Raw genomic sequence first — 111,555 nt, 5'->3', positions numbered from 1 at the left:
TTGTAGCCCAGCGCGCAGGTGCCGGGGCGCGACAGCTGCTCGTTGATGCGGTCGAAGGCCTCGGCCTCGCTGATGCCCTCGGCCAGTGCCTGCTGCGGGGTGATGCCGGTAACCAGGGTGGCCATCGGCGAGGGCAGCAGGTCATCGGCCGGGCGCACGAAGAAGCTGACCGGGGTGTCGATTTCGTTGAGATCGGCGTCGGTGCGGATGGCGGCGAACTGCGAGATGCGCGTGCGCCGCGGGTCCTGGCCGAAGGTTTCCAGATCGTAGAACAGGAAGCTGTCAGCCATCAGTGCGCGCCCTCCAGGACCGGCAGCTGCGCATGAATCTGCGCTTCCAGCGCGGCCCAGTCGATGTTGTCCAGTGAATCATGGCCGGTGGTGGCGGCCACCAGCATGTCGCGTTGCAGTTCGGTGCGGCGCAGCGCCTCGGCGTACGGCGTGTGCAGGAAGGTGACCATGGTGTAGTGCGGCACGAAGCGGGTCGGCCAGCGCCGCTGCAGTTCCTGTTCCAGTTCGCGCTGCAGCAGGAATGCAGGGTCGGCGACGCGGTCGCGCATTTCCAGGTAGTTCTCCAGCGCCATCTGCTGGATGGCACGTGCATTCGGCTTGCGCTCGGCTTCGAACGCGGCGAACGCACCTTCCAGATCATCGGCCTCCATCAGGTGGCGGGCCAGCGCAACGCAGTCCTCGAACGCGCAGTTCATGCCCTGGCCGTGGAACGGCACCATCGCATGCGCGGCGTCGCCGATCAGCACGGCACGGCCCTGCTGGTGCCAGCGATCGAGCGTCAGCGTGCCAAGCAGGCCCGGCGGGTGCTGTTCCCAGTCTGCACGCAGGTTCGGGATCAGCGGCAGGGTGTCGGCGAACTCGCGCGCGAACAGCGCCTCGGCCTGCGCGCCGGTATTGATCGTGGCGAAGCTGGGATCGCCCTGGTTGGGCAGGAACAAAGTGACGGTGAAGGTGCCTTCGTGATTGGGCAGGGCGATGCACATGTAGTGGCCGCGCGGCCAGAGATGCAGCGCGTTGCGCTCGATGCGGAAGCTGCCATCGTCGGCCGGCGGAATTTCCAGCTCCTTGTAGGAGTGATCGAGGAACGCGATGTCCTCGCCCAGCGGCGCCCGCCGGTTCATCGCCGCGCGCAGGGCCGAGCCTGCACCATCGGCACCGATCAGGGTGTCGAAGCGGATGTCATGCGGGCTGTCGTCGCGGTCGTCGATGAAGCGTGCGTAGCCGGCGTCGAAATCGACGGTGTGCAGGCGGCGGTGGAAGTGTACGGTCGCGCCAGCCTGTTCGGCCAGTTCCAGCAGCGTGGTGTTGAGGTCGCTGCGATGGATCGACCAGATCACTTCGCTGTCGTCGCGGCCATAGCGCTGCAGCTGCGGTTCGCCTTCGCGCGGATGCACCATGCGTCCGCGCATCATCACCGCGCGCGCCATGACCTCGTCTTCCACACCGGCCTGGCGCAGCGCATTGCGCCCACGCTCGGCCAGCGCCAGGTTGATCGAGCGGCCGCTCTCATAGTCGGCCACGCGTGGATCGCCACGGCGTTCGTACAGGGTGATGTGCCAGCCCTGGCGTGACAGCAGGATGGCCAGCAGCGACCCGGCGAGGCCGGCACCGATAATGCTCAACGAGCGGGAAGCATGTGCGATCAACGAACTGTCCAGCAGTAGGGGAGGGACCGGCTCAGAGGCCGGCCCAGGCTTCCACTTCCTCGACGAAGTGGTGCACGTCCAGGTAGCGGTTGTAGAGCGGGGTGGGCGAGATGCGGATCACGTCCGGCTCGCGCCAGTCGCCGAGCACGCCGATGCCGCGCAGGTGCTCGAACAGCGCACGGCCGCGCTCGCGGCCACCGATCACGCGCAATGACAGCTGGCAGCCGCGGCGCTGCGGCTCGGCCGGGGTGATGATGTCGAGCACGCCGGAAAGGCGTGCACGTACAAGCGCTTCGAGCATGCCGGTCAACGCCAGCGACTTGTTGCGCAGTGCCTCCATGCCGGCGCGCTCGAACAGGTCCAGCGACGCGCGCAGCGGCGCCAGGCCGAGGATCGGCGGATTGCTGAGCTGCCAGCCTTCGGCACCGATGGCGGGGGTGAACTGCGGTGCCATCTGGAAGCGGGTGGCTTCCTCATGGCCCCACCAGCCGGCAAAGCGCGGCAGCGTGGTGTCGCGGTGATGGCGCTCGTGCACGAACGCGCCGGCCACCGCACCCGGGCCGCTGTTGAGGTATTTGTAGTGGCACCACACGGCGAAATCGGGTGCGACGTCATGCAGGCGCAGCGGCAGGTTGCCGACCGAGTGCGCCAGGTCGAAGCCGATGCGCGCGCCCTGCAGGCGGGCAGCACGGGTGATTGCATCGAGGTCGAAGGCCTGGCCGGTGCGGTACTGCACGCCGGGCCACAGCACCAGTGCAAGGCGCGGACCGTGTTCGGCGATGGCGCGCTCGATCGCGGTGAGCGAGATCGTTCCGTTGGCTTCGTCCGGTTGCACTTCCACCAGGCACTCGGCCGGGTCGAACCCGTGGAAACGGATCTGCGCTTCGACCGCGTGTCGGTCGGTCGGGAATGCACCGGCTTCCATCAGGATCACCGGGCGCTGCGCGGTCGGTCGGTAGAAGCTGACCATCATCAGGTGCAGGTTCACGCTCAGCGTGTTCATCGCCACCACTTCGCTGGGCAGTGCACCGACCACGCGGGCCAGCTGCGCGCTCACCAGACGGTGGTAGGACAGCCACTGCGTCGGGCCGGTGAAGTGGCCTTCCACCGCCAGCTCGCCCCATTGCTTCATCACTTCCTGCACCGCGGCCTGGGCGCCACGCGGCTGCAGGCCCAGCGAGTTGCCGACGAAGTAGGTCTGCTCGCCACCGCCATGTCGCGGAATCAGGAATTCGTTACGCAGCGGGCGCAGCGGATCGGCGGCGTCCAGGGCAATGGCGTGGGTGCGGCTGAGCAGGTCGGACATGGTCGGGCAACAGGCTGCAACGGGACCGCCAGTGTAGCGCCTGGGGCATGGCCCGGTAGACGCGGCCACGCTTCGAGCGCCGCGTTTCCTGGTAGCGGCCAACCTTGGTTGGCGCGCGTGGATCCATGCGCCCACCAAGGTGGGCGCCTACCGGTGTGGGCGTCAGCCCGCCGCCGGCACCGGCAGCGGATCCACATGCCCGCACTGGCTGCAGGTACGCAGCTCCAGGCTGGCGTGATAGCGCGCAAACACCTTGGGCAGGTCGGTCTCGATGTTCTGCAGCGGGAAGAACTCTTCGTGCAGCTTGTGGTTGCAGCGTTCGCAGTGCCAGATCACGCCGTCCTTCTCGTGCGGCAGGCGCTTGCGCTCGACCACCAGGCCGATGCCGCCCGGCGGGCGCCGCGGCGAGTGCGGCACCCTGGGCGGCAGCAGGAAGATCTCGCCGGCGCGGATCGGGATGTCGCGCACCGCGCCGTCCTCCTGCACCTTCAGCACCATCTCGCCCTCGAGCTGGTAGAACCACTCCGGGCCTTCGTCGTAGTGATAGTCGGTGCGCGAATTCGGCCCGCCCACGACCATCACGATGAAGTCGCCGTTGTCGATCATCTTGTTGCCCACCGGCGGCTTCAGCAGGTGGCGGTTTTCTTCGATCCAGGCGTGCAGGTTGATCGGCGAGGCGAGCATGGTCGTGGTCCGTAGTGAGGTCAGTCGCGCCGGCCCTGGCGGGGCACGTAGGACAGTGCCTTTTCATAGGCTGGCTTCAGCTCTTCCGGTCCACCGACATCGATGCCCATTTCGCTGACCCGGCCGTTCTTCAGGCTGTAGACCCAGCCGTGCACCATCAGCCTCTGCCCGCGCGCCCAGGCGTCCTCGACGATGGTCGAACGGCACAGGTTGGCGACCTGCTCGATCACGTTCAGTTCGCACAGGCGCGCGTGCTTCAGCTCGTCATCCTCGATCGCATCGAGGATGCCCTGGTGCTTCTGCACCACGTCACCGACATGGCGCAGCCAGTTGTCGGCCAGGCCGACGCGGGTATTGTGCAGGCAGGCGTGCACGCCGCCGCAGCCGTAGTGGCCGACGATCAGGATGTGCTTCACCTTCAACTGGTCCACCGCGTACTGCACCACGCTCAGGCAGTTCAGGTCGGTGTGCGCGACCACGTTGGCGACGTTGCGGTGCACGAACACTTCACCCGGGGCCATGCCGATGATCTGGTTGGCCGGCACCCGCGAGTCGGAGCAGCCGATCCACAGGTACTCCGGGTGCTGCTGCTTGGACAGCTGCTGGAAGAACCCAGGGTCTTCCTTGGCGATGCGGTCGGCCCAGTCGCGGTTGTTCTGCAGCAGGCGGTGGATGTCTTTCATGTGCGGTATCCCTGGCGTCGGGTGGGGGCAAGGCGCGGCCGTTCTGGTCGCGCCGTCGCGGGTAGCTGGGGTGATCAGCCGCTGGAGGCGGACTGTTCACGGTGCCAGCGCATCCACTGCGCCAGCTCATGGGAGGACGGGGAGGCGAGCGCTTCCAGTGCGGCGATCACGGCCTGCTGGTTGGCGTCGGGATGGTTCTGGCTGAGTTTCAGCTTCAGCTGCACGTGGTCCACCAGGAAGCGGAAGCCGACGATGGCGCGCAGCTCCGGGCCGTGTTCGGCGCGCGCGGCATCGAACTGCCAGGCCTGGCCGACACTGGCTTCGAAGCGGTCGCTGATCGCGCCGACCAGTTCGGCCAGCGCATCAGCCTCGTCGAAGGTCTGCAGCTGGCCACGCAGCTCGGCAGCGGCGTAGTTCCAGGTGGGTACCCGCGCAGCGGGCTCCTTGTCCGGATACCAGCTGGCCGACACATAGCCGTGTGGGCCATCGACCAGTACCTTGGCCGCGCCGCTGTGGCGCGACTGCGGGTTGGCGCGGGCCCAGTGGCCGCGCAGTTCGATCTGGTCGCCGTCACGCCGGTACAGCACCGGCATCCGGGTCAGCTCCGGCAGGCCATCGCTGCCGGCGGTGAGCACGGTGACGAACGGGTCGCGCGCCAGCAGGCGGTCCAGCCAGAGCAGGTCGGTCTCGGCGAAGGCGCGCGGGGTGAACATGCAGGGATCAGGCGCGCCCGCCCAGCGACTGGATCATGCGGCCACGCAGACCCTCGTCGCTGTCGGCCTGCGGCGGCTGCACTTCGTGCAGGCTGAAGCCGCGCACCAGTGCGTCCTCCTCGTCCAGGCCGTCGTACTCGACGAACTCGGCGTCGAACAACTGCGAACGGGCGGTGTCTTCGCTGTCGTAGCTCAGCGTGTTGCCATCGCTGTCGAGCACTTCGGCGGTGCCGGCCGGGCGCACGCGCAGGCGCGCCCAGATCAGGGTGTTGCCGAGGCTGGCCAGCCACCAGCTGTCGCGCGAGGTGGTGATGTCATTCATGGGTGTATTACCAGAGCGAGGCCAGCCAGAGCAGGGCGGCCATGCCCAGTCCGGCCAGCAGGGTCAGCAGCGATACCCACGCAGGTGTCGCCAGCCCGGACAGCGAGCGGTCCGGTTGCTGCCGATAGTCGCGGCGCAGCAGCCAGGCCAGGGCATCGGGCTTGAGGAAGGCGCCGCTGCCGAAGCGCGCGGCGAGCGCCGGATGGCGGTCGCGCACGTGCACCAGGGTCAGCGGCCAGAAGATCACGAAGGCACTGAACCCGGCCACTGCAACGCCGACGAAACAGAGGGCGAAGAACAGGGTCATGGGGGCAGTACCTCCGTGGTCGTATGGGGCTTAGAAGTCCGCGCTGCCTGGGGCGCGCGGGTAGGGGATCGCATCGCGGATGTTGGACAGCCCGCAGACGTACACCACCAGTCGCTCGAAGCCCAGGCCGAAGCCGGCGTGCGGCACCGAGCCATAGCGGCGGAAATCGCGGTACCAGCTGTAGTGCTCGCGATCCAGGCCGAACTGGGCCATGCGCGCGTCCAGCACGTCCAGGCGCTCTTCGCGCTGGCTGCCGCCGATGATCTCGCCGATGCCCGGGGCCAGCACGTCCATCGCGGCAACGGTCTTGCCGTCGTCGTTCAGGCGCATGTAGAAGGCCTTGATGTGCTCCGGATAGTTGGTCACCACCACCGGGCGGCCGACGTGTTCCTCGGTCAGCCAGCGCTCGTGCTCGGTCTGCAGGTCCAGGCCCCATTCGACCGGGAAGTCGAACTTCCTGCCGGACTTCTGCAGCAGGCTGACCGCGTCGGTGTAGTCGATGCGCTCGAACGGTGCGTTGATGAAGTCTTCCAGCTTGGTGATCGCGTTCTTGTCCACGCGCTCGGCGATGAAGGCCAGGTCGTCGCTGCGCTCGTTCAGCACCGCACGGAACAGGTACTTCAGGAACTCTTCGGCCAGGCGTGCGTCTTCGGCCAGGTCGGCGAAGGCGATTTCCGGCTCGATCATCCAGAACTCCGCCAGGTGGCGGGTGGTGTGGCTGTTCTCGGCGCGGAAGGTCGGGCCGAAGGTGTAGACCTTGCTCAGCGCCAGGCAGTAGGCCTCGACGTTCAGCTGGCCGGACACGGTCAGGAAGGTTTCCTTGCCGAAGAAGTCGCGGCTGAAATCGATCGCGCCCTTCTCATCGCGCGGCAGGTTCACCATGTCCAGGGTGGACACGCGGAACATCTGGCCGGCGCCTTCGGCGTCGGAGGTGGTGATGATCGGGGTGCTGATCCAGTTGAAGCCGTTCTCGTGGAAGAAACGGTGCACGGCCTGGGCCAGGCAGTTGCGGATGCGGGTGACCGCGCCGAACAGGTTGGTGCGCGGGCGCAGGTGCGCCACTTCGCGCAGGAACTCCGGCGACATCGGCTTGGGCTGGATCGGGTAGGTGAGCGGGTCTTCGACCCAGCCGACCACTTCCACTGCACTGGCCTGGATCTCGAACGACTGGCCCTTGCCCTGCGACTTCACCAGGGTGCCGGTGGCGATGACCGAGCAGCCGCTGGTCAGGCGCTTGATCTCGTCGAAGTTGGCCAGGCTGTCGCCGGCCACGACCTGGATCGGGGCGAAGCAGGAGCCGTCGCTCACATTCACGAAGGCCAGATTCGCTGAACCGCGCACCGTGCGCACCCATCCGCGTACCGTGACTTCGCCGCCTTCCGGGATCTTCCCGGCAAGCGCATGTTCAACGCTGACCACCGTCATGACTTGAATCCTCTGCTGATCGACTCGATCTGTGAACACGGGAGTTTACCGGTTGCAGCGTTCTGCTTGCGAGGCATTTTTCGCGGCAACGGCTCCTTATAATGTCCCCGTACCTCTGGAGTAGCCCCATGGCCGTCAGCCTGACCCCCATTGCCTTCGAGCGCGTGCAGCGCTTTGTCGCCCAGACCCCCGGTGCGCTGGGCCTGCGTTTCGGCGTGACCAAGACCGGTTGCTCCGGCTGGGGCCACATCACCGACCTGGCACGCGACGAGCGCGAGGGCGATACCGTGTTCGAGCAGGACGGCGTGAAGATCTATGTCGACGCCAAGAGCCTTGCGCTGGTGGACGGCACCGTGATCGACTTCGGCAAGCACGGCCTGAGCGAGACCTTCACGTTCAGCAACCCCAATGCCACCGCCGAGTGTGGCTGCGGCGAGAGCTTCACCACCGACGCCGACAAGGCCTGACGGCCCGGCGCGTCCCGGTAGCTGCCGACCTTGGTCGGCACGCGGGGCTCGGCAGGGACCCCGCCGATGGAACGACCGGCTTTTACCTATCACCCCAACGCCTACGCCCTCTCCTTCGAAGAGGTCGACGGTATCTGTGACTGCTGCGGCCAGCCGCGCACACTGCGCTACCGGGGGCCGTTCTACACCCGTCTGCGTCCGGATTACCTTTGCCCTTGGTGTATCGCCGACGGCAGGGCGGCGGCCAGCTACGAGGGTGAATTCACCGGCTGGAGTGATATCGAAGGGGTCTCGCCAGACCCCGTCGACCCGCCGCCGAGCATCGCCCGTGAGCTGCTGCTTGAGATCTGCGAGCGCACCCCGGGCTACCCGTCCTGGCAGCAATCGGTCTGGCTGAGCCATTGTGAACGGCCCTGTGCCTTCCTCGGTTTCGCCGGCAGCGACGATCTGCTGCCCATCCTCGACCAGGTCCGGCCCGATGTGGCGGAGGTCAATCCGCGCGACGCCGACTGGGTGCTGGCGCACCTGAGCCGGGACGGGATGATGGTCGGCTGCCTGTTCCAGTGCCTGGAATGCGGCCAGCACCGCCTTCACGTCGACCTGGGGTGAATCCAGGCGGATTCGTGGACTGTACGGGGCTCCGGTAGCGGCCAGCCTGGGTCGGCATGGGGGGGGGGGGCTGCGCCCCCGGTTCAGGTTGCCCTGTGACCCGCCGGTTGCCCGGTACCCCCATCTGCGCCATAATGCGCGGCTTCCTGCCTCCCCGGCGGGAATCCTTGCCCCACCGCGGTATCAACGGCGGGGGGCTGTCCGGCCGCAAGGCCACATCCGAAAGGTAGAAAAAAACATGAGTCGTCATTACGAAATCGTGTTCATGGTCCACCCGGACCAGAGCGAGCAGGTCCCGGCCATGATCGAGCGCTACAAGTCGCTGGTCGAGAACGGCAACGGCACCATCCACCGTCTGGAAGACTGGGGCCGCCGCCAGCTGGCATACCCGATCCAGAACCTGGTGAAGGCCCACTACGTGCTGATGAACATCGAAGCCGACCAGGCCGTTCTGAACGAACTGACCGAGAGCTTCCGCTTCAACGACGCCGTGCTGCGCAACCTGGTCATCAAGCGTGACGAGGCTGACACCGAGCAGTCGCTGATCATGAAGAGCAAGGACGAGAAGGGTGACAAGCCGGAGCGCGGTGAGCGCCGTCGTCGTGACGACGAAGAAGGCGAGTCCAACAACACCGCTGACAACGAAGCCGGCGACGACGCCGCTTCCGCCGCCTAAGGAGCCTTCCCATGTCCAAGTTCTTCCGTCGCCGCAAGTTCTGCAAGTTCACTGCTGAAGGTGTGAAGGAGATCGACTACAAGGATCTCAACACCCTGCGCCAGTACCTGACCGAGAACGGCAAGATCGTGCCGAGCCGCGTCACCGGCACCAAGTCGAAGTACCAGCGCCAGCTGGCGACCGCCGTCAAGCGCGCTCGCTTCCTGGCCCTGATCCCGTACACCGACAACCACGACGTCTGATGCCGGCGGGGCGGCCCGGCGCCGCCCCCGCTGTGCCAGCTATTCGGACAGCCTTTGTTGCGGGGCATCGCCTCGCTAACGAATAACTTATCTGGAGCAATACCATGCAGCTGATCCTCCTGCAGAAAGTCACCAACCTCGGCAACCTGGGCGACCTGGTCGACGTGAAGCCGGGCTACGGCCGTAACTTCCTCGTGCCGCAGGGCAAGGCCGTGCCGGCCACCGAGAGCAACAAGGCCGAGTTCGAAGCCAAGCGCGCCGAATACGAAGCCAAGGCCCAGGCCATCCACGCTGACGCCGAAGGCCGCAAGGCCAAGCTGGAAGGCGCGAGCGTGACCATCGCCGCCAACGCTTCGACCGAAGGCAAGCTGTACGGCTCGGTTGGCCCGCGCGACATCGCCGAGGCCTTCACCGCCGCCGGCCTGCCGCTGGAGAAGAGCGAAGTCATCCTGGGTGAAGGCGCCTTCCGCAACATCGGCGAATACGACGTGCTGATCCACCTGCACGCCGACGTCGAGACCACCGTCAAGGTCGTCGTTGTCGCCGAAGCCTGATCCCACGCCGCAAGGCCTGGCATCACCGCAGAACGGGCGCCCGCAAGGGTGCCCGTTTCGTTTTGGGCGATCGTCGGATATGCGGAGTCGAGCCATGCTCGACTTGCCGTCCGTCCTGCACCACTGCTTGCTAGACGGCCTCACCCAGGAAGTAGCGTCCGAAATCTGCAAGCGCATTGGCAACGTCCGTCCGTAGTTGATCGAGTTGCAGAAGTTCTCCTGCGCGATGCGCCCGTTCGATCATCATGCCGATACAGGTCGCCATATCTGCAGATACGACGGACACGAGGGCGTTCCTATCGACGGTTTTCCAAGGCTGGCAGGCGTAGACCATATCCATGGTCAGCAGCTGCCTTTTGAGAAACAGCATCAAGCGGTCTGGTCCATCCGGTTCGAATGTGCAGATCGTCCCGGAGACCCGAAGAACGATTCCGAATTTGGTGATGGATCGAAGATAGTTCCCCTTCACATGACGCTCGAAGCAGATGTTCAGTTGTCTCTGGAGCGGGGCAAAAAGGGCGCCTGACGGCGGATCGCCATACTGGCCGCTGATCTGTATCTGCATGGGCAGCTCTCAAGTGGTCTGGATGACGAATCGACCGCAGTCCATCGAAGGTGAGGGAATGTTGCGATCAAGCAACAGATAACCCATTCCGCCGACCAGGATTCCTCGATGCGTCGGTGCTGCCCTATCAAGATCGAATTCATCGAACTGAAGGATGAATGCCTGGCCCTCTGATTCGTCATCCTGCTGCCAGCAAGGCCGTCCTCCAATTTGCGAAGTTCCCTGAAGTGCTCCGCGCTCATCCATTGCCGTCCCGGCGCAAATGCGGCGTGGTCCAATTGGCACACAGGGGGAGACCGTCGGTTCATGCCAGGGCCAGTGAGCAATTACGCGGCCACCATGGCTCATGGCTTCTTCGAATCTATCCTCGCCCGAGGTGACGTAAGGCGTGAAGACCGAAATGCTCAGCCCAGGCGCGATGTACAGTCCGGCGACGTGGCTTCGAATGAATGCGGCTGGAAAACTGGCCAGGTGAAGCAGTGCGTGTCCATGGATGCTGGTTGGCCAAGGGGTAAGGGCATCCAGCCAAGCGGTCCCGCCGAGCACGGGAGCGGTCATCGCGTCGTCGGCGGGGGTAAATAAAAGCGGTCGATGCATGCCCCCATCCTGCACGGCTTCTGATGTGCAGGGCTGTGAATCGGTCCAACAATCAATAAATATCAATGACTTGCGATTTGATCGGTGGCTTGGAAATCCGTCGCCCCAGGCGCAAAGCGACATCTGGACCCATTTCAAGCGCGCTCCGAGCCGGTCATCCCGCCCGTGGAACATTCGCGCCGTTATACTCATTCCATTGTGTCACCCTTGGCTTCATTGAATTCTTTTGAAATCAATGGCTTGAGGTGCTGGCTGACCTGACATCCACAATACGGACGCCCTCTGGGCGCCTGTTGGAACCCAATCACGCCATGCGTCTTTCCACGATCAAGCTGTCCGGCTTCAAGTCGTTCGTCGATCCGACCACCCTGCACCTGCCGACCAACATGACCGGCGTGGTGGGGCCCAATGGCTGCGGCAAGTCGAACATCATCGACGCCGTGCGCTGGGTCATGGGCGAGAGCTCGGCCAGCCGCCTGCGCGGCGACTCGCTGACCGACGTGATCTTCTCCGGGTCCAATGCCCGCAAGCCGGTGTCGCAGGCCACGGTCGAGCTGATCTTCGACAACTCCGACCACACGATTTCCGGCGAGTACGCCTCGTTCAACGAGATCTCGGTCAAGCGCACGGTCAGCCGCGACGGCACCAGCAACTATTACCTCAACGGCACCAAGTGCCGTCGCCGCGACATCACCGATCTGTTCCTCGGCACCGGCCTGGGCCCGCGCAGCTACTCGATCATCGAGCAGGGCATGATCAGCCAGATCATTGAGGCGCGCCCGGAAGACCTGCGCGTGTACCTGGAAGAGGCGGCCGGCATCTCCAAGTACAAGGAGCGCCGCAAGGAGACCGAGACCCGCATCCGCCACACCCGTGAGAACCTGGACCGGCTGGGTGACCTGCGCGACGAGATCAGCAAGCAGCTTGAACACCTCAAGCGTCAGGCCAAGCAGGCCGAGCAGTACCAGGCCCTGCAGGAAGAGCGCCGGATCAAGGATGCCGAGTGGAAGGCGCTGGAATTCCGTGGCCTCGATGGGCGCCTGTCGAAGCTGCGCGAAGGCCTGTCGCAGGAAGAGACCAAGCTGCAGCAGCTGATCGCCGATCAGCGCGACGCAGAGGCCCGCATCGAAACCTCGCGAGTGCGTCGCGAAGAGGCCGCCGATGCGCTCAACACCGCGCAGGCGGCGGTCTATCAGGTCGGCAGCACGTTGGCCCGGCTGGAGCAGCAGATCCAGCACCAGCGCGAGCTGTCGCAGCGCCTGCACAAGGCGCGCGACGAAACCCAGCAGGCCCTGGCCGAACTGGGGCAGCACATCAGTGGCGACGAGGCCAAGCTGAGGGTGCTGCGGGAGGCGGTAGAGGCTGCCACCCCGCAGCTGGAAGAACTGCAGGAAGAAAACGAGATCAAGCAGGAAAGCCTGCGCGAGGCTGAAGACCGGCTGGCCAGCTGGCAGCAGCGCTGGGAACAGCACACCTCGCAGAGTTCGGAAGCCTCGCGCGCCGGCGACGTCGAGCGCACGCGCGTGGACTACCTGGACAAGCAGATCCTCGATGCCGACCGGCGTCGTGAAGCCCTGGCCGCCGAGCGCGCCGGGCTGGACGTGGACGCGCTGGAAGAAGCCTTCGAGCAGCTGCACCTGCAGCACGACACGCAGAAGACCGCGCTGGATGAACTGAGCGAAGACGTCGAGCTGCGCAAGCAGGGCGTGGCGGCGGTGCAGGAACAGCAGCGCAATGGCCAGAACGAGCTGGCCGAACTACGCAAGCAGGCCAATGGCCTGCGCGGTCGCCTGGCTTCGCTGGAAACCCTGCAGCAGGCCGCGCTGGGCCAGGAGCAGGGTGCTGCCGTGGCCTGGCTGAAGGCGCGTGGGCTGGATTCGGCGGCGCGTGTCGGCGAACGCCTGGATGTCGATGCCGGTTGGGAAAACGCGGTGGAAAGCGCGCTCGGCCAGTTGATCGAAGGCGTGCTGGTCGATGACCCGGCCAGCCTGGTCGACGCGCTGGGCGAACTGGGCGAGGGCCACATTGCGCTGGTCGCCAACGATGGCGCGGACCTGAAGGTCGCGCCGACCTCGCTGGCTGCACGCGTGCGTGGCCCGGCAGCGATCCGGCGCCTGCTGGCACACCTGCACGGTGCCAGGGATCTGTCCGAGGCCAAGGCGCTGCAGGCCAGCCTTCCGGAAGGCGATTCGATCATCACCCAGAGTGGCGAGCGCCTGGGCCAGGGCTGGCTGCGCGTATCGCGTTCCGGTGCCGCCGCGCAGGGCGCGCTGCTGCGCGAACGTGAGATCCAGGAACTGCGTGAGCAGATCGAGCAGCTGCAGGACCGCGAGGCCGAGCTGGAAGAACAGCTGGCCGGCTTCCGAGAGCAGCTGCAGGCTGCCGAACAGCAGCGCGAAGACGCGCAGCGTGCGCTGTACCAGGCCCATCGTGCGGTGTCCGAACTGGCCGGCCAGCTGCAGGGCCAGCAGGGCAAGGTGGAGGCAGCGCGCACGCGCATCGATCGCATCGAAGGCGAGCTGAAGCAGCTGCAGGAAACCATTGAAGCCAACAACGAACAAGCGCGTGAAGCGCGCTCGCGGTTGGAGAACGCGGTCAGCAGCATGGGCGACCTGGAATCGACCCGGCAGCGGCTGGAGGGCGAGCGCCGCCAGTTGACCGAGGCGCGCGACCTGGCTCGCGACGCCGCCCGTGCGGTACGCGAGCGCGCGCACTCGCTGGCCCTGACCTTGGAATCGCAGCGTGCGCAGCTGGCCTCGTTGAGCCAGGCGCTGGAGCGCATGGGCACCCAGCGCGGGCAGTTGGATTCGCGACTGGGCGAGCTGCATTCGCAGCTGGACGAAGGTGATTCGCCGGTCGAAGCGCTGCAGGCCGAACACCAGAATGCGCTGGAAGAGCGCGTGCGCGCTGATCGCGTGCTGAACGAGGCGCGCACGCTGCTGGACGGCATCGACGCCGAGCTGCGCAACTACGAACAGACCCGCCACCAGCGCGACGAACAGGCATTGGCCCAGCGTGAGCGTATTTCGCAGCGCAAGCTCGACCAGCAGGCGCTGGTGCTCAGCGCGGATACCCTGCAGGCGGCGGTGGAAAAGGCCGGGTTCGTGCTGCAGGACGTACTCAACGCACTGCCCGAGGATGCCCGCCTGGGCGACTGGGAGCAGGCCGTGCACCAGATCGATGGCCGCATGCGCCGGCTGGAGCCGGTCAATCTGGCCGCGATCCACGAGTACGGCGAGGCCTCGCAGCGCTCGGACTACCTGGATTCGCAGCACGCCGACCTGACCACAGCGCTGGAAACCCTGGAAGATGCCATCCGCAAGATCGACCGCGAGACCCGCGGCCGCTTCAAGGACACTTTCGACCGTGTCAACGCCGGCGTGCAGGCGCTGTACCCGCGCCTGTTCGGTGGCGGCCACGCCTACTTGGAATTGACCGGTGAAGACCTGCTCGACACCGGCGTGACCATCATGGCGCGCCCGCCGGGCAAGCGCGTGTCCAGCATCTCGCTGCTGTCCGGCGGCGAAAAGGCGATGACCGCAGTAGCGCTGGTGTTCGCTATCTTCCAGTTGAATCCGGCACCGTTCTGCCTGCTGGACGAGGTGGACGCACCGCTGGATGAAGCCAACGTCGGTCGCCTGGCCAACATGGTCAAGGAAATGAGCGAGAAGGTGCAGTTCCTGTTCGTCAGCCACAACAAGGCGACGATGGAGGCTGCGCACCAGCTGTCGGGCGTGACCATGCGCGAACCGGGCGTCAGCCGCCTGGTCAGCGTGGACCTGGAAGAAGCCGCACGATTGGCGGGCGCGGCCTGACGTGCCATCCTAATTACCTGAATGAACTAGCCGGAGAACCTATCGAATGTCCGACACGGCACTGTTGCGCATCGGCATCCTGGCCGCCGGCCTGCTGTTGATCGCTGCGATCTTCCTGTTTGGCCGTCCGAAGAAGAAGCCCCAGGGGCGTCGCGTGGAAAGCGCGGAACCGACCGGCGGCGAGCGTCGCGAGCCGGTGCTGGGCGATGATGGCGTCACTGTGGCCGATGGCCGCGTAGAGCCTGGCATGGGCTCGGAAGGCGAGCAGGCCGAGCTTGGCCTGGCCGACACCGACGCCGGCGCGGCCAGCGACCTTGGCAAGCGCGCCACCCAGGACTTCGACAAGATCGTGTCGCTGTTCGTGGCCGCTCGCGCCGGCGAACAGCTGCGTGGCGAAGACATCGTGGTGGCGGCGGAGAAGACCGGCCTGGTATTCGGCCACATGAACGTGTTCCACCGCCTGGTGGAAGGCCACCCCGAGCGCGGCCCGATCTTCTCGATGGCCAGCATCATGAAGCCGGGCAGCTTCGACATGGCCAACATCCGCGCCATGGAAACCCCGGCCATCGCTTTCTTCCTGACCCTGCCGGCGCCGCTGACCGCGCTGGACGCCTGGGAGAAGATGCTGCCCACCGTGCAGCGCATGGCCGAGCTGCTCGACGGCGTGGTGCTGGACGACAGCCGCAATGCTCTCGGCCGGCAGCGCATCGCGCACATCCGTGACGAACTGCGTGCCTATGATCGCCAGCACCAGGCGCCGCCGCTGACCAAGACCCCGCGCTGGTGAGCGCCATGGTGTGCCGATCAACGGTCGGCACCCACCCCGACCAACGGTCGGCACCCACAACAGTAGATCCACGCTATGCGTGGATGGGGCGAACCAAGGTTCGCCCCCACCAACAGGGTCAGGCCGGTACGCCGGCGACCTTGGCAAATGCCCTGCGGAACGCGGCCATTTCATCTTCGGTGCCGACGGTCACGCGCACGCGCTGCGGCCAGATCGGCCAGCTGCGGCCAATGATCACGCCGTTGTCTGCCATCGCCTTGGCAAAGGCGGCACCGTCGCGTTGCACATCCACCACGAAGCAGTTCGCTTCCGACGGCACGCAGCTGAAACCACGCTTGCCCAGCCACCCGATGGTGGCCTGCCGCACCTTGGCATTTTGCAGGCGCCGCTGCGCGATCAACTGAGGATCCTGCAGGCTGGCCAGTGCCGCGGCCAGTGCTGGCACGGGTAGCGGGTTGTCGCCCAGGCTGGCCAGTTCGCGCAGGCGGTCGGGATGTGCGGCCGCCACGCCCAGGCGCAGGCCGGCCATGCCATAAAGCTTGGAGAACGTGCGCAACACGATCAGGTCATCGCGCTGCGCCACCTGCGCGATCAGGCTCGGCTGCTCGCTGTACTGCAGGTAGGCCTCGTCGACCAGTACGCGGGTGGACGAGGGCTTGTGGGCCAGCAGCCAGGCGAGCTCATCCGGCGGGCTGATCGAGCCGGTCGGGTTGTTCGGGTTGCACACATACAGCAGGCCGGTCGGGCGCGCGTGTGCGGCGGCCACCATCGCGCGCAGGTCATGTGCGCCATCGTTGCGCAGCGGCACCTTCTGCACGTATGCACCGTGTGCGGCGGCGACCTCGCCCAGCGTCTCGAACGTCGGGTCGGCCACCACCAGTCCCGCCTGCGGGCTTGTCCACAGCACGGCGGCCCGGTTCAGCGGTTCGCTGGAGCCCGGATAGAGCCGCACGTGATCAGCCGGAATGCGCGCCTGTTCGATGAAGGCGTCGCGCACCTGACCGGCCAGTGCGAAACGGTAGCGGCCGCAACCGGCGATGCTGTCGCGTGCGGCCTGCTGGGCTGCGGCCGAGGGGCCTTAGGGGCATTCGTTGAAGTTCAGCAGTACCGCGCCCTCGGCGGGGGCGGGGGCGGCGGCAGTCGCGGGTTGGGCATGGCCGAGTCGCGGCAGCCCGCTGCCGGCGACGGCGAGGCCGGCACCGGCCAGTTGCAGGAAGCGTCGACGGGAAGCGGGCAGGGGCACGGGCAGGATTCCGAAGGGCAGACCGTCGCACGCTAGCGCCGGCGAGGGTGGGCGGCAAGCTGCTTTTGTGGCGTCGCGCCATGCAGATGTGCCAACCAAGGTTGGCACCTACCGGAACGAGGAAGAAGGTTGGCACCTGCCGGAGCGGGGGGAGGTTGGCACCTGCCGGAGCGGGGAGTGGCCGTCGAGCACGCTCGACGCTGCAAAGGCGGCGGCGTTACAGGGCCTGACGGCTGGGCGCGGTAGAATCCCCGGTCATCCCAGAACCACCGGATCCCGATGAGCCCCAGCCCCGCCGAACGCGCCGAAGACCTTCGCCGGCAGATCGCCCAGGCCAACCGCGCCTATCACGAGCTGGACGCGCCGGAGATCCCCGACGTCGACTACGACCGGATGGTGCGCGAGCTGGAAGCGCTGGAGCGCGAGCACCCGGAACTGGCCCGTGCCGACAGCCCGACCCAGCAGGTCGGTGCGCGCCCCTCTGGCCGCTTCCCGGAAGTGCGCCACGCGGTACCGATGTTGTCGCTGTCCAATGCCTTCAGCGACGAGGAAGTGGCCGATTTCGTGCGCCGCATCGATGAGCGCCTGGGGCGTCGCAGCCTGCGGTTCTCGGCCGAGCCGAAGATGGACGGCCTGGCGATCAGCCTGCGCTACGAGGACGGTCATTTCGTGCTTGGCGCGACCCGTGGCGATGGCAGTACCGGCGAGGACGTGACCGCCAACCTGCGCGAAATCGGTGACATTCCCAAGCGCCTGCACGGCAAGGACTGGCCGGATGTGCTGGAGGTGCGCGGCGAGGTCTACATGGCCCGCGCCGACTTCGAGGCCTACAACGAACGTGCGCGCCTGCAGGGCGGCAAGGTGCTGGCCAATCCGCGCAACGCGGCGGCCGGTTCGCTGCGCCAGCTCGACCCGAAGATCAGTGCGCAGCGCAGGTTGAGTTTCTTCGCCTACGGTACCGGCGAAGTGCAGGGCGGCGAGCTGCCGGACACCCATTCGGGCACCCTGGCCCAGCTCGGGGCGTGGGGTTTTCCGGTCAGCGCGCTGTGCAAAGTGGTGGAGGGCACCGACGGCCTGCTCGGTTATTACCGCATGATCGGCGAACAGCGTGACGGCCTGCCGTTCGACATCGACGGGGTGGTCTACAAGCTCGATGACCGTGCGGGTCAGCAGGCGATGGGCTTCGTCTCCCGTGCGCCGCGATGGGCCATCGCGCACAAGTTCCCCGCGCAGGAACAGAGCACCACGGTGGAGGCGATCGAGATCCAGATCGGCCGCACCGGTGCTGCCACGCCGGTCGCGCGACTGGCGCCGGTGGCTGTGGCCGGCGTGATCGTGTCCAACGCCACGTTGCACAATGCCGACCAGATCGCGCGCCTCGATGTGCGCGTCGGCGACAGCGTGATCGTGCGCCGCGCTGGCGACGTGATTCCCGAGGTGGTCAGCGTCATTCTCGACCGCCGCCCGCAGGGCACCACGCCGTGGCAGATGCCGACGCGCTGCCCGGTGTGCGGCTCGGAGATCGTGCGTGAGGAGGGGGCGGCGGCGTGGCGTTGTTCGGGCGAACTGTCCTGCCCGGCGCAGCGCAAGGAAGCCATTGCCCATTTCGCCTCGCGCCGCGCCATGGACATCGACGGTCTCGGCGACAAGTACATCGAAACCCTGGTCGACGCGGGCATCGTCAAGAGCGTGGCCGACCTGTACCGGCTCAGCCGCGATACGCTGCTGCACCTGAAGCTGGTGCTGGACGCCGAGGAGCCGTCGGCGCTGGCAGCGGCGCTGAAGCTGCACCTTCCCGCCGAGGGCAGTGGTGCGGTGCTCAATGCGGTGCTCAAGCTGGACGGCAACGATCCGGGCTGGCGCGCGCAGGCGCTGGCGCAGCCGGCCAGCTTCGAATGGAACACGAAGAAGATCGCCACCAAGTGGGCCGACAACCTGATCGCAGCGATCGACGCCAGCCGTGCGGCCACGCTGGAGCGCGTGCTGTTCGCGCTTGGCATCGAGCACGTGGGCGAGAGCACGGCCAAGGCGCTGGCGCAGTGGTTCGGTGACCTGGAGCTGATCCGCCACCTGCCGTGGCCGTTGTTCAAGCGTGTGCCGGACATCGGTGGCGAAGTGGCGCGTTCGCTTGGCCACTTCTTCGAGCAGCAGGGCAACCAGCAGGCCATCGATGACCTGCTGCAGGTCGGCCAGGTGCGCATCAGCGACGTGCATGCGCCCAGTGCCAAGCTGCGCGACGGGCTGGATCTGGCGCAGTTGCTGGTCGAGTCGGAGATCCCCGGGATCACCCGCCTGCGCGCCGAAAAGCTGGTGGCTGCGCTTCCCGGCGCACAGGCGGTGCTCGATGCCGAGCATGGCCAGTTCGTCAACGCCGGTCTGCCCGATGACACCGCGCGCGGTCTGGCCGAATGGCTGGACGCTGATGGCCACGGTGCGATGCTGTTGGCCGCCGAGAACGCGATGCGGGAGATCCTGGCCAAGGCGCCGGCGCTGGCCGAGATCGTGGCGGGTCCGCTGGATGGGCAGACCGTGGTGCTGACCGGCACCCTGGCCCAGCTCACCCGCGATGCCGCCAAGGAACGCCTGGAAGCGCTGGGTGCCAAGGTCTCCGGCAGTGTGTCGAAGAAGACCAGCTTCGTGGTTGCCGGTACCGAGGCCGGCTCCAAGCTGGACAAGGCACAGTCGCTGGGCGTGCCGGTGTGGGATGAGGACCGCCTGCTGGCCTATCTTGCCGAACACGAATGATGACGCCACCGGGTGCCCGGCACCCGGCATGAAGCACAAAGGAACACCGATGCAGACTGCCCCACTGGATTTCCGCCTGGCCACCCGTGCCGACGAAGAACTGTTGATCGCGTTGATGCGCGAGTTCTATGCCGAAGACAGGATCGACTTCGACGACGCGCGCGTGCGTCGCGGCGTGGATGCGCTGCTGGCCGACCCACGCAACGGCGAAGTGCTGCTGTGGCTGGACGAGGCGGCCGAGGTGGTCGGTTACGCAGTGATCGCGATGGGCTTCAGCCTGGAGCAGGGCGGCCACTTCATGCTGCTGGACGAGCTGTACCTGAGCCATCGTGCGCGTGGTCGCGGCCGCGGCAAGCAGGCGCTGGCCATCTGCGAACAGCGGGCACGGGGCCGCGGCGTAAGCCGCCTGCGCCTGGAAGTGAACCACCACAACGAGCTGGCCCGTCGCCTCTATCTGGCGAGCGGTTACATCGATGACACCCGCGATCTGCTGACCCTGCCGCTGGACCACCCGCGCCCGGAGGGCATCCTGTGAGCGAGGCCCTGCTGCGCGCGCTGCAGCAGCGCGCCGCGCTCAATGCGCTGGTGCGCCGCTTCTTCGCCGAACGCGATGTGCTGGAAGTGGAAACGCCGATCCTGTCGGTGGCCGGCAACACCGAGCCGAACATCGACAGCTTCCATACCGATTTCACCGGCCATGTCGATGCCGGCGGACGCCGCCGCTGGCTGCGCACCTCGCCGGAGTATCCGCTCAAGCGCCTGTTGGCGGCGGGCGTGGGTGACTGTTACGAACTGGGCCGCGTGTTCCGCAATGGCGAGGCGGGCGGCCGCCACAACCCGGAATTCACCATGCTGGAGTGGTACCGGGTTGGCTGGGATCATCATCGCCTGGTGCAGGAGACCGCCGAGCTGGTCGGCCAGGCGCTGGCGCTGGTCGGGCGCAGTGCGACCCTGCGCGCGCTGAGCTACCGCGAGCTGTTCCAGCAGCATGTGGGCGTTGACCCGTTCAAGGCCGATGAGGCTGCATTGCGGGCCGCGCTGGGTGATGTGCACATCGATCCGGTCGGTTTGACCCGCGATGACTGGCTGGACTTGTTGATGACCCATCGCATCCAGCCGCAGTTTGATGACGCAGTGATGACCGTGGTCCATGACTGGCCGGCCAGCCAGGCGGCGCTTGCGCGCATCCGTGCCGGTACACCACCCCTGGCCGAGCGTTTCGAGTTGTATCTGGGCGGGGTGGAGCTGGCCAACGGCTATCACGAACTGAACGACGCCCACGAGCAGCGCGCGCGCTTCCAGCGTGACCTGCAGCGACGCCATGAACGTGGCCAGGTGCAGCCGGCGCTGGACGAGGCGCTGCTGGCCGCGCTGCCATCGATGCCGGCGTGCGCGGGCGTGGCGGTGGGGGTTGATCGCCTCCTGATGGCGATGAACCGCACGCCGCGCATTGCCGACGTGCTGGCCTACGACTTTGCCCACGCATGAGCGACCTGCGTTCCTGAACGTCAAAGACTGAACGGAATTCCGCGATTCCGCGCTTGCTTCGGTAAGCAGGATGATGCTTTTATCACGGCAGATGCCGGACACTGGCACGCAGTTCATCCATTCCTGCTGGGGAAGGCTTTGGTCAAGTGGTTTGCGGTTGTCGCTGCACCGGTTTACTCCATCGCGCTCTGGGGTGCCTGGCTGCCGTCATCGGCATCTGCCCAGCAGGCCGGCTACGACGGTGAAGTGGTGACCTGCGAATCACGCGACATGGGCTGGGTGCATTGCGATATCGATGTCAGCAACGGCGTCGACCTGGTGCGCCAGCTTTCCAACAGCAGTTGCATCCGTGGCAGCGAATGGGGCACCGACCGCAGTGGCGTGTGGGTCACGCTGGGCTGCCGCGCCGAGTTCCGCGCACGCCGCGCTGCGGTTGGCGCACCGGTAGCCAGCGAGGGCAAGCGCCTGGTCCGCCGCGTGGTGCGTTGTGAATCCAATGGTCGCCCGCAGAGCTGCCCGGTGCGCCTGGATGGCGCGCCAGTGCGCCTGCTGCGCCAGCTGTCGGCGCTGCCATGCCGCGAAGGGCAGGGCTGGGGCTACAAGCGCAATGAAGTCTGGACCAGCCGCGGTTGCCAGGGGGATTTCGAAGTGGCTGACGAGGACGGCCGATTCGTTGACGTACCACGCCGGCTGACCTGTGAATCGAAGTCGAAGAAGCGCCGTTTCTGCGGCGCGAGCATTTCGGTCGGCGCCGTCGTCACCGAACAGTTGTCCAGCACCCCGTGCGAGGAAGGCAGTACCTGGGGCTGGAACCGCAACGGCATCTGGGTGGACGGTGGCTGCCGCGCCGAGTTCTCGGTGAATTGAGCCCGGGCGGGCTCCAACCCCGGGGGGCGTGGCCCTACAATGGGCCCATGAACACTGCCTCCGACATCGACTACGCCCGTTACGACCATATCCGCCCGATCCTGTGGACCGGCGATGCCCTGCAACTGCTGGACCAGCGCAAGCTGCCGTTCGTGGTCGAGCATGTGGTCTGCCATGACAGTGACGAAGTGGCTGCAGCCATTCACGCGTTGACCGTGCGCGGTGCGCCGGCCATCGGCATCGCCGCCGCCTGGGGCGTGGTGCTGGCCGCACGTGACGTGCAGGCTGCAGACGGTGCGCACGCGCTGCAGCAGCTGGAACCGGCGCTGCAGCGTCTGAACGCTTCGCGTCCGACTGCCGTCAATCTGGCCTGGGCGCTGGCGCGCATGCGCCGTTGCCTGCATGCCGCCGGTGCTGACTGGAAGGCGAAGCTGGAGGCCGAAGCGCAGGCCATCGCCGAGGAAGACCTGGCCGCCAATCGCCACATGGGCGCGCTGGGCGCAGGCCTGATCGAAGCCGGCAGCGGCGTGCTGACCCACTGCAACACCGGCTCGCTGGCCACCGCCGGCTTCGGCACCGCGCTGGGCGTGATCCGCGCCGGCATGGCCCAGCACCGCATTGCCCGCGTGTTCGCTGGCGAGACCCGTCCGTGGCTGCAGGGCGCGCGCCTGACCGTGTGGGAGCTGCAGCAGGATGGCATTGACGCCACGCTGATCGCCGATTCGGCCGCCTCGCACCTGATGAAGACCGGCGCTGTGCAGTGGGTGATCGTCGGTGCCGACCGCATCTGCGCCAACGGCGATACCGCCAACAAGATCGGGACCTACCAGCTGGCCATCGCCGCCCGCCATCACGGCGTGAAGTTCATGGTCGTGGCGCCGTCCTCGACGGTGGACATGGAGACCGTGGACGGCAGCCAGATCGAGATCGAGCAGCGCGATCCGGGCGAGCTGTACGGCGTGGGCGGCACCCGCACGGTGGCAGAGGGCATCGCTGCCTGGAACCCGGTATTCGACGTCACCCCGGGTGAGCTGATCGACGCCATCGTGACCGAGCGCGGCGTGATCCTGAACCCGACCCCGGAGAACATGCGCGCCGCCTTCGGCGGCTGACGCGCGGGGGGAGGGGCCGCGTGACCTCCGCCCCGGTGGTGCCGGCCGCGGGCCGGCAACCCCCTAAGTTCCTGATTTGTGCAGGTAAAATACCCGTAAAGGGAGGCGGAAAACGGCCTGTTGTGGTAATATCCGCAGGTTGAATCGAGGTTCCGGCACGACCCCCTCCCGCAGGGGGCTGCGCCGGACTGGACCGCTACCAGACAACGGAACCCGAATGGCAGAAACCGCCAAGGAAATCATCCAGGTCAACCTGGAAGACGAGATGCGCAAGAGCTACCTCGATTACGCCATGAGCGTGATCGTGGGCCGCGCGCTCCCGGATGCGCGCGACGGCCTCAAGCCGGTGCATCGCCGCGTGCTGTTCGCGATGAATGAACTCAACGCGCACAGCAACAAGCCCTACTTCAAGTCGGCGCGTATCGTCGGTGACGTCATCGGTAAGTACCACCCGCATGGCGATCAGTCGGTGTACGACACGCTGGTGCGCCTGGCACAGCCGTTCTCGCTGCGTTACATGCTGGTCGATGGCCAGGGTAACTTCGGCTCCATCGATGGCGACTCCGCCGCGGCAATGCGATACACCGAAGCGCGCATGTCGCGCCTGGCGCATGAGCTGATGGCGGACATCGACAAGGAAACCGTCGATTTCCAGCCCAACTACGACGAAAAGGAACTGGAGCCGACGGTCATGCCGACCCGGTTCCCGAACCTGCTGGTCAACGGTTCGGCTGGTATCGCGGTGGGCATGGCGACCAACATCCCGCCGCACAACCTGAGCGAATCGATCAACGCCTGCATCGCGCTGATCGACAACCCGGAAATCGACGTCGACGGCCTGATGGAGTACATCCCGGGCCCGGATTTCCCGACCGCCGGCATCATCAACGGCACCGCCGGCATCGTCGCCGGCTACCGCACCGGCCGTGGCCGCGTGCGCATCCGTGCCAAGGCCGATATCGAAGTGGCCGACAACGGCCGCGAATCGATCATCGTCACTGAAATTCCTTACCAGGTGAACAAGGCGCGTCTGATCGAGAAGATCGCCGAGCTGGTCAAGGAAAAGAAGATCGAAGGCATCAGCGAGCTGCGCGATGAGTCCGACAAGGACGGCATGCGCATCTACATCGAGATCAAGCGCGGTGAATCTGCCGAGGTTGTGCTGAACAACCTGTACCAGCAGACGCAGATGGAATCGGTATTCGGCATCAACATGGTGGCGCTGGTCGATGGCCGCCCGCAGTTGATGAACCTCAAGCAGATGCTGGAGGCGTTCGTCCGCCACCGTCGCGAAGTGGTCACCCGCCGTACCGTGTTCGAGCTGCGCAAGGCGCGCGCCCGTGCCCACGTGCTGGAAGGCCTGACCGTCGCGCTGGCCAACATCGACGAGATGATCGAACTGATCAAGACCTCGCCGAACCCGAACGAAGCACGCGAGCGCATGCTGGCCCGCGTGTGGGAGCCGGGCCTGGTCGGTGCGATGCTGGGTGCCGCCGGCGCCGAAGCCTCGCGCCCGGAAGACCTGCCCAAGGGCGTGGGCCTGATCGAGGGCGGCTACCAGCTGACCGAGATCCAGGCTACCCAGATCCTGGAAATGCGCCTGCACCGCCTGACCGGGCTGGAGCAGGACCGCTTGACCGATGAGTACAAGCAGCTGCTGGAAGTGATCGCCGGGCTGATCCACATCCTGGAAGATCCCGACCGCCTGCTGCAGGTGATCCGCGAAGAGCTGGTCAGTGTGAAGGCCGAATTCGGCGACGAGCGTCGTACCGAGATCCGCCACAGCGAAGAAGACCTGGACATCCTCGACCTGATCGCGCCGGAAGACGTGGTGGTCACCGTGTCGCATGCCGGTTACGTGAAGCGCCAGCCGGTGAGCGTGTACCGCGCGCAGCGCCGTGGTGGTCGTGGCCGTAGTGCGGCGGCGACCAAGGAAGAGGATTTCATCGAACAGCTGTGGCTGGTCAACACGCATGACACGCTGCTGACCTTCACCAGTTCGGGCAAGGTGTTCTGGCTGCCGGTCTACCAGCTGCCCGAAGCCGGTTCCAACGCCCGTGGCCGTCCGATCATCAACTGGATCCCGCTGGAACCCGGCGAGCGCGTGCAGGCCGTGCTGCCGGTACGCGAGTACGCCGATGGCCAGTTCGTGTTCTTCGCCACGAAGAACGGTACGGTCAAGAAGACCCCGCTGGGCGAGTTCGCCTTCCGTCTGGCCCGCGGCAAGATCGCGATCAACCTGGACGAGGGCGACGCACTGGTCGGCGTCGGCCTGACCGACGGCCAGCGCGACATCCTGCTGTTCGCCTCCAACGGCAAGACCGTGCGCTTCGGCGAGGACAAGGTCCGCTCGATGGGCCGTACCGCGACCGGCGTGCGTGGCATCAAGATGCCGGCCGGCGAGGAAGTGGTCAGCCTGATCGTGGCCGAAAGTGCCGGTGGCATCGAGGACGAGAACGAGGACGACAACGGTGTCGAAGAAGCCGCCGCCAATGGCGATGCGGTGATCGACGGCGCTGACGACGCCAGCGTGCAGTACATCCTGACCGCCACCGAGAACGGCTATGGCAAGCGCACCCCGCTGCCGGACTACCCGCGCAAGGGCCGTGGTACGCAGGGCGTGATCGGCATCCAGACCACCGAGCGCAACGGCAAGCTGGTCGCCGCGGTGCTGATGGGCTCCAGCGACGAAGTCCTGCTGATCTCCGATGGCGGCACCCTGGTGCGTACACGTGGCTCGGAAATCAGCCGTGTCGGCCGCAACACCCAGGGCGTGACCCTGATCCGCCTCTCCAAGGACGAGAAGCTGCAGGCGGTGGAGCGCATGGATGCCTCGATCGACGAGGACGAGGACGAGGTGGCTGCCGCCGCCCCGGCCACGGCCGACGGCGCACCGGCTGCTGCCAGCAGCGAGGACGCCGCGCAGGAGTGATCCTGCCGCGAGCCTGAGGTACCCGACGAAGCCGGCCCTGTGCCGGCGTCGTCGTATCCGGATGCCACGCATACGCGCGCGCTTCACGCAGGCGGTGGGATAACGGCGCATGCTGCCCCCGGAGATCGACGATGTCCGCCACGCCGCAGTCCGCTCCTGCTCCCGTCCGCGCCTCCCGGCATCCCCTCGTCACCGTGCTGTCGCTGCTGCTGGTCGTGCTCGGCCTGGTCATCGGTGGCCTCGGTGCGTGGCTGCTCAGCCTTGGCGGCTCGGCGTACTACGCCATCGCCGGGCTCGGCCTGCTGGCCAGCGGAATCCTGTTGTTCGGCAACCGCCGCAGCGGCGCGCTGCTGTATGCGCTGGTGTTCATCGGCACGCTGCTGTGGACCTGGTGGGAATCGGGCAGCGACTACTGGCGCTGGGTACCGCGGCTCGGGCTGGTGACCGCGCTCGGCATCGTGCTGGCGCTGCTGGCGCCGACGCTGCGCGAGCCGGTTTCAAAACGCCTGTCGCGCAGCGTGGCGGGCGTGCTGATGCTTGTGTTCGTGGCCGCCTTCGGCCTGGCCTTTGCCCCGCATGGGGAAGTGGACGGGCACCTGCCGTTCCCGGATGGCGCAGTCAGCGCCGGACTGGAACCTACGCGGGATACCACGGGCCTGCAGCCGGCTGACCAGCCCGCCGAGGGCGACTGGCCGGCGTGGGGCCGCAGCAATGCGGGCACCCGCTATTCGCCGCTGCAGCAGATCACCCCGGCCAATGTGGCCACGTTGCAACCGGCCTGGCAGTTCCGTACCGGGGATATGCCGAAGAAGCGCTGGGGTGCCGAAACCACGCCGCTGAAGATCGGCGACCGCCTGTACCTGTGCACCGCACGCAACCGCCTGATCGCGCTTGATGCTGCCAGCGGCAAGGAACTGTGGCGGTTCGATCCAAAGGTGAAGGATGCTTCGATTCCCTATACCGCTGCCTGTCGTGGTGTGAGCTATTACGAGCAGCCCAGCACGCCGACCCTTGCCGACGCGGCATTGGCCGATGTCGCTGCCGATCTGGCCCTGCCGGAGCCGCCGCCCAGCGTCACCCGCAGCGCTGCACCGGGCAGTCGTCCGGCGTGCTGGGCGCGCATCATTGAAGGCACGCTGGACGGTCGCATCATCGCGGTGGACGCGGACAGCGGCCATCCCTGCGCCAACTTCGGCAACAACGGACAGGTCGACATCACCCTGGGCATGGGCGAGGTGCCACCCGGTTACGTGTCGATCAACTCGCCGCCGGCCATCGTGCGCGGCGTGATCGTGACCGGCCACCAGGTGCTGGATGGGCAGCGCCGCGATGCGCCGTCGGGCGTGATCCAGGCGTACGACGCCATCACCGGCAAGCTGCGCTGGGCGTGGGACATGGACCAGCCCGAGCGCAGCGGTCTGCCTCCGCGCGAGCAGACCTACACGCGGGGCACGCCCAACATGTGGACCACGGCCACCGGTGATGAGGCGCTGGGCCTGGTCTACCTGCCGCTGGGCAATGCCGCGGGCGATTACTGGAGTGGCTCGCGCACGGAGAACCAGAACCGCTACGCGACCTCGCTGGTGGCGATCGACGTGGCCACCGGCAAGCCGGTCTGGCATTTCCAGGCAGTGCGCAAGGATGTGTGGGACTACGACCTGGGGTCGCAGGCCAGCCTGATCGACTACCCGACGGCGGCGGGCAAGGTGCCGGCGATCCTGCTGCCGACCAAGCAGGGCGACATGTACATCCTCGATCGCCGCAACGGCCAGCTGCTGACCGCGGCCGAAGAGCGCAAGGTACCGGTCGGCGGCGTCGAACCCGAGCAGCGTTCTCCGACCCAGCTGTTTTCGCTGTACCACACGCTGCGCCGCGAACATGACCTGACCGAGCGTGACATGTGGGGCATCACCCCGATTGACCAGCTGGTCTGCCGCATCCAGTTCCGCAAGGCGTACTACGAAGGGTTCTACACGCCGCCGAGCAGCGAGCGCCATTCCATCGAGTACCCCGGCTACAACGGCGGCTCGGACTGGGGCAGCGTATCCATCGATACGCGCCGCGGCGTGATCGTGGCCAACTACAACGACATGCCCAACTACAACCGGCTGGTGCCTCGCGCGGAGGCCGACCGGCTGGGCTGGCTGCCACGCGAGAAGGTCCGGTTCGACAAGGGCGGTGCCGAAGGCGCGGGCGACCCGCAGGTGGGTACGCCCTACGCCATCCAGGTCAACGCCGGCTGGCGGCTGCCGTTCACCGGCCTGCTGTGCAAGCAGCCGCCCTATGGCGGTATCCGTGCCATCGACCTGCGCACCGGCAAGCTGCTGTGGGACCGACCGTTTGGCAGTGCGCGCGGCAACGGACCGTTCGGCATCCGTTCCGGCCTGCCGATCGAGATCGGCACGCCGAACAACGGCGGTTCGGTAGTGACCGCCAGCGGCCTGATCTTCATCGCCGCCGCCACCGATGACCTGCTGCGTGCCATCGATCTGAAGACCGGCAAGGAACTGTGGCACGCCAAGCTGCCTGCCGGCGGCCAGGCCAACCCGATGGTGTACGAGCAGGGCGGGCGCCAGTACGTGGTGATCATGGCTGGCGGCCACCATTTCATGGAAACCCCGAACGGCGATTACGTGATGGCGTTTGCGTTGCCCAGGTAGGCCGACGGGGTAAAACCGGCCGGGTAGAGCCGACTCCACATCCCCGGACGCTGCATCGAGATGGTCCCTGATCCTGACGTTGGCAGTGAACCGATGTCGAGCATCCATCCTGGCGGGCATTCTCGAACTCATGCCCAGCCCTCAACTGCTTGCCGGCCGCCGATCCATAGTCGGCAACGTCTACACCATCACCATGGTGTGCCGGAACCGCCATCGCGTTTTCGATAGCCCTGCCAATGCCGACCTTGCCATGCAGCTCCTCGGATCGATGGATCGGGAAGGCCTGACTGCATCGTTTGCCTGGGTGATCATGCCGGATCACATCCACTGGCTGGCTCAACTACGTGGCCATTCGCTGGGCTACTGCGTGCAGCGCTTCAAGGCGCGCAGCAGCTTTCCAATCAACCGGCGGCGAGGGAGCCAGGGTGCAATCTGGCAGGCGGGTTATCACGATCATGCGATCCGCAGTGACGCGTCGCTGCACAGGCACGCTTGCTACATTCTGGCAAATCCCGTTCGAGCCGGTCTTGCCGCGCAGATCGGTGACCATCCGTATGGATGGTGCCGCTGGCCGTTGAGCGAGCTTGAGTTGGCAGGCGAACGCGCATGGTGATGGAACCGACCGGGTAGAGTCGACCCGGTAGAGTCGACTGTTAGTCGACTGCCTTTCTCAATGCCGCCGAAGAGCCCGCACTGCGTGCGTTAATCGACTAACAGTCGACTCTACCAGTCGCCGCTACGCGCTAGGTGCCGGTACCCGCACCATCTTCGTCATCAAGTGTTCCACCACACCCGCAGGGTCCGCCGTGCGGCCCACATGCGTGCTCGACATCTGCACGATCGAGCTGCGCTTGGCGGTAAGGAAGTGGAAGCGGGCACGCGCGGGCAGTTGCGCGATCGGCCCGGCGCTGGCGTCGCCGCGGCAGATGGCCACGATCGCATCCAGCCATGGTTGCAGCGCCTCCTGGTCCAGCGCCGGCGCGAAGGCCTGCAGGCGCGCAGGATCGATCTCGATGGCCGCTTCCAGATGGCGCGCGCCAGGGCAGGAGACGATCACCCCGACGTTGATGAACTCCTCGCGTTCCACCCGCGGTACCACGCGGATGATCGCGTAGTCATACGTGTGCAGCGTGGGCACGGATGGCCTCCTGCACGAACACCGCACGCACTTTCAGGCGGTGCTTGAGATAATCGATGTAACCCTGGCGGTAGGCTTGGGGGCTGTCGAACGCCGGCTCGTTGACCAGCCAGCTGTCCGGCACCAGGCCGACGATGCGCTCGATCTCGGCATCAGTCAGGCGCGCGGCCAGCTCGGCATCCACCTCGGCGATGCGACTGGCGAACGACAGCAGCACATGGTCGCGGATCAGCACGAACGGCTTTTCGCACGCATCGCCGGCGTTGGCCCAGTCGTGATGGAAGTACATGGCCGCACCGTGATCGATCAGGTACAGCTTTCGATGCCACACCATCAGGTTCGGGTTGCGCGTGGTGCGATCGACATTGCTGGTGAACGCATCGAACCAGACGATGCGCGAGGCCAGGTCTGCATCCACCGGCATTGCCGCCGGATCGTAATTGATCGCACCGGGCAGGTAGTCCAGGCCCAGGTTCAGGCCTTCGCTGGCGCGGATCAGCTCCTGGATTTCCGGGTCGGGCTCGGTGCGGGCGAACTCGCGGTCCAGCTCGACGAACAGGATTTCCGGAATCGGCAGGCCCAGCGTGCGTGCCATCTCGCCGGCGATCAGCTCGGCGATCAACGCTTTCGGGCCCTGGCCGGCGCCACGAAACTTCAGCACGGCCATGCCGTCGTCGTCGGTCTCGACCACGGCCGGCAGGGAGCCACCTTCCCGCAAGGGCGTGATGTAGCGGAGGGCATGTACGGTGCGCATGCGTGCATTCTAGCGTGGGTGCAGGCGCAACCCTCTGACCGGCGAGGACCGATTTCGGCCTTCACCTGTCCCTTCCGCCTGCGATGGCAGCATCCTGCTACAGGAACCCTTGGGTTCATGGGCGTACTGGCACTCTCGATGCAGAGGCTCCAGGCTGGGTACCTGCTCGGCTGCCAGCGACGCGCACTGCGAAGCGGAAACCTCATCCACGATGTCCTGCAGGCTACGGAGGTGCACCGATGAGCGACGAATTCACTCCCATTCTGCCGACCTTGGACGATGCCAAGGCGGAAGAAATGATCGGCAAGGTCGTCCTGGTCGGGGTCACCCGCTATGGCGGCGACGGCCAGGTGAAGGGGCTGGAGCAGTACGCCGGCACGGTGTTGCGCATCAGCGCCGACGAGGGCGTGGTGCTGGCCGACGAGAATGATGGCCACGAGCGCTATCTGCCGCCGATGCTGGACCAGTACCAACCAGCCGAGCCCGGCGAGTACCGCATGCGCACCAGCGGCATGATCGTGGTCGATCCCGATTACCTGGCCACCTGGGACCTGCACGCGCAGCAGTAGTGCCAGGCCACGCCCGGCAGATGCCGGCCCGTTGCCGGCCTGCCGGGCTTGGCTCACTTTGCCCCATCCGGCCACTAGTCCTTCCGGCCCATTCACGACAACCCCTGCGGTGCTAGATTCGGGTCCATGCCCGATTCCGGGCGCCCATTCACACCCCAGGGGATAAGGATGCTCATCCGTCGAACCTCTCTGGCAGCGGCGGTTGCCGTTGCCACCGTCGGCCTGTTGGCCGCTGGCCCGGCGCTTGCCGATTACGCGAAGCCGCCGGAACACCTGCTCAAGGTGCTGAAGGCGCCGCCGCCGCCGGCGCCGAACGTGGCCCCGGGCGGCCAGCGCCTGCTGCTGACCACCGCGCAGACCTACCCGTCGATCAGCCGCGTCGCCCAGCCGTACCTGAAGCTGGCTGGCGTGCGCCTGGAGCCGAAGAACCGCAGCCGCCATGACACCCCAGGCGGCTACGGCATTCCGGCCTGCGTGGCCGACTTCACCCTGGTCGACATCGGCAGCGGCAAGGAAACCAAGGTCAACCTGCCGCAGGGCTGCGCCACCGGCGCGCTGTGGTCGGCCGATGGCAGCCATTTCGCCTTCCAGAATGCGGTTGATACCAGCGTGCAGCTGTGGGTGGGCGATGCGGCCACCGGGCAGGTGAAGCAGGTGCCGAATGTGCAGCTGAACCCGATCTTCGGCTACACCGTGCAGTGGCTGGGCGGCAGCCAGAACCTGCTGGTGAAACTCGTACCGGCCAACCAGGGCCCGGCACCGTCCAACGGCGGCGTACCGACCGGCCCGGATGCACAGGAGTCGCTGGGCAGCAGTGGCGAGAGCAGCACCTACGAAGCCCGCGACACGCTGACCAGCGTGCATGACGAGAAGCTGTTCGCTTATTACGGTGCCTCGCAGCTGGCCGTGGTCGATACCGCCGCCAACAGCGTGCGTCCGGTCGGGCAGCCGGCGCTGTTCAACGAAGTCAGCGCCGCACCCGATGGCGTGCACGTGCTGACCGAATCGATCAAGGCGCCGTACTCGCATGCGGTGACCTACCAGCGCTTCGCCAACGACGTGGCCGTGCTGGACATCGCCAGCGGCAAATCCACGCCGATTGCCAGCCTGCCGTTGGCCGACCGCGTGCCGGTGCATGGCGTGCCGGAAGGCCCGCGTGGCTTCGACTGGCGTGCCACCGATCCGGCCACCCTGGTCTATGCCGAGGCACTGGACAAGGGCGACTGGAAGGTCAACGTGCCGCACCGCGACCGCGTGCTGATGCTGAAGGCCCCGTTCAACGGCAAGCCGACCGAAATCACCCGTACCGCGCAGCGATTTGAGGGCTTCGCGTGGACCGCCGATCCGGCCGTGGCGTTCCAGTACGAGAACGACGAGAACCGCCACTGGATGCAGACCCGCATCGTCGATGTGGACCAGCCGAAGAAGGAAGGCCGCCTGCTGTGGGACATGTCCAGCGACGAGCTGTACGCCAACCCCGGCAACCTGGTCTTTACCCGCTTGCCGAATGGCGCGCAGGTGGTCCGCCGTGAGGGCAACCATGTGTTCCTCAGCGGCCGTGGCGCGTCGCCGCAGGGCGACCGTCCGTTCCTGGACCGCCTGGACCTGGGCACCCTGAAGAGCGAGCGCCTGTTCCGCAGCAGTGCCGACGCCTACGAACAGTTCCTCGGTTTCAGCAGCACGCCGGGGCGCTACCTGACCTGGCACCAGTCGGTGATCGATCCTCCGAACGCCTTCATCCGGCAGCAGGGTGAGGCAGTGGCTGATGCGAAGACCGGCGAGGCGCAGTTCGCGTCCACCGCGACCGCGCTGACCAAGCTGGTCGACCCGACCCCGGAAGTGCGCCAGATCAAGAAGCAGCTGGTGACCTACAAGCGTGCCGACGGCGTGGACCTGTCGTTCACCCTGTACACGCCGCCGGGCTACAAGGAAGGCCAGCGCGTACCGGCGATCCTGTATGCGTACCCGGCCGACTTCGCCAATGCCGCGCAGGCCGGCCAGGTGTCCGGTTCGCAGCAGACCTTCACCCGTCTGCAGCCGTACCGCCTGATGCTGCTGGCCGGCTACGCGATCATCGACAACGCCTCGTTCCCGATCGTCGGCGACCCGAAGAACGCGTACGACACTTATCTGGAGCAGCTGGAAGCCGATGCCAAGGCGGCGGTGGACAAGGCCGTGGACATGGGCGTGGTCGACCGCAACCGCATCGGCGTGACCGGCCACAGCCACGGTGGCCTGATGACCGCCAACCTGATCGCGCACACCAAGCTGTTCAAGGCCGGCGTGGCGACCAGTGGTTCGTACAACAAGACCTTCACCCCGTTCGGCTTCCAGAACGAACGCCGCTCGGTCTGGCAGGCGCAGGACGTGTACCTGAAGGCCTCGCCGTTCTTCTATGCCGACAAGATCAAGCTGCCGCTGCTGCTGGTCCACGGCGAGGACGACGCCAACCCGGGCACCGAGCCGTTCCAGTCGCGCAAGCTGTACCAGGCGATCCGCGGCAACGGCGGTATCACCCGCCTGGTGATGCTGCCGAACGAGCCGCACTGGTACACCGCGCTGGAGTCGAACGAGCAGCTGGTGTCGGAAATGCTGAACTGGTTCGACACCTACGTGAAGAACGCCAAGTGAAGGAACAGGAAGGCCACCTCCGGGTGGCCTTCCTGCATCCTGCTGTAGCGCCGAGCCCACGCTCGGCTGTAACCAGCCGCACGCGCTCTGCAATCAACTGTGGAGACTCGGTAACGACGTGTTACCGGCACATTCGCATGCCACGCAGATGGGCTAGGCTGACCCTGTGAGTTCGTCCCGGGTCGGTGCAATGAAAGCCATCGTTCTTGCTGCAACGTTGTCGTTGGTCCTGGTTTCAAACGCCCATGCCCAGTCGCTGCCCACCGAGCTGGCGCAGCTGGGGATCATCGCCGGCATGCCCTACGCCAAGGCCAAGCGCCTGCTGGATGCTGCGGGATGGCAGGTGAAGCCGGCGCAGGGCGCGCCGGAATCGCTGGAGGGCTTTCCGGAAGTGGGGTGCCAGAAGGGCGGGAAGCAGTGCGCGACGACCTTCGAGAAGGGTGAACAGCAGATTGCGGTGCGGCTGGGCACTACCCTGGCAGGGCAGCCGTTCGTGCAGAGCGCTGATTGAGCACCCGAGCTCACGCCAGTGGCAGGCGGTCCTGCGCATGCGCCAACCGGTCGTGCAGTTCGCGCACGTGCTCGGCCTTGGCATGGATGCGCGTGGTATCACCGAAACTGCGCAGGTAGGCGCACGCGGCGAAGCCGGCACTCTTCTTTTCGTACTCGGCAATCCAGGCCAGGCGATCCGGGTTGTTGGCCTGCTCGGCTGACCACGCGGCCACCGGCGGACGGATGCGGTACCTCAGGCCAACGCGCCACGGCTTTGGTGTCAGGCGCGCACGGAAGCAGTGCTGCAGCCGGCACATGCGCGCGTACAGGGTGTCGGCGCCCAGCGTTCTGAAGAACGCCTGCAGCTGCTCGTCTTCGGGCAGGAACGTGGCATGCATGGCCAGCACGCGCAATCCAGCCGGCGTGCGGTACGCACGCAGATGCCAGTCCGGATGCTGTTCGCTGAAGGCCGCGACCCGCTGCAGGGCCATGCCTTCGGCGCCACCGGCCGCGGCCAGGCGCCGCTTGCGCTGCATCAGCATCGCCGTGTTGACCAGCAGCACCGCTGCCACCCCCAGCACCAGTCCCACCAGCCAGTGCCAGAGCAGAGTGCCGATGATGGCGCCAGCGAACAGCAGCACTGCAGCGATGATTGCAGGCATCACGCAACCGGCAGGTGGCTGCACATGATCGATGTCGGCGAACAGCACGTCCGGGGTGTTCAGGCACAGCGCACCGTAGCTGTTGCGGGTGATGATGACGTCGCCGTCGCGCTGCACGATCTGCTCGCGGATCGGCACGCCCTCCACGCCGTAGTTGCTGCGCACTTCGCGTCGCGGCAGCGCCTGCCCGGCGAGGATGGCATTGAGGGCTTCGTTGGCGCGGCGATCGGCGTGCATCTGCGCCTCGGCAGGGCCTTCGTCGGACCAGCCGAAGCGGCGAACGACCACCGGCCGGCCACGGAAACGGGCCTGCAGGCGGGCTTCGGCCCAGTACGCGGGAACGATCATCATCGTGCGGTGCTCCATCTTCCATGGCAGGTGCCGAAGCGAGTCTGGCACAGCGCCGGTGCGCCCGCATCCGCCTGCTGCAGTGGGCCGGGCGGAGTGATAGATTGCGCGCTTCGCATGCACTCCACCAAGGACGGAGCGATGTTCATGATCCTGCGCGGCCTGTTGGCCCTGGCCTGTGCCGGGGCGGTAGGCGTGGCCACCGCAGCGGTACCGGCAGGGCCGCAGATCCTCACCGAGGATGTCAGCCGTTTCTATGCACTTTATGACAGCGCTGGCGGCAAGCCCAGCGTTGCGCAGCTGCGTGGATACCTGGCCGAGGGTTCGGCCGGCCTGGCCGAACTGGCCAAGGCGCGCCGGGTCACTCCCGAACGCATTGCCGAGTCCATCGCCAGCCAGCCCGAGCTGTATGCACAGGGACGAAACTGCCTGGCCGAACTGCCCGCGGTGAAGCAACGCCTGACGCAGGTGTTTTCCAACCTGCAGGCGATCTACCCGCAGACCCGGTTCCCGCCGGTGACCATCGCGGTGGGCCGCGGCCGGCCGGTCGGGCTGACCTCTAAAAGCGGCGTGATCATTGGTCTGGAAGCGCTGTGCGCGGCCGACTTCATGGATGCCAATGTGCAGGATCGCTTCGTGCACGTGATCGCACACGAATACGTGCACATCCAGCAGACCGGCCTGATCGACTTCGAGCCGGGTGACCCGCGTGCCACGGTGCTGCGCGTGTCGTTGGGCGAAGGCATCGCCGAATTCATCACCGAGCTGATTTCCGGCAACGTCGGCAATGGGCGTCACGCGGCCTGGACCCGTGGCCGGGAAGTGCATATCGAAAGCGCGTTCGCGCTGGATCTGGACAGCACCGATCTGTCGCCGTGGCTGTACAACTACAAGCCTGGCTCGCAGGAACCCTACGACCTGGGGTACTGGGTGGGTTACCGCATCGCCAAGGCCTATTACCTGCAGGCCAAGGAGAAGCGTGATGCGGTGCGTGCGCTGATCCAGCAGGACAACCCGAAAACGATCCTGGCCGCCAGCGGCTGGACGCCGGGCATGTGGATGCCGGCGAAAGTCACGGGTGTAGCGGCGCGTACGGCTGCACGCTGAGCACAGGGCAGGGCGTTAGACTGCGCAAGATGATTTCAGGAGTACCCGCATGCGTGGACCTGTTGAGCTTGCCGCTGCAACCGTCGTGACGTTGGGCCTCGCGTTGGCTTCTCCGCTGGGTGCCGCCGAAGTCGTCGCAGTCAATCCGCTGCTGCAGACGCCCATCGACCAGTTGCGCCCCGACGAGGTTCGTTTCATGCAGCAGCGCCTGGCCGATTTTCCGGAGTTGCAGCGCTATCGTGATGCCAACGCGCGACTGCCTGCGGCCGTGCCGGGCCAGCCGCGCGTGGTGTTCTTCGGCGACTCGATCACCGAAGGCTGGGGTGCGGAAGGCAGCGCTGGATTCTTCCCCGGCAAGGGCTGGCTCAACCGCGGCATCAGCGGCCAGACCACGGCGCAGATGCTGGTGCGCTTCCCGCAGGACGTGCTGGCACTGAAGCCACAGGTGGTGGTGATCCTGGCCGGCACCAACGACATTGCCGGCAACACCGGCCCGTCCACGCAGGCGATGATCGAAGACAACCTGCACGCGATGGTGGACCTGGCGCGTGCACATGGCATCGCCGTGGTGCTGGCATCGGTGCTGCCGGTCAGCGATTACCCGTGGCTGCCGGGCACGGCACCTGCGCCCAAGGTGCGCGCATTGAACACGGCATTGAAGCGCTATGCCGATGCGCAGCAGCTGGTCTATCTGGACTACTACACGCCGATGGTCAATGCCGCCGGAGGACTCGATCCGCAGCTGGCCGAGGATGGCGTGCATCCGACGGCGAAGGGCTATGCGGTGATGGCGCCGTTGGCCGAGGCAGCGGTCAAACGCGCGTTGGAGCATGGAAACTGATCACCAGCGGATCGGCTATGCCGATCGGGTGCGACATCCAACTGCAGCGCGGGCCGCCAGCGTCGCGGGGGAAATCACCCCATGCAGATAGCCGCTATCTGAAGCTCAGGCGTCGTCCTGCTTCAACGCCGCATCGGCCGCCAGCAGCGCCTCGGCGGCTGCACTGAGCGGCGGCGACGGCGGGGCAACCACGCCGATCGCTTCCATCATCCTCGGCATGCTCAGGAACTGGCGCGCGCGACGGTCGTAGATGCCGGTGACCAGCAGCGCACGGGTGGCGATCTTCTGCTCGGGCCCGATCAGCACGCGCTGCTCCATGATGCCGCGCGAGCCGATCCAGCCGACCAGGCGTGTTTCCAGGGTGAAGCGCTGGAACGGCTTCAGTTCGCGGCGGAACTGGATGGTGCCGGCGCCGACGATCGGTGCCCACTTCTCGCGCAGCGCCACCCGGCCCAGGCCCATGCGCAGGATCAGGTCCAGCCGGCCCAGATCGAAGATGTTCCAGTAGCGGCCGTTGGTCATGTGCAGGTTGCTGTCCAGGTCGTTGGGCAGTACCCGGAACTGCAGCCGCGAGACCCCGAACGGCGCCTCCAGCTTCGGCCGGAACAGGCTGCACAGCAGCAGGTGGAGCAGGCGGAACCAGAGATTCATGGTTATGACGACTGTTATAGAATCGCCGATACGCTAATTTATGACGACCGTCCTGGCAAGGAGCCTGCCGTGAGCCCGCGCCCCTCTGATGCGCCACAACGCGTGATTGATGCTGCGGCACAGATGCTGGCGCGCGTGGGTCTCAATGCCACCAGCATCCGTGAGGTGACCAAGCTGGCCGAGGCGCCGCTGGGTTCCACCTATCACCACTTTCCCGGCGGCAAGCAGGAGCTGCTGGCGCGCGCCACCCACATGGCTGGTGACAAGGTGGAGGCGCTCCTCGTTGAGTTGTTGAAGGTTGGGGCCGTGCAGGGTCTGCAGCAGTTCCTGGCGATGTGGCGCGAGCGCTTGCTGCGTTCCGGGTTCCGCGCGGGTTGTCCGGTGCTGGCCGCTGCCGTCGAAGAGCCGGTCGAGGCGGTTACCAGCCAACCGCGCGTGGCCGCCGCAGAGGTGTTCGTGCGCTGGCAGGGGCATCTGGCCGCAGCCTTCATTGCCGACGGCCACGAACCTGCGGCGGCGGATGAACTGGCCAGCCTGGTGATCGCCAGCGTGGAAGGCGCCGTGGCGATGTGCCGCGCACTGCAGGACATCGCCCCGTTCGACCAGGTGGCCGCGCAGTTGCTGAAGGCCGCCACGCGGCCTTGATCGGCCGGTGCAGGCAGGCCAGACTCGCCAGCAGCCCACGACTGGATGCCGCCATGGACGAACCGCATCGCCGCCAGGTGATCGAGCACTACCTGCAGGCCTACAACCGCTTCGATATCGACGCCATGCTGGCAGTGCTGGCGCACAACGTACGTTTCGAGAATCACAGTGGCGGCCAGTTGACGATGGTCACTGAAGGCATCGATGCCTTTGGCGAACTGGCACGCCACTCTGCGTCGCTGTTCCGCGAGCGCGAACAGCGCTTGCTGGCGCTGGAGTTCGATGGCGACCAGGCGATGGCGACGATTGGCTGGCGCGGCGTGTTCGCGCAGGATGTTCCCGATGGGCCGCGCGCGGGCACCGAGCTGGAACTGCAGGGCCAGAGCGAGTTCGTGTTCGCGGGTGGCCGCATCGAACGGATCATTGATCGCAGCTGAGGATCGGCCGCTTGGAACCGCCGTCTGGACAGCGGACCCGCTCGCGGTAGAATCCGCCCAACACCGCCTACGCGTGCCCGGCAAGGATGTCCGCATGCAGCATCAGGTTCCCGAGGTCCCTGGCCGCGATGCCTCCCGCTTCCTGGCGGCGGCATGAAGCGCTCGCGCCAATTTTCACGCAGTCCGCTGCATTGCCGATGAACCGCGGCAGCGAAGTCGTGCGTGCGCGCCGGCACTTGCAGCAGCGCGGTTGGCCACGCCTGGCCCTCTTCGCGGTTTTCGTTCCTCCCCGGCCCTGCGCTATGATCGGCTCAGGGGACCCGGAACGTGGCCCGGCTTCAACCAACCCTGACAAGGACATGCGCATGGATGTCGCTGCACGCAGGAACAGGACGTTGTTTCGTTGGATCATGGTGACGCTGCTGGCGGTACTGATGCCGTTTGCAGCGCTGGCGCAGCCCGCAGCCCGGCAGGCCGATGGCGCCGAAGCCGCCACTGCCGCGGAAGAGACGCGATGCCGCGCCTGCAGCTATGAGCGTATCGGGCACAAGGTCGATATCGGGCTGGTTGCACTGGTGTCGCTGCTGGTGGTGGGCCTGCTGGTAGCGGCGTCCCGCGAGTGGGGCACCACCTCGCAGCGATGGACCTGCCGCACGCTGGCTCTGTTGCTGGTGGGTGTCGGTGTGGCATTGCTGTGGTGGGCTGGCAGCGTCGTCTACCTGGGCTACAACCCGTGGCAGGAAATGGCCGCCCCCGTCGATGGTTCGCTTACCTCGACACTGCTCAACACCTCACCGAAGTGGCTGGCGGCGCTGGCGTTGATTGGTTTCGCACCTTCCATCTGGAAGCGCAGCGAGCGCCTGCCGGCCTGGCGTATCGGCTGATCCTGGAACGACGGCGCCGGATCACACCCGGCGCCGCCTGCGGTCATCAGTCAAACCGCAAACGCACACCAGTGTAGATGCCACGGCCTTCGCCCGGCGTCGAGCGGGCAATATCCCTGCCTGCGTCGTCGTAGCCCGGCGTGACCGTGGCGGCGTAGTGGCGGTTGCCGAGGTTGCGCATCTCCGCCCAGGCCTGCCAGCGGCCACCGGGTGCGTCGTAGCCGATGCGGCTGCCGAAGATCACGTGGCTGTCGGCCCAGTAGCTGTTGGCGTAGTCCACGGCGATGCGCGAGGCGTATTCGGTATTGAGCGCGGCGTACAGGCCGGATGCATGATCGAAGCGCAGCTCGGCCTGGTAGGCGTGGCGCGGCAGGCCGGGCAGGCGGTTGCTGCCGAAACGCGCGTCGTGGCGATAGCGGAAATCGCTGAAGGTATACGCCTGGCGCAGCGACAGGCGGCCCGGTGCAGCCTGCCACAGCGTGCTGTCCAATCCGGCCTCGATGCCGCGGTGAACGGTGGGGCTGGCGTTGTTCTCGGCGATGAACAGGTTCGGCACCGGTTGCAGTTCGACGCTCAGCAGTTCGTGGTTCACGTGTGCGTAGTAGCCGGTCAGTTCCCAGCGGCCCAGCGCCGCGTCACCGCGCGCGCCCAGTTCCAGCGTGGTGGCGGTCTGGTTCCGCATCGGCACCGGCGCGCGCTGGCGGCCGCTGGACGGGCCATTGCCTGGCCCGAAGTACTGGTTCGAGCCCCAGATCATCGACCATGGATGTGGCGCCTCCACCGAGCGGCTGAGGTTGCCGAACCACTGGGTCTGGGCGCTGTGCTGCCAAGTGAAGCCCAGTCGCGGCGCGTAGTCCCAGTCGTGGTCGCGAAGGCGGCCGCCGCTGCTCGGCCAGGTCACCTGCACATCGCGACGGGTGTTGATCAGTGCCAGCCCGGTCTGCATGCGCAGGCGGTCATTGAAGGTGAGGGTATTGCTGGCGTGCAGCGTGCTGTCGGTGCCGTGGTGGCGGAAGTCACGCGTGCGCGTACCGGCGGCATAGCCGTTGCTGGCAAAGCGCAGAGACTCGCGCACATCGGCGTCCAGATCGTGGGTGACGCGCAGGCCGACCGTGGTCTCGCTGTCCAGGCCGAACAGCCGGTGGCGGCGGCGGTAGTCCAGCGTGGCGTTGAGGTTGGCGTAGTCCAGCTGCTGCCGGTACAGGCTCTCGTTCAAGTCCATCGGGTACTTGTGATAGACCAGCCCGGCCTGCAACGAGGAGTCCTCATCGATCTGCAGCGTGGTGACGTTGCCCACCCAGGTGCTGCCCGGCTGCGGGCGACGCGCATCGATGGCCAGGTTGGCCGCATTCGCGGCACGCGGATCGTTACGGATCTGGTCGCGGGTCAGGCGGCCGGGCGTTTCATGATTGGTTTCGCGATAGCGCACGAAGAAGCGCGTCTGCAGGTCGGGCGTGATCTGCCAGCCGATGTTGGCCATCGCACCCTTGCCGTCGCCGCGCGAATGACGCTGGTAACCGTCGAACTCGGTATCGGTGTAGGCCAGGAAGTAGTCGACATCACCACTGACGCCGCCCCAGCTGATGCCGCGCTTCTGGTAGCCACGGCTGCCGGCTTCGTAGTGCAGCTGCACGCCCGCCGAATCACGACCGCTGCGGCTGACGTAGTCGATGGCACCACCCAGCGCCAACGCACCGCGCTCGAAGCCGTTGGCGCCGCGCAGGACTTCCACGCGCGACAGCCACAGCGGTTCCAGCAGCTCGTAGGGCGTGCCGCCCGGGCCGGTCAGTGGCAGGCCGTCGATCGACACCGCAATACCCGAGGCGTGCGCGCCCGGGCCCCGGTTGATGCCCGAGCCACGGATCGAGATCTTGGTGCCCTCATTACCCGGCGACTGCGCGCTGATACCCGGCTGGTAGGCCAGCACATCGGCGCTGGTGGACAGTCGGCTGTCGGCCTTGGCCACGTCGATCAGGTTGCTGGCGCCGGGCACGCGCTTCAGCGCCTCGCGCGCCTGCGCGCTGGCATCGGCGGCAGCGGTGACCTGCACGGCATCCAGCGTGGTGGCCTGTGGGGCCGCAGCGGCGGTGGAAGAGAGGCCGAGGGAAACGGCCAGGAACAGCAGCGAAGGGGTGGGGCGGTACGACGAGAGCGACATGCGGGAATGCTGTAAACCGCAAAAGTGGAGCGCAAGTTAACAGGTCGGCGGCGTCACGTCACCCACCGGCGGCGTATGGCCGCCCGCAACATCCATGTAGAGCCGAGTCCATGCTCGGCTATCGCGCGCAGCGGGGGTCTCCTGAGATCGCAACGAAGAGCAGCCGAGCATGGGCTCGGCTCTGCAGCAGGGTTTAGGGCGAGGGCTTCGCCAGCGCCTTGGCCTTCGCGTACAGCCGATCAGCCGCTTCCCTATCGCCCAATGCCGCATGGCACTCGGCCAGGCTGTCCCACGCGTTGGCCGAATCCGGATACAGCTCGGCGTTGAGCGCGAACACTTTCAGTGCCTTGCTGGCACCCAGACTCTCGCGGATGGCATAGCCATCGGCATTGATCGCACGTTCCAGTTCATCGGTGGGAACGCCATTGCTGTTGCGCAGCCAGCTACGCATCCGCGGTTTCGCATCGGTGCTGTCATCCACCGCATAGCCGATCAGCCGCTCGGACAGCACAGCGTGCGGAAACTCCCCGGGCGCAACCACCGCCATCGTGCTCTCCACCAGCGTGCTGGACCAGACATTGCGGGCGCTGCCGTTGGTCAGGTACACGAACACCCAGTAGCCGTTGGCCGGCGTGCCCTTGTAGGCCAATCGCGCACGTACACGGGTGCCACCATCGTGACCTACCTGGGTGTAGCCGTCGCTTCGGGTGGTGTCCCAACCGGTGGAGAAGAAATTGCTGCCGCCACCGCTCAGTTTCTGCGGCTGCCAGAGCTTTTCCAGGGTCTCCGTACGCACCAGCGTGCCGGTCGCCAGCGCCTGCAGGAAGCGGTTCATGTCGCCCACGGTGGTCTGCAGATCGGCATGGCCCCAGCCGTAGTCCGGCCAGGGATCTTCATTGGCAGGCTGCAGTTGGCCATCCGTGCCGATGTACGGCACCGCCGCGCGCCGGACCGGCACGCTGGCAACGCCCCACGAGGTGCTGGCCATCTTCAATGGCTGCAGGATGCGTTCGCGAGCGATGGCCGGGTAGGGCTTGCGGTAGTGCGCTTGCAGCAACGCCGTCAGCACCAGGTAGTTGGCCTGGGTGTACTGCACGCGGCTGCCGGTGGCGAACTGCATCGGTGTCGCGCCGGCTACCTTCAGTGCAGCGCCAAGGACAGGGGCTACACCAGGGTAGCCCTTGCTGACCCAACGGTTGTCGACACGATCGTAGTACTCGCCGATACCAGAGCTGTGGTTGAGGAAATCGCGCACGTGGATTGCCTGCCATGCTGCAGGCAGGTCCGGCACATAGCGGCTGGCCGGTGCATCCAGATCCACCTTGCCCTGGTCGACCAATTGCATCACCAGCGTGCTGGTCAGCAGCTTGGCCATCGACTGGGCGGCGAAGATCGTATCGACAGTGGCAGGCGCATGGGCAGCGGGATCACGTTCACCGCTGGCGCCCTGGTACAGCACCTGGCCGTTGTGGGCGACCAGTACCGCCTGGCCGGCGATGCCGTAGCGCTCGCGGTTGGTCTGCAGCTGGGTGCTGAGCTGCTTGGAAAGATCGCCGGTAGTTTCAAGCGCCGAAACGGGTGGGATCGCAAACAGCGTGCAGAGCAATGCAACGGCCAGGGTGCGGTACATCGCGGTGATCCATCAGCGGTGATGGCGCATGTTGGTCACGTCGGAAGAGCGGGTCAAGGGCACCGATTCCCGCATCAGGGAGAGCCGGCCAGCGGCCGGCACTACCACACGTTTCCGGTAGTGCCGGCCGCTGGCCGGCACAACTGCGATCAGCCCAGGATCCCCGGTAGATCCAGTCCCTTTTCCTTCGCGCAGTCGATCGCGATGTCATACCCCGCATCGGCGTGGCGCATGACGCCGGTGGCCGGGTCGTTCCACAGCACGCGGCCAATCCGCTTCGCCGCTGCCTCGGTACCGTCGCAGACGATCACCATGCCGGCATGCTGGGAGAAGCCCATGCCCACGCCGCCGCCATGGTGCAGCGAGACCCAGGTCGCGCCGCTGGCGGTGTTGAGCAGGGCGTTCAGCAGCGGCCAGTCGGACACCGCATCGGAGCCATCGGCCATCGCTTCGGTTTCGCGGTTTGGCGAGGCCACGCTGCCGCTGTCCAGGTGGTCGCGGCCGATCACCACCGGCGCCTTCAGTTCGCCGTTGGCGACCATCTCGTTGAACGCCAGGCCGAGTCGATCACGATCACCCAGGCCGACCCAGCAGATGCGTGCCGGCAGGCCCTGGAACTTGATCTTCTCGGCGGCCATATCCAGCCAGCGGTGCAGGTGCGGGTTGTCCGGAATCAGTTCCTTCACCTTGGCATCGGTCTTGGCGATGTCTTCCGGGTCGCCACTCAGTGCCGCCCAACGGAACGGGCCGATGCCGCGGCAGAACAACGGGCGGATGTAGGCCGGCACGAAACCCGGGAAATCGAAGGCATTGGCCACACCTTCTTCCAGCGCCATCTGCCGCAGGTTGTTGCCGTAGTCCACGGTCGGCACGCCCAGCGCGTGGAAGCCGAGCATGGCGCGGATGTGGTTGGCCATCGATGCGCGCGCGGCCTTCTCCACTTCCTTGGGGGCGGAAACGCGCTTCTCGTCCCACTGCTCGACCGTCCAGCCCTGCGGCAGGTAGCCGTTCACCGGGTCGTGCGCGGAGGTCTGGTCGGTCAGCAGGTCCGGCTTCACGCCGCGCTTGAGAAGTTCGGCCAGCACGTCGGCGACGTTGCCGAGCAGGCCCACCGACTTCGGCGTACCGGCCTTGCACGATTCATCGATCAGGCGCAGCGCTTCGTCCAGGTTGTCGGTCCAGGTATCCAGGTAGCCGGTGCGCAGGCGCATGTCGATGCTGCTCTTGCGGCACTCGACGGCCAGGCAGGAGGCGCCGGCCATCACGGCAGCCAGCGGCTGTGCACCACCCATGCCGCCGAGGCCACCGGTGAACAGCCACTTCCCGGTCAGGTCGCCGCCGAAATGCTGGCGCCCCATTTCCACGAAGGTCTCGTAGGTGCCCTGCACGATGCCCTGCGCACCGATGTAGATCCAGCTGCCGGCGGTCATCTGGCCGTACATGGCCAGGCCCTTCTTATCCAGCTCGTTGAAGTGGTCCCAGTTGGCCCAGCGCGGCACCAGGTTGGAATTGGCGATCAGCACGCGCGGTGCATCGGCGTGGGTGCGGAACACGCCCACGGGCTTGCCGGACTGCACCAGCAGGGTCTGGTCATCGTCCAGGCGCTTGAGCGTTTCGACGATGGCGTCGAAGCTCTCCCAGTCGCGTGCGGCGCGGCCGATGCCGCCATACACCACCAGTTCCTGCGGGCGCTCGGCCACGTCCGGGTGCAGGTTGTTCATCAGCATGCGCAGCGGTGCTTCGGTCAGCCAGCTCTTGGCGTTCAGCGTGGTGCCGGTCGGCGCGGCGATGGTGCGGGACGGGTCGTTGCGGGTCATGCGGCGCTCCGGTTCGTAGCGAATTCAAGGCAGGCGTTGAGCACCTGCGCCAGGGTGTGGCGCAGTGGTGCGGCGTGGTCGGGGTCGAGCGGGGTGGGCCAGCTGTGTTCGTCCACCTGGTCCGGCAGGGGTTCGTGCATGTAGCCGCGGCAGGCAAGCTCCATCTGCAGGCTGTGCACGCCGCCGGCGATGTTGCTGTAGTGGCGGGTGATCCAGCCGCCCTTGAAGCGGCCGTTGCGCACCTGGCTCATGCCGCTGATCTTCAGCAGGTTTTCCACCACGTCGCTCAGGGCGTTGTCGCAGGAGGTGTCCGGTGCGCCGGACGGACCGGCAGTCCCCAGGTTGAACTGCGGCAGTTCGCCCTCGAACAGGTGCGGGATATGCGAGCGGATCGAGTGCGCGTCGTACACCACCACGGTGCCGTGGCGTGCACGCAGGCGCGTGATCTGCGAAGCCAGCGCATCGTGGTAAGGCAGGAAATACGTGTCGCGACGACGGGCGATTTCTGCTTCGTCCGGTTCGCGCCCGGCGTGGTACAGCGGCTGGTTGTCGAAGGTGGTCAGCGGACACAGGCCGGTGGTGTTCTGGCCCGGGTACAGCGACACGCCGCTGGGATCGCGGTTGAGGTCGATCACCGAACGCGAGATCGCCGAGCGCACCGTGGTCGCGCCCATGCCGCGCACGAAGTCGTACAGCTCGTGCACCCACCAGTCGGCATCGCGGCGGGCCAACCACGGCGAGTGGTAGTCGCCGATCAGGTCGTGCGGCAGCTCGCTGCCGGTATGCGGGAAGCTGACGATGAGGGGGGCATCGCCCTCGTGCACCGTCAACCATTCAGGAAGGGTCGTCATGCCTGCGGTTCCACAGTCGGCAACAGATCGCTCAGGCCCTGCGCCAGCGCGCCACTGCGCACAAGATTCGTGGCGGTCACCATGTCGGGGTGGAAATAGCGGTCTTCTTCCAGCGTCGGCACCTGCGCACGCAGGGTGGCGCGCACCGTTTCCAGCGCGGCGCTGGAGCGCAGCGGCGCATGGAAATCACAGCCCTGCGCGGCGGCCAGCAGCTCGATGCCGATCACGTTGGCGGCGTTCTCGGCCATCTGCATCAGCCGGCGTGCGCCATGCGCGGCCATCGACACATGGTCTTCCTGGTTGGCCGAGGTCGGAATCGAATCAACGCTGGCCGGGTAGGCGCGCTGCTTGTTTTCCGAGACCAGTGCAGCGGCGGTCACCTGCGGAATCATGAAGCCGGAATTCAGGCCCGGGCGCGGGGTCAGGAACGCCGGCAGGCCGGACAGGGCCGGGTCCACCAGCATCGCCAGGCGGCGCTCGCTGATCGAACCGATCTCGCACACCGCCATCGCCAGCATGTCGGCGGCGAAGGCCACTGGCTCGGCGTGGAAGTTGCCACCGGACAGCGCTTCGCCGGTGTCGGTGAACACCAGCGGATTGTCGGACACGCCGTTGGCTTCAATTTCCAGCGTGGTCGCGGCCTGGCGCAGGATGTCCAGCGCCGCGCCCATCACCTGCGGCTGGCAGCGCAGGCAGTACGGGTCCTGCACGCGCACGTCGTTGTCGCGATGCGACTCGCGGATGTCCGAGCCCTGCATCAGCGCGCGCAGGGTGGCGGCGGCGGCGATCTGCCCGCGCTGGCCGCGGATCGCGTGGATGCGCGGGTCGAAGGGCGTGTCGGAACCCTTGGCTGCTTCCACCGACAGTGCGCCGGTCACCAGTGCGGCCTGGAACACGGTCTCGATCTCGAACAGGCCCGCCAGCGCATAGGCGGTGGAGAACTGGGTGCCGTTGAGCAGCGCCAGGCCTTCCTTCGCGCCCAGTTCGATCGGCTGCAGGCCGGCACGTGCCAGTGCGTCGGCTGCCGGTAGGCGCTCGTCACCGATGAAGGCTTCGCCTACGCCCAGCATCACGCTGGCCAGGTGCGAGAGCGGCGCCAGGTCACCCGAGGCACCCACCGAACCCTGTGCGGGCACCACCGGCAGCACGCCCTTGACCAGCATCGCTTCCAGCAGCAGCAGGGTCTCCTCGCGAATGCCTGACGCACCCTGCGCCAGGCTGACCAGCTTAAGCGCCATCATCAGGCGCACCACGCTGGCCGGCATCGGCTCGCCCACGCCGGCGGCATGCGAGAGCACGATGTTCCGCTGCAGGGTGGCCAGATCTTCGCGCTCGATGCGCACGCTGGCCAGCTTGCCGAAACCGGTGTTGATGCCATACACCGGCGCGCCCTTGGCGACGATGGCGGCCACCGCCGCAGCACTGGCGCGCACCACCGGCAGCGCGGCCGGGTCCAGTGCAAGCGGCGCACCGCGATAGACCTGCCGCCACTGGGCAAGAGTGACATGGCCGGGGCGAAGAACCAGGGTGTTGCTCATGTGTTGCTCCAGGAGGCAGGCAGGTCGGGCTGTCCGCGCACCACGCGCGCGTGCAGCGGGTTGAATCCAATGCGATAGACCAGGTCGGCGGGGGCATCGATGTCCCAGATCGCCAGGTCGCAGTCCAGGCCCACGGCGAGGCGGCCGATGCGGTCGCTGCGTCCGAGCGCGCGCGCCGCTTCACGGGTGAAGCCGGCGATGCACTCATCCACGGTCAGGCGGAACAGGGTGGCGCCCATGTTCATCGCCAGCAGCGGGCTGGTCAGCGGCGAAGTGCCCGGATTGCTGTCGGTGGCCAGCGCCAGCGGCACGGCGGCCGCACGCAGCGCAGCGATCGGCGGCAGGGTGGTATCGCGGGTGAAATAGAAGGCACCGGGCAACAGCACGGCGACGGTGCCGGCGGCGGCCATCGCGGCGATGCCGGCATCGTCCAGATGTTCGATATGGTCGGCCGAGAGGGCACCGAAGCTGGCGGCCAGTTCGGCGCCATGCTGGTTGCTCAGCTGCTCGGCATGAATCTTCACCGCCAGCCCGTTGGCGCGCGCCGCTTCGAAGACCTGCCGCGCCTGCGCCGGCGAGAAGGCGATGTTCTCGCAGAATACGTCCACCGCTTCGGCCAGGCCTTCGGCGGCGATGGCCGGAATCATCACGTTGCACACCTCGTCGGTGTATTCCTGCGCCTCGCGGCCTGGCGGAATCGCGTGTGCGCCGAGGAATGTGGTCACCACGTTGACCCGGCACTCCTCGCCCAGCGCACGCGCTACCTGCAGCTGCTTGCGTTCGTCGGGCAGGGTCAGGCCGTAGCCGGACTTGATCTCGATCGTGGTCACGCCTTCGGCACGCATCGCCAGCAGGCGCGGCCGGCTTTCGCTGGCCAGCTGTTCCGGGGTGGCAGCACGGGTGGCGCGCACGGTGGAGACGATGCCGCCGCCGGCACGGGCGATCTCGGCATAACTGACGCCCTGCAGGCGCTGCTCGAATTCGTTGGCGCGGTTGCCGGCGTAGACCAGGTGGGTGTGGCAGTCGATCAGGCCGGGCGAGATCCAGCGGCCTTCGCCATCGATGCGGGTGGTCGGCTGCAGGTGGGCGTCGCTGCCGGCCGGGCCGACATGGACGATGCGGCCGTCGGCGCAGGCCACCACGCCATCGCGGATGACACCCAGCCCCTCGCCATCGAGGGTGATCAGGTGGACGTTGGACCAGAGGGTATCGACGTGCATGGCATCCACAACGCGGCTGTGCTTATATGTCTATACAATATAGGCGTCCATTTCGGGTTGTCCAGCCATGTCCGATTCGCGTTCCCCGCTCTGTTTCCATGCCACCCACGCCCTTCTGGCCGATGGCTGGGCCCGCGATGTCCGCCTGCAGGTGCAGGACGGCCGCATCACGGCGATCCACATGGGGCAGGGCGCCCAGCACGGCGACTCCCGCGTCGGCATCCTGGTGCCGGGCCTGCCCAACCTGCACAGCCATGCCTTCCAGCGCGGCATGGCCGGGCTGACCGAGATCGGCGGCGGTGACGGTGACAGCTTCTGGAGCTGGCGTGAGCTGATGTACCGTTTTCTGGCCCATCTGCGCCCGGACGCAGTGCAAGCCATCGCCGCCCAGGCCTACATGGAAATGCTGGAAAGCGGCTTCACCCGCGTCGGCGAATTCCATTACCTGCACCACGACGCCGAGGGTCGCGCCTATGCCAACCGCGCCGAGATGAGTGCACGGATTGCTGCCGCCGCCGACCAGACCGGCATCGGCCTGACCCTGCTGCCGGTGTTCTATGCACATGCCGATTTCGGCGGGGCGCCGCCGAATCCGGCACAGCGTCGCCTGATCCACGACGTGGACGGTTTCGCGCAGCTGCTGGACGCCGCCAAGCCGGCACTGGCCGCGCTGCCGGATGCGGTGCTCGGCATCGCGCCGCACAGCCTGCGTGCAGTCACCGGCGAGGAATTGAGTGCGTTGCTGCCGCTGACCGACGGCCCGGTGCACATCCATATCGCCGAGCAGGTGCGTGAAGTCGAGGCCTGCCTGGCCTGGAGCGGCCAGCGTCCGGTGCAGTGGCTGTACGACCATGCACCGGTGGATGCGCGCTGGTGCCTGGTGCACGCCACCCACATCACCGACGATGAGCGCGCCGCCATCGTGGCCAGCCAGGCCGTGGCCGGCCTGTGCCCGATCACCGAAGCCAATCTGGGCGACGGCCTGTTCCCGATGCAGGCGTTCGCGCGCGAGGGCGGGCGCTTCGGTGTCGGCTCCGATTCCAATGTGCTGATCGATGCGGCCGAAGAACTGCGCCTGCTCGAATACGGCCAGCGCCTGACCCTGCGCGGTCGCAACGTGCTGGCCCCGGATGCCACCCGCAGTACCGGCCGCTTCCTGTTCGAAGGCGCACTGCACGGTGGTGCACAGGCGCTGGGCGTGGCCGCTGGCCTGCAGGTCGGCGCCAGTGCCGACCTGGTCGAACTGGATGCCGGGCACCCGGCGCTGCAGGCGCGACAGGATGACGCATGGCTTGACAGCTGGGTGTTCGCCGCACGTAATGGCGCGCTGCGATCGGTCTGGCGCCAGGGCCGCCAATGCGTGGCCGAGGGCCGCCACCTGCAGCGCGAGGCGATCACCACCGCCTTTACCGCCGCCCTGCGTGGCGTGCTGGGCTGATCGCCTCCCGCTACCGAGACCCCATTACGTGAAGGCCAGCAAGTCCGCCACGCTCAACCAGCGTATCCGCAGCGATCTGGAAAGCCGCATCCTCAGCGGAGAATGGGCGCCGGGCTTCCGGATTCCGTACGAGCACGAGCTGATGGAGCAGTACGGCTGCTCGCGGATGACGGTGAACAAAGTGCTGACCGCGTTGGCCGAGAGCGGCATGATCGAGCGTCGCCGCCGTGCCGGTTCGTTCGTGGCGCGGCAACCCCCGCACCTGGAGCAGGTGGCGCTGGAGATCCCCGATATCGCGATGGAGGTTGGCTCGCGCGGCCACCAGTACACCTATCGCCTGCTGCAGCGCGACCTGCGCCTTGCCGATGCCGGCAATGCCGGTGAAGTCGAGCTGGCCGGGCAGGAAAACCTGCTGGCGATGCGCTGCCTGCACCTGGCCGATGGTCGCCCGCTGGCGCTGGAGCATCGCCTGATCAGCCCGGTGGGGGTGCCGGAGGTGTTGGAGGTCGACTTCAGTACTACCGCGCCAGGCAGCTGGCTGCTGCAGAACGTGTCGTGGACCCGTGCCCAGCACCGCATCAGCGCCTGGGGGGCAGATACCGCCACCGCCAGGCTGCTGGACGTGAAGCCCGGCACCGCCTGTCTGGTGATCGAGCGCCTGACCTGGCGTGGCGAACAGCCGATCACCCGCGTGCGCCAGGTGTTCCTTGGGGATGCCTGGGACCTGGTGGCGCGCTTCGCGCCGGGCGCGCGATAGGGATTCCATCCACGCATGGTGTGGATCTACCAAGGGGTTCGCTCGATGCGCGATGAGTCGAGCGTGGCTCGACTCTGCAAAGGCGCCCACGCATGGCGTGGACCTACCAAAGATTCGTGCATCGGGATTCAGTAGATCCACGCCATGCGTGGATGTTGGTCCCAATCAATACGTGGCGCATTGCCGCCAGCGTACCGGCTCATTCACGCCCGGGCGGGCATTGAGCTGGATGCGCACGTTGCGCAGGGCGGGGTAGTGCAGCACTTCCTCGCAGACCTGCGGCCACACCGCGTCCAGCTCGCCCGTGCGGTTGATCGCCAGCGTCTGGCGGGTCAGCCAGACCCCGCTGGCGATACCGGGCTTGCCGGCCAAGGCGCGGGAAAGATCGGCCTGGAAGCGCTCCAGCGTGGCGGCATCCGGGTTGGGGTTGCTGCGCGCGTCGGCTGAGGGCGCGGCCGGTGCAGGCGCTGCGGCCGGCGGCGTGGTGGCGGGGACCGGCGCCGGTTCGGGCGCCGCTTCAACCGCAGGTGCAACCGGCGCGGGGGTGTCCGCCACCTCGGCAACAGGCGGGGTGTCCTGCACATGCAAGCCTTGCAGGCTCAATCCCACCAGCAGGCCCAGCGTGACCGCGCCGAGCGCGGCAATGGCGATCCGGCGCAGGGCTTCATGGCGGGCGCTGGCACGCACACGGCTTTCGATTTCCGCCGGCAGGTACGGCTGCAGCAGCGGCCACAGGCGTGGACCGTCCAGCACCTCGACCGCCTGCTTCTCGGCAGCGCTGCGCCCGTCGCGTTCCATCCGGCCTTCGGTCAGCAGCACGCCGCCCTTGGCGCCGGCCAGGCGCGCAGCAGCCCCCAGCTCGTTCACTGCGGCGGTGCCGATACGGTAGGCAAGGCCATGCTTGCAGGACACCAGCCACTGGTTGGGGCCGTCGCATAGCAGGAAGTCGCTGCTCGGCTCGCGGGATTCCTCCGCCGGATCATTCAGTTCACGCAGGCCGCGCTGTTCGCGCAGCATGCGCTTGACCAGTACCGAGAACTCGCGCCAGTGCATGCCGGCCAGCGCTTGCAGGCCGAGTTGCATCTCCTTCTGCCGCCGCTTGATCCACCACAGATAGACAACAGCCAGGGAACAGGTAAGCAGGGCCGACAGCAGGGCCAGGATCCAAGGGAGCATGCAGGAGGTGCGCGGAAGGGGCGAATGCGGAAGACGACAGTGTAAAGGTCGCACTATCCGGCTGGGTCAGGACGTTCCTGACAGGAAGCGTGATGGAACGCTCAGATCGGCATACGGCGGGCACGAAAAACCCGCCAATCCTGAAGCCGTGAGGGGAGGGAACAAACGGCAGCCGAAGCGATTGGCGGGTTGCTCGCGATTGTCAATCAAATTTTATTGCATTGCAACAATCGCCGGTCAGGGCACGCTGCCTGGCGACTGATGGCTGCCCGGGGCGGGAGCATCGGCGCCCGAGGCCGCACGGTTTTCCAGCTTGGCCAGCCGCGCGTGCAGGGCGTCGATACGGGCTTCCAGCGCGGTCACCTCGTCCGCAGTGGGGACATGCAGGCGCTTGAGCACGCCCTGCACCTGGTCATCGAAGGCCTTTTCGACCTTGTTCCAGGTGCCAGAGGCCTTCTCGCGGGCCTCATCCAGCGAGGATTCCACGTTGTCGCGCCAGCCCGGGCCCTGTTCGCCGTGGCGTTCACGGCGGCGGGCCTCCCAGGCTTCGCCTTCCTTCACCAGGCCGTCGAAGAAGCGGCTGCCTTCGGCCTGTGCACGGCCCAGGGCGCCCAGGCCGGCCAGCCAGACCTGCTGCGCCGAGTCACTCAGCTTGCGCGAGAAGCGCTCGGCCTGGTCACCGAACGAGGCGTCGTCGTTGCGGCGGTCATCGTTTTCGTACTGGTTCATCGCACTTCCCGTGGGAGTTGGGCCTGCCCCGAGAGTAGCGCGCGATGGCGTTGCACGGCCGTGACGGCCGCCGCCGGGGTTCAGCCCAGCTTTTCCTTCAGCACGCGCTGGATCTCGCCCTCGACCATGCCCTTCATCGCCGACAGCAGGAAGCCCAGCTTGGCGGTCACGCGCACGGCGCCCGGCTGCAGCTCGATCGCACCGTCCACGCCGCTGCCGGAGAAGTTCAGCACATCGGCGGTCCAGGACGACTTCAGGCCGAAGCGCTCGGACAGCTTGGCGGCGACCTGTTCGATCGCGGCGCGTGCCTGTGCGTCGGGCAAGGCGTGGGCGTGGCGGACATCGATGGTGGACATGCAGGCTCCTGGCGCAGGGCGGGGATGATCAATGAGGGCGAGCATTGTGCGCATCGAGGGCCGTCGCGCCAAGCACTCATCGCAGGTTCTTCTTCGTTGGCGGCCAACCTGCTAGGCTGCGCCGCGTGCAGAACCTGCTTGTTCACTTCAGTCAACAACAACAGCCCGACCAGCCGCTGCGGCCCGGGGTGCAACGCATCGTGCGCCAGGCCAACGGCAGCGTGCGGCTCGGCGACGCCGGCCACGGCGCCCTGCTGCTGGCGCAGTTCTGCATGGACGATCGCGGCCTGTGGCTGCAGGTCGGCAACGGTATCCGTGGCATCCACGTGAATGGTCGGCCGGTGCGCCGCATGGCGCTGCTGCGTGCAGGCGATGCGGTCTATGTGGACGGCGTGGAGATGGTGCTGCAGGGCGAGGTCGAGAGCCTGCTGCAGGCACCCGCGCCGAAGAACGACGATGGCACCGATGAGCAGCAGCGCCTGCTGCGCGGTGTCGGCGGCCTGCATCATGGCCGCAGCTATACGCTGTCGCGGGCACGGTTGATCGGCCGCGGCAGCGACGCCGACATCGCCATCGACGATCCGGCCTTCGCCGAACAGCACGCCCGCGTGGAAGTGCACGGTGATCGTGTGCTGCTGCGCGACCTCGGCAGTGCCGACGGCACCCGGGTCAACGGCGTAGCCGTGCGCCACTGCTGGCTTCAGGCCGGCGACCAGGTGGTGTTCGATGGCCAGCATCGTTTCGTGCTGGAAGTGCCGCATGATCCACGTCGGCGGCCGTTGCCGGCCGAGGACGAGTCCGGCGACGACGCGGAACAGGCGCCGATGCTGCCGGTGACGCCGCGCAGGGTCCGGCGCTGGCCGTGGCTGCTGGCCAGCGCCTTGTTGCTGGCGGCAGTGCTCAGCCTGCTGCTCTGGTTCGGCGCGCGCTGACGGTCGCGCGGTGACGGTAGTGCCGGCCGCTGGCCGGCAACCGCCGCCCTGAATCCATGAGGTTGCCGGCCAGCGGCCGGCACTACCCGGTCGCGTCGCCAATGGATTCCAATGAAACCAAATTTCCCTTGCGCCACAAGGCCGCAAGGCTGGTGCACTGCGGCATACTAGCGGTCTTGCCCCACAGGTGTGACATGACGCGCGCGTTCAACTTCAGTGCCGGCCCTGCGACCTTGCCGGAATCGGTCCTGCGCCAGGCGCAGGCGGAAATGCTGGACTGGCACGGGTCCGGCGCTTCGATCGTGGAAATGAGCCATCGCGGCGCGGAATTCATGTCCGTGGCCGCCGAAGCCGAGGCCGACCTGCGTCGCCTGCTCGACATCCCCGACGACTATGCGGTGCTGTTCCTGTCCGGTGGCGCCACCACCCAGCAGGCGCTGATCCCGCTCAACTTCGCCAGCCCCGGCCAGCGTGCCGACTACGTGGTCAGTGGTCACTGGGGCAAGACCGCGGTCAAGCAGGCCGGGGTCTACGTCGACGTCAACATCGCCGCCAGCAGCGAGGCCCACGGCTACCGCGAGCTGCCGGCGCGTGCCGACTGGCAGCTGTCGCGCGATGCCGCCTACGTGCACATCACCGCCAACGAGACCATCCACGGCGTCGAGTTCCGTGATGTGCCCGATACCGGCAACGTCCCGCTGATCGCCGACTTCAGCTCGTCCATCGCCAGCGAACCGCTGGATGTGCGCCGTTATGGCGTGATCTACGCCGGCGCGCAGAAGAACCTGGGCCCGGTCGGCATCGCGGTGATGATCATCCGCCGCGACCTGCTCGAGCGTGGTGGCCAGCCGCGCGCGGACATCTTCGATTACCGCTCGCACGTCGCCCGCGATTCGATGCTCAATACGCCGCCGACCTGGAACTGGTACCTGGCCGGCCTGGTGTTCAAGTGGATGCTGGCCGAAGGGGGCGTGACCGAGTTCGCCAAGCGCAACGCCGCCAAGGCCGCGCTGGTGTACGGCGCCATCGACGGCTCCGGCGGCTTCTACCGCAATGAGGTCGCACATGCGGCCCGTTCGCGCATGAACATTCCGTTCTTCCTGCCCGATGCCGAGCTTGACGCCCGCTTCGTCGCCGAAGCCAAGGCCGCTGGCCTGCTGGCGCTGAAGGGCCACAAGGTGGTCGGCGGCATCCGGGCTTCGCTGTACAACGCCATGCCGCTGGCCGGGGCCGAGGCGCTGGTCGCCTTCATGGCCGATTTCCAGCAGCGTCACGGTTGAGCAATGAACGGCGCGCACCGTCGGGTGCGTGCCCCGCAACAGGGAATTCCGATGGCAAGCAGCAAATCCAGCAAGAAGGCGCCGAAGAAGGCCGAACCGGCCAAGGACAGCGCCTCCACCAAGGCCAAGGGCAAGAGCACGTCCAAGGCTGCGTCGAACCCGGCGCCCACCCTGGCGCCGCTGGCGCTGGCCGATGTGCGTTCGAAGATCGACCAGATCGACCGCGACATCCAGAGCCTGATCGCCGAGCGCGCGCGTTTCGCCCACCAGGTCGGCAAGGCCAAGGGCAAGCTGGCTGCTGCCGTTGACTACTACCGCCCCGAGCGCGAAGCGCAGGTGCTGCGCATGGTGGTGGACCGCAACGAAGGCCCGCTCAGCGATGAGCTGCTGGTGCACGTCTACCGCGAGATCATGTCGGCCTGCCTGGCCCAGCAGGAGCCGCTGAAGATCGGCTACCTCGGCCCGGAAGGCACCTTCAGCCAGCAGGCGGTGCTCAAGCACTTCGGCCGCTCCGCGCTGGGCCTGCCGATGGCCAGCATCGAGGAAGTGTTCCAGGAAGTGGAAGCGGGCAACGCCGATTTCGGCGTGGTGCCGGTGGAGAATTCGGGGCAGGGCACCATCCAGATCACCCTGGACATGTTCCTGACCTCCAACCTGAAGATCTGTGGCGAAGTGGAACTGCGCGTGCAGCAGTACCTGATGTCGCGCAGCGGCCGCATCGAGGACATCGAGCGCATCTACGCACACCCGCAGTCGTTCATGCAGACCTCGGCGTGGCTGCGCGCCAACCTGCCGAAGGCCGAGAAGATTCCGGTGTCGAGCAATGCCGAAGGTGCGCGCCGTGCGCGCAACGCCGATGACGCAGCGGCCATCGGTGGCGAGAGCGCCGGCCACGTGTACGGCCTGAAGAAGGTGGTCACCAAGCCGATCCAGAACGATGCCGACAACACCACCCGCTTCCTGGTGGTGGGCCGCAACATCTTCCCGACCTCCGGCCACGACCGCACCTCGGTGCTGGTGTTCATCCATGACAAGCCCGGTGCGCTGTTCGACGTGCTCAGCCCGTTCGCCCGCCACGGCATCAGCATGAACCGCATCGAGTCGCGGCCGTCGCACCACGGCAAGTGGGAGTACGGCTTCTTCATCGACCTGGCCGGCCACATCGACGACGCGCCGATGCAGGCCGCACTGGCCGAACTGGAAGCGCACTCGGCGCAGATCAAGGTGCTGGGCTCCTATCCGGTGGCCGTGCCCTGAGTGCTGCTGCGGCGGCCATGGCCGCCGCTCCCCTGATGCATCGCCGGCGCTGCCGGTGTTTACGGAATGATCGAACGATGAGCAACGCGCAACACTGGATCGCCCGCAAGGGCCAGCCGCTGCAGGGCAGCCTGACCATTCCCGGCGACAAGTCGGTCTCGCACCGCTCGGTGATGTTCGCCGCGCTGGCCGATGGCACCTCGCATATCGAAGGCTTCCTGGAAGGCGAAGACACCCGCGCTACCGCGCGCATCTTCAGCCAGCTGGGCGTGCGCATCGAAACCCCCAGCCCGTCGCAGCGCATCGTGCACGGCGTCGGTATCGACGGCCTGAAGGCGCCGGATGCGCCGCTGGACTGCGGCAACGCCGGTACCGGCATGCGCCTGCTGGCCGGGTTGCTGGCGGGCCAGGCGTTCGACTGCACGCTGATCGGCGACGAGTCGCTGTCGGGCCGACCGATGCGCCGCGTCACCGGCCCGCTGTCGCAGATGGGCGCGAAGATCGACACCCAGGATGACGGCACGCCGCCGCTGCACGTGCATGGCGGCCAGACGCTGCATGGCATCGACTTCGCCTCGCCGGTGGCCAGCGCGCAGATCAAGTCGGCGGTGTTGCTGGCAGGCCTGTACGCACAGGGCGAAACCAGCGTTGTCGAGCCGCACCCGACCCGCGACTACACCGAACGCATGCTGTCCGCGTTCGGCGTGGACATCGAATTCTCGCCGGGCAAGGCGCGCCTGCGCGGCGGCCAACGCCTTCGTGCCACGGATATCGTGGTGCCGGCCGACTTCTCGTCTGCGGCGTTCTATCTGGTGGCTGCCAGCATCATCCCGGGCTCCGAGCTGCGCCTGAAGCAGGTTGGCCTGAACCCGCGCCGCACCGGCCTGCTGCACGCGCTGCGCCTGATGGGCGCGGATATCACCGAAGAGAACCCGGCCGAGCAGGGCGGTGAACCGGTGGCGGACCTGGTGGTGCGCTACGCCCCGCTGAAGGGTGCTCGCATTCCGGAAGCACTGGTGCCGGACATGATCGACGAGTTCCCGGCGCTGTTCGTGGCGGCAGCTGCTGCAGAAGGCCAGACCGTGGTGACCGGCGCCGCCGAGCTGCGGGTGAAGGAATCCGATCGTCTCGCAGCGATGGCCACTGGCTTGCGCGCGCTGGGCATGCAGGTGGACGAAACTGAAGACGGTGCCACCCTGCATGGTGGCGTGCGCCTGGGCAGCGGCACCATCGAAAGCCACGGCGACCACCGCATCGCCATGGCGTTCGCCATTGCCGGCCAGATCAGTGACGGCGAGGTGCGCATCAACGATATCGCCAACGTCGCCACGTCCTTCCCGGACTTCGACGGCCTGGCCCGCAGCGCCGGATTCAACCTGGCCTGATCGTTACTGCATCCGCCGGGTCATGCCCGGCCGATCGCAATGCCCGGTAGGTGCCAACCTTGGTTGGCACGCTCACATCTCCCGGTAGGTGCCAACCTTGGTTGGCATGCTCACATCTCCTGGTAGGTGCCAACCTTGGTTGGCACGCTTTCCCGCATAAAAGGACGGAGGCCGAAGCCTCCGTCTAAACATCACGAACCCCTCGTCCGCGATCAACGCTGCTCGGTACGGAAGTCCACCGGGACCCGCACTACGCTTGCTACTGCGCGGCCGTCATGCACCGCCGGCTGGAACTTCCAGTTCTGCACGGTATTGAGCACCGCACGATCCAGATCGCGACTCCGCTCGCCGCTGCGCGAGACGATCGCAGCGCTGGCGACGTTGCCGCGGGTATCGACATTCAGGCTGGCGATCACGCTGCCCTGCACGCCACTACGTAGCGCGGCGGCGGGGTAGGTGGGCATGCGGTTGCTGGCCAGCGGGCGGGCTTCACGATTGCGCACTGCCGGCGCGGCCTTCCGCGAAGCAGTAGCCGGGGTTGCCTGGCGCGCGGCAGGGGCCGCTGCATCTGTCACCGCGGGCTGCTCAGGGGCCGGCAGCATGCGCTCACCGACCGGCGCCGGTGCCACGTCTTCCTGGTTCGAATGACGCAGCCAGAGCAAGGCGCCGGCAAACATCGCCATGATCAGCGCGATCCACATCCAGGGCGACGTGGGCTTGTGCTGCGCGCTTGAATCCTGCGGCAGCTGCGGCGAATGAAGGTCTTCGTGGGTGGTGGCGGTCATCGCAAACTCCTTCCGTCAATGGACGACGTGGGCAGTGTTGCCCGAGCCACGGACGGGAAGTGTCAGCGTTGCGTCAACGCCACCGGCAGGGTTCAGTTTGCCTGCCGGGAAGCGTTCAGTTACTGCGTCTTGAAGTCGAACGGCACTTCAATGCTGCCGGGTACGGCCTGGTCGTTGCTCTGCGCCGGAGTGAAGCGCCAGCGGCGCACAGCGTCGGTGGCGGCACGGTCGAGCTCGCGTGAACCGCTGCGCTGGATCACCGTGGCGTTGTTCGGATAGCCGGTGGCGTCCACGTCCACGCGTACCACCACCGTACCGGTTTCACCGGCGCGCAGGGCGGCGGCGGGATAGGACGGTGGCGGCGACTGTCCGGCAATCGGCATCGGCTGGCTGTTGCCGGTGGCCGCCGGCGCAGGGCCCAGTGCAGCCGGGGCCGCTTCAGCCACGGGCGCGGGCGGCGGCGGGGCCGTTTCCACCAGCTTCGGCGCTTCTTCCTCCACCGGTGCCGGCTTGGCATCGGGCATGTCGCTGGAACCGGCGGCAGCGGCCAGCGGTTCCGGCAGGGGCTCGATCTGGGCGGTTTCCTGCGGGGTCTGGGCAGCCGGATCGGCGCGGAAGAACTCCTTGTCGCGGCCGGTCAGCCAGACCAGCACGAACAGCAATACGCCCACGCCGAAGGCGATGCCGGCGATCTTCAGGGCGTTGCGCGGGATATGCACAGTGAACGACTTGGCGGACGACGAGCGGGGTGCAGACATGGACCGGACCAGTACGGAATGGCTCGATTCTGCCACGGCGGGAATGAACCGGGCGGCAGAAATCCGTATAACAAGCGATAATCCCATCCCTGATACCCACCACGACACCTGCCATGCTTGATCCAGCCCTGCTCCGCCACCAGCCCGCCGACCTCGCCGAACGCCTGCGCACCAGCCGCGGCTTCGAGCTCGACGTGTCTGCCCTGGAGTCCCTGGAGGCCGATCGCAAGCGCATCCAGGTGCGGACCCAGGAGCTGCAGAGCCTGCGCAACAGCCGTTCCAAGGCCATCGGCCAGGCCAAGGCCAAGGGCGAGGACGTCTCGGCCATCATGGCCGAGGTCGCTGCCTTCGCCGACGAGCTGAAGGCCTCGGAAGTGGCGCTGGACGAGCTGCGCGAGAAGATCGAAGCGATCTCGATGGGCATTCCGAACCTGCCGGCCGATGACGTGCCGGCCGGTGCCGATGAGAACGACAACGTCGAGCAGGCACGTTGGGGTACCCCGCGCCAGTTCGATTTCAAGGTGCTCGACCACGTCGAACTGGGCGCCCGCAACGGCTGGCTGGACGGCGAGACCGCGGCCAAGTTGTCTGGCTCGCGCTTCACCGTGCTGCGCGGCTCGATCGCGCGCCTGCACCGTGCGCTGGCCCAGTTCATGGTCGACCTGCACACCGGTGAGCACGGCTACGAGGAAACCAACGTGCCGCTGCTGGTCAACGCCGATTCACTGCGTGGCACCAGCCAGCTGCCGAAGTTCGAGGACGATCTGTTCAAGACCGCCGTAGGCGACTCCACGCGTTACCTGATCCCGACCTCGGAAGTGCCGCTGACCAACATCGTGCGCGACGAGATCGTCGAGGCCGAGCGCCTGCCGCTGCGCATGACCGCCCACTCGATGTGCTTCCGTGCCGAGGCTGGCAGTGGTGGCCGCGACGTTCGCGGCATGATCCGTCAGCACCAGTTCGAGAAGGTCGAGCTGGTCTCGATCTGCCGCCCGGAAGACAGCGACGCCGAACACCAGCGCATGACCCGCTGCGCCGAAGTGGTGCTGGAGAAGCTGGGCCTGCCGTACCGCAAGGTGCTGCTGTGCACCGGCGACATGGGCTTCTCGGCCATCAAGACCTACGACCTGGAAGTCTGGCTGCCGTCGCAGGAAACCTATCGCGAGATCTCCTCGTGCTCGAACTGTGGTGACTTCCAGGCCCGCCGCATGCAGGCGCGCTGGCGCAACCCGGCCACCGGCAAGCCGGAACTGGCGCACACGCTGAACGGCTCGGGCGTGGCGGTTGGCCGCGCGATGATCGCAGTGATGGAGAACTACCAGAACGCCGACGGCAGTATCACCGTGCCGGAAGCGCTGCGCCCGTACATGGGTGGGCTGGAAACCATCGCCTGATTCTCTGATCGGGTGGGTGCCATGCATGCATGGCACCGCTGTAGCTCTGGTGGGTGCCATGCTTGCATGGCACCGAATCCACGCATGGCGTGGATCTACTGGAGGATGTTGCACGCGCCCGGCATGAATTCACCGATGCCTCAGGAGATCCACGCCATGCGTGGATGAACCCCGCGATTACCGCATGGCCCGCAGCTTCTCCAGCGGCACCCATCCCGGTTCGCCGGTCTCCGGCACGCACCACGCCCAACCATTGAGCGTGCGCTGCCCACGCAGCACCTGCCCGGGATCCACATCCAGCTCCCGTGCGCAGTAATCCTCGGTGGCAAACGCGTCACCCTGCGCAGTGCGACCGATCACGGGCGCCGGCACGAAACCGGGCTGCTGCCCTTCGGCCTCGCACAGGAACCAGTCATCCCAGCCCTCCGGGCCTTCATAGCGTTCGCCCACTACCAGCGCCTGGCCGCGGCGCAGGGTGATCGGGTGCGGAAATTCGCTGCGGTGCGCAGTGGTCACGATGTAGTTCATGGCCCCAGCCTAACGTGCTGGTGAGCGCCGCGCATGGCACCGATCCACGCATGGCGTGGATCTACTGATGCAAAAAAACGGCCCCGCAGAGCGGGACCGCCAGGGTGGGCCGGGATGGGGGAGGGGATCCCGGCCCGCGTTCAGCGCCTCGACGAGGAGAGAGCGGCGCCGAACGCTGGAACGCTTATGCAGCGGCGGCTTCCGTCGCTTCGTGCGACGGCAGGGCCGCCAGCGCGCCGGCGATGGCGTCTTCACGGTGCTGCGGCGAGTAGGCGATGCCCTCGGCGCGCACGAACTCGATGTCGTTGATGCCCCAGAAGGCGAACGTCTGGCGCAGGAACGGCTCCTGGAAGTCGGCCGGCGAATCGGTGTAGATGCCGCCGCGGCTGCTGACCACGATCACGCGCTTGCCGCCGGCCAGGCCGATCGGGCCATTCTCGGTGTACTTGAAGGTGCGCCCGGCCACGGCCACGCGGTCGATCCAGGCCTTCAGGGTGGACGGGATGCTGAAGTTGTACATCGGCGCGCCGATCACCACGATGTCCGCAGCCAGGAACTGCTCAAGCACCTGTTCAGCATCGGCGGCTTCGGCCGCGTCGGCCTTGGCCAGCGAGCTGCTGCGCAGATGCGGTACCGGATTGGCGTCAAGATCGCGATAATCGATCTGCAGGCCTTCGACCTGCTGCTTGAACCGGGCCACCACGGCGGCGGTCAGGTGGCGGGAGACGGAGTTCTCGCCAAGCACGCTGGCGTCGAGATGCAGAAGCTTCATGGCAGTCACCTATGTTCTGGAGGGAAGGGGCGGGGTGGCCCCGCCGACGGAGAGAACGATAGGTTGTTGCAAAGGCGGGATAAAGGTGATTGAATGCCACGTATTGTTCTAGATATGGAACTCGGGTATGCATGACCTGAATGATCTGTACTACTTTGCGATGGTGGTCGACCACGGTGGATTTGCCGCCGCCGAGCGCGCGCTGGGCATCCCCAAGTCGCGCCTGAGCCGCCGTATCAGCCAGCTGGAGACCGACCTGGGCGTGCGCCTGCTGCAGCGCTCCACGCGCCGTTTCGCGGTCACCGACGTCGGCACCAGCGTGCACCGCCACGCGCAGACGATGCTGGCCGAGGCGCAGGCCGCCCGCGAAGTTGTCGACCGCCTCAGCGCGGAACCGCGCGGCGTGGTGCGCGCCAGCGTGCCGGTGTCGCTGGCGCAGATGCAGTTGCCCAAGCTGCTGCCCAAGTTCCTCGAGCAGTACCCGAAGGTGCGCCTGCAGCTGAACATCAGCAACCGCCGCGTGGACATCATCAATGAAGGCTACGACGTGGCCCTGCGCGTGCGTTCGCGCCTGGACGACGACGGCAGCCTGGTGATGCGCAGCTTCGGCCAGGTGCAGGAACTGCTGGTGGCCAGCCCGAAGTACCTGGACCGTGCCGGACGCCCCAAGGACCCGGAAGAACTGACCCAGCACGTCACCCTCAGCATCAGCGAAGACGAAGCACGCCAGCGCTGGGAACTGCATGGTCCGGAAGGCGAAGTGCGCCGGGTCGACCTGCAGCCGCGCGTGGCCGGCTTCGATTTCCCGCTGCTGCAGAGCATGGTGAAGGACGGCTTCGGCATCACCATGCTGCCGGAAACCGTGTGCGCCGACGCCGTGCGCAATGGCGAACTGGAAGTGGTGCTGCCGGACTGGTCGCTGCCGCAGGGCGTGTGCCATGCCGTGTTCGCTTCGCGCCGTGGCCTGTTGCCGGCGGTGCGCGTGTTCATCGACTTCCTGGCCGAGCACCTGCCGCCGCAGCTGGAGGCCTCGCGCCTGGATTGCGGTGGCGCCTGTGAAAAGGCCAAGGAGCGGATCAAGGCCAGTGCGCTGGGCGCGTTGGCGGTGGACGCGGGCTGAGAGAGCTGAACGGTAGCGCCGGGCCATGCCCGGCGTTGCTGTTTCCGGGGTCGATCACTTCCGCCCGAACAATCGGTCCCAGAAGCTGCGCTGCGGTGCCGGCATCGGCGTGGGGGCGGCAGCCACGACCGGCGCTTCCAGTACTGCCATCAGCTCCGCGCTGCGCGGCTTCTTCAGGAAGCGCGCATAGTCCAAGTAGCTGGTCACTTTGCTCACGTGCAGGCGCTCCGGCATCGCTGGCAACGCGCCGCCCTGCAGCAGCACGCGCAACGCCTCTGGGCGGTCCAGCCTGATCGCCTCGAACACCGCGGTGCCGCCGCAGCCCGGTTCGATCTGATTGGCGCGCTGCGGCGCATCCTTCAGCAGGTCGCGCAGCGCATCCGCATCGTCCCGCTCCACGGCCTCCACCAGCCGCGCCAGCGCTTCCGCTTCTTCACGTGGAAGGTTGTCGCGATAGGCCTGGTCGGCAATCTCGCGCTCGTCGCGCCCGTCACCGCCCTCGATGCACAGGAAATCGGTGACCAGTGCTACCGGAATGCCGGACGTATCCAGCGCCCAGTAGCTCGGATAGACGCCGTCGCCCCAGCCGCTGGTGAACACGACCAGGCCATGCGGTGAGTCCTCGCCCCAGGGGCGGTATTCTGCGCCTTCGTCCAGGCCATCATGGTCGATCAGCGCATCCGAGCACTCGCTGCCTTCGTCGCCATCGGCCCGTTCGATCAGGGCCAGCAGTGCCTGCTGGGTGTCGGTGTCCATAAAGCAGCCGATGCCGGCGTCGACCGGGTAGCCGATGAAGCTGTGCTCATCCAGGCCGGTCAGGTCCTGCGTGGTCCAGCGCGCCATCTGCCAGTGCAGGGCAGACGCAGTGAGGGCTTCGCGGGGTTTGAACCAGACCACGGCCAACGCCGGGCGGCCGCTGTGCACGATGATTTCGACCGGATGCCGGCCCAACGGCGCGGTGTAGTCGGCCAGCGCCGGCGCCTCGGCCTGCACCAGCGGATCGCAGACCACCAAATGCCCGCTGTTGACCGGCAGGTGTCCGGCGAAGGTGCGATGCAGGGCCACTGCGGCCAGCTGGGTATCGTCCAGCAGGGTGGTGCGCAGGTTGGCCAGATCGAGGTGGGCCATGGGGGCTCCAGATGCAGTCCAGCCCCCACCGTGCCGGATGCGAGGGGCGGGGGCAAGGTGGTCTTGGGCAAATGCCCTTCACGTGCGAGAATACGCCGCTGCCCGGGCGACCGGGACCCGATTGGAGAGATGGCCGAGCGGTTTAAGGCACCGGTCTTGAAAACCGGCGAAGGGTTAAACCTTCCGTGGGTTCGAATCCCACTCTCTCCGCCATAACGCGAACGCCCCGGAAGGGGCGTTTTGCATTTCGGCCAATGTCCACTTGAACGCCCGCACAGCGGGTTGCAAGAGACTCCACGGGCCCATTCCTAACGCCCACCCTTCGGCTTGTTATGGCACAACGGATAACTGGAGCACGACCGGAAAGCCCCATGCGGCCCATTGCGGTCCACGAACACGCCGACCTTGCACACCGGGCAGCGCTCTTCGTAGATGGCCGCGCCTGAAATCGCGGTCACTTCCACTGCTCCGTCCTTCACCAGCTCGTCCAGGAACGGCGAACGCTTCCCCTGTAGGGTGAACATGGCCACTGAGCGTCGCGCACGCGTCAGCGCGACATAGAACAACCGCCGCTCTTCGCCCAGCGGGTAGGTATCACCCTCCGGCATTGCCAGGGAAAGCACCGGGTCATCCGAGCGCAGGCTCGGGAAGCTGCGGTTGACCATGCCTGGCAGGATCACATAGTCCGCCTCGCGTCCCTTCGACCGATGGACCGTGAGGAACTCCACGTCCATCGTGCTGCCGAAGACTGTCTTCCAATCCGAAGGCATCGCGCTGCGGTCCGCGCGGTAGCGGCCCAGGATGAAGACCGTCACGCGTCCCTTGCGCCCTTGCGGCACCGCCCCGGACAGCAACTGGTGATGCAGCTTGGCGAGGTACTGGCGAACGCCATCCTGCAGCTCCTCGCGTCGATTCATCTGGAACGCTTGCAGCACTGGCCCCATTGCCGGTGCGGCAGAACGAACCGCCTTGGCAATCTGCGCTGGATTCCGGCTGACGAAACGGCTGGAAGCATCGCAGAGCGCCTGGGGGCACCGGAATGTCTGCTCCAGTTTCAGCACCTGGCCATGGCCCATCCACTCACGGAATCCGGTCATCACGGAAACGTCGGCACCGGCGAAACGATTGATCGATTGCCAGTCATCGCCCACCGCAAACAGATAGCGGCCGGGGCGGCTGACCAAGGCTCGGCAGAGCCGGGCGCGGGCGCGCGAGGCATCCTGGAATTCGTCCGCCATCACCAGTTCGTAGGGCGATTCATAGCGGCCCTGTTCCAGCAATCCGGCCGCCATGTTGAGCATGTCTTCGAAATCGATGCCGTGCTCGTCAGCCAGTGCGTTGTCCCAAGCCTGGAAAACAGGGCTGGCGATTTCCAGGAAGCGCCGATGCCGTTCCTTGAACTGGTCTTCGGGCATCTGTCGCAGGCGCTCCGCCATATCGTCCAGCGTCAGGCAGTTGCTCTTGGCATGGGCAATGAAGGTGCGCATCAAGCCGATCAGGTCCGCGTCCGGCATGGGCTTTGCGCCCTGCTCGGGCAGCTCGCGGTCGGGGTTGGGGTCGAGTTCGACACCGGACTCGCCAAGCCTCTCCGCCATATCCCGCAGGGCGTATCCACTGCGCAGACCAAACGAGGTGGTTTCAACAAGCGCGGTGCCTCGTGCCGCATGCTGTTGACGCTTCCAATGCATACCTTCGGCGTAGTCGGGAAGCTGCTCTGGCGCCTGGCCATCCGCATCCAGCGAGAAGTGCTCGTGATACAGCCCGGCGTGCGGGTAATAGAAGTTGGGGCGATACTGGCAGTGGGTGTCTGTCGCAGTATCGAACTCGTAGCGTCGCTCGTAGTCGTACGTCACGCCGTTGTAGAACAGCCAGTCGGCGATCACGCATTCTTCCAGGCTCTTCACCCGCTCACCCTGCAGGGTGCGGATGTAGGGCGTGCCATCGCGTTCGTAGCCATCGGCCTCCATTTCCGCGCCGAATGCCGGCAGGTCGCGCCCGAACACCAGGCGGAACATGTCCCACTGGGTGCGGAAGTGGATCGAGCGATCCTTCAGGTCGTCCACCAGTTCGGCCAGCTTGTTGAAGCCCAGCGTGGCGTCAATGGCCCATTCGGGGATGTCGGGCTTGCGGCCGGTGGCCTTGGCGATGATGGCCAGGCCCAGGGCGTGGAAGGTCCGGGCCTCAACCACGGTGTTGCCCATGCCGAGTCGATCGAAGGTTCGCTGTGCACGCTCCTCCAGTTCCTTGGCAGCATCCTTGTTGAAGGCGAGCATCACGATGCGTTCGGGCTCGACAAAGCCGCGGTCAATGGCATAAGCGGCCTTGGCGACCATCGTGGAGGTCTTGCCGGAGCCGGCCGCGGCCACGACCTGCACCCGATTGTCGAAGCAGATGACGGCGCGGGCCTGTTCCTCGGTCAGCGGCTTGCTCTCGACCCGGCCCAGGAAGCCCCTGGCCAACACCAGCTCGCGCAGGGTCATGGCCTCATTGGCTTCGGCCCAGGCAGCGGGCCAATCCAGGTTCCAGTCGCGCAGGGCGTCCAGCGCTGCGCGATGGCTGTCCGCATGCAGATCTTCATGCACGTCTTCATCGCGGAACAGCTGCTCCAGCTCAGGCGGCTGCAGGGGCAGGTCTGAGCGCTTCGCCAGCAGCGCCTGCTGCTGCTCATGGGTGATCCAGCGGCGGCCGGCACTGCCCCCATCGATGAGGGCATCCGCGTCGCTCAACCAGGACTGGATCTGCTCCAGAATCGTGTCGAACAGGGCCTTGCGTCCACGCGTGGTTCGCGCAAAGAGCAGGTGCTGCAGGGCCCCCGCAAGCCGGGACGCTGGTCCGTTGGGGAGCCCGTCCACGCACAGCCCGGCAGCATCGCCGGTCTGCAGTTCGACCCGTGACCAGAAGACCCCTCGATGGACCTGCACCTGCTGATCATCATCCACGCGCAGCCGGTACTGCTGGCCGGAGACACTGAGTTCAACGTACTCGCCATCAAGCCGCAGCGACCAATGGGGCGAACGGGTCAAGCGTCGGCCCCAGCCCGAAGGGCACCATTCCATAGACATCCAGATACTGCCCCGCAAGCCTCAGTGGGGCGTACAGCGCCCCCAGGCCCACATGATAAGGGCCCTTGAAGATGCGTGCGTCCTCGCTCGCGGGCAAGGCATCACTCGTAGGCGCGATCCTGCTTCGTCGGCGGTACTTCCACCACATCACCGCGTCGGATCAGTTCATCCAGATCCACCGCCGAAGCGGCCAGGGCATCCTGCGCATCGAAATCCCACTTGTCCTTGTACTCGCGTGCCAGCAGGTCGCAGACCGCTTTGGCACGCGGATAGGCATCGTCCTTGCCCTCGTTCTGCTTCAGCGCATCGCGATGGATCTGGCACAGCATGAGCTGGTGCGCATCCTCGGCGCGCTCGCGCTCCCAGGTGATGTCGGCCAGGCCCGAAAGCGCAGCGGCAAGCGCGAATGCAGTCATTGGCATGTCGGGTGTCCAGGCAGCGATGGGAACCCGAGCGTATGCGAGCGGCAGGGGCTTGGGGACACCACCGCCCGCGTCGTTTCACTGCATGTTCACCATTCGCCGCAGCATGGAAGCTGCATCAGATGCAGTTGATCCAGACGACCTGCTCACGCATTCACATCCACGACAATCCGCCCACGCACCTTGCCCGGGATGATCTGCTCATAGACATCCAGCACCTCGGCGAGGCCGATCTGCTGCACGGTGCTTTCCAGCTTCTGCGGGTCCAGGTCAGTCGCAAGCCGATCCCAGGCGCGCTGGCGAACCTCCTGCGGCGCATTCACCGAATCCACGCCGGCAAGCGTCACGTTGCGGAGAATGAAGGGCAGCACCGAGCCATGCAGCTCATCACTCTGCGCCAGCCCGCAGGCGGTCACGGCGCCTCGATATTTCGTCTCGGCAATGGCGTTGACGAGGGTAGGGCCACCGGCCACATCCACCACCCCGGCCCAGCGCTCGGCACTCACCGGCCGCTCGCGCGGTTCTGAAAGCTGCGCGCGATCGATGATCTCGGCGGCGCCCAGGCTGTGCAGATACTCGGCGTGTTCCGGGCGCCCGGTGGCGGCCACCACGCGATAGCCCAGCTTTGAGAGGATCGCCACCGCGATCGAACCGACGCCACCGTTGGCGCCGGTCACCAGCACATCGCCCTTTTCGGGCGTCAGCCCCGCATGTTCGAGGGCCAGTACGCACAGCATGGCGGTATAGCCTGCGGTACCGATGGCCATGGCGTCGCGGGTGCTGAACTTGCCGGGAATCCGGTTGAGCCATTCGCCCCGCACGCGCGCGCGCTGGGCCAGCCCGCCGTGATGTCCCATGCTCAGGTCCCAGCCATTGAGCACAACGCGGTCGCCTGGCTGGAAGTCGGCTCTGCTGGATTCCAGCACCACACCTGCCAGATCGATGCCGGGAATGAGCGGGAACGTCCGGATGACCGGACTCTTGCCGGTCAGGGCGAGCGCATCCTTGTAGTTCAGCGTGGAGTACTCGACGTCCACCAGAACGTCGCCGTCCATCAGATCAGCTTCATCAAAATCGACCAGCTCGGTCGAAACCTGGTTGTTCGTCTTGCGGGTGAGCAGTGCTTTGAACGTCATGCTGGGCCTCACATTCAAGGAATGGGGCCATGCTAGGCTCGCACCGTTATCGCAACAAGAACGATGAATTTCCGTAGGTACTATGGTTTTCCGGAGTATGCATGCGTAGCAGGCGTTGGGATGGCAAGAGCGGTTGCGCGGTGGAAGTCACGCTGTCGGTGATGGGCGGCGTGTGGAAGCCGATCATTCTGTTTCACCTGATGACAGGCAAGCGACGTTTCATGGAGCTGACCCGGCGTGTGCCCAACGCCACCCAGTCCATGCTGACCAGCCAGCTGCGGGAACTGGAGGCTGACGGGGTGGTGATCCGCCACGTGTACCCGGAAGTGCCGCCGAAGGTGGAGTACGAGCTTTCCGAATTCGGTCGCACGCTGGTGCCGGTGCTGCTTGCCATGCGCGAGTGGGGTGAAACCTATCGCGGCCATAAAGGCACGGACAGCAACGGCTGAGACCTGGAGTGGAGTGACGAAGCAGTATCCGCAGTACTGCAGGCAGCGCATGTGGCGCGCAGCCTGGTTTCAGGAAGGGCTGCGATGCGGTTCCTGTTCCGTGGACGGCCGGTTGCCTATAGTGGCGCTGGAACCCTGCAATGGAATGCCCATGCACGTGATGTCCCCCAGCCGGTGTCTGACGCTTGCACTTGCCGTTGCAGTGAGTGCCGGCGCCTGTGCGCGGCCACCGTCCAACGAACACGAAAGGAATCCCGCCATGCCCGGCGCAACCCAGACCGGCCGCACGATCAACGGCCACACCTATACCGATGCGCCCGTGGACGTGAAGCTCGGGCCGAACACTTTCCGCATTCCGGCCAACTACCTGGACAGCCAGATGGCACCGTGGCCGGGCGAGGGCGTGACGCTGGTCATCGAGTGGCCAGACATGAAGCCGACGGCGCCGGGTGCGCGGGCGAATCCGCGTACGAATGATTTCCGGAAGGAGATTCCCATCCGGATCAACTACGTCGATCGCGTTCCCGTCGAAACACTGCTTTCAAGGCTGTCTTCAAATGAAGCCATCACGGAGGAGGGCTCTGTGGAAAGGGAGGATCCCAGGGACCGTCTCGATCAACGCGTTGCAAAGCCGCAGACCTTGGGCCTGACGCCCTATGCAATCGATGAAGCGAAGATGGTGGTGTACGCGAAGAAGTATGAGGCGCGGTACGGGAAGCCGCCTGTCCGCAATCCCGCCTACGAGAGAGACTGGTACATCGCACGCCAGGGCGATGGTCGGATCAGCTCGTTCATCAAATGTGACGGCGAGGAATTCCGACGCGACGGCGTGCGGCTGGAGGGGCGCGAGGTGATCAGTGAGCCTGGGGAAGTGGCAGCGGGCTGCGTTCATTACTTCGTCGACATCGACAACAAGCTGTCCGTCAGCCTGGACTACAAGAGAGTGTTTCTGAAGGACTGGAAGCGCATGGAAGAGGCCGTCAGGGACGTCATCGCGCGCACCCGGTCCAAGTGATCGGTGATTCAAGGAAGAGAAGGGGTAGGGTATGAGTGGATTGACCGAGCGAGATCTGAGCGTCCTTGGCAGCTATGCCAGAGACGGTAACCGCGAGCTTTACTGGAACTACCTGTCGCAACTGCCGGGAGCCGATGGATACGGGACACTGGCACTGGGTGTTGTACGCAATGACAGCCTGCCGGGACGCGTCGCGAACACCTATGCACAGGACTACGCGAAGAGCCAGCAGGAAGAGGGATCCCGGTTTCCAAATGCACAATTGACCGAACGGCAATGGGAGTCCTTTGGGCAGACCCTGCTCGAAAGAGATCTTGAGTTGCGGCAGCAGTGGATGAACGAGCGCCGTCCAGACCTGGCACTGAATCTTCCCGGCAAGGATGTAATGCTGGCTCACGACCGGGCATTTGAACGGCATGAACTTGATCCCAACTGCTGGACGCCGCGCGTGTTGCTGCAGGCGGCTGAGCAGAAGAGCGGCCCCGCGAAGCTGGAACAGATCTGGACCAACATGCTCAACAATGACTACGCCGGAGGCCCGCGTGTAGGCAACACCAGCGTCGATGCCATCAGCCAGATGGGATGGACGAAAGGCGGCCAGTACCTTACCCGGTTGAGCGTGCTGGAAGCCACCCAGGCCCTGGAAGGGCGCTCGACGGTCGATCCGAACGTCATCGGTGGCAACAGCTACTACGCGATGTACTTCGAGGCGGACAGGAAATGGGCCAGCATCAGTGCGGGCGGCGGTCACATGTCGCTGCGCGAGATCACCGATCCCTCACGTATCGCCGAACTCAACGACGCGCGCGAGCTTCGTCTGGAGTGCCTGGAGAAGCGAACCCAGTTCCACCCGGACGACCCATATCGGACTATTACCCGCAGCCCGCTTACCGCAGCCGTGGACGACGTGCCGGATCCCTCACAGGCGCCGACCCGTCTGGCCGACATTGGTCCTGGCCACCGTGAGTACACATTGCTGCAGCAGGTGCGCGAAGGCGTGGCCGCGATCGATGCCAGCGCGGGACGTACCCACGATGAGAACAGCGAGCGTCTTGTGGCGAGCGTGATGGCCTTGGCCCGCCGCAACCAGTTTGAACGTGCCGATCACGTGCTGCTGAGCGCCCAGACGGCCGACGCTCCCGCAGGGCGGAACGTGTTCGTGGTGCAGGGCGAGATGACCGACCCCGCCCACCTGCGCGTTTCAATGCCCACGGATATAGCAGTACAGACGCCGGTTGCGCAGTCGTTGCAGCAGATGAAAGCGGTCGACCTGGAGCGCCAGCAGACTGCCGGGCAACGCCAGCAGGAAATTGATGTGCAGGCGCGCGAGAACCATGCGATGCGGATGGGATGAAATCACACCGCCAGTCGCGTATGGAACCTTTTCAGTAGTAAGGCGCAGCGCCTGCCAGCCAATGCCAGCCCCCGAAATGGGGGCCGGCACGCATCACGGCAGTGCGTGACTTACGGGATGGTGCAGCCGCTGTTCCGCAGGCAACGAGCAAACGCCGGGTAACAGACCTTCTCGCCATTACCCGCCGCCAGGCACGCGTCATACGCGGTGTAGCAAGGGGTACAGCGGGACTGCGCGGAGGCACTGCCGATTCCCAGGGTCAGTGCAGCAGCCGCAATAGCAACAGACAGCTTGAATCCAATCTTCATGCTTCACTCCGTTGATAGCCCTCCTTGGGCAACGGCAACGCTACAGGCGGAGGAGATCGTGCACAAGTGACTGGAAGTGCCGACGGTTTCGGACAGGCGTGGACCAGTGCCAGGCAACGATCTGCTTGCCGGCAGTGGATCAACGCTACACGTGCTTCCGGTCAGAAGCTGTAGGCCGCCTGCACATACACCCGCCGTGGATCTCCGGGGAAATGCCCGTTGCGTTCAATGAAGCCACTGGCCGCGTACACCTTGTCGAACAGGTTCTTGACGTTGGCCTGGAACTGCCACTGCCTCCACGTGGTCTTCCAGCTCACGTCGAACACGGTGTAGGCCTTGACCGTCTGCCCATCCAGGCTGACGCGTTCGCCGACGTGATCCGCGCCAAAGCCGATGGCGGAGTTGATCGCCGGCAGGTCATAACGCGTCCACAACCCCAGCTTGTTGCGCGGCGCATTGGCGAATCGGTCGCCTGAGGCGTTGGTGATGCCATTCGGGCCGGCGTCCTTCACCCGCGCATCGTTGTAGGCGTACGTCAGATTCAGCACCCAGCGCTCGCTGAGGTCGGCCAGCAGGTCAAGCTCCATGCCGGTGCTGCGTACCAGGCCCAGCGCGGCCAACTGGTTCACGCCACCGATCACCTCGCCGGTGGCCTGCACGATGTTGCTGCGGTCGATCCGGTAGGCCGCCATGTTCAAGGCCACACGGTCGGCCAGCAGCGACTTCATGCCTACTTCCCACTGCTTGCTGCGCTCGGCATCGAACGGTCCGCCAGCGGCCGGGTTCTGGTTGGCGGCACTCTGCGGCACGAAACCACTGGCGACGTTGGCGTAGACGTTCAGGCCCTCGCGCACGGTGAACGTGCTGCCCAGCCGCCAGCTGAGATCGTTGCCATCCACACTGTTGCCAGTGATGCGATCCTCATCCTTGAAGCCATCCCAGCGCACCCCGGCCAGCACATGCCAGCGCGGGCCCAGTGCCAGTTCGTCCTGCAGGTAGCCGCCATGGCGCTTGCTGCGGGTGGATGTGCTGCGCCAGGGCAGGGCCGCCAGGTTGTAGTCGTGCCAGGTACTGGCGCCGTACACGGGATTGAACAGGTCGATGCCGCGCACCGGACCGGCGCCACGCGCAAGGTCAGCGCTGTTCGCGGTCTGTGCGGTGAAATCCGCATCCAGCTGGTACACATCGGCGCCGAACAGCACCTTGTGCTCAACCGTGCCGGTGGCCACCCGCCAGACGGCATTGCCGTTGGCAGTGAATGCTTCGTTGTCGCGTATCTGGTTGCGCAGCTGGCGGGTCATCCACTCGGCCACGCCATCGCGGTCACGATCGATCAGGCCCATCGGCTCGTGGTACATCTGGTGTTCGTTGTTGCTGAACCAGCGGGCGGCGAAGTCCAGGTCCAGAGTGTCGCTCGGCGCGAAACGGTACTGCGCCAGCGCCACCTTGGCGCGCATGTCGAGGAAGTCGCTGGCCTCGTTGTGGTTCCAGCGGCGGTCGGTCAGGAACGTGCCTGCATCGTTGACCGGCACGCCACGCAGGCGGTTGCCGCCAAGGTTCTGGGTGATGTCGGTGAACTGCAGCACCAGCTCGCCGGTCTGGCCAACGTCGAAGGCCAGCGAGGCGTCGCCGATCACGCTCTCGCTGTCGGTGTTCCAGCGCACGCCCTGTTCACTGTCGGCATAGAGCCCGGCGCGATAGCGTACGCTGCCGATGGCATTCAATGGCCCGGTACCCTCGATCGATCCGGCACGGAAGTCCTTGTCGCCGAGCTGGACCTCGATGCGGCGTTCGGCGCTGGCTTTCGGCTTGCGGGTCACGTAGTTGATGACACCGCCCGCATCACCCCCGCCATACAGCGCGCCTGCCGGCCCCTTCAGCACTTCCACGCGCTCGATGTTGAACAGTTGCGGCACCGAAAATCCTGCGTACGGGTCGCCGCGCAGGCCGTCATACAGCACGTTCTCCTGGCGGAAGCCGCGCAGGGTCACCCCGGCATAGCTGAAATAGCTGATGCCGCTGATGCTGCGATAGAGGTCGGTCACCTGGCGCGCGGCCTGGTCGTCGATCAGTTCACGCGGGATGACCTGGATCGACTGTGGGACCAGCTCCAGGGGCGTATCGGTGCGGGTGCCGACCGCGGCATCGTCTACCCGATACAGTGTCTGTGCGCGTCCGCGGACTTCGACCTTGTCCAGATCCTTGGGTGCGGCAGCGGAGGACTCAGCTGCATGCGCAAGGGGCGCCACGTGCAGGGTCAGTGCCAGGCACAGGGTGCGTTGCAGGGGCATGGGCAGGGGCATTGGGGAGGGTCACGTGTCTGCAAATGAGAAAGATTAGCATTTGCGATACTTCGACGCCTATTCCCCGGATGCGCTATGGACGCGCGCCGGGGTCCGTATACGGGGTGCCCGCCAAGGCCACCAGTACCCCGGTGGCACCGCGCACGATCAGCTGCCGCATGACCTCACGCGGGTCCTCGCCCTGCAGCTGGCTTGCCAGTCCTTTCTCATAGGCCGCCACCATCGACGCCAGCAGCATGGCCGCGCCCAGTCGCGCTTCGGCGTCATGTTCGGGCCGGCCGACAGCGTGGGCCATCAATCGCGCCAGATCGTCAGTCAACTGCGCCTGCAGCCGTCGCGCGTGCGCGACCAGTACCGGGCTCTCCGCCACGGTGCCCCAGAAGGCGACAGCGCCGGCATTGATGCGCAGCAGCGGATGGCCAGCCTCCAGCAACTCACGAACGAGCGACTGGAAGGCCGCGAGCGGGGTCAGGCCGCTCCGCGCCATCATGCCCTCGCGCAGCAGCGTGCGCGCCTCCTCATCCCGGTCGAACACCAGGTCTTCCTTGCTGGCGAAGTAGTTGAAGACCGTCTTGCGTGAGACGCCCGCGGCTTCGGCGATCTCGGACATGGAGACGGCCTCGAAGCCGCGCCGGATGATCAGCTCGGTGGCGACGTCCGAAATCGTTTGTCGGGTCACGGCCTTGCGTTGTTCGCGGCGGCCAGGAGGCGGGGCCATGGGCGGTTCACTTGTGAAAACGTACACCGAGTGTAACATTTGATCCGCCAGAGCGCCGACCCGGCGCTCACAAGGAATCTCGATGCTGTACGACGTCGTCATTGCCGGTGCTGGCCCGGTTGGCCTGTTCCTGTCCTGCGAACTGGCCCTGGCCGGGTGTTCGGTGCTGGTGCTGGAGCAGGCCGGGTCCGCCGGTTCGCCGTTGAAGCGCCTGCCATTCGGGCTGCGCGGCCTTAACGCCCCCACGCTGGAGGCGCTGGATCGGCGCGGCCTGTTGGACGCGGTCGCCGCGACGCAGGTGCTCAAGCCCGACAAGGGCGCGCCGCCGCCCGGCACCGCCCATTGGCTGGCGCAGCCGCGTGCGCTGGGTGGGCACTTCGCGGGCATTCCATTTGCACTGGACGATGTGGACCAGGCGCGCTGGAGCTGGCGCCTGCCGACACCGGCGGGCACCCAGATGGCGGTGGAGTTGCAGGCCCTGGAAGCGGTGTTCGCCGAACGTGCGACTGCGCTGGGCGTGCGCATCGAACGCGGGCGTGCGGTGCAGGCGGTGGATGCGCACGAGGCGCAGGTTGCCGTGCACACCGGCTCCGGCAGGGTCCACGGCCGCTGGCTGGTCGGTTGTGATGGGGCCCGCAGCACGGTACGCAAACAATCGGGCTTCCTCTTCGCTGGAACCGGGCCGGAGTTCACCGGTTACACGCTGCTGGTCGAACTGGCAGATGGGTGTGTACTCACACCAGGCCGACAGTTCACCGATCACGGGATGTGCAATTTCAACCCGCCAGGCATGCTGGCGCTGGCCGATTTCGATGGTGGCGCCGTCCATCGCACGCCACTGGACCGGCTCACCGCGCAAGCGTTGCTGCGGCGGGTGTCTGGCCGCGAGACAACGATCACTGCATTGCACCTGGCCACGACATGGACCGATGCTGCGCGCCAGGCGACGGCCTATCGCAGCGGACGTGTGCTGTTGGCAGGTGATGCCGCGCACATGCATTCGCCGTTGGGCGGCCAGGGACTGAACCTCGGCATCGGCGATGCGATGAACCTCGGTTGGAAGCTGGCCGCCGTAGCGCGGGGCAAGGCCGATGAGGCGCTGCTGGACAGCTATCAGGCGGAGCGCCATCCGGTGGGTGCCAAGGTGCTGGACTGGTCGCGCGCGCAGGTTGCGCTGATGCGACCCGGGCCCGGTTCGCGCGCGCTGGCAGCGATCATGGCCGACCTGGCCGGCACCCGCGATGGGGCCACGTATCTGGCCGAGCGGATCTGGGGTGTTTCGCAGCAGCTGGATCTTGACGGAGACCACCCGCTGGTCGGCAGGAGCGCGCCGGAATTCCGGTTGGTCGATGGCCGCCGTCTGGGCGAACTGTTGAGAGCGGGGCAGGGGGCGCTGCTTGTTTTCGACCCGGCCTCTTCGCCGCCGCAGCATGGCCGACGCTGGCAGCCTTCCATCGCCTGCGCTGCAGATACCGGGGATGTGGCGTCGGGCCTGGAGGCGGTGCTGGTGCGCCCGGATGGCATCGTTGCCTGGACCTGTGGCACGCAAGGGGATATGTCCGGCCTCGATTCAGCGCTTGCTTCCTGGACCGGTCCGACCCGGTGTTCTGCCGGCTAATGCGCAGTCACCATCGTCTGCGAGCGACAGCTGGCCTCGGTCATCACCGAGGCCAGCTGCTTCAGTGAGTAGGGCTTGCGCAGCAGCGTGAAACCGTGGCCTGGATCGCGGGCCAGCAGTTCGCTGTAGCCACTGGTGAGGATGATCGGAAGATCGGGCAGGCGGCTGCGGATGGTGCGGGCCAGATCCAGCCCATTGGTCCCGGGCATGACCACGTCGCTGAACACCACGTGGAAACGGGCAGCGTCGCGCTCGAGCTCCGCCAGTGCTTCGTCGGCATTGCGCGCGAGTACGACGTTGTACTCAAGCTCGCGCAGCGCACCGACTGCAAATTCGGCCACATCCACATTGTCTTCCACCACCAGCACGCACAATCCGTGACCATGCAGCAATCCCGGTTGCGCGGTCGGCAGCTCGATGGAGGCGTTTGCCTGCGCCAGCGGCAGATACAGCGTGAAGCGCGTACCGACACCGGCCTGGCTCTGTACGTCCACTTCGCCCTCGGACTGCTTGACGAAGCCGAACACCTGGCTGAGGCCAAGCCCGGTGCCCGCGCCCACTCCCTTGGTGGTGAAGAATGGCTCGAAGATCCGGTCCACCACGGACGGATCGATACCGGCACCGGTGTCGCTGACGCTGATCGCAGCGAAGTTGCCTTTCATCGGCGCCGCGAACCGCACGGAAGGCACCGATGTCAGCTGTTCCACATCGATCGTCACCTTGCCGTGGCCGTCGATGGCGTCGCGCGCGTTCACCGCGATGTTGATCAGTGCGGTGTCGAGCTGGGTCCGGTCCAGCAGCACCGGCAACGGGGCGTCGGGCAGGTTCACCGACACGGAGATGCGTGCACCCAGCACTGTGGTGATGATGTCTGAAAGCGCGCGTATGCTCTCGCAGAGGTCGAATACCTGCGGCGACAGGCTCTGCCTGCGCGAGAACGCCAGAAGCTGGGCGGTCAGGCGAGTGGCGCGGTCAGCGGCGGTTTCGATCGCCTGTACATAGCGCAGGCGCGCATCTTCGGCCGGCCAGGTATGCAGCAGCATGTCTACGGAGCCGGTGATGACCTGAAGCAGATTGTTGAAGTCGTGGGCAACGCCGCCGGTCAGCTGGCCGATGGCCTCCAGCTTCTGCGACTGCCGCAGCTGTTCGCGGGCGCGTACCAGTTCAAGATGGGCCTCGCGTGCCTGCTCGGTGATGGCCGCCACCTGGCGGGTGTGCCGGTCGCGTTCGATCACCCGTTCGGTCTGCTCGCTGACCATGCAGATGATGCCGGCCACGCCTCCGCAACCGGCACGCAGCGGCGAGTAGGAGAACGTCCAGAATGTCTCGCGCAACGTGCCATCACGGTCCATCATCAACGGCATGTTCTTGAAACTGCGGCTTGTACCGCCGAAGGCGTCGTTGACAGCATCGACGACGTCGGCCCAGACGTCCGCCCAGACGTCTTGCAATCGGCTGCCCATGGCGCCGTGCAGCTTGCCGCCCAGCATCGGCAGGTAGGCATCGTTGAAGAAGAACGCCTTGTTGTCGCGGCCCCATGCGATCCACAGCGGCTCCGGAGAATCCAGGATCATCGCCAGCAGAGCGCGAAGTTCGGGAGGAGCGTTGGTCGCGTCGGCGGAACGGGCCCAGTCGCTGTCCTGCAGCAGTCGGTAGGCGAGTTGATCGGGTGCCGAGACAGGAAGGGGGAAGGGATGCATGGCCGTGCGCGAAGAAAGGTGCCGCAGCTTAGCCGAGGTGATGTCATTGCGCCCTGCACAGCTCCTTTGCCCTGGCTGTCATCGGCCCTGCGCGGCGGACGAGGTGGCTCACGGGGCGCCCTCTGACTGCACCATCATCCCTGCGCCAACAGCCTGCGTCGTGGCACCGTCGTATTGCAGCCTCAGACACCCAGAAGCGAATTCACCTGCCAATCGGCAACCCGCGCATGGCTCACCGCCTGATGACTGCCGCATCCGTCGCAGCGGAACAAGGCGCCGCCCGGCAGCTGGACCAGATTGTCTTCGCTGGCCGAGCGGGTTTCAGAGCAATGCCGGCAGATGACAGTGAGCGCCGTAATGCGCTCCACCCCGCCAGACAGGTCGAACACAGCTTCAAAGGCATGGATGACAGGGTGACCAGTGGCCGGCATCGGGAAAGTCGTCGTGATGGGGAGGCCTTATCCTGCCCCCCCGATCGTGACGGGCTGGTCATCCGCATGCATTGGAACGATCAAGATGCCCGGCGGCTCAGAGATCCTTCTTCTTGCCGCTCAGGTCGATCGGCCTGTCACTGCCCTTGCGCTCGCTCGACCACACTTCCATGCTCTTGTTGCAGCGGCTCTCGCGGGCAGCCACTTCGGGTGGCAGGTCCTTCAGATGCGGCGACTCCTGGCAGGCCTGGTGCATGTTGCTGTCGTCATACGTGGCACAGGCGCTGAGCGTGGCCAGGGCAAAGGCGGTGAGGGAGGCGCGAAGCAGGGGCTGCAGGATCATGGGGAGGTCTCGGGTGGTGCCGGGCTGGCCATGGAATTCAAATCCGTGACCCCGGGCACGAGCAATCCGTCCAACCGCACTTGTTATTCTGTAACAGATGCGCGATAGTCCGGCGCCTGCTGCTGTCAGGCGACGCAGATCATCAGGATCATGCTCAGCGCCAGCATCAGCACGAATACGCGCCGGCTCAGCGCAAGGCAGGCCAGGCAGGCGGCCAGTGCCCAGGCAGCCAGCAACGCGCAGGCCAGCAGCCACAGCCCGATCACGATCAGGGATCCACTGGCCGGTGCGGAGAGTGCGATCGCCTTGAACAGCGTCACGCCCAGCAAACTGCCGAGTACGCCTGCCTGCAGGGCGATGGCATCGTGGCGGGCAGGGGCAGGCGGGTGGTGCATGTCGGCGGCGTTCGTTCGCTGCGAGGGAGGCGCAGCCACTGTGCCCGACCGCATATCCACGCCATGTGTTTTTCGCACACGCGATGCGCAGCCGGCTCAGTCGAACTCGCCCTCGGCCGATTCCAGCCGCTGCCGGTACGCCGCCCGATGCTGGTACAGGCGCTGGCACTCGGCGGACCGGTGGATCCGGCTGGCCGGTTCGTTGGCCACGGCGTCGCACATCCTTGCGATGTGGTTGTTGGACGCCAGTTCGGTCACGAAGAACACGGCGGTGATGCCGGTACCCAGCAGCACGACATAGAGCAGGCGGCTGAGCCAGCGCGTGCGCTTGCGCTCGAAGTGCTGCTGGAGGGTCAGGTCGAAGCGGATGATGCTGAGCACGATCCAGATGATCGCGACCAGGAAGCAGATGGTAGGCAGCAGGCCTCGCCAGAGTCCTGCTTCGTACACCGACTCGCTGTAGTGAACTGCTGCCCCGGCACCTGCGATGGCGATCGCCAGCGCCCAGTTACGGCCCAGCGAGAGCAGGTCATCGAGCAGCTTCTCCCGGTTCCTGCTCGATCCTGCTGCCACGTGGGTTCCGTCTCCATGCTGCGACCGGCGGCGGAACTGCCGCCGATCCTGCAGATGGTGGAGCATCGCTGCGGCGATGAGAAGACCGCGCGGCTCAGTGTGCGATGGCGCGGGCGCCGATCCAGCGCCGGTAGCGGCGGGTCCGACACTTTGCGGCCGCCTGTGCCAGCAGCAGGGCCCATACCGGTGAAACCGTGGGTGCGGTGGGGCGGCGCCGGCTCAACCGGCCCAGCTGATACTTCACTGCGGCCATGTGCGCACTGGCCGCCAGCGGCTTGCTGCGCCAGTTGATGTTGCGCAGTGTCGGCACCGGATCGCGGCCCTGCTGCCAGTGCTGCGGCAGATCCGGCTCGATCGCCAGCGCCGTGGCGATGCCGACCATGGCCACGCCGCTGGCCAGCACCCGCTCTGCCACTTCGCGGCGGCGGATGCCGCCGGTGACCATCAGCGGCATCGTTGCCACCGTGGCGATCTCGCGCGCGAATTCGAGGAAGTACGCTTCGCGGGCCACGCTGCGCTGGTCGCGTGCGGCGCCGGTCATGGCCGGTGCTTCATAGCTGCCGCCAGACAGTTCGACCAGATCCACGCCGAGGGGCGCCAGCATCTCGACCACGTCGCGCGCGTCCTCGGGCGAGAAGCCACCCCGCTGGAAGTCGGCGGAGTTGAGCTTCACCGCCACCACGAACGTGGGCGCCACCGCCGCGCGCACACCCTGCACGATCTCCAGCAGCAGGCGCGCACGGTTCTGCAGGCTGCCACCCCAGCGGTCATCGCGGCGGTTCGACAGCGGCGACAGGAACTGGCTGAGCAGGTAGCCGTGCGCGGCATGGATCTCCACGCCGCTGAAACCGGCGCGCTCGGCCAGCTCGGCACTGCGGATGAAGCGAGCGATCACGTCTTCAATATCCGCCTCGGTCATCGCCCGCGGCGGCGCGAACTGTTTGGACAGTGCGCCCATGTCCAAGGGGACCGCCGAAGGCGCCAATGCCGGCTGGCCGAGCGCGGCCGGCATCTGCCGCCCGGGGTGGTTGATCTGCATCCACATCTGCACCTCGCGCGAGCGCGCGGCGTCGGCCCAGGCGATGAAACGCTCCAGGTGGCGATCGTCCTCCAGCACCACGCCGCCGGGGCCGGTCATGGCGCGGCCATCAACCATCACGTTGCCGGTAATGATCAGTCCGGCGCCGCCGTCGGCCCAGCGCTGGTACAACTGCAGCAGCGCTTCGGAGGGGGCGTGGTCGGCGTCGGCCATGTTCTCCTCCATCGCCGCCTTGGCGATGCGGTTGCGGATGAGGGCGCCGGAAGGCAGCGCCAGGGACGAGAACAGCGACATGGGACAGCTCCAGGACAGGGGAATGGCGCTACGCTAACCTTCAAGTTTTATTGAAGGTCAATGGGTTTCGATGTCGAGGATTCAGGCAGATGAAGATCGGTGAGCTGGCCCGCCGCACGGGCCTGGCGGCGTCACGTATCCGCTTCTATGAGGAGGCAGGGTTGCTGGTCGTCCAGCGGCAGGCCAACGGCTACCGCGACTACCCGGAGCAGGCGGTGCTGCTGCTGGAGCTGATTACCGGTGCGCAGCGCGCCGGCTTCAGCCTGGAGGAGATACGCGCCTTGCTGCCACCGGACATGGGCCAGTGGCAGCACGACGCATTGATCTCGATGCTGCAGCAGAAGGTGGCCGACATCGACGCGCTGCAGTTGCGGCTGGCAGAGAGCCGGGCGCACCTGCTGGCCCTGATCGAGGACATCCAGGCGCGGCCGGAGGGCATCGACTGCGCGGCCAACTCGCGGCGGGTGCTGGAGCGCGTCAAGCGCGGTGAGCTGGCGCGCCCGACACTTGCGGCCGGCGATACGGCGTTGCTGCGGCCGGATCGCCGCCGCCGCGCGGGCAGCAGCTGACGATCCGCCGCGAAGGTCAGTGGCTGCCCACGCAGGCTGTCTTGCGCTTCCTGTCCAGCATCACCGCCACGCACCACAGCAGCAGGCCGCCGATGGCGGTGGCGGCACCGACATAGCCGGTGCTGGCCGGGCTGAAGCCGGCACTGATCGCCATGCCGCCCAGCCACGGCCCGAGCGCATTGGCGGTATTGAAGGCGGCATGGTTGGAGGCGGCGGCCAGGGTCTGTGCTTCGCCGGCCACGTCCATCAGGCGCGTCTGCAGCACCGCCGCCAGCGCGCCCATGGTGCCGACGGTGATGATCATCGGACCGATGGTCCACACCGACTGCGCGGCCAGCGGATACAGCAGCAGCATCACGATCGACCACAGCAGCACCACGGCGGCGGCCTTGAAATGGAACTTGTCCACCAGCCAGCCACCGGCGATGTTGCCGATGATCGCGCCGATGCCGAACGCGCCCACCGCCAGCGGCATCCACGATTCGGCCACGCCGGTGACCTGCACCAGGGTCGGTGCCAGGTAAGTGAACACGCAGAACATGCCGGCGAAGCCAACGGCGCCGATCGCCAGCGCCAGCCACACCTGGGTGGTGTTGAAGGCGCGCAGTTCGCGCATCGGCGAGGTACGAACCTCGTCCGGGTCCGGCAGCAGGAAGCGCGCGATCATCGCCACGGTGGCGATGGCCAGCACGCTGACCAGGGCAAAGGCGGTGCGCCAGCTCAGCTGCTGGCCCAGCCAGGTGGTCAGCGGATTGCCGACCAGGATCGCGATCGACAGGCCCAGCAACACGCGCGACATCGCCTGGCCGCGCTGGCCGGCCGGGCTGATCGCGGCGGCCACCAGCATCGCCACGCCGAAGTAGGCGCCATGCGGCAGGCCGGCGACGAAACGCGCAATGAGCATCGTGCCGTAGTTCGGTGCCAGTGCGCTGGCCAGGTTGCCGACGGCATAGAAGCCCATCAGTGCCAGCAGCAGCTTGCGGCGAGGGAAGCTGGCGCCGACGAAGGCGAGGATCGGGGCGCCGACGACCACGCCGATGGCGTAGGCGCTGATCAGGTGGCCGACCTGGGTTTCGGAAATCGACAGGCCGCGGCTGATCTCCAGCATCAGGCCCATGCTGGCGAATTCACTGGTGCCGATGGCGAAGCCGCCCAGCGACAGGGCAAGGATGATCAGGGTGCGCTGACGGGGCGTCAGCCGCGCAGCCAGGGAAGAGTTGGGGCTCATGCGGGGCGCGATGGGGGCGGGGAGCCGGTCATTGTACTGCTGCACCGCAACAAGGGCAGCAGCACTCAGGGTAAATCAGCGTTTGATCGGTGACACGTTCGCCCACCCGCCACCGCGCGGCGCGATCAGATGCCCAGCGCTGCCCGGGCGTGCGCATACTTGCCGCGCAGGCGCCCGGCCGTCGCCGCGTCGAGCATCGCCAGGCGCTGCGGATCGGCGTTGTCATTCAGATCGGCCTGCTTCACCTTCAGTGCCAGCGGGTGGGCGGCAATGCGCGCGTAGTAGCTGTCCGCGTCGGGGGCCGCGTCGCGGTTGAGCAGTTGCACCGCCTCGCGCAGCGGGGCGGGAAAGACCTCGATCCGTGCGGCAAACGCCGGGCAGTCTTCGGCTACGTCATGCAGCCAGGCCACCACTTCGGCGTCATCGTCGCCGCGCACCGCGGCCGCCACCCGCGCCACATGGCAGATGTAAGGCTGGCCGGCCTTGTCCGTCTGGCCCGTGTGGGCCTCGGTGGCCAGCGTGCGTGCAAGTGCTACCCAGTCCATTGCAGTCTCCTTGGATATCCGCAGACAGTTTCGCGTAGAAACCGTAGCGCTTGTGCATACGCCGATGACACTGCGATGGGCATCATGGCGGGGCAGGGGACGCAGTGTTGCCCCGACAAGGAGGAATGCGATGCAGGAATTCAGGCATGTGCTGGAAACCCGTGGCCGCTATCAGCTGGTAGCAGTGTCCTACGAGCCGGTGTACGCTCCGGGCGATGTGGTCGGCCATGCGGTCGTCGCCGACGATGGGGATCGTCTGACCGACCTTGTATCACTGGCCGAAGCGCGCCAACTGCTGTTGCAGCGGGTGCGTGAAGAGGGCGAAGAGCCCGGGCTGGAGAACGAAAACAACCTGCGGAAGAAGGCGTCGCGCTGGCGCCGCCGCTAGGCCGTCGCGCCCTCGTGCGCATCATGGAGGATTCGGGTGTTGCCCAGTAAGAAGTATCTGCTCATCGCCATCGTCACGCTGGCGACCCTGCTGCTTGGTTTCGTGTTTTCCGGCTACCTGACCCTGTTGTTCCTGGGGTTGGACACCAAGCTGTTCACCTGGAACACGTACTACCAGTACTACCACGCCATCGGCCAGCCGCAGGTTGCGCCGTTCGTGGGCAAGATCAAGTGGGCCGGCTACGTGGGCTTCGGCTTGCCGCTGCTGGTCCTGCTGGTGACCGGTCTGGTGCTGCTGCTGAAGAAGGACAAGCGCTCGCTGCATGGCGACGCGCGTTTCGCCACCGGCGCCGACCTGTCCAGGCATGGCATGTTCAAGAAGACCGGCCAGAGCATCGTGGTCGGCAGCCATGGCGGCAAACTGGTGCGGCTGGATGGCCAGCAGTTCGTGATTCTTGCGGCACCCACCCGTTCAGGCAAGGGCGTGGGCGTGGTCATCCCGAACCTGCTGGAATACGGCGAATCGCTGGTGGTGCTGGACATCAAGCAGGAGAACTTCGACCTGACCAGCGGCTGGCGCGCCAGCCAGGGCCAGGAGATCTACCTGTTCAATCCCTTCGCCGAGGATCGGCGCACGCACCGCTGGAACCCGCTCAGCTATGTCTCCGATGATCCGGCATTCCGGGTGTCGGACCTGATGAGCATCGCCGCGATGCTGTATCCGGACGGCGCCGAGGACCAGAAGTTCTGGGTCAGCCAGGCGCGCAACGCGTTCATGGCCTTCACCCTGTATCTGTTCGAAAACTGGGACGACGAGCGCAGCAGCGGCTTCCCGGGCGGCTCGGGCACGCCGACGCTGGGTTCTGTCTACCGGTTGTCATCGGGCGATGGCACCGATCTGAAGAAGTACCTCAAGGCCTTGTCGGAGCGTTCGTTCCTCAGTGGCAACGCGCGTTCGGCGTTCGCCAACATGCTGTCCCAGGCCGACGAGACCTTCGCCTCGATCCTGGGCACCTTCAAGGAACCGCTCAACCCCTGGATCAACCCGGTGCTGGACAAGGCCACCAGCAGCAACGACTTCCTGCTGACCGACGTCCGCAAGAAGAAGATGACCATCTACATCGGCATCCAGCCGAACAAGCTGGCCGAGAGCCGCCTGATCATCAACCTGTTCTTCAGCCAGCTGATCAACCTCAACACCAAGGAACTGCCCAAGTCCAACCCGGACCTGAAGTACCAGTGCCTGCTGCTGATGGACGAATTCACCTCGATCGGCAAGGTCGAGATCATCGCCTCGGCGGTGTCCTACATGGCCGGCTACAACATCCGCCTGCTGCCGATCATCCAGAGCATGTCCCAGCTCGATGCCACCTACGGCCGGGAAGTCTCGCGAACGATCATCACCAACCACGCGCTGCAGATCCTGTACGCGCCGCGCGAGCAGCAGGACGCCAACGACTATTCGGACATGCTGGGCTACACCACCATCCGCAAGAAGAACGTCACCCACGCCCGCGAGAAGACCCACAGCTTCACCGAGGAGCGGCGGGCACTGATGCTGCCGCAGGAGCTGAAGGCGATGGGGCCGGACAAGGAAGTGTTCCTGTACGAGGGCATACCGCATCCGGTGAAGTGCGACAAGATCCGCTACTACAAGGATCGCTACTTCACCTCGCGGCTGCTGCCGAAAGTCGACGTTCCAATGCTTAACGTCTAATTCACGTCGTTAAATTTGTGACGTAGATTCATATTCACTGACGTGAAAACGTGAGTTGAGTCAAGAATTCGGCATTTGTTCATGGATTTTCAGACTTGTCTGACATGGAATTGACGCGTGGTTGTGCGACCCTGTGCATGCCGTTCAGAAATGTGTGATGGATGGCAGATGTTGTAGAGCAGGGTGGCCAGGAGTTTGTGCCATGAAACATGGATGGTTTCGACGTTGGTGAGGTATGCGGGTGTGTCGCCGGGAATGTCTGGCGGCCCCGCGACTTGGTTGGCAGCCGTTGGCTGCAGGGGAGCCGGAGTGGGTGTGCTGCCAGTCAGTGCGTCGCTCCGATTCCGGCGTGCGCGACGCAGCGCCGGACGACCAGGGGACCAATGCTCGGGACTGCTTTTTCGTACGTCAAAGTGAAGCCCGTATGAATCAGGCGTTTATCGCGAAAATGTCCATCGCCGCAGTGGCGGCGTTGATGGTGGCCGGTTGCGCCACCAAGTCCGCTCCCGATTTCGGAGGCCGCTGGAAGCCGGTGAACCGCTTTGCTGCGGCAACCACCGAGATCCCGCTGTACTCCAGCTACGTCTACCAGGCCTCGCCGATGGATGGCACGCTCAAAGCCATGCTCGAGCGCTGGGCCAAGGATTCCGGACGCACGCTGGATTACCGCCTGAGCTCGGACTTCACCCTGTACGGCGCGGTTTCCAACATCGACACCACCAACGCTCAGCAGGCCGTGATCGATCTGACGGCGGCCTATGCAGCGCAGGGCATCTCCGTCTCCATCGTTGGCAACCAGATCGTTGTACAGAGCGCTGGCTCGACGCCGACCGCGTCGGCACAGGGCGCTGATTCCAACAGCGGCACCTGAGTCCACCTCGAAATCATCGAACGTGCCGCTCCCCGCGCCTGTCGCAGGGGTGCCACGCCCATTGATGTTTCAGCAGTACGGAAGAATCCATGTTCCGCAAGAAGGATCCCGGCAATAGTCCCAAGGTCGAGCAGTCGGTCGCCAAGGCGGTCAGCTACGAGATCACCGTGGCCGACATGGCGCGTCGCAGTGAGCGCCGTGCCTGGTGGGTCGCCACCGGCTCATTGCTGATGTCGCTGGCACTGGCTGGCGGCTACTACTACATGCTGCCGCTGAAGGAGAAGGTGCCCTTCCTGGTGATGGCCGATGCCTACACGGGTACCGCTACGGTGGCGCGCCTGAGGGGTACGTTCCAGGGCGAGACGATCACCACCAATGAGGCGGTCAACCGCAGCAATGTCGCCCAGTACGTGCTGGCGCGCGAGTCGTACGACTCCGCGGTGATGGGGTTGCGTGACTGGGAGCTGGTGTTCGTCATGTCCAGTGATGCCGTCGCCGCAAGCATGAAGCAGCGCTATGCCAGCAACAATCCGCAGAATCCGTTCGTGATGTACGGCCGGGGCAAGGCGATCAGGGTCAAGATCCTCAGCATTACCCCGCTGGGCGTGCAGGCGAACGGCAGCTTCCGTGGCGCGTCCGTGCGCATCCAGCGCAGCCTGCTCGACAAGCGCAGCGGTGCATCGACCTATCTGGACAACCAGCTGGTCACCATGCGCTTCCAATACAACCAGAATCTCGCGCTGTCCGAACAGGACCGGGTGCTCAATCCATTGGCGTTCCAGGTCACGGAGTACCGTGTCGACAACGACTATGCGCGCGGCGTGCCCGTGCCGGATGACGGTGCCATGCAGCAGCAGGCCCAGGATGCTGCGCAGCAGGCACAACTCGCTGCGCAGCAGGCGCAGGGCATGTACGGCCCGAACAATCCGGCCGCCGCCACCATGATCGACCCCGCCACCGGTCAGCCTGTCGCAGTGCCAGCCAATGGGCAGATGCAGCCGATGCAGGGTGCGCCCATGCAGGGGCAGCCGGTCCAGGGGCAGCCGATGCCGGGGCAGGGCGCGCCGGGGCAGCCGGCAATGATGCCGGCACCGAACCATTCCACCGGAAATGCTGATGGAGCAAGCAACCGATGAGTAGTCGAAAAGTCAGGGGAAGCGCGTGGGCGCTGCTGTCGTTGCTGTCGCTGGTGTTTTCCAGCGCGGCGATGGCACAGGCAGTTGACCACTACGAGTATGAGAAGGACCGCATCTACCCGGTTCGCACCGGCCTGGGCCTGACCACCCAGATCGAGCTGAGCCCGAACGAGAAGATCCTCGACTACAGCACCGGCTTCAGCAGCGGCTGGGAACTCACCCGTCGCGAGAACGTGTTCTATCTCAAGCCGAAGAACGTCGACGTCGACACCAACATGATGGTGCGTACCGAAACCCATTCGTACATTTTCGAGCTGAAGGTCGTTGCCACCGACTGGCGCCAGCTTGAGCAGGCCCGTCGCGCCGGCGTACAGTACAAGATTGCTTTCGTCTATCCGAATGACACTGTGTTCGGGCCTGCCCAGGCAGCGGTCGAGGAAGAGGCGCAGCCGCTGCTGAGCACCGAGCTGGCCAAGGACCGCCAATACAACTTCAACTACTCCTATTCGACCAGCAAGGCGAAGAAGATGGGGTGGCTGATCCCGGTCAACGCCTACGACGATGGCCGTTTCACCTATCTGAAACTGCCCAACTCGCCCGAATACAAGACCGGCATCTTCCCGGCCGTGTTCGGTCGCGAGAAGGAGTACGGCGAGGATTTCGTGGTCAACACCACGGTTGAGGGCAATACGCTGATCGTGCACGGGACCTACCCGTACCTGGTCATCCGCCACGGCGACTTCGTCGTCGGCCTGCGAAGGAACGTGAAGAAATGAGCCAGCAGAACACTCCCGGCAACGATCCAAATCCGTCTCCGTACGGGCAGGGCCCTGCGGCTCAGGAGCCACCGACGAACCCGTATTATGGGCATGCGCAGGCCGAGGCAACCCCGGACCTGGATGCAAGTGCCCCGCAGCTTCGCTCTGCGGAAGAGCAGCGCTTGAACCGCAAGGCGCTGTTGTTCCTCGGCGGCATCCTGGTGTTGTTGCTGGCCATGGGCTTCCTGCTGCTCAGCAAGGGCAAGGAAGACGCTGAAGAAGTCAAGGCGCCGCCGCAGGTTGCACGTTCGAGCACCCCCGACCTGCCGATCATTGCACCCTCCGCGATTCGCGAGGCCGCCCGGGAAGCCGCCGAACCCATTCCGATGCTGCCGCCACCGCCGCAGGAAACGATGGGCCCGACGTTCATTCCTCGTGCCGAACCCGAGCGCGAGGTCGAGCGTGGCCCGAGTCTGCTGGATCGCCGCATTGCCGGTAGTGGTGGCGCAGGCGTGGGCACGGGCGATGCTGGCGGCCAGGCCGCAGCAGGGGACAACGACGATCCCTACATGCAGGCCACGTTGGCTGCGCTGCAGGCGCAGAACGGCAATGCTCCGCCGGCCAAGGTGCGCCGCGGGCCTGACGTGGAGGATGTGTCCAATGCTTCCTACATCCGCAGTCCCGATGCACTGCTTGTGCGTGGCACTTATCTGCGTTGTGTTCTCGAGACCCGCATCATCACCGATCTTGCAGGTTATACGTCGTGCCTGTTGACCGAGCCGGTGTACTCGATCAACGGCCGCAGCCTGCTGCTGCCCAAGGGGTCCAAGATCTACGGTGCGTACGGTGGTGGTCCCAAGGGCAAGCGCGTGGAAGTGATCTGGGATCGCATCACCACGCCCAATGGCATCGACGTGGCCATGTCCAGCCCGGGCGTGGATCAGCTGGGTGGTGCCGGTCATCCTGGCCAGTACAGCGCGCACTGGGGCAGTCGCATTGCATCGGCGCTGATGATCAGCCTGATCGCCGACGCCTTCAAGTACGCCGCAGCCGAGCATGGCCCGGAGTCGACGACGGTTTCCAGCAATGGTTTTGCCGTTCGTTCGCCCTATGAAAGCGCCACCGCGCGCACGATGGAGCGTCTCGCCAACGAAGCCCTGACCAGTTCGAATCGCCCGCCGACTGTCACCATCAACCAGGGCACCGTCGTGAACGTCTACGTCGCAAAGGACGTCGACTTCACCAACGTGCTCAACCCGCGCCGGTAACCCGAAGAACAACCATGGACGCCGAAGTGTCACCCCTCGCCCTCGTTTCCAGCGACTTCCTGCGCTATCAGTACGAAGTGCTGGGCATCGCCGAGTACATGACATCCCCGGAAGTGACGGAAATCTGCATCAACCGTCCCGGTGAGCTGTACCTGGAGACCCGGGCGGGGTGGCAGCGGGTGGAGGTGCCGGGCCTGACGTTCGAGCGGGCCCGGCAGTTCTGCACCGCCGTGGTGAACGAAAGCAACACCGGCCAGCGCATCACCGATGCCGATCCGGTCGTCTCGCTCACCTTCCCGACCGGGCAACGTGCGCAGTTCGTGATTCCACCTGCCTGTGATGCCGGCAAGGTCTCGATCACGATCCGCCTGCCGTCCAAGCACACCAAGTCGCTCACCCAGTACCACGAGGATGGCTTCTTCAACCAGATCCTGGAACAGGATGGCAGTCTGAGCGAGCAGGACCGCGAGCTGCTGGAACTGCGCCAGCAGCGCGAGTACGCAGAGTTCTTCCGTCGTGCGGTGATGTACCGCAAGAACATCGTGGTCTCCGGTGCGACCGGTAGCGGCAAGACCACCTTCATGAAAGCGCTGGTCAATCATATCCCGGACAACGAACGCCTGGTCACGATCGAGGACGCGCGCGAACTGTTTCTGACCCAACCCAATGTGGTGCACCTGCTGTACTCCAAGGGTGGGCAGAGCACCAGCAATGTCAGCGCAAAGAGTTGCATGGAAGCCTGCCTGCGCATGAAGCCCGAGCGCATCATCCTGGCCGAGCTGCGCGGTGACGAGGCGTTCTACTTCATCCGCAACTGCGCATCGGGCCACCCGGGCTCGATCACCAGTTGCCATGCCGGTAGCCCGGAGCAGACCTGGGACCAGCTGGCGCTGATGGTGAAGGCCTCGGCCGAGGGTTCTGGCCTGGAGTTCAACGTCATCAAGCGACTGTTGATGATGACCATCGACATCGTCGTGCATATCAAGGCGCATGCCGGCTCGCGCTACATCACCGGCATCGACTTCAATCCTGGGCGTGCCCAGGGGCAGGAGGGCTGACCAATGCTGCCAGGACTGGAAATGATGGCGTGCCCGGAAATGGCCGTCTCGATGGACGTGATGCAGCACGTCATCAACGTGGAATCGTCGCGCAACCCTTATGCCATCGGCGTGGTCGGCGGCGCCCTGGTGCGCCAGCCCAAGGCCCTCGACGAGGCGCTGGCCACCGTTCGCATGCTGGAGGAGAAGGGCTACAACTTCTCCATTGGCCTGGCCCAGGTCAACCGTTACAACCTGGGCAAGTACGGGCTGGATTCCTACGAGAAGGCCTTCCAGCAGTGCCCGAACCTGCAGGCGGGTTCGCGCATCCTCGCCGATTGCTACAAGCGCTCCGGTGGTGACTGGGGCAAGTCGTTCAGCTGCTACTACTCGGGCAACTTCGAGACCGGCTTCCGTCACGGGTACGTGCAGAAGATCTACGACTCGATCCGCCGCGGTCAGCAGGTCGCAAGCAACGCCGTCGCGCCGATTGACGTGGTCAGCCGCGGCGAGCGTCGGGTGGTCAGGGTCGAACATCATCCGCAGACGGCCTCGCCGGCCCAGGCGCGCATCGTCGCCCAGGCCAATGCGCCGGTGTACGTACCGTCCAATGACCCGGCACGGGCCTACACCGTCTACCCATCGACCGGTGCGATGGCCCGCGGCAGCCTGCTGAACATCGCCGACCAGGCGGTATCGCGCGTGGTGCTGGGTTCGGTCGATCGAATGATGCAGCCACAGGCGCAGGGCGGAAACGACATGCCGCAGCAGGCTCCGCAGCAGTATCAGCAGCCTGGTGCGGCGCAGGGTGGGGCAGCCATGCCGCAACAGCTGCCCGGGATGGCTGCTGGCGCGAACGCGCCGGTGATGCTGCGCCCCTGGAATGAGCGTAACGCGCCGGCAGCGGACACCCAGAATTTCTACAACGCACCGGCGCCCCGTGCGCCGGTGCAGCAGATTCCCGCAGGGGATGCGGCCTTCGTGTTCTGACGAAGTCGTGGTGCGACCGGTCCCCCGGCTGGTCGATTCAGTTGTGTTAGTCCATCAACAAGGAAATCAATCCATGAAGCGATTCAATCTCGACCTCGTCCAGGCCCAGCGCACGCTGAAGACCATGCTGATGGCCGTCGCATTCGCAGGTGCCGTGTTCGCTCCCCAGGCCCTGGCAGGCGGTACCGACTTCGGCGGCACCGATGGCAAGGTCTGCGGCTTCTTCTCCAACATCAACGGTCTGCTGAACATGGCCTCGATCGCCGTGGTCACGATCGCCGTGATCTTCGCCGGTTACCAGATCGCATTTGCCCACAAGCGCATCGGTGACGTGGCCCCGATCCTCATCGGCGGTGTGCTGATCGGCGCGGCAGGCCAGATCGCGCGCATGCTGCTCGGCAAGGAGGCTGGCAGCTGCGACAAGGTCGGTGGTGGCGACGGCGCTGGCATGGCGTTTGAAATGATCAAGCACGCCGTCCAGTACTACAGTGCATAAGAACGTCCTGTTCCGGGGCTGCACGCGCCCAGCGATGTTCCTGGGCGTTCCCTACCTGCCATTTTTCATGGTGGCGGGTGGGTTGTTGCTGCTGAGCATGTACACGAACTTCTGGTTTCTGCTGACCATCCCGGTGGCCATTTTCATCATGCGGCAGATGGCCAAGCGTGACGAGATGATCTTCCGCCTGCTGGGCCTGCGCCTGATGTTCAAGCTCAAGGTGCGCAACGTGCAGGAGCATGATGGCATGTGGGTGTTCAACCCGAATCACTACCGCAACAAGCCAGCCCCCAGGGATTGAGGGCTGGATCCGGCCAGGCGGGCGTTGAACGCCCGCCTGGCCAACTCCGCATCTTTGTCGGCAGTACCTTTTGGAAGCAGTCGTATGTTCAACCCAGATACCTCCATCAGCGAATTCATCCCCTTGTCGTCGCACGTGGCTCCGAATGTGGTGAAGACCACGGGCGGCGACTACCTGTTGACGTGGCACCTGGAAGGGCTGCCGTTCGTGGGGCGCGAAGAATGGGAGCTTGAGCATCGGCACAACACCTTCAACCGGTTACTGCAGACGCTGCGCGCGCCGGATTTCGTCAACGTTGCCTTCTGGGTGCATGACATCCGGCGCCGTCGCACCCTGAAGGGAAAGAGCTACTACAAGCAGCGCTTCAACCAGGATGTGTCCGACCAGTACATGGGCATGCTGTCCTCCCAGCGCATCATGCAGAACGAGCTGTACCTGACGATGATCTATCGCCCGGTGGTGGCGGGAAAGCGCTTCGTGGAGAAGTCCGCGAACCTGGACAAGCTGCGCGCCGAGCAGGAGCAGGCCGTCGAGAAGCTGATGGAGCTCGCCGGCAACGTCGAGGCTGTGATCCGCGACTACGCGCCTTACCGGCTCGGTATGTACGAAGCCAAGAACGGTGTGGTGTTTTCCGAGACGCTTGAGCTGTTCGGCTACCTGATCAACCGCATCGATGAGCCGGTGCCGGTACTGTCGGCGCCAGTGAAAGACTATCTTCCGGTCAGCCGGCACATGTTCTCGGCCAAGACCGGCGATTTCGTGATCAATACGCCCAATGGCGTCAATCATTTCGGCGCGATCCTGAATATCAAGGAGTATGCCGAGGGGACCTATCCGGGCATCCTCAATGGTCTGAAATATCTGGACTATGAGTACGTCATCACCCATTCGTTCAGCCCGATGGGGCGCCAGGACGCATTGAAGGTGCTGGACCGGACCAAGGGCATGATGATCTCCTCGGGCGACAAGGCGGTCAGTCAGATCGTCGAACTCGACCAGGCGATGGATCATCTGTCGTCAGGCAACTTCGTGCTGGGCGAATACCACTTCATCATCGCGGTGTATGGCGACAGCCAGGCGAAGCTGTCGCAGAACGTGGCCTCGACCCGTGCCGAGCTGTCCAACGCCGGTTTCGTGTCGACCAAGGAGGATCTGGCAGTCACCTCGTCGTTCTATTCGCAGCTGCCGGCCAACTGGCGCTTCCGCACGCGGCTGGCCAACGTCAGCTCGCTGAACTTCCTTGGCCTGTCGCCGCTGCACAACTTCGCCACCGGCAAGCAGCACAACAACCCGTGGGGCGACTGCGTGACCACGCTGCAGACCACCAACGGCCAGCCGTACTACTTCAACTTCCATGCCACCCATCCATCCGAGAATTCGCTCGGTGAGAAGGCGATCGCCAATACCATGGTGATCGGCAAGTCCGGTACCGGCAAGACCGCGCTGATCAACTTCCTGCTCAGCCAGGTGCAGAAGTACGAGCCGTCGCCCACCATCTTCTTCTTTGACAAGGACCGCGGCGCGGAGATCTTCGTACGCGCCTGTGGTGGCAATTACCTCGCGCTGGAGAACGGTGCGCCGACCGGCTTCAACCCGTTCCAGTGCGAGAACAACGAAGCCAACGTGCAGTTCCTGGCCGACCTGATCAAGGTGCTGGCCGGCAAGCGCGAATACAGCGCGCGCGAGGAAGAGGATATCTACCGCGCAGTGGAGAGCATGCTGGATACACCGATGCACCTGCGCAGCATGACCAACTTCCAGAAGAGCCTGCCCAACATGGGCGACGACGGCCTCTATGCGCGCATGCGCCGTTGGACCTCGGCCAATTCGCTGGGTTGGGTCTTCGACAATCCGATCGATACTGTGGATCTGAGCAAGGCCAACATCATCGGCTTTGACTACACCGACATCATCGACAATCCCGAAGTGCGCGTGCCGGTCATCAATTACCTGCTGCACCGCCTGGAATCGCTGATCGACGGTCGACCGCTGATCTATGTAATGGACGAATTCTGGAAGATCCTGGACGGCGAGGGTGGCCTGAAGGAGTTCGCGAAGAACAAGCAGAAGACCATCCGTAAGCAGAACGGCCTGGGCATCTTCGCCACGCAGAGCCCGGAAGACGCGCTGAAGAGTGATATCTCCGCTGCCCTGATCGAGCAGACCGCCACGCTCATCCTGCTGCCGAACCCGAACGCCAGCAAGAGCGACTACATGGATGGCCTGAAGTTGACCGAGGCGGAGTTCAAGGTGGTCACGGCACTGGACGAGCGCTCGCGCTGCTTCCTGGTCAAGCAGGGCCATGCTTCCAGCGTCTGCCAGCTCAACCTGCGCGGCATGGACGACATCCTGTCGGTGATCTCGGCCTCGACCGACAACATCGACATCATGCATCGAGTGCTGCAGACGGCTGCAGTCCGCAATCGGATCACCGTGGATGAACTCACGCCGGAACAGTGGCTGGAGGACTTCTACAAGAACCGAAAGGGCTCTGGTAAAGCCAAGGTCTCTGCCGAAACCGATGCGGCTTGAAAGCCCTGGATCAAACAGCGCCGAATGAAATCCATTCCCCTGGAGAAGAACATGAACATGACATCCCGAAATCACAAGCGCCAACGCGGTCTGCGTCAGAAGCGCCTGGCAGCCATCCTGCTGGGGAGCATGGTCATGTTCTCCACCACGTCGGTTTCGGCCGGTGGCTACCCTGTTATCGACTTCAGTAATCTCGCGCAGGCGCTGAAGGATGTTGCCCAAGGAAAAGCACAGCTCAAGGCTGATGGGCTTGAGTATGCGGCTCAGGTTGATCGCTGGAGAAGGACGTTCCAGGAATATCAGAATGCGCTTGTCCAGATCCAGGGCATGATCAACAACTTCGGCTTGCCGCCAGGCGCCACATTGGAGCGGGTTCCAGACGACTATATGGTCGCCGACCTCTGCCGTACATCGGCGGGCTTCAGCGCTGGCAGCCTGCTGAAGAAGTTTGTGCTGGATACCTCCGGTGATCTCTACGCACAGCAGCAGCAGCTGTGCGTCAACATCCAGATGATGGAAAACCGGAAGCGCAACGAGACGGTGGATTTCATCGAGAAGACCATCCCCAGTGTCAATGCGTCGTTGGCTAAGATCATGGGCTGGAGAGGCGGCGCCAATGGCAACCTTGCGGGAACTCTTTCGGCCGTGAACAGTGACTCCCTGCGTACGGCAAACGATATCGCCAAGCTGCAGCAGGAATGGGAGGCGCGCATGCGGTCCTACGACGCCTATCAGGAGTCAATGATGGCCAATCAGCGCGTGCTGGCGCGCGTGGCATTGAAGGGCAAGCCGGGCGTCATCTCGCAGCTGGTCAAGACGGCTGCATTGGAACGCGCTTTGCACGTCGACTGACGCCGCTTGGGGCAGGTGCATAGGCACCCGCTCCACGAGGTTGTCCGGTAGGGATACATCAAGGGATTGCGGAAATGATCAGGTCGATTGCCAATTTTGATTTCAATGGCGGATTCCAGGATTTGATGGGGCACGTTGCACGTGTCCAATCGATCGGGGATTTCGTGTTCTTCAAGTTCATCTTCGACTTCCTGCGAAGCAAGATAAACAAGTTCGGCATCGACATGATGGGGGAAATGATGCAGTGGGTCGGCGGCATCGCCCTCACGCTCATGACCCTGTGGGTGCTGGTGCAGGGCTTCCGCATCGTGACCGGCCGCAGCCGGGACTCAATGATGGTCTTGGTGACCAATATGGCGCGTGCGGCGTTGATCGTCAGCGCGGCCACCACGATGGGCGCTTTCGGCACCAACCTTCAGAGCTTCCTCACCCACGACGTCAAGGCAGAAATCACGAAGGTCGTGACAGGCTCGAACGAGTCACCCGAAGCTCAGATCGACAAGAGCCTGGCATGGATGCAGGTGGCGCTTTCCAGTATCGACGCCATCCAGATCATGAATGACGGGGAGCTGCTGGAGGACAAGAAGCGGGCACTGTTCTTCATCGGCATGGGCACCGCAGGTCCAGCCATCACCGCTGGTGCGATGCTGATGCTGTATGAAATCGCCATGGCGCTGTTCATCGGCTTTGGCCCCCTGTTCATCCTCTGCCTGTTGTTCGACCAGACCAAGCAGTTGTTCCAACGTTGGCTGTTCTACGGCATCGGCACGATGTTCTCCATGGCCGTACTTGCAGCGATGGTATCCATCGCACTGGACATGGTGGTACGTGTAGCGGCCACTTTCTGGACGACAGCGCTGGTGCAGGAATTCATCCTCAAGGAAAGCATGTCCGACGGCATGACCAGCCAGGCGATGCAGCAGGGAGGCATGGGCCTGATCCTCACCGCGTTGATCCTGACTACACCCCCAATGGCAGCGATGTTCTTCCAGGGCACCCTGGGCACCTTCATGGCATATTCGCAGATAGGCGGTGGTGCCAGTGCCTCGCCGAGTGCCGATGGTCGTCCGCCGGGCATGTCGGCTCCGCCGCCGGCGCCGTCGGGAGATCGTGGTTCGGTGGGGGCGCCTGTCGCAGCAACCTCCCCTGTTGTCAATAACGCGATTGCTCCGACTCAAAGCCCAGGTATGCGAGGAAATGCAACAGGTCAATGAGTTGTGAGACTGAGGCGCCGTGAATTTTCAGAGATTCAAGACAATGGCCGATTTCAAACCTTTACGCGGTAATCCGGCGTTCGTGACTCTGACGCTGCTGTTTGCTGCACTCCTCGTTGCCAATAACGCCAATGCGGAGGGCCGATGCCCGGCCGGCCAGTACCCCATCGGCGATCAAGGGGTGGGGGGGTGTGCCCCCATCCCTGGAGCGGGGGGGGGCGCCCGTGGGGCGGAACCCGCTGGCCAGTGGCATAAGACGTGGGGTGCCATTGCTTCCTCGCCCAGCACGAACGAAGCAGGCGTGGCGACAGGGAGGGCTACGAAAGAGGATGCGGAGCGTGTCGCTCTCGAGGGATGCGGCATGCGCGCTGCTCGCGACTGCCGAGTACTCATCGCGTACCGGAACCAGTGTGCGGCTTGGGTCGTTCCTCAGAGCCAAGGCAATGGGGCGCGTGGTGGCGTTGCGAGCGGTAAAGACTTGAAGGAAGCCATTGCGCAGGCACAAAAGATCTGCGTGGATCCGGCTGGAACGCAATGCAAAGTCGCCTACTCAGCGTGTTCTGAGCCGGTCTATGAGGCGTTCTAGCTAAAGGATCCTGACAGCCAGTGCTTGGAGCGTGTTGATTGCTCAGGGCAACGGCTTGGGCAAGCTTCGACATGCCGACGTGAAGGCGATATTGGTGCGACGGCGTCTATGTGATCGACAGTAACTTGCTGTGCCCCGGCTCTACTTCAACTGGGTGATTTACTTCAGTCGAGCCTGCGTTGATGCACAGTCTGACGCGATTGACCTTGAGCGTTCAGCGTGGCTGCGCCACCATCGGGCTTGCAGCGCACTCCGGTTGGAATCGCCGAGTTCTCCAATGATCTTGTACCCGGACAGCCCGGGCCTGTGTTTGCTCTGCGAAGCCTTCCCAACCCGGGAGGCAAGTTTGGGCAACGATCATCTGCTCAGGCCGTCCCGCCTCTCACAATGGGCAGCAAAGGAATGAGTCTCCCCATGAAACGAATCCACCTCGCTTTTCTCCCGTGTCTGCTGATTGCAGGCCTGCCGCCGTTCACCGCGCTTGCCGAAGGCAACTGCCCGCAGGGCATGTATCCCATCGGTGGCCAGGGTGTACAGGGCTGTGCGCCCATTCCGGTAAGCAGCTCAGGATCCCCGTACAACAATCGCCCCAACTGGGCGCAGACCGTGCGCGGCGTGGCAATGGATGCCCGCGGCGATACCTTCATCAGCAACTCGATGCGTTCGCGGGGCAAGGCCAAGCGTGCTTCCATGAAGGAGTGCAGGGAGTTCGGGCAGGGCGAATGTACGTTGACGACCCTGTTCCAGGCGCAATGCGTGGCAGTCGCACACGCGGGTCTGGGCACTGAAACCACCAGCGTTGCCACCGCCATGTCCGAACAGGGGGCGGTCATTGTCGCGATGCAGCAATGCAACGCGAAGGCGGCATGGAAGCAGCTGCCGCAGGGACAATGCGGGATCGCCAGAACGGCCTGCACGGCGGATCTGTTCATCAGGTAAGGCGCCATTCACGCTAAGCCCCGTTTTCTGTGATCAATTCCGCTTTTCGATTTCCTCGCACTTCGACGCGGCAGAACGCCTCGCGGTAAGCTCCCCACGCGTCATGAAAATGACGCGCCAGTGCCACCGAATGCAGGGGTTCTTCCGTCCAATGAGGACGCTGTCAGCCCCTGCATCGGGTGACGCTCGCCATCATCGCGGCCTTGCCGTACGCAAGGCTATGATCCTTGTCCGCGCAGGCGCGGATAAGCCGGAACGCGTTCCGGCTGGGCAGGGAGGCGGGTATCGGCATGACCACATTGAAGGAGCGGGAGGGGATGGAAGACAGGGTTGGCGCACACATGGACGATGCCCTGGCATTTGTTCCGTCCGGTGCGAACCTGCTGGAAGCCGTAAGGGGCGAACTCAACGGCGATGGCATCGAGTATCAGCTGCTGGTCATCGACCAGCCGACGCCGGAAGGGCTGGTGCCCGGCCAGCACGGGCCAAACCGGGTGCTGCTGTTGCTGCGCGGTGATGGGCGCGGGCGCTGGCAGCTGGCCGCGCGCAACGACAAGCTGGTGCCGTGTTCCACCCGAGGTGGCCTGGCCGGCGACCCTTTTGCGTATGCAATGGTCGAGAAGGGCACCTTCAGCGTGATCACCAACGGCGGTAGCCGCGAGCGCTGGAGCAGCACCTACCGGTTCCGCTATGCGCCTGCGGACAAGGCCTGCTGGGTGGATGGGGTGAGACGCAAGGTCGTGGATATCGAGACCGAAGCGACCAACATCCGGGATTACTCGGTGGCGGAGCTGGGCAGGGTGCGGTTCGAGGACTTCGACCCGTCCAGCGTCGCCGAGGTGTCGCTTCCATGAGCCAAGCTCCAACCGGCGGAAGGGAATCCGCGCTGATGAAGATTCAGGAGTTGCACTGTGTCGACCGATAGAGAGTCGCAGCTGTTGCGGCAGGCGACCAAAGCCGGCATCGACTCCCCGCTTGAACTGGCCAATTTCATGGCCCAGGCAGGGCACGAGTCGCGTGGCTTGAGCCGGCTCAACGAGAGTTTCAACTTCACCCGGGGAATCTCGCAGATCCCGGTGGAGGCTGCGTGGCGCAATGGCAACGCTGCGCTGGAGAGCGCCCGCCAGGAAGCGCTGCGTGGTCGCCCGGAAAACCTGGCTGAGCTGATGTACGGCGGGCGCATGGGCAACGACGCGCCTGGTGACGCGCTGAAGTACCACGGCCGCGGCTATCTGCCACTGGTCGGCAAGGAGAATTACGAGCGTGCCGGCAAGGCGCTGGATCTGGACCTGGTGAATCACCCGGAGCTGGCCGCGCAGCCCGAGTACGCAGGCCGTATTGCCGTATGGCAGTGGCAGACACGGGTGCCGGAGGGGGCGCGCCATGATGTGCGCGAAGCAACTTATGCGCTCAACGGCGCGCTCAATGGCATCGAGGCGCGCCGGCAACGATTTGAGGTCTGGCAGCAGAAGTTGACGCCGGACGTGATGGCGCGACTGGATCGCGGCGAAGTCGGTGCGCCGGCGCAGACCGTTGCACGCGACATGTCGCATGCCGGTGAGCCCGGCAACGCATTGTTCGAGGATGCGCGCCAGCACCTGCGGCAGATGGGGCCGCAAAGTGGACTGCGCAGTGCACAGGAGCTCGACAATACCGCTGGCGCATTGGCGCTGGGGGCGCAGAAGGCCGGCCTGTCGCGCATCGATCATCTGCTGGCGGGCAACGACGGCCGTACGCTGTTTGCAGTGCAGGGCGCGCTGGGTGATCCGGCCATGCTGCGTGCGTCTGTTGACCGGGAGCAGGCCTCCCAGCAGCCACTGGCGCAGAGCAGCCAGCAGTTGGCGGCCAGCGTTGCGCAGCAGGATCCGACGGCCGCGCTCGCCCGCGAGCAGGAGCAGCGTTCTCGATCCCTGTAGCACTTGGTGCCGGCGGGCAGGGTGCCCGCCGTTGTTTTGCGTACGACGCATGGCGCCCTGTGGCGCCGACATGGAAACCCACCCGTAAGGACACCACATGCGAATCGTTCCCTTGAATGCCCTGCAGGCCGCTGCCCGCTGCAATGCATCCGCGCGCCGCCTGCCGCCGCTCTGGCTGCTGTCACTTGGACTTGCCGCAGCCTCGGCACAGGCTCAGGAGACAGCGCCGCCCGTCGCGGAAACGCCCGCCGCGGTACAGGCGATCGCTGATGCGCCCGCAGGAACGGCACCGCCTGCTACCGCCGAGCCAACCGTTCCGGCGGTAGCACCCGCACCGCCCGGATTGGCCATCGTGCCATTGTCGCCCGAGCGGGCGACCGAGCGGGCGCTCGGTGCGCGCTGCCCGGTGGATCTGGCCGGGCGACTGGCGACCCAGGGCGACCTGCTGACCGGCGCCTGCCAGGGCACCATGCCGGCGCATCTGGCCGCTCTGCTGGTCGCGCTGCCCGAGCAGGACATCCACCTGCCGCGCAACTGGCGCGAGCGAGAGGTACAGCAGAAGGCCTGGTTCAAGGCGGTGCCTGGGTACGGCCAGCGCCCGGACTTCATCGTGCGGATGGGCGACGTCTGGGTGCGCTCGCTGGAAGGGCGCGATGCCGACAGCACGTTCTACCTGGTGTCCGCGCCGTTCACCTGCAGCGACCAGGTCGCCAACCGCGATGAGTTCAGCGCGGAGCCGGTACGTGTGCCAGCGGGCAACTGCCGCGAGGCGTATGTGGGCCAGCGTGTCTACCAGGTGCGTGGCGATGCGCCGCCGAGGGATGTTACCGCCGAGGCGATGCCGGCCATGCCACAGGTGACCGAGGCGGATCGCGCACGCCAGCTGGCGCGTGGGGGCAGGATCACGCTGGATCACAGCAAGCTGCAGTTCGGGCCGGCCATGCGTTGGTTCGTGCAGTATCCGGAGACGGTGCCGAAGGGTGGGGCGCGTGCGTTCAGTGACTGGAACCGCGAGCATCTCGCCTTCGTGGTCTGGACCGGCGATCGCTTCGAGTTGCGCGACAAGGTCCCGCGCAGCCAGTGGCCGTGTGATCCGGTCGCGCCGGGCGATCGCGCCTGCGGCGGCTTCCCGGATTCCGGGCCGGATCTGTTCGTGACCGCCAGTGCATCTGCGCCGGTCGCGGCCACCAGCCCCTGAGTCACGGTGCTGAGGCGGGAGCCGGAATGACCGGCTCCCGCGCTGTCCATCAGGCCTGCAGGCTGCGGGTCTGATGCTGCTGCTGTTCCAGCTGTTGGTCGCGCTCCAGCGCAAGGCGCTGGCCTGCAGCCTGCTGGTCGATGCGCTGGCTGCTCTGTTCCAGCGGCGTGTTCATCGCCACTGCCGTATCCACCGACACGCGAAGGTGGGCGGGGTCACCGCCCTGGCCCTGCACGGCGAAGCTGCGCGAGGCATCGGCGTTCATCACCACTTCGTCGATGCGCTTGCCGCCTGCAGCGTGCATCTCCGCCGCCAGGCTGCCCGCCAGCTGCGTACTCATCACGTCCGGCACGCGGCCAACGCGCACGTCATGTGCGTGCACGCCGCGGATCGCGTCGTTGAACAGCGGGTTGCCCAGATGGTTGGCATCGTCCATGCGCAGCATGCTGGTGTGATGGCCATTCTTCTCCGCTTCGCGGCGTGCCGGTTCACCGGGCTGCAGCGGGCCGCGGATGTGGTCGTACAGATCGATGGCGCCGCCCGGGATGCCGCGTGCAGCGCGGGTGACGCCGCGACGCAGTGACTCGACGTCGTCGCGATACTCCTCGATCATCTTGGCGTTGTCTTTCGCCAGCTTCTGCGTTTCGGGGTGCTTCAGCACCGAGCCTTCGTTGAGGAAGTTGCCCAGCTTGTGCGCACCGAACGAGCTGGTGGCCGCGATGATCGGGCGGTCCGGAATCAGATCACGCAGGGCGTGATTGCTGAAGCCGTTTGCCGCGAGCGTCTTGATCTCGTCGGGCTTGGCATAGATGCGTACCTGGCCGAAATGCGGTGACGCGGCGCTGACCGGATCGGAGGCCATGACGTGGTTGATCATGGTGTTGCCGCCTTCCGGAATGCGATAGCTGAGGCTGACCGCGCCGTAGGCATTGAAGGTCTCGCCCTTGACGTTGAAGTGGTGCGAGGTGATCTGGGCGAGGGCGCCGCCGAGGGAATGACCGGTGACGGTGACCTGGGGCGCGGGCACACCGTTCAAGCGGGATTGAAGCGCAGCGCCTTCGAGTGTCCTCTGTGTCAAAGCAATCGCGTCAGGCGCCTGCACGTTGGTGCGCGCAACCACCATGCCGCCGTCGGTCAGAATCGCATCGCGAGCGATCTGCTCGGTGCCACGATGCGCAATGACGATCTCTTTGGTGTCTACGCGCTGATAGACGGTGCCCTGATAGCCGTTGAGACGATTGTTGACATGCTCAAGTATCTTGTACTCATGGCCGTTTAACGTGACTTTTTCTTCTTGGCCGGGTTCACGTCGGCCGACGGCCCGATCCTTGTAGGCGTCATTGGATAACGCGGCGTAGTCCTGAGAGGTGATGGTCACGGCGCGACCTCACTTGCGGAGAGGGTGATCGTAAACAGCTTGTCCTGCAGATCAGCGGCGTAGTTGCTGCGATCGGGCTCGCCACTGGCTGGGAAGTTGGGAACGCGATCTGCCTTCGGATAGACCAGATCCGGATAGTAGAGCGTATGGGCGCCACCTTCGGTCAGCGGCTTGGCGTCGACGAAGGTGAGGAAGCGGGTCTCTTCTTCGGCACCCGTCGCCTTCAGCATTGCCCCGGCACCGGTGAACTCCCACTTGCAGACGCCACGACCGTAGTAGTCCTCATCCAGCATGCGGTCCACATATAGCGTGCCGCGGTACTCGCCCTCAGCGACCTTGCGCAGCTCCACCGGTTCCTGGCTGGTGATACGTGCAGCTGTGCCGGTGGCCGGCTCGATGTGGCCGCACTGATCCTCGTTGGTGACGTCGTACTGCGCTACGCCCTTGACCAGTGCGAAGTCGCCGGGTGCATCCTTCAGGCGCAATACCAGTTCATAGGCCTTGCGCGGGTTGGGGTTGAGCTTGGCGAGGCCGCGCCCACCCTGGGCGACATCGGCTTCGGCAGCGGCACGTTCCTGGTTCATGGCGGTCTCCGGGTTGCAGGCGGTCAGTAGAAGCAGAGCAAGGCACGGGATCATCTTGTGGCGCAATGTCGGCCTCCTGGTGTGTAGGGGGAAATGTGGCACTGGCAGCTCACGGCGAGAGCTGCCGCACAGTGGTTGTGGTTGAGAACAGCGCGTCGCGCAGCTCTTCGCTGTACCCCGACGGATCTTCCTTGCCACTGGCGCCAAAGTTGGCGACAGTGTCGGCGCGCGGATAGATAAGGTTTGGGTAATAAAGCGTAAGAGGTGAGTCGCCCTCCATGCGCTCCTTGTCGACGAACGTAAGGAATCGCGTATCCGCCTCGCCGGTCGTAGCGCGCAACATCGCACCGACACCCGTCAACGTCCAATGGCAGACGCCACGCCCGTAGTAATCCTCGTCCTGCATGCGGTCGAGGTAGAACGTACCGCGGTATTCGTTCTCGTCGACCTTGTGTAGTTCCACCAACTCCTGGCTGGTGATGCGGCTGGCGGTACCGGTCGCCCACAGGACCCGGCCGCAGTCCCTGTGGTTGCTGACGTCGTACTGGGCAACGCCCTCGACCACCGCGAAGGGACCGGGGGCATCCTTCAGGGTCAGTACCAGCTCGTAGCCCTGCTGCGGTGACGGGTTGAGCTTGGCCAGGCCGCGTCCACCTGCGGCGACGTCACGCTCTGCGTCCGCGTAAGGCGAGCAGGCCGTCAGCGCCAGCAAGAGGCCCATCGGTACCAGATGGCGTCCATCGCGTGTCGGCGTGGCTACATCCATGGCGGCATCCTGCATCGTGCGTCCGTGTCCATATATCCTTCCCTGGTGACAGGTCTATCGATTATGGAGTGTTCTGGAAACCTGGCGCCAGCTGCGGCAAGGCGTGGGTGACGGAATTTTGACGCATTCAGCGTTCGGGAGCGGCACCGAATCGATTGCGGCACAGGCGATTCGGGGTTGGCCAGGCTATTGCGCTTCGCGTTCGACATTTCGCCGCCAATTTGTGACAACGGTCGCCAATTCACGCGACTCTCACGCAAGCGAGCATTACGCCATGAACTACACCATCCGTGCCGAAGCCATTGATGATCACGCCACCCTCCATGCGCTCACCGAGGCCGCATTCCGGAACGCTGCGCACAGCAGCCATACCGAGCAGTTCATCGTCGACGCCCTTCGCGCGCGCGGGGAGCTGAGCGTTTCGCTGGTGGCCGAGATGGACGGGAAGGTGATCGGCCATGTGGCGGTGTCGCCGGTGACGATCAGCGATGGCAGCACGGGCTGGTTTGGCCTGGGGCCGATCTCGGTATTGCCCGCCTGGCAGCGGCAGGGCATCGGTGCGGCCCTGATGCATGCCGCACTTGAAGCACTGCGTCAGCAGGGCGCACATGGCTGTGTATTGCTGGGCGAGCCCGCCTATTACGGTCGCTTCGGCTTCTGTGCCGAGCCGGGCCTGGTGCTGCCGGGTGTGCCGCCGGAGTACTTCCAGGCACTTTGCCTGCAGCCCCCGTTGGCACAGGGCGAGGTGCAGTACTCACCGGCCTTCGAGGCGACGGCCTGATCCGGGCCTGGCACGTTTCTGCTCAGGGCGCGCGCCAGACGGTCGGTTCGGGTTGCGGCTTCGGAATGCGGTAACCGCCGATGTGTTCAAGCAGTTCATTGGTACGGCGCTGCTCGACCAGTACTTCACGCAGCAGGTCGCGCACGGCGAAGATGGCGAACGGCACCAGGATCCAGACCAGGCTGATGCCCAGCGCAAACAGGGTCAACAGGGCTTTTGCACCATCCATGCGGCATTCCTTGGTCGAAAGCAACCACGCTAGCACGTGGCTGCTGCCGACGGATGTCAGCCGTTGTGCCGAAGGTGGATCAGCGGATACGGACGGCCTTGCGAATCCAGCGGTGAACGTCCGGTTTCGACGAAGCCCATGCGCAGGTAGAAGCCGACGGCCTGTGCGTTCTGTTCGTTGACGTCGGTACTCAGCTGCGGATGCTGGGCCAGTGCGTGCTGCAGCAGTTGCCGGCCGATGCCGGTGCCACGTACGTCCGGATCGATGAACAGCGCTTCCATGTGCGTGCCATCGATCAGCATGAAGCCCAGCGGCCGATCCTGCGCATCGACAGCAACGGTCATCGGCGCCTGCGGCAGGAAACCGGCGACTTCGGCATCGATGGCCTGGCGGTCTTCGGCACTGAGGAAGTCGTGGGTGGCGTCGACGGCGCGGCGCCAGAGGTCGACAAGAGCGGCGCCGTCGTCGGCGCGGGAGGGGCGGAGGGTGGTCATGGGTTCGCCAAGGTGCTTGCAAAGAGTGCGTAGTATGGCGCGTCCCGATCCAGCGCGCAGATGTGGATTCATCCGGCGTTGCGATGGCGGATGAAGGGGCTGTAGGCAGTGGCCTCCGCGCGCAGCGCAATGCCGTCCTCGAAATCGCTGCTGTCGTTGAAGGGCACGGTGGGCCACTGCGGCCATTGCGCCAGGCGTTCGCGGTAGTGGTGGGTTGCTGCAGCGAGTGCCTCGTCGTGGGCCTGCACACGCTCCGGTGCCAGCCCGGAACGCACGCCGTGCACCACGTGCGGTTCCATCACGTCGAAGCCGACGTAGCGCAGGCTGTACATCAAGGGCCACAGCAGCAACCGGGTATCTCCCTCGCGGCCGTCGACTGCGCAGGCCCGTGCCGATGAGCCGGTGGTGACGCTCAGCAACGCACGCTTGCCGCGCATCGCTCCGTGCTCGTGACGCAGGCGGCTGTTGTACATCGGCCCGTACACCAGTACGCGATCCAGCCAGCCCTTCAGGATGGCCGGTGCCGCGAACCACCACCGCGGGAACTGCAGGATCAGCAGGTCTGCGGCCCGCAGCAGTTGCAGGTGACGTTGCACATCGACGGGCAGCTGGCCCTGCTCGGCGCTGTGCCGCTGTTCGCGTTGGGCGTCGAAGTGGCCGGGATGCAGGCGATGCGGATGGTGGTCAGCCGCTTCCAGCGGATCGAAGCCCTCCGCATACAGGTCGACCACGTCCACCTGCAGCGCGTCATGCCGCAGTTGCTCGGCGGCCTGAGCGGCCAGATGTGCATTGAAGGAGCGGGGCTCGGGATGGGCAAGCAGGATCAGGGCGCGCATGGGGCGAGGTGTTCGAGGAGTGTGCGACCATCCTCGCGGTGCCGGCATGCGCCGGCAATTACGCACCTTGAGGTAACCATGGCCTTTCCCGGGGATGTCTATGCCGCCGACTGTTCGGCACGCGATGCGCTTGCGCTGATTTCAGGCAAGTGGGTGATGCTGCTGCTGCCGGCATTGGCGCAGGGCCCGCTTCGCAACGGCGCGTTGCTGCGGAAGATCGAAGGCATCTCGCAGAAGGTGCTGACCCAGACCCTGCGCCAGCTGGAGCGCAATGGGCTGGTCGAGCGGTGTGACCGGGGCAGCAAACCACTGCATGTGGAGTACCGCCTGACCGAGGTCGCGCGCGGCCTGGTCGAGACGCTGTCCGCCCTGGATCGCTGGGCCGAGCACAACTTCCCGGCGCTCGATGCGGCCCGCGAGCGCTTCGACGCGCGCTAGCGGCGCCTGCACGGCCCCGGGCGTACAATGCGCCCCCGGCGGCCATCCTGGCCCAGTTGAAAAGCGAGAACCGCCATGACCGATGTCCTGGGTGTACCGGTGCACGACGCCGATGAACACTGGATGCGCCATGCACTGGCCCTGGCCGAGCGCGCGCAGCGTGAGTTCGACGAGATTCCGGTCGGGGCGGTGCTGGTGGGCGCCGACGGCCAGCTGCTGGGCGAGGGCTGGAACCTCAACATTGCCTCGCATGACCCCAGTGCGCATGCCGAGATCGTGGCCATGCGGGCCGGTGGAAAGCTGCTGGCCAACCATCGCCTGCTTGGCAGCACGCTGTACGTGACCTTGGAGCCGTGCGCGATGTGCGCGATGGCGATCGTGCATGCGCGCGTTTCGCGCCTGGTCTACGGCGCCAGCGACCCCAAGACCGGTGCGTGCGGCAGCGTGTTCGACCTGCTCGGCGATGCCCGCCACAACCACCGGGTCGAGATCCACGGCGGGGTGCTGGCCAAGGAAGCCAGTACGCGCCTGACCAATTATTTCCGCGCCAAGCGTGGCAAGCCGCCGCTGCTGCTGGAAGACCACGTCGGCGAGGGCTGAGGGGCGAACGGGTATGATGGGCGCCTCTTTCCTTCACCGGTAGGCCGCGCGCCTGCCCAGCAACGAGGCGACACAATGGCGGACACCGGCGCGGCCAACGAACGACTGATCTGGATCGACCTGGAAATGACCGGGTTGGACACCGACAACGATTCGATCATCGAGATCGCCACCGTGGTCACCGACGCCCAGCTGAACGTACTGGCCGAAGGTCCGGAATTCGCCATCCATCATCCGCTGGAAACGCTGGAGGCGATGGACGAGTGGAACCGCAACCAGCATCGTCGTTCGGGCCTGTGGCAGCGCGTGGTGGACAGCACCACCACCCTCGGCCAGGCCGAGGCGCAGACGGTGAACTTCCTGGCGCAGTGGATCCCGGCCGGTCTTTCGCCGATGTGCGGCAACTCGATCTGCCAGGATCGCCGCTTCCTGCACCGCCAGATGCCGCGCCTGGAGAAGTACTTCCATTACCGCAACCTGGACGTGTCCACGGTGAAGGAACTGGCCAAGCGCTGGGCGCCGAGCGTGGCCGCCGGCGTCGGCAAGAACAGCAACCACACCGCACTGAGCGACGTGCACGACTCGATCGCCGAGCTGCGCCATTACCGCCAGTTCATGGGCACGCTGTCGGGCTTGCCCACGGCCTGAACAACAACGCCGGGCATGGCCCGGCGCGACCGGGTGACACGCGAACTGGTAGTGCCGGCCGCTGGCCGGCAAGGCGTCGGGGTCGGATCCCTTTCCCGCGGCAAGGGCTCCGACCCCTCTGTCGTGCCTCGCGACGAACCGTTCAACTCCCCGGCGCTAAGATCGGCGCCATGAACGAGCCCATCCTGCTTCCCCGCGACATTGCCCACGACGCCCGCGACTGGTCCGACCTGCAGCGGGCGGTGGCCCTGCTGGAAGCGCCGACCCTCACCGCGCGCATGGCCAACCTGGTCGGCACGCCGCTGGAGTTCGCGGTGAAGGCGCTGCCCAAGGCGGTCTCCGGTCGCATACACGGAGCGGTGCAGGCGGCGCTGTCCAAGTCCGCACAGGCGGCGCTGTGGAGCATGGACAACACCCCCGGCAAGGGAGCGTCGACCCGTTGGCACAAGCTGGCGGCAGCCACTTCGGGCGCGGTCGGCGGTGCCTTTGGTTTCGCGGCCTTGTTCATCGAACTGCCGGTGTCGACCACCATCATGATGCGCGCCGTGGCCGACGTGGCCCGCAGCGAGGGCTTCGACCTGTCCGAGTTCAGCACCCGGCAGGCGTGCCTGGAGGTGTTCGCGCTCGGTGGCAACTCGCCGCGCGACGACGCCAGCGAGACCGGCTACTACCTGGCCCGTGGCTTCACCACCGACGTGATGCGGCATCTTTCGGCCGAACTGGCTGGGCGTGTGGTGACCGGCCGCGACCTGACCCTGGGCGTGGCACCGAAGGAAGCTGGAAAGCTGCTGGCGAAGATGGTGGAGAAGGTGGCGGCGCGCTTCGGCGTGGTGGTCACCGAGAAATTCGCCGCACAGGCGGTGCCGATCGTCGGTGCTGCCGCCGGTGCAACGCTGAATACCATGTTCACCGACTACTACCAGGACATGGCGCGCGGCCACTTCATCGTGCGCCGGCTGGAGCGCAAGTACGGGGAAGACGTGGTGCGCGCCTGCTATGACCGCGTGGCGCATGGTGCGGTAAAGATCGAGCCAAGGCTGGAGTAGAAGAGCCACGCCATGCGTGGATGAGCCCTCGTGGCGGGTGATCCTTGCCTCGAGGGAACAATTGTTTTGCCAGTGCATGCCTGTTGCCTGGCAGCCGGCATCCCCATCCTTTGCGGCACTCCCCCCGCAAGAGATTGCCGCCATGATGTTCACCTCCCACCGCCTGGGCGCGTTGACGCTGCCCAACCGCATCGTGATGCCGCCGATGACCCGCTCGCGCGCCGCCGATGGCAACGTCGCCACCGCGGAAATGGCCGCCTACTATGCGCAACGCGCCAGCGCCGGCCTGATCGTCAGCGAAGGTACCCAGATCAGCCAGCAGGGCCAGGGCTATGCCTGGACCCCGGGCATCCACAGCGTCGAGCAGGTGCAGGGCTGGCGGCAGGTGACCGATGCGGTGCACGCCGCCGGTGGCCGCATCTACGCCCAGCTGTGGCACGTCGGCCGTGTCTCGCATGTGGCCCTGCAGCCCGATGGCGCGGCGCCGGTGTCTTCCTCGGCATTGCTCGCCGAAGGCGTGAAAGTGTTCGTCGACCCGACTGGGGCGGGTCCCGAAGCCGGTGTGGGCGAGATGATCCAGCACTCGATGCCGCGCGCGCTGCGCGAGGACGAGATTCCGGGCATCGTCGCCGATTACGCGCAGGCTGCGCGCAATGCGCTGGCCGCGGGATTTGATGGTGTGGAACTGCACGGCGCCAACGGCTACCTGATCAACCAGTTCATCGATTCGCAGGCCAACCAGCGCACCGATGCCTACGGCGGTTCACTGCACAATCGCCTGCGCTTCCTGCGCGAGGTGGTGCAGGCGGTGGTCAAGGTTGCCGGTGGCGAGCGTGTGGGCGTGCGTCTGGCGCCGCTGACCACGCTGCAGGGGGCGGTTGACGATACGCCGCAGGCGACCTATCTGGCTGCCGCACACCTGCTCGGTGAGATGGGGGTGGGCTACCTGCACATTGCCGAGGCCGACTGGGACGATGCACCGCCGATGCCGGTGGCGTTCAAGCAGGCGCTGCGCATGGTCTACCCGGGCACGCTGATCTACGCCGGCAAGTACACCGCCGAGCGCGCCGAGCAGGCACTGGCCGAAGGCTGGGCTGACCTGATCGGCTTCGGCCGGCCGTTCATCGCCAACCCGGATCTGCCCGAGCGCCTGCGTACGGGCGCGGCGCTGAATCCGCCGGATCGCGCCACGTTCTTTGGCGGTGGCGCGGTCGGCTTCACCGATTACCCGACGCTGGAAGAGAGCGTCGCGGCCTGATCCTGGGCGCTGCCGGCCAGCGGCCGGCACTACCAGTGGCGAGGGGTAGTGCCGGCCGCTGGCCGGCATTTCAGTCAGGCGGCGAGGGGTAGTGCCGGCCGCTGGCCGGCATTTCAGTCAGGCGGCGAGGGGTAGTGCCGGCCGCTGGCCGGCATTTCAGTCAGGCGGCGAGG

The 111,555-nt window shown here is 65.7% G+C and carries 109 protein-coding genes, 1 tRNA gene and 1 pseudogene (1 of these 111 only partly in view); 61 read left to right on the top strand and 50 right to left on the bottom strand.

Going from position 1 to position 111,555, the window contains the following annotated elements; translation table 11 throughout:
* From sbcB to asnS, 9 genes are all read right to left on the bottom strand, one after another.
* Positions 1–290: the beginning of an exodeoxyribonuclease I gene (gene sbcB, locus AC5P8Y_RS00555; protein ID WP_111108336.1), read on the bottom strand. 1,150 nt of this gene lie to the left of the window's left edge; 290 of the gene's 1,440 nt are visible here — the first part of the coding sequence; its start codon is at positions 288–290; its stop codon lies off the left edge, out of view.
* Positions 290–1,657, bottom strand: a complete 1,368-nt coding sequence (locus AC5P8Y_RS00550) for an FAD-dependent oxidoreductase (RefSeq protein ID WP_049453805.1) — start codon at positions 1,655–1,657, stop codon at positions 290–292. Before AC5P8Y_RS00550 ends, sbcB begins: the two co-directional genes overlap by 1 nt.
* A 31-nt stretch (positions 1,658–1,688) precedes the next feature.
* A complete protein-coding gene (gene kynU, locus AC5P8Y_RS00545) occupies positions 1,689–2,963 on the bottom strand; it encodes a kynureninase (RefSeq protein WP_005410237.1) in 1,275 nt (424 codons plus the stop codon).
* A 162-nt stretch (positions 2,964–3,125) separates the two neighbouring features.
* Complete coding sequence (locus tag AC5P8Y_RS00540; RefSeq protein WP_049403116.1) at positions 3,126–3,647, bottom strand: 3-hydroxyanthranilate 3,4-dioxygenase; 522 nt, start codon at positions 3,645–3,647, stop codon at positions 3,126–3,128.
* 20 nt (positions 3,648–3,667) lie between these two features.
* Complete coding sequence (can, locus tag AC5P8Y_RS00535; protein WP_111108335.1) at positions 3,668–4,330, bottom strand: carbonate dehydratase; 663 nt, start codon at positions 4,328–4,330, stop codon at positions 3,668–3,670.
* Between the two features lie 74 nt (positions 4,331–4,404).
* Complete coding sequence (locus tag AC5P8Y_RS00530; RefSeq protein WP_049403115.1) at positions 4,405–5,043, bottom strand: FMN-binding negative transcriptional regulator; 639 nt, start codon at positions 5,041–5,043, stop codon at positions 4,405–4,407.
* Between the two features lie 7 nt (positions 5,044–5,050).
* Positions 5,051–5,365: a hypothetical protein gene (locus AC5P8Y_RS00525; protein ID WP_019660373.1), complete on the bottom strand. Its 315-nt coding sequence runs from the start codon at positions 5,363–5,365 to the stop codon at positions 5,051–5,053.
* Positions 5,366–5,372: 7 nt separating this feature from the next.
* The gene (locus tag AC5P8Y_RS00520; protein WP_005410232.1) at positions 5,373–5,672 is read right to left on the bottom strand and encodes a hypothetical protein; all 300 of its coding nucleotides are present in this window, start codon (positions 5,670–5,672) and stop codon (positions 5,373–5,375) included.
* Positions 5,673–5,702: 30 nt separating this feature from the next.
* The gene (gene asnS, locus AC5P8Y_RS00515; RefSeq protein ID WP_005410231.1) at positions 5,703–7,097 is read right to left on the bottom strand and encodes an asparagine--tRNA ligase; all 1,395 of its coding nucleotides are present in this window, start codon (positions 7,095–7,097) and stop codon (positions 5,703–5,705) included.
* Positions 7,098–7,225: 128 nt separating this feature from the next.
* Between asnS and AC5P8Y_RS00510 the strand changes: the two genes are divergently transcribed.
* The 5 genes from AC5P8Y_RS00510 (at position 7,226) to rplI (ending at position 9,645) form a co-directional block, all read left to right on the top strand.
* On the top strand, positions 7,226–7,564 hold the full coding sequence (locus tag AC5P8Y_RS00510) for a HesB/IscA family protein (protein WP_005410230.1): 339 nt from the start codon (positions 7,226–7,228) through the stop codon (positions 7,562–7,564).
* A gap of 66 nt (positions 7,565–7,630) precedes the next feature.
* Positions 7,631–8,173 carry a CbrC family protein gene (locus AC5P8Y_RS00505; protein ID WP_049403114.1) on the top strand — a complete coding sequence of 181 codons (543 nt, stop codon included), beginning with the start codon at positions 7,631–7,633 and terminating at the stop codon, positions 8,171–8,173.
* Between the two features lie 238 nt (positions 8,174–8,411).
* Positions 8,412–8,849 (top strand): 30S ribosomal protein S6, encoded by a 438-nt coding sequence (rpsF, locus tag AC5P8Y_RS00500; protein ID WP_005410228.1) that lies wholly within the window; start codon positions 8,412–8,414, stop codon positions 8,847–8,849.
* A gap of 11 nt (positions 8,850–8,860) precedes the next feature.
* Positions 8,861–9,091 carry a 30S ribosomal protein S18 gene (rpsR, locus tag AC5P8Y_RS00495; protein WP_002804494.1) on the top strand — a complete coding sequence of 77 codons (231 nt, stop codon included), beginning with the start codon at positions 8,861–8,863 and terminating at the stop codon, positions 9,089–9,091.
* 104 nt (positions 9,092–9,195) lie between these two features.
* Entirely contained in the window at positions 9,196–9,645 is a 450-nt protein-coding gene (gene rplI, locus AC5P8Y_RS00490) for a 50S ribosomal protein L9 (protein WP_021202733.1), read from the top strand.
* 130 nt (positions 9,646–9,775) lie between these two features.
* Here the strand turns inward: rplI and AC5P8Y_RS00485 are convergent, their stop codons facing one another.
* Together AC5P8Y_RS00485 and AC5P8Y_RS00480 are read right to left on the bottom strand one after the other, a co-directional pair.
* The gene (locus AC5P8Y_RS00485; protein WP_049403113.1) at positions 9,776–10,210 is read right to left on the bottom strand and encodes a hypothetical protein; all 435 of its coding nucleotides are present in this window, start codon (positions 10,208–10,210) and stop codon (positions 9,776–9,778) included.
* Positions 10,211–10,219: 9 nt separating this feature from the next.
* Positions 10,220–10,807, bottom strand: a complete 588-nt coding sequence (locus AC5P8Y_RS00480; RefSeq protein WP_080356440.1) for a hypothetical protein — start codon at positions 10,805–10,807, stop codon at positions 10,220–10,222.
* A gap of 311 nt (positions 10,808–11,118) precedes the next feature.
* Here AC5P8Y_RS00480 and smc point away from each other — a divergent pair, with 311 nt between their 5' ends.
* Positions 11,119–14,622, top strand: coding sequence for a chromosome segregation protein SMC (smc, locus tag AC5P8Y_RS00475; protein WP_111188245.1), 3,504 nt, complete (start codon positions 11,119–11,121; stop codon positions 14,620–14,622).
* A gap of 46 nt (positions 14,623–14,668) precedes the next feature.
* Entirely contained in the window at positions 14,669–15,409 is a 741-nt protein-coding gene (gene zipA, locus AC5P8Y_RS00470) for a cell division protein ZipA (protein WP_005410225.1), read from the top strand.
* Positions 15,410–15,527: 118 nt separating this feature from the next.
* Here the strand turns inward: zipA and AC5P8Y_RS00465 are convergent.
* Positions 15,528–16,652: pseudogene (locus tag AC5P8Y_RS00465) on the bottom strand (pyridoxal phosphate-dependent aminotransferase).
* Between the two features lie 273 nt (positions 16,653–16,925).
* Between AC5P8Y_RS00465 and ligA the strand changes: the two are divergent.
* The 8 genes from ligA (at position 16,926) to AC5P8Y_RS00425 (ending at position 29,069) form a co-directional block, all read left to right on the top strand.
* A complete protein-coding gene (gene ligA / locus AC5P8Y_RS00460) occupies positions 16,926–19,397 on the top strand; it encodes an NAD-dependent DNA ligase LigA (protein WP_181453287.1) in 2,472 nt (823 codons plus the stop codon).
* A 49-nt stretch (positions 19,398–19,446) separates the two neighbouring features.
* Complete coding sequence (locus tag AC5P8Y_RS00455; protein WP_005413904.1) at positions 19,447–19,932, top strand: GNAT family N-acetyltransferase; 486 nt, start codon at positions 19,447–19,449, stop codon at positions 19,930–19,932.
* Positions 19,929–20,885: an EF-P lysine aminoacylase EpmA gene (gene epmA / locus AC5P8Y_RS00450; protein ID WP_111188243.1), complete on the top strand. Its 957-nt coding sequence runs from the start codon at positions 19,929–19,931 to the stop codon at positions 20,883–20,885. The genes AC5P8Y_RS00455 and epmA overlap by 4 nt, the downstream gene beginning before the upstream one ends.
* 138 nt (positions 20,886–21,023) lie before the next feature.
* The gene (locus AC5P8Y_RS00445) at positions 21,024–21,752 is read left to right on the top strand and encodes a DUF3011 domain-containing protein (RefSeq protein WP_111188242.1); all 729 of its coding nucleotides are present in this window, start codon (positions 21,024–21,026) and stop codon (positions 21,750–21,752) included.
* A 47-nt stretch (positions 21,753–21,799) separates the two neighbouring features.
* The gene (gene mtnA, locus AC5P8Y_RS00440; protein ID WP_049403107.1) at positions 21,800–22,864 is read left to right on the top strand and encodes an S-methyl-5-thioribose-1-phosphate isomerase; all 1,065 of its coding nucleotides are present in this window, start codon (positions 21,800–21,802) and stop codon (positions 22,862–22,864) included.
* Positions 22,865–23,081: 217 nt separating this feature from the next.
* Positions 23,082–25,796, top strand: a complete 2,715-nt coding sequence (gene gyrA, locus AC5P8Y_RS00435) for a DNA gyrase subunit A (RefSeq protein WP_049403106.1) — start codon at positions 23,082–23,084, stop codon at positions 25,794–25,796.
* Positions 25,797–25,927: 131 nt separating this feature from the next.
* The gene (locus AC5P8Y_RS00430) at positions 25,928–28,456 is read left to right on the top strand and encodes a membrane-bound PQQ-dependent dehydrogenase, glucose/quinate/shikimate family (RefSeq protein WP_111188241.1); all 2,529 of its coding nucleotides are present in this window, start codon (positions 25,928–25,930) and stop codon (positions 28,454–28,456) included.
* A 130-nt stretch (positions 28,457–28,586) separates the two neighbouring features.
* Complete coding sequence (locus AC5P8Y_RS00425) at positions 28,587–29,069, top strand: REP-associated tyrosine transposase (protein ID WP_049453822.1); 483 nt, start codon at positions 28,587–28,589, stop codon at positions 29,067–29,069.
* 123 nt (positions 29,070–29,192) lie between these two features.
* On the opposite strand, the gene AC5P8Y_RS00420 is transcribed toward AC5P8Y_RS00425, so the two are convergent.
* Together AC5P8Y_RS00420 and AC5P8Y_RS00415 are read right to left on the bottom strand one after the other, a co-directional pair.
* Positions 29,193–29,594, bottom strand: coding sequence for a DUF3037 domain-containing protein (locus tag AC5P8Y_RS00420; protein ID WP_049403103.1), 402 nt, complete (start codon positions 29,592–29,594; stop codon positions 29,193–29,195).
* Complete coding sequence (locus AC5P8Y_RS00415; RefSeq protein ID WP_021202746.1) at positions 29,572–30,348, bottom strand: HipA family kinase; 777 nt, start codon at positions 30,346–30,348, stop codon at positions 29,572–29,574. The genes AC5P8Y_RS00420 and AC5P8Y_RS00415 overlap by 23 nt, the downstream gene beginning before the upstream one ends.
* Before the next feature lie 239 nt (positions 30,349–30,587).
* On the opposite strand from AC5P8Y_RS00415, the gene AC5P8Y_RS00410 reads away from it, so the two are divergent.
* The 3 genes from AC5P8Y_RS00410 to AC5P8Y_RS00400 all read left to right on the top strand — a co-directional run bounded on the left by AC5P8Y_RS00410 (position 30,588) and on the right by AC5P8Y_RS00400 (position 34,059).
* Complete coding sequence (locus tag AC5P8Y_RS00410) at positions 30,588–30,917, top strand: hypothetical protein (RefSeq protein ID WP_005413891.1); 330 nt, start codon at positions 30,588–30,590, stop codon at positions 30,915–30,917.
* 168 nt (positions 30,918–31,085) lie between these two features.
* Positions 31,086–33,548 carry a S9 family peptidase gene (locus AC5P8Y_RS00405; RefSeq protein WP_111188239.1) on the top strand — a complete coding sequence of 821 codons (2,463 nt, stop codon included), beginning with the start codon at positions 31,086–31,088 and terminating at the stop codon, positions 33,546–33,548.
* A 190-nt stretch (positions 33,549–33,738) separates the two neighbouring features.
* Positions 33,739–34,059, top strand: a complete 321-nt coding sequence (locus AC5P8Y_RS00400) for a hypothetical protein (RefSeq protein WP_005410210.1) — start codon at positions 33,739–33,741, stop codon at positions 34,057–34,059.
* Positions 34,060–34,069: 10 nt separating this feature from the next.
* Here AC5P8Y_RS00400 and AC5P8Y_RS00395 read toward each other — a convergent pair whose 3' ends face one another.
* Complete coding sequence (locus AC5P8Y_RS00395; RefSeq protein WP_111188252.1) at positions 34,070–35,053, bottom strand: hypothetical protein; 984 nt, start codon at positions 35,051–35,053, stop codon at positions 34,070–34,072.
* 138 nt (positions 35,054–35,191) lie between these two features.
* Here AC5P8Y_RS00395 and AC5P8Y_RS00390 point away from each other — a divergent pair, with 138 nt between their 5' ends.
* Both AC5P8Y_RS00390 and AC5P8Y_RS00385 read left to right on the top strand, forming a co-directional pair.
* Entirely contained in the window at positions 35,192–36,157 is a 966-nt protein-coding gene (locus tag AC5P8Y_RS00390) for a DUF2268 domain-containing putative Zn-dependent protease (RefSeq protein WP_111188238.1), read from the top strand.
* A gap of 49 nt (positions 36,158–36,206) precedes the next feature.
* Positions 36,207–36,998, top strand: coding sequence for an SGNH/GDSL hydrolase family protein (locus AC5P8Y_RS00385; protein ID WP_111188237.1), 792 nt, complete (start codon positions 36,207–36,209; stop codon positions 36,996–36,998).
* Between the two features lie 105 nt (positions 36,999–37,103).
* Here the strand turns inward: AC5P8Y_RS00385 and AC5P8Y_RS00380 are convergent, their stop codons facing one another.
* Entirely contained in the window at positions 37,104–37,649 is a 546-nt protein-coding gene (locus AC5P8Y_RS00380) for a thioesterase family protein (RefSeq protein WP_049403099.1), read from the bottom strand.
* A gap of 69 nt (positions 37,650–37,718) precedes the next feature.
* On the opposite strand from AC5P8Y_RS00380, the gene AC5P8Y_RS00375 reads away from it, so the two are divergent.
* The 3 genes from AC5P8Y_RS00375 to AC5P8Y_RS00365 all read left to right on the top strand — a co-directional run bounded on the left by AC5P8Y_RS00375 (position 37,719) and on the right by AC5P8Y_RS00365 (position 39,615).
* Positions 37,719–38,294, top strand: a complete 576-nt coding sequence (locus tag AC5P8Y_RS00375; RefSeq protein ID WP_049403098.1) for a TetR/AcrR family transcriptional regulator — start codon at positions 37,719–37,721, stop codon at positions 38,292–38,294.
* 53 nt (positions 38,295–38,347) lie between these two features.
* Entirely contained in the window at positions 38,348–38,731 is a 384-nt protein-coding gene (locus tag AC5P8Y_RS00370) for a nuclear transport factor 2 family protein (protein ID WP_049403097.1), read from the top strand.
* 365 nt (positions 38,732–39,096) lie between these two features.
* Positions 39,097–39,615 (top strand): hypothetical protein, encoded by a 519-nt coding sequence (locus AC5P8Y_RS00365; RefSeq protein ID WP_111188251.1) that lies wholly within the window; start codon positions 39,097–39,099, stop codon positions 39,613–39,615.
* Between the two features lie 46 nt (positions 39,616–39,661).
* Here the strand turns inward: AC5P8Y_RS00365 and AC5P8Y_RS00360 are convergent, their stop codons facing one another.
* The 6 genes from AC5P8Y_RS00360 to hutI all read right to left on the bottom strand — a co-directional run bounded on the left by AC5P8Y_RS00360 (position 39,662) and on the right by hutI (position 48,829).
* On the bottom strand, positions 39,662–41,773 hold the full coding sequence (locus tag AC5P8Y_RS00360; protein WP_111172487.1) for a TonB-dependent receptor family protein: 2,112 nt from the start codon (positions 41,771–41,773) through the stop codon (positions 39,662–39,664).
* 193 nt (positions 41,774–41,966) lie between these two features.
* Positions 41,967–43,403, bottom strand: a complete 1,437-nt coding sequence (locus AC5P8Y_RS00355) for a serine hydrolase domain-containing protein (protein WP_111188236.1) — start codon at positions 43,401–43,403, stop codon at positions 41,967–41,969.
* Positions 43,404–43,552: 149 nt separating this feature from the next.
* Entirely contained in the window at positions 43,553–45,220 is a 1,668-nt protein-coding gene (gene hutU / locus AC5P8Y_RS00350) for a urocanate hydratase (RefSeq protein ID WP_005410194.1), read from the bottom strand.
* Positions 45,217–46,071 (bottom strand): N-formylglutamate deformylase, encoded by an 855-nt coding sequence (gene hutG / locus AC5P8Y_RS00345; RefSeq protein WP_012480727.1) that lies wholly within the window; start codon positions 46,069–46,071, stop codon positions 45,217–45,219. The genes hutU and hutG overlap by 4 nt, the downstream gene beginning before the upstream one ends.
* Positions 46,068–47,609, bottom strand: a complete 1,542-nt coding sequence (gene hutH / locus AC5P8Y_RS00340) for a histidine ammonia-lyase (protein ID WP_495201826.1) — start codon at positions 47,607–47,609, stop codon at positions 46,068–46,070. The genes hutG and hutH overlap by 4 nt, the downstream gene beginning before the upstream one ends.
* Positions 47,606–48,829: an imidazolonepropionase gene (hutI, locus tag AC5P8Y_RS00335; protein ID WP_495201825.1), complete on the bottom strand. Its 1,224-nt coding sequence runs from the start codon at positions 48,827–48,829 to the stop codon at positions 47,606–47,608. The genes hutH and hutI overlap by 4 nt, the downstream gene beginning before the upstream one ends.
* A 67-nt stretch (positions 48,830–48,896) precedes the next feature.
* Here hutI and AC5P8Y_RS00330 point away from each other — a divergent pair, with 67 nt between their 5' ends.
* Complete coding sequence (locus AC5P8Y_RS00330; protein ID WP_111108328.1) at positions 48,897–50,267, top strand: formimidoylglutamate deiminase; 1,371 nt, start codon at positions 48,897–48,899, stop codon at positions 50,265–50,267.
* Between the two features lie 28 nt (positions 50,268–50,295).
* Complete coding sequence (hutC, locus tag AC5P8Y_RS00325; RefSeq protein ID WP_049403089.1) at positions 50,296–51,024, top strand: histidine utilization transcriptional repressor HutC; 729 nt, start codon at positions 50,296–50,298, stop codon at positions 51,022–51,024.
* Positions 51,025–51,189: 165 nt separating this feature from the next.
* On the opposite strand, the gene AC5P8Y_RS00320 is transcribed toward hutC, so the two are convergent.
* The 3 genes from AC5P8Y_RS00320 to AC5P8Y_RS00310 all read right to left on the bottom strand — a co-directional run bounded on the left by AC5P8Y_RS00320 (position 51,190) and on the right by AC5P8Y_RS00310 (position 53,285).
* Positions 51,190–52,200 (bottom strand): restriction endonuclease, encoded by a 1,011-nt coding sequence (locus tag AC5P8Y_RS00320; RefSeq protein WP_049431530.1) that lies wholly within the window; start codon positions 52,198–52,200, stop codon positions 51,190–51,192.
* 237 nt (positions 52,201–52,437) lie between these two features.
* Positions 52,438–52,929 (bottom strand): phasin family protein, encoded by a 492-nt coding sequence (locus AC5P8Y_RS00315; RefSeq protein WP_024956383.1) that lies wholly within the window; start codon positions 52,927–52,929, stop codon positions 52,438–52,440.
* An 80-nt stretch (positions 52,930–53,009) separates the two neighbouring features.
* Positions 53,010–53,285, bottom strand: coding sequence for a polyhydroxyalkanoic acid system family protein (locus tag AC5P8Y_RS00310; protein ID WP_005417302.1), 276 nt, complete (start codon positions 53,283–53,285; stop codon positions 53,010–53,012).
* Positions 53,286–53,410: 125 nt separating this feature from the next.
* Between AC5P8Y_RS00310 and AC5P8Y_RS00305 the strand changes: the two genes are divergently transcribed.
* The 4 genes from AC5P8Y_RS00305 (at position 53,411) to aroA (ending at position 58,139) form a co-directional block, all read left to right on the top strand.
* Positions 53,411–54,217 carry an FHA domain-containing protein gene (locus AC5P8Y_RS00305; protein WP_111188234.1) on the top strand — a complete coding sequence of 269 codons (807 nt, stop codon included), beginning with the start codon at positions 53,411–53,413 and terminating at the stop codon, positions 54,215–54,217.
* A 194-nt stretch (positions 54,218–54,411) separates the two neighbouring features.
* Positions 54,412–55,497 carry a 3-phosphoserine/phosphohydroxythreonine transaminase gene (serC, locus tag AC5P8Y_RS00300; protein WP_049403087.1) on the top strand — a complete coding sequence of 362 codons (1,086 nt, stop codon included), beginning with the start codon at positions 54,412–54,414 and terminating at the stop codon, positions 55,495–55,497.
* A gap of 51 nt (positions 55,498–55,548) precedes the next feature.
* The gene (pheA, locus tag AC5P8Y_RS00295; protein ID WP_005410182.1) at positions 55,549–56,754 is read left to right on the top strand and encodes a prephenate dehydratase; all 1,206 of its coding nucleotides are present in this window, start codon (positions 55,549–55,551) and stop codon (positions 56,752–56,754) included.
* Positions 56,755–56,831: 77 nt separating this feature from the next.
* The gene (aroA, locus tag AC5P8Y_RS00290) at positions 56,832–58,139 is read left to right on the top strand and encodes a 3-phosphoshikimate 1-carboxyvinyltransferase (RefSeq protein ID WP_099529901.1); all 1,308 of its coding nucleotides are present in this window, start codon (positions 56,832–56,834) and stop codon (positions 58,137–58,139) included.
* A gap of 212 nt (positions 58,140–58,351) precedes the next feature.
* Here the strand turns inward: aroA and AC5P8Y_RS00285 are convergent, their stop codons facing one another.
* Both AC5P8Y_RS00285 and AC5P8Y_RS00280 read right to left on the bottom strand, forming a co-directional pair.
* The gene (locus AC5P8Y_RS00285) at positions 58,352–58,924 is read right to left on the bottom strand and encodes an energy transducer TonB (protein ID WP_111108327.1); all 573 of its coding nucleotides are present in this window, start codon (positions 58,922–58,924) and stop codon (positions 58,352–58,354) included.
* A 119-nt stretch (positions 58,925–59,043) separates the two neighbouring features.
* Positions 59,044–59,682: an energy transducer TonB gene (locus tag AC5P8Y_RS00280; protein WP_111108326.1), complete on the bottom strand. Its 639-nt coding sequence runs from the start codon at positions 59,680–59,682 to the stop codon at positions 59,044–59,046.
* Between the two features lie 113 nt (positions 59,683–59,795).
* Here AC5P8Y_RS00280 and serS point away from each other — a divergent pair, with 113 nt between their 5' ends.
* Entirely contained in the window at positions 59,796–61,076 is a 1,281-nt protein-coding gene (gene serS / locus AC5P8Y_RS00275; RefSeq protein WP_111108325.1) for a serine--tRNA ligase, read from the top strand.
* A 177-nt stretch (positions 61,077–61,253) separates the two neighbouring features.
* Here serS and AC5P8Y_RS00270 read toward each other — a convergent pair whose 3' ends face one another.
* Both AC5P8Y_RS00270 and AC5P8Y_RS00265 read right to left on the bottom strand, forming a co-directional pair.
* Entirely contained in the window at positions 61,254–61,604 is a 351-nt protein-coding gene (locus AC5P8Y_RS00270) for an SH3 domain-containing protein (protein WP_019337278.1), read from the bottom strand.
* Positions 61,605–61,788: 184 nt separating this feature from the next.
* The gene (locus AC5P8Y_RS00265; RefSeq protein WP_111108324.1) at positions 61,789–62,376 is read right to left on the bottom strand and encodes an FMN-dependent NADH-azoreductase; all 588 of its coding nucleotides are present in this window, start codon (positions 62,374–62,376) and stop codon (positions 61,789–61,791) included.
* 127 nt (positions 62,377–62,503) lie between these two features.
* Between AC5P8Y_RS00265 and AC5P8Y_RS00260 the strand changes: the two genes are divergently transcribed.
* On the top strand, positions 62,504–63,496 hold the full coding sequence (locus AC5P8Y_RS00260; RefSeq protein ID WP_005410175.1) for a LysR family transcriptional regulator: 993 nt from the start codon (positions 62,504–62,506) through the stop codon (positions 63,494–63,496).
* Between the two features lie 54 nt (positions 63,497–63,550).
* Here AC5P8Y_RS00260 and AC5P8Y_RS00255 read toward each other — a convergent pair whose 3' ends face one another.
* The gene (locus AC5P8Y_RS00255; RefSeq protein WP_111108323.1) at positions 63,551–64,624 is read right to left on the bottom strand and encodes a DUF4241 domain-containing protein; all 1,074 of its coding nucleotides are present in this window, start codon (positions 64,622–64,624) and stop codon (positions 63,551–63,553) included.
* A 123-nt stretch (positions 64,625–64,747) separates the two neighbouring features.
* Between AC5P8Y_RS00255 and AC5P8Y_RS00250 the strand changes: the two genes are divergently transcribed.
* Positions 64,748–64,837, top strand: a tRNA-Ser gene (locus tag AC5P8Y_RS00250).
* A gap of 95 nt (positions 64,838–64,932) precedes the next feature.
* On the opposite strand, the gene AC5P8Y_RS00245 is transcribed toward AC5P8Y_RS00250, so the two are convergent.
* From AC5P8Y_RS00245 to acuI, 3 genes are all read right to left on the bottom strand, one after another.
* Positions 64,933–67,680 (bottom strand): UvrD-helicase domain-containing protein, encoded by a 2,748-nt coding sequence (locus AC5P8Y_RS00245; protein ID WP_111108322.1) that lies wholly within the window; start codon positions 67,678–67,680, stop codon positions 64,933–64,935.
* Positions 67,681–67,787: 107 nt separating this feature from the next.
* The gene (locus AC5P8Y_RS00240; RefSeq protein ID WP_033833183.1) at positions 67,788–68,108 is read right to left on the bottom strand and encodes a hypothetical protein; all 321 of its coding nucleotides are present in this window, start codon (positions 68,106–68,108) and stop codon (positions 67,788–67,790) included.
* Positions 68,109–68,254: 146 nt separating this feature from the next.
* On the bottom strand, positions 68,255–69,244 hold the full coding sequence (acuI, locus tag AC5P8Y_RS00235; protein WP_033833182.1) for an acrylyl-CoA reductase (NADPH): 990 nt from the start codon (positions 69,242–69,244) through the stop codon (positions 68,255–68,257).
* Positions 69,245–69,345: 101 nt separating this feature from the next.
* Here acuI and AC5P8Y_RS00230 point away from each other — a divergent pair, with 101 nt between their 5' ends.
* The 3 genes from AC5P8Y_RS00230 to AC5P8Y_RS00220 all read left to right on the top strand — a co-directional run bounded on the left by AC5P8Y_RS00230 (position 69,346) and on the right by AC5P8Y_RS00220 (position 72,062).
* The gene (locus tag AC5P8Y_RS00230) at positions 69,346–69,693 is read left to right on the top strand and encodes a winged helix-turn-helix transcriptional regulator (RefSeq protein WP_005410145.1); all 348 of its coding nucleotides are present in this window, start codon (positions 69,346–69,348) and stop codon (positions 69,691–69,693) included.
* Positions 69,694–69,844: 151 nt separating this feature from the next.
* Positions 69,845–70,708, top strand: coding sequence for a Smlt3025 familytype IV secretion system inhibitor (locus AC5P8Y_RS00225; protein WP_111108321.1), 864 nt, complete (start codon positions 69,845–69,847; stop codon positions 70,706–70,708).
* A 31-nt stretch (positions 70,709–70,739) separates the two neighbouring features.
* Positions 70,740–72,062: a Smlt3024 family type IV secretion system effector gene (locus AC5P8Y_RS00220; protein ID WP_111188230.1), complete on the top strand. Its 1,323-nt coding sequence runs from the start codon at positions 70,740–70,742 to the stop codon at positions 72,060–72,062.
* 110 nt (positions 72,063–72,172) lie between these two features.
* Here AC5P8Y_RS00220 and AC5P8Y_RS00215 read toward each other — a convergent pair whose 3' ends face one another.
* The 3 genes from AC5P8Y_RS00215 to AC5P8Y_RS00205 form a co-directional block, all read right to left on the bottom strand.
* Positions 72,173–72,370, bottom strand: a complete 198-nt coding sequence (locus AC5P8Y_RS00215; RefSeq protein WP_005410142.1) for a hypothetical protein — start codon at positions 72,368–72,370, stop codon at positions 72,173–72,175.
* 161 nt (positions 72,371–72,531) lie between these two features.
* The gene (locus AC5P8Y_RS00210) at positions 72,532–74,673 is read right to left on the bottom strand and encodes a TonB-dependent siderophore receptor (RefSeq protein ID WP_049430654.1); all 2,142 of its coding nucleotides are present in this window, start codon (positions 74,671–74,673) and stop codon (positions 72,532–72,534) included.
* Positions 74,674–74,746: 73 nt separating this feature from the next.
* The gene (locus AC5P8Y_RS00205; RefSeq protein ID WP_111108319.1) at positions 74,747–75,391 is read right to left on the bottom strand and encodes a TetR/AcrR family transcriptional regulator; all 645 of its coding nucleotides are present in this window, start codon (positions 75,389–75,391) and stop codon (positions 74,747–74,749) included.
* An 82-nt stretch (positions 75,392–75,473) separates the two neighbouring features.
* Here AC5P8Y_RS00205 and AC5P8Y_RS00200 point away from each other — a divergent pair, with 82 nt between their 5' ends.
* Positions 75,474–77,009 (top strand): FAD-dependent monooxygenase, encoded by a 1,536-nt coding sequence (locus AC5P8Y_RS00200; protein ID WP_111108318.1) that lies wholly within the window; start codon positions 75,474–75,476, stop codon positions 77,007–77,009.
* Here the strand turns inward: AC5P8Y_RS00200 and AC5P8Y_RS00195 are convergent.
* From AC5P8Y_RS00195 to AC5P8Y_RS00170, 6 genes are all read right to left on the bottom strand, one after another.
* Entirely contained in the window at positions 77,006–78,709 is a 1,704-nt protein-coding gene (locus tag AC5P8Y_RS00195; RefSeq protein ID WP_049402214.1) for an ATP-binding protein, read from the bottom strand. The two genes, AC5P8Y_RS00200 and AC5P8Y_RS00195, sit on opposite strands and share 4 nt — an antisense overlap.
* Before the next feature lie 182 nt (positions 78,710–78,891).
* Positions 78,892–79,140, bottom strand: coding sequence for a hypothetical protein (locus AC5P8Y_RS00190; protein ID WP_005410137.1), 249 nt, complete (start codon positions 79,138–79,140; stop codon positions 78,892–78,894).
* Between the two features lie 97 nt (positions 79,141–79,237).
* Positions 79,238–79,483, bottom strand: coding sequence for a hypothetical protein (locus AC5P8Y_RS00185; protein ID WP_024958240.1), 246 nt, complete (start codon positions 79,481–79,483; stop codon positions 79,238–79,240).
* A gap of 125 nt (positions 79,484–79,608) precedes the next feature.
* Positions 79,609–79,878: a hypothetical protein gene (locus AC5P8Y_RS00180; protein WP_033833174.1), complete on the bottom strand. Its 270-nt coding sequence runs from the start codon at positions 79,876–79,878 to the stop codon at positions 79,609–79,611.
* Between the two features lie 96 nt (positions 79,879–79,974).
* The gene (locus AC5P8Y_RS00175; RefSeq protein ID WP_049402223.1) at positions 79,975–80,451 is read right to left on the bottom strand and encodes a membrane protein; all 477 of its coding nucleotides are present in this window, start codon (positions 80,449–80,451) and stop codon (positions 79,975–79,977) included.
* A 94-nt stretch (positions 80,452–80,545) separates the two neighbouring features.
* Positions 80,546–81,784: an NADH:flavin oxidoreductase/NADH oxidase family protein gene (locus AC5P8Y_RS00170; protein WP_049402213.1), complete on the bottom strand. Its 1,239-nt coding sequence runs from the start codon at positions 81,782–81,784 to the stop codon at positions 80,546–80,548.
* An 89-nt stretch (positions 81,785–81,873) separates the two neighbouring features.
* On the opposite strand from AC5P8Y_RS00170, the gene AC5P8Y_RS00165 reads away from it, so the two are divergent.
* Positions 81,874–82,353 (top strand): MerR family transcriptional regulator, encoded by a 480-nt coding sequence (locus AC5P8Y_RS00165; protein ID WP_111108317.1) that lies wholly within the window; start codon positions 81,874–81,876, stop codon positions 82,351–82,353.
* 16 nt (positions 82,354–82,369) lie between these two features.
* On the opposite strand, the gene AC5P8Y_RS00160 is transcribed toward AC5P8Y_RS00165, so the two are convergent.
* The gene (locus tag AC5P8Y_RS00160; protein WP_111108316.1) at positions 82,370–83,581 is read right to left on the bottom strand and encodes an MFS transporter; all 1,212 of its coding nucleotides are present in this window, start codon (positions 83,579–83,581) and stop codon (positions 82,370–82,372) included.
* Positions 83,582–83,706: 125 nt separating this feature from the next.
* Positions 83,707–84,126: an HD domain-containing protein gene (locus tag AC5P8Y_RS00155; protein WP_049402210.1), complete on the bottom strand. Its 420-nt coding sequence runs from the start codon at positions 84,124–84,126 to the stop codon at positions 83,707–83,709.
* Positions 84,127–84,256: 130 nt separating this feature from the next.
* Between AC5P8Y_RS00155 and AC5P8Y_RS00150 the strand changes: the two genes are divergently transcribed.
* The 18 genes from AC5P8Y_RS00150 to AC5P8Y_RS00065 all read left to right on the top strand — a co-directional run bounded on the left by AC5P8Y_RS00150 (position 84,257) and on the right by AC5P8Y_RS00065 (position 102,324).
* Positions 84,257–84,514 (top strand): hypothetical protein, encoded by a 258-nt coding sequence (locus AC5P8Y_RS00150; protein WP_005410128.1) that lies wholly within the window; start codon positions 84,257–84,259, stop codon positions 84,512–84,514.
* Between the two features lie 36 nt (positions 84,515–84,550).
* A complete protein-coding gene (locus tag AC5P8Y_RS00145; RefSeq protein WP_005410127.1) occupies positions 84,551–86,230 on the top strand; it encodes a type IV secretory system conjugative DNA transfer family protein in 1,680 nt (559 codons plus the stop codon).
* A 424-nt stretch (positions 86,231–86,654) separates the two neighbouring features.
* Positions 86,655–87,101, top strand: coding sequence for a hypothetical protein (locus AC5P8Y_RS00140; RefSeq protein ID WP_012480646.1), 447 nt, complete (start codon positions 86,655–86,657; stop codon positions 87,099–87,101).
* An 89-nt stretch (positions 87,102–87,190) separates the two neighbouring features.
* The gene (locus AC5P8Y_RS00135) at positions 87,191–88,237 is read left to right on the top strand and encodes a VirB8 family type IV secretion system protein (protein WP_049402209.1); all 1,047 of its coding nucleotides are present in this window, start codon (positions 87,191–87,193) and stop codon (positions 88,235–88,237) included.
* A complete protein-coding gene (locus AC5P8Y_RS00130) occupies positions 88,234–89,013 on the top strand; it encodes a TrbG/VirB9 family P-type conjugative transfer protein (protein ID WP_049402208.1) in 780 nt (259 codons plus the stop codon). The genes AC5P8Y_RS00135 and AC5P8Y_RS00130 overlap by 4 nt, the downstream gene beginning before the upstream one ends.
* Positions 89,010–90,263 (top strand): TrbI/VirB10 family protein, encoded by a 1,254-nt coding sequence (locus AC5P8Y_RS00125; protein WP_049430644.1) that lies wholly within the window; start codon positions 89,010–89,012, stop codon positions 90,261–90,263. The genes AC5P8Y_RS00130 and AC5P8Y_RS00125 overlap by 4 nt, the downstream gene beginning before the upstream one ends.
* A gap of 14 nt (positions 90,264–90,277) precedes the next feature.
* Positions 90,278–91,321: a P-type DNA transfer ATPase VirB11 gene (gene virB11 / locus AC5P8Y_RS00120; protein ID WP_033833165.1), complete on the top strand. Its 1,044-nt coding sequence runs from the start codon at positions 90,278–90,280 to the stop codon at positions 91,319–91,321.
* 3 nt (positions 91,322–91,324) lie between these two features.
* Positions 91,325–92,290, top strand: a complete 966-nt coding sequence (locus AC5P8Y_RS00115) for a lytic transglycosylase domain-containing protein (protein WP_111108315.1) — start codon at positions 91,325–91,327, stop codon at positions 92,288–92,290.
* 73 nt (positions 92,291–92,363) lie between these two features.
* On the top strand, positions 92,364–92,786 hold the full coding sequence (locus AC5P8Y_RS00110) for a TrbC/VirB2 family protein (RefSeq protein ID WP_033833163.1): 423 nt from the start codon (positions 92,364–92,366) through the stop codon (positions 92,784–92,786).
* On the top strand, positions 92,779–93,087 hold the full coding sequence (locus AC5P8Y_RS00105; protein ID WP_012480639.1) for a VirB3 family type IV secretion system protein: 309 nt from the start codon (positions 92,779–92,781) through the stop codon (positions 93,085–93,087). The genes AC5P8Y_RS00110 and AC5P8Y_RS00105 overlap by 8 nt, the downstream gene beginning before the upstream one ends.
* Positions 93,088–93,171: 84 nt before the next feature.
* Positions 93,172–95,619, top strand: coding sequence for a VirB4 family type IV secretion/conjugal transfer ATPase (locus tag AC5P8Y_RS00100; protein ID WP_495201824.1), 2,448 nt, complete (start codon positions 93,172–93,174; stop codon positions 95,617–95,619).
* 24 nt (positions 95,620–95,643) lie between these two features.
* Entirely contained in the window at positions 95,644–96,471 is an 828-nt protein-coding gene (locus tag AC5P8Y_RS00095) for a TrbJ/VirB5 family protein (RefSeq protein WP_049402205.1), read from the top strand.
* A gap of 74 nt (positions 96,472–96,545) precedes the next feature.
* Positions 96,546–97,685, top strand: coding sequence for a TrbL/VirB6 family protein (locus AC5P8Y_RS00090; protein ID WP_049402204.1), 1,140 nt, complete (start codon positions 96,546–96,548; stop codon positions 97,683–97,685).
* Positions 97,686–97,728: 43 nt separating this feature from the next.
* Complete coding sequence (locus AC5P8Y_RS00085; RefSeq protein WP_080240965.1) at positions 97,729–98,271, top strand: DUF4189 domain-containing protein; 543 nt, start codon at positions 97,729–97,731, stop codon at positions 98,269–98,271.
* 414 nt (positions 98,272–98,685) lie between these two features.
* Complete coding sequence (locus tag AC5P8Y_RS00080; protein WP_111108313.1) at positions 98,686–99,210, top strand: DUF4189 domain-containing protein; 525 nt, start codon at positions 98,686–98,688, stop codon at positions 99,208–99,210.
* A gap of 317 nt (positions 99,211–99,527) precedes the next feature.
* Entirely contained in the window at positions 99,528–100,064 is a 537-nt protein-coding gene (locus tag AC5P8Y_RS00075) for a hypothetical protein (protein WP_033833160.1), read from the top strand.
* Between the two features lie 57 nt (positions 100,065–100,121).
* Positions 100,122–101,126 (top strand): XVIPCD domain-containing protein, encoded by a 1,005-nt coding sequence (locus AC5P8Y_RS00070; RefSeq protein ID WP_033833159.1) that lies wholly within the window; start codon positions 100,122–100,124, stop codon positions 101,124–101,126.
* A gap of 352 nt (positions 101,127–101,478) precedes the next feature.
* Positions 101,479–102,324: a hypothetical protein gene (locus AC5P8Y_RS00065; RefSeq protein ID WP_258391805.1), complete on the top strand. Its 846-nt coding sequence runs from the start codon at positions 101,479–101,481 to the stop codon at positions 102,322–102,324.
* Between the two features lie 49 nt (positions 102,325–102,373).
* Here AC5P8Y_RS00065 and AC5P8Y_RS00060 read toward each other — a convergent pair whose 3' ends face one another.
* From AC5P8Y_RS00060 to AC5P8Y_RS00050, 3 genes are read right to left on the bottom strand one after another with little or no spacing between them, the layout of a single operon-like run.
* Positions 102,374–103,702 carry an XVIPCD domain-containing protein gene (locus tag AC5P8Y_RS00060; RefSeq protein WP_005410111.1) on the bottom strand — a complete coding sequence of 443 codons (1,329 nt, stop codon included), beginning with the start codon at positions 103,700–103,702 and terminating at the stop codon, positions 102,374–102,376.
* Positions 103,699–104,352 (bottom strand): hypothetical protein, encoded by a 654-nt coding sequence (locus AC5P8Y_RS00055; RefSeq protein ID WP_033833157.1) that lies wholly within the window; start codon positions 104,350–104,352, stop codon positions 103,699–103,701. Before AC5P8Y_RS00055 ends, AC5P8Y_RS00060 begins: the two co-directional genes overlap by 4 nt.
* A gap of 43 nt (positions 104,353–104,395) precedes the next feature.
* Positions 104,396–105,052, bottom strand: a complete 657-nt coding sequence (locus tag AC5P8Y_RS00050) for a hypothetical protein (protein ID WP_495201823.1) — start codon at positions 105,050–105,052, stop codon at positions 104,396–104,398.
* 274 nt (positions 105,053–105,326) lie between these two features.
* On the opposite strand from AC5P8Y_RS00050, the gene AC5P8Y_RS00045 reads away from it, so the two are divergent.
* Positions 105,327–105,833 carry a GNAT family N-acetyltransferase gene (locus AC5P8Y_RS00045; RefSeq protein ID WP_033833156.1) on the top strand — a complete coding sequence of 169 codons (507 nt, stop codon included), beginning with the start codon at positions 105,327–105,329 and terminating at the stop codon, positions 105,831–105,833.
* Between the two features lie 22 nt (positions 105,834–105,855).
* Here AC5P8Y_RS00045 and AC5P8Y_RS00040 read toward each other — a convergent pair whose 3' ends face one another.
* From AC5P8Y_RS00040 to AC5P8Y_RS00030, 3 genes are all read right to left on the bottom strand, one after another.
* Entirely contained in the window at positions 105,856–106,062 is a 207-nt protein-coding gene (locus tag AC5P8Y_RS00040; RefSeq protein WP_049430636.1) for a hypothetical protein, read from the bottom strand.
* 56 nt (positions 106,063–106,118) lie between these two features.
* Positions 106,119–106,556 carry an acetyltransferase gene (locus tag AC5P8Y_RS00035; RefSeq protein WP_005410106.1) on the bottom strand — a complete coding sequence of 146 codons (438 nt, stop codon included), beginning with the start codon at positions 106,554–106,556 and terminating at the stop codon, positions 106,119–106,121.
* Between the two features lie 68 nt (positions 106,557–106,624).
* The gene (locus tag AC5P8Y_RS00030; protein ID WP_495201822.1) at positions 106,625–107,392 is read right to left on the bottom strand and encodes an NAD(P)H-dependent oxidoreductase; all 768 of its coding nucleotides are present in this window, start codon (positions 107,390–107,392) and stop codon (positions 106,625–106,627) included.
* A gap of 78 nt (positions 107,393–107,470) precedes the next feature.
* Between AC5P8Y_RS00030 and AC5P8Y_RS00025 the strand changes: the two genes are divergently transcribed.
* The 5 genes from AC5P8Y_RS00025 (at position 107,471) to AC5P8Y_RS00005 (ending at position 111,382) form a co-directional block, all read left to right on the top strand.
* The gene (locus tag AC5P8Y_RS00025) at positions 107,471–107,830 is read left to right on the top strand and encodes a winged helix-turn-helix transcriptional regulator (protein ID WP_005410104.1); all 360 of its coding nucleotides are present in this window, start codon (positions 107,471–107,473) and stop codon (positions 107,828–107,830) included.
* A 75-nt stretch (positions 107,831–107,905) separates the two neighbouring features.
* Positions 107,906–108,430, top strand: coding sequence for a tRNA adenosine(34) deaminase TadA (gene tadA / locus AC5P8Y_RS00020; RefSeq protein WP_005410103.1), 525 nt, complete (start codon positions 107,906–107,908; stop codon positions 108,428–108,430).
* A 75-nt stretch (positions 108,431–108,505) separates the two neighbouring features.
* Entirely contained in the window at positions 108,506–109,078 is a 573-nt protein-coding gene (orn, locus tag AC5P8Y_RS00015; protein ID WP_033833154.1) for an oligoribonuclease, read from the top strand.
* 170 nt (positions 109,079–109,248) lie between these two features.
* Positions 109,249–110,124 (top strand): EcsC family protein, encoded by an 876-nt coding sequence (locus AC5P8Y_RS00010; protein ID WP_033833153.1) that lies wholly within the window; start codon positions 109,249–109,251, stop codon positions 110,122–110,124.
* A 142-nt stretch (positions 110,125–110,266) separates the two neighbouring features.
* Positions 110,267–111,382, top strand: coding sequence for an alkene reductase (locus AC5P8Y_RS00005; RefSeq protein WP_111108309.1), 1,116 nt, complete (start codon positions 110,267–110,269; stop codon positions 111,380–111,382).
* Positions 111,383–111,555 lie beyond the last annotated feature (173 nt).

The organism is Stenotrophomonas sp. YJH_SMC_12-1 (genome assembly GCF_059370935.1).
Note: the sequence above shows the minus strand (reverse complement) of the source record. Positions and strands in the feature narration are given on the sequence as shown.

Bases quoted from the DNA above. Each gene is read 5' to 3' on its own strand.
- acuI (WP_033833182.1), bottom strand. From the start codon at position 69,244: ATGACGTTCAAAGCACTGCTCACCCGCAAGACGAACAACCAGGTTTCG.
- AC5P8Y_RS00080 (WP_111108313.1), top strand. From the start codon at position 98,686: ATGAAACGAATCCACCTCGCTTTTCTCCCGTGTCTGCTGATTGCAGGC.
- AC5P8Y_RS00185 (WP_024958240.1), bottom strand. From the start codon at position 79,483: ATGATCCTGCAGCCCCTGCTTCGCGCCTCCCTCACCGCCTTTGCCCTG.
- AC5P8Y_RS00115 (WP_111108315.1), top strand. From the start codon at position 91,325: ATGCTGCCAGGACTGGAAATGATGGCGTGCCCGGAAATGGCCGTCTCG.
- AC5P8Y_RS00455 (WP_005413904.1), top strand. From the start codon at position 19,447: ATGCAGACTGCCCCACTGGATTTCCGCCTGGCCACCCGTGCCGACGAA.
- AC5P8Y_RS00410 (WP_005413891.1), top strand. From the start codon at position 30,588: ATGAGCGACGAATTCACTCCCATTCTGCCGACCTTGGACGATGCCAAG.
- AC5P8Y_RS00125 (WP_049430644.1), top strand. From the start codon at position 89,010: ATGAGCCAGCAGAACACTCCCGGCAACGATCCAAATCCGTCTCCGTAC.
- AC5P8Y_RS00505 (WP_049403114.1), top strand. From the start codon at position 7,631: ATGGAACGACCGGCTTTTACCTATCACCCCAACGCCTACGCCCTCTCC.
- orn (WP_033833154.1), top strand. From the start codon at position 108,506: ATGGCGGACACCGGCGCGGCCAACGAACGACTGATCTGGATCGACCTG.
- pheA (WP_005410182.1), top strand. From the start codon at position 55,549: ATGGCAAGCAGCAAATCCAGCAAGAAGGCGCCGAAGAAGGCCGAACCG.
- AC5P8Y_RS00425 (WP_049453822.1), top strand. From the start codon at position 28,587: ATGCCCAGCCCTCAACTGCTTGCCGGCCGCCGATCCATAGTCGGCAAC.
- AC5P8Y_RS00380 (WP_049403099.1), bottom strand. From the start codon at position 37,649: ATGAATCTCTGGTTCCGCCTGCTCCACCTGCTGCTGTGCAGCCTGTTC.
- AC5P8Y_RS00370 (WP_049403097.1), top strand. From the start codon at position 38,348: ATGGACGAACCGCATCGCCGCCAGGTGATCGAGCACTACCTGCAGGCC.
- gyrA (WP_049403106.1), top strand. From the start codon at position 23,082: ATGGCAGAAACCGCCAAGGAAATCATCCAGGTCAACCTGGAAGACGAG.
- AC5P8Y_RS00395 (WP_111188252.1), bottom strand. From the start codon at position 35,053: ATGATGATCGTTCCCGCGTACTGGGCCGAAGCCCGCCTGCAGGCCCGT.
- AC5P8Y_RS00315 (WP_024956383.1), bottom strand. From the start codon at position 52,929: ATGAACCAGTACGAAAACGATGACCGCCGCAACGACGACGCCTCGTTC.
- AC5P8Y_RS00525 (WP_019660373.1), bottom strand. From the start codon at position 5,365: ATGAATGACATCACCACCTCGCGCGACAGCTGGTGGCTGGCCAGCCTC.
- AC5P8Y_RS00240 (WP_033833183.1), bottom strand. From the start codon at position 68,108: ATGCCAATGACTGCATTCGCGCTTGCCGCTGCGCTTTCGGGCCTGGCC.
- AC5P8Y_RS00430 (WP_111188241.1), top strand. From the start codon at position 25,928: ATGTCCGCCACGCCGCAGTCCGCTCCTGCTCCCGTCCGCGCCTCCCGG.
- AC5P8Y_RS00355 (WP_111188236.1), bottom strand. From the start codon at position 43,403: ATGTACCGCACCCTGGCCGTTGCATTGCTCTGCACGCTGTTTGCGATC.
- AC5P8Y_RS00255 (WP_111108323.1), bottom strand. From the start codon at position 64,624: ATGGCCCACCTCGATCTGGCCAACCTGCGCACCACCCTGCTGGACGAT.
- AC5P8Y_RS00095 (WP_049402205.1), top strand. From the start codon at position 95,644: ATGAAATCCATTCCCCTGGAGAAGAACATGAACATGACATCCCGAAAT.
- serS (WP_111108325.1), top strand. From the start codon at position 59,796: ATGCTTGATCCAGCCCTGCTCCGCCACCAGCCCGCCGACCTCGCCGAA.
- AC5P8Y_RS00130 (WP_049402208.1), top strand. From the start codon at position 88,234: ATGAGTAGTCGAAAAGTCAGGGGAAGCGCGTGGGCGCTGCTGTCGTTG.
- AC5P8Y_RS00030 (WP_495201822.1), bottom strand. From the start codon at position 107,392: ATGCGCGCCCTGATCCTGCTTGCCCATCCCGAGCCCCGCTCCTTCAAT.
- AC5P8Y_RS00025 (WP_005410104.1), top strand. From the start codon at position 107,471: ATGGCCTTTCCCGGGGATGTCTATGCCGCCGACTGTTCGGCACGCGAT.
- AC5P8Y_RS00245 (WP_111108322.1), bottom strand. From the start codon at position 67,680: ATGGAATGGTGCCCTTCGGGCTGGGGCCGACGCTTGACCCGTTCGCCC.
- AC5P8Y_RS00270 (WP_019337278.1), bottom strand. From the start codon at position 61,604: ATGAACTACATCGTGACCACTGCGCACCGCAGCGAATTTCCGCACCCG.
- AC5P8Y_RS00100 (WP_495201824.1), top strand. From the start codon at position 93,172: ATGTTCAACCCAGATACCTCCATCAGCGAATTCATCCCCTTGTCGTCG.
- AC5P8Y_RS00405 (WP_111188239.1), top strand. From the start codon at position 31,086: ATGCTCATCCGTCGAACCTCTCTGGCAGCGGCGGTTGCCGTTGCCACC.
- AC5P8Y_RS00090 (WP_049402204.1), top strand. From the start codon at position 96,546: ATGATCAGGTCGATTGCCAATTTTGATTTCAATGGCGGATTCCAGGAT.
- AC5P8Y_RS00040 (WP_049430636.1), bottom strand. From the start codon at position 106,062: ATGGATGGTGCAAAAGCCCTGTTGACCCTGTTTGCGCTGGGCATCAGC.
- AC5P8Y_RS00540 (WP_049403116.1), bottom strand. From the start codon at position 3,647: ATGCTCGCCTCGCCGATCAACCTGCACGCCTGGATCGAAGAAAACCGC.
- AC5P8Y_RS00385 (WP_111188237.1), top strand. From the start codon at position 36,207: ATGCGTGGACCTGTTGAGCTTGCCGCTGCAACCGTCGTGACGTTGGGC.
- AC5P8Y_RS00265 (WP_111108324.1), bottom strand. From the start codon at position 62,376: ATGAAGCTTCTGCATCTCGACGCCAGCGTGCTTGGCGAGAACTCCGTC.
- AC5P8Y_RS00195 (WP_049402214.1), bottom strand. From the start codon at position 78,709: ATGCATCCCTTCCCCCTTCCTGTCTCGGCACCCGATCAACTCGCCTAC.
- AC5P8Y_RS00210 (WP_049430654.1), bottom strand. From the start codon at position 74,673: ATGCCCCTGCCCATGCCCCTGCAACGCACCCTGTGCCTGGCACTGACC.
- AC5P8Y_RS00155 (WP_049402210.1), bottom strand. From the start codon at position 84,126: ATGGACTGGGTAGCACTTGCACGCACGCTGGCCACCGAGGCCCACACG.
- AC5P8Y_RS00110 (WP_033833163.1), top strand. From the start codon at position 92,364: ATGAAGCGATTCAATCTCGACCTCGTCCAGGCCCAGCGCACGCTGAAG.
- AC5P8Y_RS00220 (WP_111188230.1), top strand. From the start codon at position 70,740: ATGAGTGGATTGACCGAGCGAGATCTGAGCGTCCTTGGCAGCTATGCC.
- AC5P8Y_RS00360 (WP_111172487.1), bottom strand. From the start codon at position 41,773: ATGTCGCTCTCGTCGTACCGCCCCACCCCTTCGCTGCTGTTCCTGGCC.
- hutI (WP_495201825.1), bottom strand. From the start codon at position 48,829: ATGCACGTCGATACCCTCTGGTCCAACGTCCACCTGATCACCCTCGAT.
- AC5P8Y_RS00510 (WP_005410230.1), top strand. From the start codon at position 7,226: ATGGCCGTCAGCCTGACCCCCATTGCCTTCGAGCGCGTGCAGCGCTTT.
- AC5P8Y_RS00165 (WP_111108317.1), top strand. From the start codon at position 81,874: ATGAAGATCGGTGAGCTGGCCCGCCGCACGGGCCTGGCGGCGTCACGT.
- AC5P8Y_RS00180 (WP_033833174.1), bottom strand. From the start codon at position 79,878: ATGCACCACCCGCCTGCCCCTGCCCGCCACGATGCCATCGCCCTGCAG.
- AC5P8Y_RS00390 (WP_111188238.1), top strand. From the start codon at position 35,192: ATGTTCATGATCCTGCGCGGCCTGTTGGCCCTGGCCTGTGCCGGGGCG.
- hutG (WP_012480727.1), bottom strand. From the start codon at position 46,071: ATGACGACCCTTCCTGAATGGTTGACGGTGCACGAGGGCGATGCCCCC.
- mtnA (WP_049403107.1), top strand. From the start codon at position 21,800: ATGAACACTGCCTCCGACATCGACTACGCCCGTTACGACCATATCCGC.
- rpsR (WP_002804494.1), top strand. From the start codon at position 8,861: ATGTCCAAGTTCTTCCGTCGCCGCAAGTTCTGCAAGTTCACTGCTGAA.
- AC5P8Y_RS00365 (WP_111188251.1), top strand. From the start codon at position 39,097: ATGGATGTCGCTGCACGCAGGAACAGGACGTTGTTTCGTTGGATCATG.
- hutU (WP_005410194.1), bottom strand. From the start codon at position 45,220: ATGACCCGCAACGACCCGTCCCGCACCATCGCCGCGCCGACCGGCACC.
- AC5P8Y_RS00215 (WP_005410142.1), bottom strand. From the start codon at position 72,370: ATGAAGATTGGATTCAAGCTGTCTGTTGCTATTGCGGCTGCTGCACTG.
- tadA (WP_005410103.1), top strand. From the start codon at position 107,906: ATGACCGATGTCCTGGGTGTACCGGTGCACGACGCCGATGAACACTGG.
- AC5P8Y_RS00530 (WP_049403115.1), bottom strand. From the start codon at position 5,043: ATGTTCACCCCGCGCGCCTTCGCCGAGACCGACCTGCTCTGGCTGGAC.
- asnS (WP_005410231.1), bottom strand. From the start codon at position 7,097: ATGACGGTGGTCAGCGTTGAACATGCGCTTGCCGGGAAGATCCCGGAA.
- AC5P8Y_RS00520 (WP_005410232.1), bottom strand. From the start codon at position 5,672: ATGACCCTGTTCTTCGCCCTCTGTTTCGTCGGCGTTGCAGTGGCCGGG.
- AC5P8Y_RS00400 (WP_005410210.1), top strand. From the start codon at position 33,739: ATGAAAGCCATCGTTCTTGCTGCAACGTTGTCGTTGGTCCTGGTTTCA.
- AC5P8Y_RS00160 (WP_111108316.1), bottom strand. From the start codon at position 83,581: ATGAGCCCCAACTCTTCCCTGGCTGCGCGGCTGACGCCCCGTCAGCGC.
- AC5P8Y_RS00075 (WP_033833160.1), top strand. From the start codon at position 99,528: ATGGAAGACAGGGTTGGCGCACACATGGACGATGCCCTGGCATTTGTT.
- aroA (WP_099529901.1), top strand. From the start codon at position 56,832: ATGAGCAACGCGCAACACTGGATCGCCCGCAAGGGCCAGCCGCTGCAG.
- AC5P8Y_RS00310 (WP_005417302.1), bottom strand. From the start codon at position 53,285: ATGTCCACCATCGATGTCCGCCACGCCCACGCCTTGCCCGACGCACAG.
- AC5P8Y_RS00005 (WP_111108309.1), top strand. From the start codon at position 110,267: ATGATGTTCACCTCCCACCGCCTGGGCGCGTTGACGCTGCCCAACCGC.
- AC5P8Y_RS00225 (WP_111108321.1), top strand. From the start codon at position 69,845: ATGCACGTGATGTCCCCCAGCCGGTGTCTGACGCTTGCACTTGCCGTT.
- AC5P8Y_RS00140 (WP_012480646.1), top strand. From the start codon at position 86,655: ATGAATCAGGCGTTTATCGCGAAAATGTCCATCGCCGCAGTGGCGGCG.
- AC5P8Y_RS00085 (WP_080240965.1), top strand. From the start codon at position 97,729: ATGGCCGATTTCAAACCTTTACGCGGTAATCCGGCGTTCGTGACTCTG.
- virB11 (WP_033833165.1), top strand. From the start codon at position 90,278: ATGGACGCCGAAGTGTCACCCCTCGCCCTCGTTTCCAGCGACTTCCTG.
- AC5P8Y_RS00230 (WP_005410145.1), top strand. From the start codon at position 69,346: ATGCGTAGCAGGCGTTGGGATGGCAAGAGCGGTTGCGCGGTGGAAGTC.
- AC5P8Y_RS00280 (WP_111108326.1), bottom strand. From the start codon at position 59,682: ATGTCTGCACCCCGCTCGTCGTCCGCCAAGTCGTTCACTGTGCATATC.
- AC5P8Y_RS00170 (WP_049402213.1), bottom strand. From the start codon at position 81,784: ATGTCGCTGTTCTCGTCCCTGGCGCTGCCTTCCGGCGCCCTCATCCGC.
- AC5P8Y_RS00045 (WP_033833156.1), top strand. From the start codon at position 105,327: ATGAACTACACCATCCGTGCCGAAGCCATTGATGATCACGCCACCCTC.
- AC5P8Y_RS00205 (WP_111108319.1), bottom strand. From the start codon at position 75,391: ATGGCCCCGCCTCCTGGCCGCCGCGAACAACGCAAGGCCGTGACCCGA.
- AC5P8Y_RS00480 (WP_080356440.1), bottom strand. From the start codon at position 10,807: ATGCATCGACCGCTTTTATTTACCCCCGCCGACGACGCGATGACCGCT.
- AC5P8Y_RS00200 (WP_111108318.1), top strand. From the start codon at position 75,474: ATGCTGTACGACGTCGTCATTGCCGGTGCTGGCCCGGTTGGCCTGTTC.
- rplI (WP_021202733.1), top strand. From the start codon at position 9,196: ATGCAGCTGATCCTCCTGCAGAAAGTCACCAACCTCGGCAACCTGGGC.
- AC5P8Y_RS00150 (WP_005410128.1), top strand. From the start codon at position 84,257: ATGCAGGAATTCAGGCATGTGCTGGAAACCCGTGGCCGCTATCAGCTG.
- AC5P8Y_RS00320 (WP_049431530.1), bottom strand. From the start codon at position 52,200: ATGCTCCCTTGGATCCTGGCCCTGCTGTCGGCCCTGCTTACCTGTTCC.
- serC (WP_049403087.1), top strand. From the start codon at position 54,412: ATGACGCGCGCGTTCAACTTCAGTGCCGGCCCTGCGACCTTGCCGGAA.
- AC5P8Y_RS00330 (WP_111108328.1), top strand. From the start codon at position 48,897: ATGTCCGATTCGCGTTCCCCGCTCTGTTTCCATGCCACCCACGCCCTT.
- AC5P8Y_RS00190 (WP_005410137.1), bottom strand. From the start codon at position 79,140: ATGCCGGCCACTGGTCACCCTGTCATCCATGCCTTTGAAGCTGTGTTC.
- AC5P8Y_RS00285 (WP_111108327.1), bottom strand. From the start codon at position 58,924: ATGACCGCCACCACCCACGAAGACCTTCATTCGCCGCAGCTGCCGCAG.
- AC5P8Y_RS00135 (WP_049402209.1), top strand. From the start codon at position 87,191: ATGTTCCGCAAGAAGGATCCCGGCAATAGTCCCAAGGTCGAGCAGTCG.
- AC5P8Y_RS00260 (WP_005410175.1), top strand. From the start codon at position 62,504: ATGCATGACCTGAATGATCTGTACTACTTTGCGATGGTGGTCGACCAC.
- AC5P8Y_RS00050 (WP_495201823.1), bottom strand. From the start codon at position 105,052: ATGGATGTAGCCACGCCGACACGCGATGGACGCCATCTGGTACCGATG.
- can (WP_111108335.1), bottom strand. From the start codon at position 4,330: ATGAAAGACATCCACCGCCTGCTGCAGAACAACCGCGACTGGGCCGAC.
- zipA (WP_005410225.1), top strand. From the start codon at position 14,669: ATGTCCGACACGGCACTGTTGCGCATCGGCATCCTGGCCGCCGGCCTG.
- AC5P8Y_RS00010 (WP_033833153.1), top strand. From the start codon at position 109,249: ATGAACGAGCCCATCCTGCTTCCCCGCGACATTGCCCACGACGCCCGC.
- AC5P8Y_RS00415 (WP_021202746.1), bottom strand. From the start codon at position 30,348: ATGCGCACCGTACATGCCCTCCGCTACATCACGCCCTTGCGGGAAGGT.
- rpsF (WP_005410228.1), top strand. From the start codon at position 8,412: ATGAGTCGTCATTACGAAATCGTGTTCATGGTCCACCCGGACCAGAGC.
- smc (WP_111188245.1), top strand. From the start codon at position 11,119: ATGCGTCTTTCCACGATCAAGCTGTCCGGCTTCAAGTCGTTCGTCGAT.
- hutH (WP_495201826.1), bottom strand. From the start codon at position 47,609: ATGAGCAACACCCTGGTTCTTCGCCCCGGCCATGTCACTCTTGCCCAG.
- AC5P8Y_RS00035 (WP_005410106.1), bottom strand. From the start codon at position 106,556: ATGACCACCCTCCGCCCCTCCCGCGCCGACGACGGCGCCGCTCTTGTC.
- kynU (WP_005410237.1), bottom strand. From the start codon at position 2,963: ATGTCCGACCTGCTCAGCCGCACCCACGCCATTGCCCTGGACGCCGCC.
- AC5P8Y_RS00485 (WP_049403113.1), bottom strand. From the start codon at position 10,210: ATGCAGATACAGATCAGCGGCCAGTATGGCGATCCGCCGTCAGGCGCC.